This window comes from Paenibacillus agilis, from assembly GCF_007786455.1.
Classification (GTDB): domain Bacteria; phylum Bacillota; class Bacilli; order Paenibacillales; family Paenibacillaceae; genus Paenibacillus_B; species Paenibacillus_B agilis.
Genome location: NZ_VNJK01000001.1, coordinates 590,673 through 706,015, shown reverse-complemented (window position 1 = coordinate 706,015; position 115,343 = coordinate 590,673). Strand labels below are relative to the sequence as shown.

General features: G+C 43.4%; 97 protein-coding genes (1 of these 97 only partly in view). 41 read left to right on the top strand and 56 right to left on the bottom strand.

The features are described from left to right. The 12 genes from FPZ44_RS03105 to FPZ44_RS03050 all read right to left on the bottom strand — a co-directional run. Positions 1 to 723 carry the 5' portion of a phosphodiester glycosidase family protein gene (locus tag FPZ44_RS03105; RefSeq protein WP_144987300.1) on the bottom strand. 444 nt of this gene lie to the left of the window's left edge, so 723 of the gene's 1,167 nt are visible here — the first part of the coding sequence; it begins with the start codon at positions 721 to 723; the stop codon falls past the left edge of the window. 104 nt (positions 724 to 827) lie between these two features. Further along, positions 828 to 1,724, bottom strand: a complete 897-nt coding sequence (locus FPZ44_RS03100; RefSeq protein WP_261378186.1) for a 5'-3' exonuclease — start codon at positions 1,722 to 1,724, stop codon at positions 828 to 830. 215 nt (positions 1,725 to 1,939) lie between these two features. Continuing rightward, on the bottom strand, positions 1,940 to 2,296 hold the full coding sequence (locus FPZ44_RS03095) for an arsenate reductase family protein (protein WP_144987298.1): 357 nt from the start codon (positions 2,294 to 2,296) through the stop codon (positions 1,940 to 1,942). Positions 2,297 to 2,361: 65 nt separating this feature from the next. Beyond that, complete coding sequence (locus FPZ44_RS03090; RefSeq protein ID WP_144987296.1) at positions 2,362 to 3,354, bottom strand: RluA family pseudouridine synthase; 993 nt, start codon at positions 3,352 to 3,354, stop codon at positions 2,362 to 2,364. Further along, positions 3,347 to 3,940: a cob(I)yrinic acid a,c-diamide adenosyltransferase gene (locus tag FPZ44_RS03085; protein ID WP_144987294.1), complete on the bottom strand. Its 594-nt coding sequence runs from the start codon at positions 3,938 to 3,940 to the stop codon at positions 3,347 to 3,349. The genes FPZ44_RS03090 and FPZ44_RS03085 overlap by 8 nt, the downstream gene beginning before the upstream one ends. Positions 3,941 to 4,032: 92 nt before the next feature. Continuing rightward, positions 4,033 to 4,599 (bottom strand): bifunctional adenosylcobinamide kinase/adenosylcobinamide-phosphate guanylyltransferase, encoded by a 567-nt coding sequence (locus FPZ44_RS03080; RefSeq protein WP_144987292.1) that lies wholly within the window; start codon positions 4,597 to 4,599, stop codon positions 4,033 to 4,035. Positions 4,600 to 4,695: 96 nt separating this feature from the next. Continuing rightward, positions 4,696 to 5,256: a hypothetical protein gene (locus FPZ44_RS03075; RefSeq protein ID WP_144987290.1), complete on the bottom strand. Its 561-nt coding sequence runs from the start codon at positions 5,254 to 5,256 to the stop codon at positions 4,696 to 4,698. A gap of 95 nt (positions 5,257 to 5,351) precedes the next feature. After that, entirely contained in the window at positions 5,352 to 5,621 is a 270-nt protein-coding gene (locus FPZ44_RS26720; protein WP_261378185.1) for an aspartyl-phosphate phosphatase Spo0E family protein, read from the bottom strand. Between the two features lie 143 nt (positions 5,622 to 5,764). Beyond that, positions 5,765 to 6,973, bottom strand: a complete 1,209-nt coding sequence (locus FPZ44_RS03065; protein ID WP_144987288.1) for an aminotransferase class I/II-fold pyridoxal phosphate-dependent enzyme — start codon at positions 6,971 to 6,973, stop codon at positions 5,765 to 5,767. Between the two features lie 12 nt (positions 6,974 to 6,985). Further along, the gene (locus FPZ44_RS03060; RefSeq protein WP_144987286.1) at positions 6,986 to 7,486 is read right to left on the bottom strand and encodes an Lrp/AsnC family transcriptional regulator; all 501 of its coding nucleotides are present in this window, start codon (positions 7,484 to 7,486) and stop codon (positions 6,986 to 6,988) included. 215 nt (positions 7,487 to 7,701) lie between these two features. Further along, positions 7,702 to 8,151 carry a spore coat protein gene (locus FPZ44_RS03055; RefSeq protein ID WP_144987284.1) on the bottom strand — a complete coding sequence of 150 codons (450 nt, stop codon included), beginning with the start codon at positions 8,149 to 8,151 and terminating at the stop codon, positions 7,702 to 7,704. A 73-nt stretch (positions 8,152 to 8,224) separates the two neighbouring features. Beyond that, positions 8,225 to 8,467, bottom strand: a complete 243-nt coding sequence (locus tag FPZ44_RS03050) for a hypothetical protein (protein WP_144987282.1) — start codon at positions 8,465 to 8,467, stop codon at positions 8,225 to 8,227. An 84-nt stretch (positions 8,468 to 8,551) separates the two neighbouring features. Here FPZ44_RS03050 and FPZ44_RS03045 point away from each other — a divergent pair, with 84 nt between their 5' ends. Beyond that, positions 8,552 to 9,790, top strand: a complete 1,239-nt coding sequence (locus FPZ44_RS03045; protein ID WP_144987280.1) for an NAD(P)/FAD-dependent oxidoreductase — start codon at positions 8,552 to 8,554, stop codon at positions 9,788 to 9,790. Between the two features lie 124 nt (positions 9,791 to 9,914). Here the strand turns inward: FPZ44_RS03045 and FPZ44_RS03040 are convergent, their stop codons facing one another. The 4 genes from FPZ44_RS03040 to FPZ44_RS03025 all read right to left on the bottom strand — a co-directional run bounded on the left by FPZ44_RS03040 (position 9,915) and on the right by FPZ44_RS03025 (position 14,799). Further along, entirely contained in the window at positions 9,915 to 11,111 is a 1,197-nt protein-coding gene (locus tag FPZ44_RS03040) for an MFS transporter (RefSeq protein ID WP_144987278.1), read from the bottom strand. 90 nt (positions 11,112 to 11,201) lie between these two features. Beyond that, a complete protein-coding gene (locus FPZ44_RS03035; protein ID WP_144987276.1) occupies positions 11,202 to 11,759 on the bottom strand; it encodes a hypothetical protein in 558 nt (185 codons plus the stop codon). A gap of 219 nt (positions 11,760 to 11,978) precedes the next feature. Beyond that, a complete protein-coding gene (locus FPZ44_RS03030; RefSeq protein ID WP_144987274.1) occupies positions 11,979 to 12,401 on the bottom strand; it encodes a DUF350 domain-containing protein in 423 nt (140 codons plus the stop codon). 37 nt (positions 12,402 to 12,438) lie between these two features. Beyond that, complete coding sequence (locus tag FPZ44_RS03025; protein ID WP_144987271.1) at positions 12,439 to 14,799, bottom strand: endonuclease MutS2; 2,361 nt, start codon at positions 14,797 to 14,799, stop codon at positions 12,439 to 12,441. A 154-nt stretch (positions 14,800 to 14,953) separates the two neighbouring features. Here FPZ44_RS03025 and FPZ44_RS03020 point away from each other — a divergent pair, with 154 nt between their 5' ends. Continuing rightward, positions 14,954 to 15,316, top strand: coding sequence for a phage holin family protein (locus FPZ44_RS03020; protein WP_144987269.1), 363 nt, complete (start codon positions 14,954 to 14,956; stop codon positions 15,314 to 15,316). A 200-nt stretch (positions 15,317 to 15,516) separates the two neighbouring features. After that, positions 15,517 to 15,876, top strand: a complete 360-nt coding sequence (locus FPZ44_RS03015) for a cupredoxin domain-containing protein (RefSeq protein ID WP_144987267.1) — start codon at positions 15,517 to 15,519, stop codon at positions 15,874 to 15,876. 126 nt (positions 15,877 to 16,002) lie between these two features. Here the strand turns inward: FPZ44_RS03015 and FPZ44_RS03010 are convergent, their stop codons facing one another. From FPZ44_RS03010 to pheS, 4 genes are all read right to left on the bottom strand, one after another. After that, positions 16,003 to 16,611: a CvpA family protein gene (locus FPZ44_RS03010; RefSeq protein ID WP_186785893.1), complete on the bottom strand. Its 609-nt coding sequence runs from the start codon at positions 16,609 to 16,611 to the stop codon at positions 16,003 to 16,005. A 48-nt stretch (positions 16,612 to 16,659) separates the two neighbouring features. Beyond that, positions 16,660 to 20,031 carry a cell division protein ZapA gene (gene zapA / locus FPZ44_RS03005; RefSeq protein WP_186785892.1) on the bottom strand — a complete coding sequence of 1,124 codons (3,372 nt, stop codon included), beginning with the start codon at positions 20,029 to 20,031 and terminating at the stop codon, positions 16,660 to 16,662. Between the two features lie 334 nt (positions 20,032 to 20,365). Continuing rightward, positions 20,366 to 22,804: a phenylalanine--tRNA ligase subunit beta gene (gene pheT, locus FPZ44_RS03000; RefSeq protein ID WP_144987261.1), complete on the bottom strand. Its 2,439-nt coding sequence runs from the start codon at positions 22,802 to 22,804 to the stop codon at positions 20,366 to 20,368. 32 nt (positions 22,805 to 22,836) lie between these two features. Further along, on the bottom strand, positions 22,837 to 23,868 hold the full coding sequence (pheS, locus tag FPZ44_RS02995) for a phenylalanine--tRNA ligase subunit alpha (protein ID WP_144987259.1): 1,032 nt from the start codon (positions 23,866 to 23,868) through the stop codon (positions 22,837 to 22,839). Positions 23,869 to 24,534: 666 nt separating this feature from the next. On the opposite strand from pheS, the gene FPZ44_RS02990 reads away from it, so the two are divergent. The 5 genes from FPZ44_RS02990 (at position 24,535) to FPZ44_RS02970 (ending at position 31,963) form a co-directional block, all read left to right on the top strand. Beyond that, positions 24,535 to 25,833 (top strand): NCS2 family permease, encoded by a 1,299-nt coding sequence (locus FPZ44_RS02990; protein ID WP_261378361.1) that lies wholly within the window; start codon positions 24,535 to 24,537, stop codon positions 25,831 to 25,833. A 187-nt stretch (positions 25,834 to 26,020) separates the two neighbouring features. Continuing rightward, complete coding sequence (locus tag FPZ44_RS02985) at positions 26,021 to 27,070, top strand: mannose-1-phosphate guanylyltransferase (protein WP_144987255.1); 1,050 nt, start codon at positions 26,021 to 26,023, stop codon at positions 27,068 to 27,070. Continuing rightward, positions 27,067 to 28,017, top strand: a complete 951-nt coding sequence (locus FPZ44_RS02980) for a GDP-mannose 4,6-dehydratase (RefSeq protein ID WP_144987253.1) — start codon at positions 27,067 to 27,069, stop codon at positions 28,015 to 28,017. The genes FPZ44_RS02985 and FPZ44_RS02980 overlap by 4 nt, the downstream gene beginning before the upstream one ends. 17 nt (positions 28,018 to 28,034) lie before the next feature. Further along, positions 28,035 to 30,410: a glycosyltransferase gene (locus FPZ44_RS02975; RefSeq protein ID WP_261378184.1), complete on the top strand. Its 2,376-nt coding sequence runs from the start codon at positions 28,035 to 28,037 to the stop codon at positions 30,408 to 30,410. Positions 30,411 to 30,439: 29 nt separating this feature from the next. After that, positions 30,440 to 31,963 (top strand): glycosyltransferase family 4 protein, encoded by a 1,524-nt coding sequence (locus tag FPZ44_RS02970; protein ID WP_186785891.1) that lies wholly within the window; start codon positions 30,440 to 30,442, stop codon positions 31,961 to 31,963. Positions 31,964 to 32,070: 107 nt separating this feature from the next. Here the strand turns inward: FPZ44_RS02970 and FPZ44_RS02965 are convergent, their stop codons facing one another. Continuing rightward, on the bottom strand, positions 32,071 to 32,847 hold the full coding sequence (locus FPZ44_RS02965; protein WP_144987249.1) for an FkbM family methyltransferase: 777 nt from the start codon (positions 32,845 to 32,847) through the stop codon (positions 32,071 to 32,073). A 219-nt stretch (positions 32,848 to 33,066) separates the two neighbouring features. On the opposite strand from FPZ44_RS02965, the gene FPZ44_RS02960 reads away from it, so the two are divergent. Next, entirely contained in the window at positions 33,067 to 33,711 is a 645-nt protein-coding gene (locus tag FPZ44_RS02960; RefSeq protein WP_144987247.1) for a DUF1796 family putative cysteine peptidase, read from the top strand. 14 nt (positions 33,712 to 33,725) lie between these two features. On the opposite strand, the gene FPZ44_RS02955 is transcribed toward FPZ44_RS02960, so the two are convergent. The 5 genes from FPZ44_RS02955 to FPZ44_RS02935 form a co-directional block, all read right to left on the bottom strand. Beyond that, entirely contained in the window at positions 33,726 to 34,115 is a 390-nt protein-coding gene (locus tag FPZ44_RS02955; RefSeq protein WP_144987245.1) for a hypothetical protein, read from the bottom strand. Positions 34,116 to 34,352: 237 nt separating this feature from the next. Further along, the gene (locus tag FPZ44_RS02950; RefSeq protein ID WP_144987242.1) at positions 34,353 to 35,369 is read right to left on the bottom strand and encodes a LacI family DNA-binding transcriptional regulator; all 1,017 of its coding nucleotides are present in this window, start codon (positions 35,367 to 35,369) and stop codon (positions 34,353 to 34,355) included. 313 nt (positions 35,370 to 35,682) lie between these two features. After that, complete coding sequence (locus FPZ44_RS02945) at positions 35,683 to 36,633, bottom strand: aldolase catalytic domain-containing protein (protein ID WP_144987240.1); 951 nt, start codon at positions 36,631 to 36,633, stop codon at positions 35,683 to 35,685. A gap of 110 nt (positions 36,634 to 36,743) precedes the next feature. After that, a complete protein-coding gene (locus tag FPZ44_RS02940) occupies positions 36,744 to 37,841 on the bottom strand; it encodes a serine hydrolase domain-containing protein (protein WP_144987238.1) in 1,098 nt (365 codons plus the stop codon). A gap of 37 nt (positions 37,842 to 37,878) precedes the next feature. Continuing rightward, the gene (locus FPZ44_RS02935) at positions 37,879 to 38,775 is read right to left on the bottom strand and encodes a LysR family transcriptional regulator (protein WP_144987236.1); all 897 of its coding nucleotides are present in this window, start codon (positions 38,773 to 38,775) and stop codon (positions 37,879 to 37,881) included. 155 nt (positions 38,776 to 38,930) lie between these two features. On the opposite strand from FPZ44_RS02935, the gene FPZ44_RS02930 reads away from it, so the two are divergent. Then, positions 38,931 to 39,923, top strand: coding sequence for a DMT family transporter (locus FPZ44_RS02930; protein ID WP_144987234.1), 993 nt, complete (start codon positions 38,931 to 38,933; stop codon positions 39,921 to 39,923). A 70-nt stretch (positions 39,924 to 39,993) separates the two neighbouring features. Here the strand turns inward: FPZ44_RS02930 and FPZ44_RS02925 are convergent, their stop codons facing one another. The 3 genes from FPZ44_RS02925 to FPZ44_RS02915 form a co-directional block, all read right to left on the bottom strand. Beyond that, a complete protein-coding gene (locus tag FPZ44_RS02925) occupies positions 39,994 to 41,517 on the bottom strand; it encodes a leucyl aminopeptidase (protein ID WP_261378183.1) in 1,524 nt (507 codons plus the stop codon). Between the two features lie 48 nt (positions 41,518 to 41,565). Next, a complete protein-coding gene (locus FPZ44_RS02920; protein ID WP_261378182.1) occupies positions 41,566 to 43,026 on the bottom strand; it encodes an ATP-binding protein in 1,461 nt (486 codons plus the stop codon). Between the two features lie 295 nt (positions 43,027 to 43,321). After that, a complete protein-coding gene (locus FPZ44_RS02915; RefSeq protein ID WP_144987232.1) occupies positions 43,322 to 43,732 on the bottom strand; it encodes a hypothetical protein in 411 nt (136 codons plus the stop codon). 244 nt (positions 43,733 to 43,976) lie between these two features. Between FPZ44_RS02915 and FPZ44_RS02910 the strand changes: the two genes are divergently transcribed. The 6 genes from FPZ44_RS02910 (at position 43,977) to katA (ending at position 54,391) form a co-directional block, all read left to right on the top strand. Next, positions 43,977 to 44,192, top strand: coding sequence for a hypothetical protein (locus FPZ44_RS02910; RefSeq protein ID WP_144987230.1), 216 nt, complete (start codon positions 43,977 to 43,979; stop codon positions 44,190 to 44,192). Between the two features lie 225 nt (positions 44,193 to 44,417). Beyond that, positions 44,418 to 44,936, top strand: a complete 519-nt coding sequence (locus FPZ44_RS02905; protein ID WP_144987228.1) for a DUF4912 domain-containing protein — start codon at positions 44,418 to 44,420, stop codon at positions 44,934 to 44,936. 26 nt (positions 44,937 to 44,962) lie between these two features. Next, the gene (locus FPZ44_RS02900; protein ID WP_144987225.1) at positions 44,963 to 48,046 is read left to right on the top strand and encodes a 1,4-alpha-glucan branching protein domain-containing protein; all 3,084 of its coding nucleotides are present in this window, start codon (positions 44,963 to 44,965) and stop codon (positions 48,044 to 48,046) included. Beyond that, on the top strand, positions 48,043 to 50,472 hold the full coding sequence (locus FPZ44_RS02895) for a sugar phosphate nucleotidyltransferase (protein WP_144987223.1): 2,430 nt from the start codon (positions 48,043 to 48,045) through the stop codon (positions 50,470 to 50,472). The genes FPZ44_RS02900 and FPZ44_RS02895 overlap by 4 nt, the downstream gene beginning before the upstream one ends. A gap of 4 nt (positions 50,473 to 50,476) precedes the next feature. Then, the gene (locus FPZ44_RS02890; protein ID WP_144987221.1) at positions 50,477 to 52,522 is read left to right on the top strand and encodes a glycoside hydrolase family 15 protein; all 2,046 of its coding nucleotides are present in this window, start codon (positions 50,477 to 50,479) and stop codon (positions 52,520 to 52,522) included. 408 nt (positions 52,523 to 52,930) lie between these two features. Then, entirely contained in the window at positions 52,931 to 54,391 is a 1,461-nt protein-coding gene (gene katA / locus FPZ44_RS02885; RefSeq protein ID WP_144987219.1) for a catalase KatA, read from the top strand. A 254-nt stretch (positions 54,392 to 54,645) separates the two neighbouring features. On the opposite strand, the gene FPZ44_RS02880 is transcribed toward katA, so the two are convergent. Both FPZ44_RS02880 and leuB read right to left on the bottom strand, forming a co-directional pair. After that, the gene (locus FPZ44_RS02880) at positions 54,646 to 55,614 is read right to left on the bottom strand and encodes a hypothetical protein (RefSeq protein WP_144987217.1); all 969 of its coding nucleotides are present in this window, start codon (positions 55,612 to 55,614) and stop codon (positions 54,646 to 54,648) included. A 227-nt stretch (positions 55,615 to 55,841) separates the two neighbouring features. Then, the gene (gene leuB / locus FPZ44_RS02875) at positions 55,842 to 56,936 is read right to left on the bottom strand and encodes a 3-isopropylmalate dehydrogenase (RefSeq protein WP_144987215.1); all 1,095 of its coding nucleotides are present in this window, start codon (positions 56,934 to 56,936) and stop codon (positions 55,842 to 55,844) included. 347 nt (positions 56,937 to 57,283) lie between these two features. Here leuB and FPZ44_RS02870 point away from each other — a divergent pair, with 347 nt between their 5' ends. Continuing rightward, entirely contained in the window at positions 57,284 to 57,487 is a 204-nt protein-coding gene (locus FPZ44_RS02870) for an RNA polymerase sigma factor (protein WP_144987213.1), read from the top strand. Positions 57,488 to 57,513: 26 nt separating this feature from the next. Here the strand turns inward: FPZ44_RS02870 and FPZ44_RS02865 are convergent, their stop codons facing one another. The 4 genes from FPZ44_RS02865 to ilvB all read right to left on the bottom strand — a co-directional run bounded on the left by FPZ44_RS02865 (position 57,514) and on the right by ilvB (position 62,688). After that, a complete protein-coding gene (locus FPZ44_RS02865) occupies positions 57,514 to 59,064 on the bottom strand; it encodes a 2-isopropylmalate synthase (protein WP_144987211.1) in 1,551 nt (516 codons plus the stop codon). Positions 59,065 to 59,211: 147 nt separating this feature from the next. Next, a complete protein-coding gene (gene ilvC / locus FPZ44_RS02860; protein ID WP_144987209.1) occupies positions 59,212 to 60,204 on the bottom strand; it encodes a ketol-acid reductoisomerase in 993 nt (330 codons plus the stop codon). Between the two features lie 226 nt (positions 60,205 to 60,430). Then, positions 60,431 to 60,931, bottom strand: a complete 501-nt coding sequence (gene ilvN, locus FPZ44_RS02855) for an acetolactate synthase small subunit (RefSeq protein WP_144991649.1) — start codon at positions 60,929 to 60,931, stop codon at positions 60,431 to 60,433. An 11-nt stretch (positions 60,932 to 60,942) separates the two neighbouring features. Continuing rightward, a complete protein-coding gene (gene ilvB, locus FPZ44_RS02850; RefSeq protein WP_144987206.1) occupies positions 60,943 to 62,688 on the bottom strand; it encodes a biosynthetic-type acetolactate synthase large subunit in 1,746 nt (581 codons plus the stop codon). Between the two features lie 592 nt (positions 62,689 to 63,280). Here ilvB and FPZ44_RS02845 point away from each other — a divergent pair. Continuing rightward, positions 63,281 to 63,727 carry a GNAT family N-acetyltransferase gene (locus tag FPZ44_RS02845; RefSeq protein WP_186785890.1) on the top strand — a complete coding sequence of 149 codons (447 nt, stop codon included), beginning with the start codon at positions 63,281 to 63,283 and terminating at the stop codon, positions 63,725 to 63,727. A gap of 152 nt (positions 63,728 to 63,879) precedes the next feature. On the opposite strand, the gene FPZ44_RS02840 is transcribed toward FPZ44_RS02845, so the two are convergent. Beyond that, the gene (locus FPZ44_RS02840; protein WP_144987202.1) at positions 63,880 to 64,179 is read right to left on the bottom strand and encodes a 50S ribosomal protein L33; all 300 of its coding nucleotides are present in this window, start codon (positions 64,177 to 64,179) and stop codon (positions 63,880 to 63,882) included. Positions 64,180 to 64,419: 240 nt separating this feature from the next. On the opposite strand from FPZ44_RS02840, the gene FPZ44_RS02835 reads away from it, so the two are divergent. The 5 genes from FPZ44_RS02835 to FPZ44_RS02815 all read left to right on the top strand — a co-directional run bounded on the left by FPZ44_RS02835 (position 64,420) and on the right by FPZ44_RS02815 (position 68,245). Further along, the gene (locus tag FPZ44_RS02835) at positions 64,420 to 65,775 is read left to right on the top strand and encodes a M14 family metallopeptidase (protein ID WP_144987200.1); all 1,356 of its coding nucleotides are present in this window, start codon (positions 64,420 to 64,422) and stop codon (positions 65,773 to 65,775) included. 153 nt (positions 65,776 to 65,928) lie between these two features. Then, positions 65,929 to 66,705 carry a Cof-type HAD-IIB family hydrolase gene (locus FPZ44_RS02830; protein WP_144987198.1) on the top strand — a complete coding sequence of 259 codons (777 nt, stop codon included), beginning with the start codon at positions 65,929 to 65,931 and terminating at the stop codon, positions 66,703 to 66,705. Positions 66,706 to 66,789: 84 nt separating this feature from the next. Next, entirely contained in the window at positions 66,790 to 67,104 is a 315-nt protein-coding gene (locus tag FPZ44_RS02825; RefSeq protein WP_144987196.1) for a DUF3817 domain-containing protein, read from the top strand. A 112-nt stretch (positions 67,105 to 67,216) separates the two neighbouring features. Then, positions 67,217 to 67,531 carry a metalloregulator ArsR/SmtB family transcription factor gene (locus tag FPZ44_RS02820; protein ID WP_144987194.1) on the top strand — a complete coding sequence of 105 codons (315 nt, stop codon included), beginning with the start codon at positions 67,217 to 67,219 and terminating at the stop codon, positions 67,529 to 67,531. A 3-nt stretch (positions 67,532 to 67,534) separates the two neighbouring features. Beyond that, positions 67,535 to 68,245, top strand: coding sequence for an SRPBCC domain-containing protein (locus FPZ44_RS02815; protein ID WP_144987192.1), 711 nt, complete (start codon positions 67,535 to 67,537; stop codon positions 68,243 to 68,245). Positions 68,246 to 68,381: 136 nt separating this feature from the next. On the opposite strand, the gene FPZ44_RS02810 is transcribed toward FPZ44_RS02815, so the two are convergent. Both FPZ44_RS02810 and FPZ44_RS02805 read right to left on the bottom strand, forming a co-directional pair. Then, positions 68,382 to 68,909: a YfiT family bacillithiol transferase gene (locus tag FPZ44_RS02810; protein WP_144987189.1), complete on the bottom strand. Its 528-nt coding sequence runs from the start codon at positions 68,907 to 68,909 to the stop codon at positions 68,382 to 68,384. Between the two features lie 81 nt (positions 68,910 to 68,990). After that, the gene (locus FPZ44_RS02805; protein ID WP_144987187.1) at positions 68,991 to 69,578 is read right to left on the bottom strand and encodes an HD domain-containing protein; all 588 of its coding nucleotides are present in this window, start codon (positions 69,576 to 69,578) and stop codon (positions 68,991 to 68,993) included. Positions 69,579 to 69,914: 336 nt separating this feature from the next. Between FPZ44_RS02805 and FPZ44_RS02800 the strand changes: the two genes are divergently transcribed. The 3 genes from FPZ44_RS02800 to FPZ44_RS02790 all read left to right on the top strand — a co-directional run bounded on the left by FPZ44_RS02800 (position 69,915) and on the right by FPZ44_RS02790 (position 75,208). Beyond that, the gene (locus FPZ44_RS02800; protein ID WP_144987185.1) at positions 69,915 to 72,290 is read left to right on the top strand and encodes a S9 family peptidase; all 2,376 of its coding nucleotides are present in this window, start codon (positions 69,915 to 69,917) and stop codon (positions 72,288 to 72,290) included. A 45-nt stretch (positions 72,291 to 72,335) separates the two neighbouring features. After that, positions 72,336 to 73,679, top strand: coding sequence for an alpha/beta hydrolase family protein (locus FPZ44_RS02795; protein WP_186785889.1), 1,344 nt, complete (start codon positions 72,336 to 72,338; stop codon positions 73,677 to 73,679). 185 nt (positions 73,680 to 73,864) lie between these two features. Next, entirely contained in the window at positions 73,865 to 75,208 is a 1,344-nt protein-coding gene (locus tag FPZ44_RS02790; RefSeq protein WP_144987180.1) for an alpha/beta hydrolase family protein, read from the top strand. 232 nt (positions 75,209 to 75,440) lie between these two features. Here FPZ44_RS02790 and FPZ44_RS02785 read toward each other — a convergent pair whose 3' ends face one another. The 6 genes from FPZ44_RS02785 to FPZ44_RS02760 form a co-directional block, all read right to left on the bottom strand. Beyond that, complete coding sequence (locus FPZ44_RS02785) at positions 75,441 to 75,899, bottom strand: hypothetical protein (RefSeq protein WP_144987178.1); 459 nt, start codon at positions 75,897 to 75,899, stop codon at positions 75,441 to 75,443. A 141-nt stretch (positions 75,900 to 76,040) separates the two neighbouring features. Continuing rightward, the gene (locus tag FPZ44_RS02780; protein ID WP_144987176.1) at positions 76,041 to 76,532 is read right to left on the bottom strand and encodes an 8-oxo-dGTP diphosphatase; all 492 of its coding nucleotides are present in this window, start codon (positions 76,530 to 76,532) and stop codon (positions 76,041 to 76,043) included. Positions 76,533 to 76,576: 44 nt separating this feature from the next. Then, a complete protein-coding gene (locus FPZ44_RS02775) occupies positions 76,577 to 77,122 on the bottom strand; it encodes a putative glycolipid-binding domain-containing protein (RefSeq protein ID WP_144987174.1) in 546 nt (181 codons plus the stop codon). 49 nt (positions 77,123 to 77,171) lie between these two features. Continuing rightward, positions 77,172 to 77,687: a DUF2569 domain-containing protein gene (locus FPZ44_RS02770; RefSeq protein ID WP_144987172.1), complete on the bottom strand. Its 516-nt coding sequence runs from the start codon at positions 77,685 to 77,687 to the stop codon at positions 77,172 to 77,174. Between the two features lie 186 nt (positions 77,688 to 77,873). Beyond that, positions 77,874 to 78,284: a Type 1 glutamine amidotransferase-like domain-containing protein gene (locus FPZ44_RS02765; protein WP_144987170.1), complete on the bottom strand. Its 411-nt coding sequence runs from the start codon at positions 78,282 to 78,284 to the stop codon at positions 77,874 to 77,876. Next, positions 78,260 to 79,135: a phosphotransferase family protein gene (locus FPZ44_RS02760; protein WP_144987168.1), complete on the bottom strand. Its 876-nt coding sequence runs from the start codon at positions 79,133 to 79,135 to the stop codon at positions 78,260 to 78,262. Before FPZ44_RS02760 ends, FPZ44_RS02765 begins: the two co-directional genes overlap by 25 nt. Positions 79,136 to 79,373: 238 nt before the next feature. Here FPZ44_RS02760 and deoD point away from each other — a divergent pair, with 238 nt between their 5' ends. The 8 genes from deoD (at position 79,374) to FPZ44_RS02720 (ending at position 86,629) form a co-directional block, all read left to right on the top strand. Next, on the top strand, positions 79,374 to 80,081 hold the full coding sequence (deoD, locus tag FPZ44_RS02755) for a purine-nucleoside phosphorylase (protein WP_144987166.1): 708 nt from the start codon (positions 79,374 to 79,376) through the stop codon (positions 80,079 to 80,081). 30 nt (positions 80,082 to 80,111) lie between these two features. Continuing rightward, positions 80,112 to 80,918 (top strand): Cof-type HAD-IIB family hydrolase, encoded by an 807-nt coding sequence (locus tag FPZ44_RS02750; protein WP_144987164.1) that lies wholly within the window; start codon positions 80,112 to 80,114, stop codon positions 80,916 to 80,918. A 6-nt stretch (positions 80,919 to 80,924) separates the two neighbouring features. Next, the gene (locus FPZ44_RS02745) at positions 80,925 to 81,641 is read left to right on the top strand and encodes a phosphoribosylaminoimidazolesuccinocarboxamide synthase (protein WP_144987162.1); all 717 of its coding nucleotides are present in this window, start codon (positions 80,925 to 80,927) and stop codon (positions 81,639 to 81,641) included. Next, positions 81,638 to 82,567, top strand: a complete 930-nt coding sequence (locus tag FPZ44_RS02740) for an acetamidase/formamidase family protein (protein WP_144987160.1) — start codon at positions 81,638 to 81,640, stop codon at positions 82,565 to 82,567. Before FPZ44_RS02745 ends, FPZ44_RS02740 begins: the two co-directional genes overlap by 4 nt. A gap of 35 nt (positions 82,568 to 82,602) precedes the next feature. Further along, positions 82,603 to 83,292 (top strand): SDR family NAD(P)-dependent oxidoreductase, encoded by a 690-nt coding sequence (locus tag FPZ44_RS02735; RefSeq protein ID WP_144987158.1) that lies wholly within the window; start codon positions 82,603 to 82,605, stop codon positions 83,290 to 83,292. 106 nt (positions 83,293 to 83,398) lie between these two features. Next, complete coding sequence (locus FPZ44_RS02730) at positions 83,399 to 84,586, top strand: MFS transporter (protein ID WP_186785888.1); 1,188 nt, start codon at positions 83,399 to 83,401, stop codon at positions 84,584 to 84,586. A gap of 59 nt (positions 84,587 to 84,645) precedes the next feature. Continuing rightward, on the top strand, positions 84,646 to 85,935 hold the full coding sequence (locus FPZ44_RS02725; protein WP_144987154.1) for an amidohydrolase: 1,290 nt from the start codon (positions 84,646 to 84,648) through the stop codon (positions 85,933 to 85,935). 196 nt (positions 85,936 to 86,131) lie between these two features. Continuing rightward, entirely contained in the window at positions 86,132 to 86,629 is a 498-nt protein-coding gene (locus FPZ44_RS02720) for a VanZ family protein (RefSeq protein WP_144987152.1), read from the top strand. Positions 86,630 to 86,742: 113 nt separating this feature from the next. Here FPZ44_RS02720 and FPZ44_RS02715 read toward each other — a convergent pair whose 3' ends face one another. Beyond that, positions 86,743 to 87,972 carry an MFS transporter gene (locus FPZ44_RS02715; protein ID WP_261378181.1) on the bottom strand — a complete coding sequence of 410 codons (1,230 nt, stop codon included), beginning with the start codon at positions 87,970 to 87,972 and terminating at the stop codon, positions 86,743 to 86,745. 190 nt (positions 87,973 to 88,162) lie between these two features. Between FPZ44_RS02715 and FPZ44_RS02710 the strand changes: the two genes are divergently transcribed. The 7 genes from FPZ44_RS02710 (at position 88,163) to FPZ44_RS02680 (ending at position 98,940) form a co-directional block, all read left to right on the top strand. Continuing rightward, on the top strand, positions 88,163 to 89,659 hold the full coding sequence (locus FPZ44_RS02710; protein ID WP_144987150.1) for an Hsp70 family protein: 1,497 nt from the start codon (positions 88,163 to 88,165) through the stop codon (positions 89,657 to 89,659). 16 nt (positions 89,660 to 89,675) lie between these two features. Beyond that, on the top strand, positions 89,676 to 90,944 hold the full coding sequence (locus FPZ44_RS02705; protein WP_144987147.1) for a tetratricopeptide repeat protein: 1,269 nt from the start codon (positions 89,676 to 89,678) through the stop codon (positions 90,942 to 90,944). Between the two features lie 54 nt (positions 90,945 to 90,998). Continuing rightward, positions 90,999 to 95,111: an AAA family ATPase gene (locus FPZ44_RS02700; protein WP_144987145.1), complete on the top strand. Its 4,113-nt coding sequence runs from the start codon at positions 90,999 to 91,001 to the stop codon at positions 95,109 to 95,111. 142 nt (positions 95,112 to 95,253) lie between these two features. Next, entirely contained in the window at positions 95,254 to 96,279 is a 1,026-nt protein-coding gene (locus tag FPZ44_RS02695; protein ID WP_144987143.1) for a tetratricopeptide repeat protein, read from the top strand. 459 nt (positions 96,280 to 96,738) lie between these two features. Next, positions 96,739 to 97,509 (top strand): hypothetical protein, encoded by a 771-nt coding sequence (locus FPZ44_RS02690; protein WP_144987141.1) that lies wholly within the window; start codon positions 96,739 to 96,741, stop codon positions 97,507 to 97,509. A gap of 80 nt (positions 97,510 to 97,589) precedes the next feature. Then, positions 97,590 to 97,952 (top strand): hypothetical protein, encoded by a 363-nt coding sequence (locus FPZ44_RS02685; RefSeq protein ID WP_144987139.1) that lies wholly within the window; start codon positions 97,590 to 97,592, stop codon positions 97,950 to 97,952. Positions 97,953 to 98,070: 118 nt separating this feature from the next. Continuing rightward, positions 98,071 to 98,940, top strand: coding sequence for an AraC family transcriptional regulator (locus FPZ44_RS02680; protein WP_144987137.1), 870 nt, complete (start codon positions 98,071 to 98,073; stop codon positions 98,938 to 98,940). 243 nt (positions 98,941 to 99,183) lie between these two features. Here FPZ44_RS02680 and FPZ44_RS02675 read toward each other — a convergent pair whose 3' ends face one another. The 11 genes from FPZ44_RS02675 to FPZ44_RS02630 all read right to left on the bottom strand — a co-directional run. Further along, on the bottom strand, positions 99,184 to 101,928 hold the full coding sequence (locus FPZ44_RS02675) for an S-layer homology domain-containing protein (RefSeq protein WP_144987135.1): 2,745 nt from the start codon (positions 101,926 to 101,928) through the stop codon (positions 99,184 to 99,186). A gap of 467 nt (positions 101,929 to 102,395) precedes the next feature. Then, complete coding sequence (gene cntE / locus FPZ44_RS02670) at positions 102,396 to 103,598, bottom strand: staphylopine family metallophore export MFS transporter CntE (protein WP_144987133.1); 1,203 nt, start codon at positions 103,596 to 103,598, stop codon at positions 102,396 to 102,398. Beyond that, entirely contained in the window at positions 103,595 to 104,698 is a 1,104-nt protein-coding gene (locus FPZ44_RS02665; RefSeq protein ID WP_144987131.1) for a PLP-dependent cysteine synthase family protein, read from the bottom strand. The genes cntE and FPZ44_RS02665 overlap by 4 nt, the downstream gene beginning before the upstream one ends. Before the next feature lie 549 nt (positions 104,699 to 105,247). Then, positions 105,248 to 105,703, bottom strand: a complete 456-nt coding sequence (locus FPZ44_RS02660; protein ID WP_144987128.1) for a DUF6630 family protein — start codon at positions 105,701 to 105,703, stop codon at positions 105,248 to 105,250. A gap of 20 nt (positions 105,704 to 105,723) precedes the next feature. Further along, positions 105,724 to 106,698, bottom strand: a complete 975-nt coding sequence (locus tag FPZ44_RS02655; protein WP_144987126.1) for a hypothetical protein — start codon at positions 106,696 to 106,698, stop codon at positions 105,724 to 105,726. Positions 106,699 to 106,808: 110 nt separating this feature from the next. Beyond that, positions 106,809 to 107,357, bottom strand: coding sequence for a hypothetical protein (locus FPZ44_RS26315; protein WP_186785887.1), 549 nt, complete (start codon positions 107,355 to 107,357; stop codon positions 106,809 to 106,811). Beyond that, positions 107,270 to 107,593, bottom strand: a complete 324-nt coding sequence (locus FPZ44_RS27060) for a phage baseplate assembly protein V (RefSeq protein ID WP_418789163.1) — start codon at positions 107,591 to 107,593, stop codon at positions 107,270 to 107,272. The genes FPZ44_RS26315 and FPZ44_RS27060 overlap by 88 nt, the downstream gene beginning before the upstream one ends. Positions 107,594 to 107,599: 6 nt before the next feature. Beyond that, on the bottom strand, positions 107,600 to 108,217 hold the full coding sequence (locus FPZ44_RS02645) for a hypothetical protein (RefSeq protein ID WP_144987124.1): 618 nt from the start codon (positions 108,215 to 108,217) through the stop codon (positions 107,600 to 107,602). Between the two features lie 135 nt (positions 108,218 to 108,352). Then, entirely contained in the window at positions 108,353 to 112,366 is a 4,014-nt protein-coding gene (locus FPZ44_RS02640) for a KAP family P-loop NTPase fold protein (protein WP_144987122.1), read from the bottom strand. A 246-nt stretch (positions 112,367 to 112,612) separates the two neighbouring features. Next, the gene (locus FPZ44_RS02635; RefSeq protein WP_186785886.1) at positions 112,613 to 113,065 is read right to left on the bottom strand and encodes an SUKH-3 domain-containing protein; all 453 of its coding nucleotides are present in this window, start codon (positions 113,063 to 113,065) and stop codon (positions 112,613 to 112,615) included. Between the two features lie 14 nt (positions 113,066 to 113,079). After that, positions 113,080 to 115,343: phage baseplate assembly protein V (locus tag FPZ44_RS02630; RefSeq protein ID WP_186785885.1), on the bottom strand; the 2,264-nt coding region annotated here is incomplete at its 5' end.

Below are 115,343 nucleotides of genomic sequence, written 5' to 3'. Positions count from 1 at the left end.
TACATAACCATCTTTAGGGATCGGAACATTTTGTCCGCTAGTCACCGAAGTTACTTGCCCATTGCGAACGGTAACCGCATTGCCATAAGCAAATCCGAGATGAGAACCCCGCATAGGCGTAAACATTATGGCTAAAGAGCTATTTTTAGCTGGTGTCCGATTGACGAAATAAGCATACCAGCCTTGCTCACGCGCCGTCTTCTCATTCGTAACGGTTCCACGCAATTTAATCCGCAGCGTGTCCATCAAGACAGATCCATCTTTTCGGAATCCAATTGTAGTTCCGTGGTTGCCCACATGCTCGATACGACCGTTAATGATAACCGTACCCCATGGCTCAGGTGCGCCATTGTACGCTTCAAAGAAAGTCGCATTAATACCTGCAACTGCTTGATGATTGCGCATCATTTCATTCAAGCTGGCAGCTGCCCCATACTTTCCTTTACCAAATGCAGCAACAGGCACATAGCCTTTAGGAACATGTACCGTCTGTACTGGGATCGAACGACTTCCAACCTTAACAGACTTAGAGGATACGCGTGGTGCAGCTAATTTAGGTTTACTAGCGATGGCAGCAGGGCTTGCAACTTGCCCTCCAATATTGCTGGTTGCTAGGGGAACTGCATACGCATTCATACCCGGCACGAGCAGCATCGTTAGTGCCGCTACCATAGTTATTGATTTAAGTACGCGATGTTTACGATTAGACGTTTCCTTGTGCATTTCATCTCTACCTTCCAAGTATATACTCATATGTACATATAGTATAAACAAAAAGACAGCACATGTCTTCCAAAATGTGCTGTCTTTATAAAGTACCTCATGTATTAAGAGGTCATACCCAAATAAGAAATCATGTTTTTCATTTCCAAACGCTCGAACATCGTTCCAACTTGATCTCGATTAGGCTCGAAAAGACAGGATTCAATTTCACATTGCAGTGGAACATCGCATTCAATACGAGCTAAGGAACGAGACAGATGCATCATTTCAATATCAGCTTCAATCTTCGTTCGAACCCCTTTAGCCAACTCAGACAAATTCTCCAGTATGCCTTCAATGCTTCCATACTGTTGAATAAGCTTCATGGCCGTCTTCTCTCCGATGCCTCGTACACCGGGATAGTTGTCTGATGGATCACCCATGAGTGCCTTCACATCAATCACTTGCTCGGATGTCAGTTGGCGCTCCTCCATTAAGTAATCAGGGCTATACACGGCATAGTTGCCTTGTCCTTTTTTCATAATGATTACTTTTGTATATTCATGAACCAACTGCAGCATATCCTGGTCACCTGTCAATACCATCACATTGAATTGTTCACGATACTGACGAGCCAGCGTACCAATACAATCGTCAGCCTCATAACCTTCACGAGAGATATTAGGAATACCGAAGGAATCCATCACATCTCGAATAAGTTGGAACTGCGGCACAAGATCATCAGGACATTCTGGACGATTCGCTTTATAATCGGTAAATTGCTCTGAACGGAACGTCTTGCTGCTTAAATCCCAACAACAAGCGATATGTGTCGGTTCAAAACGCTGTACAGCGTCCCAGAAATAGCGCATAAAACCGAAGACAGCATTCGTAGCTGTGCCATCTTGCATGCGACGTATTGATCCGCCATAGGCTGTCGCATAATAAGCTCTAAATAATAAAGCCATCCCGTCGACTAGAAGCAGGGAAGGTCTTTGTTCATTCATTTCATTTGCATTCATCGTTGTAGGCGGCTCCTCTCTACTGTGGTTGCATTTGTTTCTGCATGAGTAGATGATTGTCCAACTACTGCTATTGCGGCAGCAGCCTAAAGGCTGCTTGCTCTGTTACTATGCATTCAACTCAATTAGTATAACATAGGTACCCTGCTCGATCCGATAGAGGATGTTGCCAATATACCTATACAATTACACTTACTATCATCACTATTTTACTATTATGACCAGGCTTCCGCATATTGCTCTTCTTTAAAGCCAATCGTTGTCTTCTGGCCATCCGTAACAATAGGACGCTTCAACAGCTTTCCATTTTCCGACAATAGCTTAAGCTGTTCTTCAACTGACATCCCCGGCAGCTTGTCCTTCAATTGCAACGCTTTGTATACCTCACCAGACGTGTTAAACCATTTCTTAAGTTCCAAGCCACTGCTGGCTACAAGTTTCTCCAACTCCTGAACCGTAGGAGGCTCTTCTACAATTGGAATTTGCTTGACGTTATGGCCTTGATCCTTGAGCCATTTTACGGCTTTGCGGCATGTACTGCATTTAGAATATTCATAAATAGTTAAATCCACGGTTCATTCTCCTCTCAAATGTGCTCATACGGTTATCTATTACATTTCATTAGTTGTCCACGTTACTATTCCAGTCCCTTTTCTAGCTCCTGCTCCAATTGAGCCAAATCCGATGGCAGCGGTGCCGTAAAACATACTCGTTCGCCGGTCATCGGATGATAGAAATGAAGCTCTGCTGCATGTAAGGCATGGCGCTTCATTGATGTACGCAAATTCGCGTCTGGGTTATAAAATTTATCCCCAATGAGCGGGCAGCCAATATGCTGCATATGAACACGGATTTGGTGCGTTCGTCCGGTCTCTAGCACACATTTAATCTTTGCCGCCTTGCCATGATAACTAGCAATGGTCTCGTAATGAGTCGTTGACGGATACCCTTCAGGTGTGACAATTCGCAAATGACGCTCCTCTGGATTACGATCAATAGGGGCATGGACAGTCCCTTCCGGTGGTTGGGGAGCTCCTTCTACATAGGCAACATAACGCTTAAATACGTCTCCTCGCTGTAACTGCTCGGACAATTGCTGATGAGCGTAAGCATGCTTTGCGATAAGTAATACACCCGATGTTTCCTGATCCAATCGATGCACAGGTCGAAAACGTGTCTGCTCACCTCGGCTACGCCAATAATGGACGATGCCATTTGCTAACGTGCCGTTTGGAAAACCGTACGTAGGATGCACAACCAGATGTGGCGGCTTATGAACGACAAGAATATCTTGATCTTCAAAAATGACCTCAATAGGTATCGGCTCAGGCTGGATGCTTTCCACTTGAGGTTCTGCAATACGTACGCGAACGACATCTCCTGCCTGCAGCGGCTTATGACCGTAGGTAGAGCTTCCATTTACCGTTAGCCCTCCCTCGACCCGCTTCAAGCGCGTGATAAGCCGTCTTGACATATTTAAGCGGGAAAGAAGCACCGTGCGGAGCATAATACCTGCTTCCTCTTCAGAGACACAATAGGTTAGCTCGGCAGCATCCCATGTCTCAGGCTGTACATCTGAAAGTTCCTCTGTACGATTGTCACCATGCTTCTCATCGAAATAATTACTCATGCTGCTCCTTCTCCACTCGGCTGCGAAATACGTGAGCACTCCTTGCATATTCCACATCTTCTACTTCCATCAATCCATTTGCTCGTCGAGCCGCTGTAAAGAAATAATCAGACAAGCGATTCACATACTTCAGTACTTCTTGATGGATAGACTCCTGATGAGACAATGTCACAATGCTGCGTTCCGCACGTCTGCATACTGTCCGACACACATGAAGTGCAGCTGCTGCTGGATGACCTCCTGGCAAAATAAATCGCGTCAAAGGAGCATTGTCTGCCTCATGCTGATCAATCCACTTCTCTAGATTCGTCACCATCTGCGAAGTAACTTTGAACACAGCTTTCCCTTGAGACTCATCAGCAAAGGCAAGATCCGATCCACAGTCAAACAACTCATGCTGGATTTGCAGCAATTGTTCACGAAGCCCATGCAATCGTTCATCATTGCAAGCTGCATGTGCAACTGCAGTAAATGCATTCAGTTCATCTAATTCTCCATACGTATGTACTCGGATATGATCCTTGGCTACGCGCCCACCCTTTAGGGCCGTTAGTCCTTTGTCACCCGTTCGTGTATAAATATTCATCCGATCAGCTCCTTGCTCTCCTTGGTTGTCACAGTAACAGTAACAGTAAACTTATAAATGAATCTTTACGACCATACAGTCATACCTAACGACTATCCGCGAAACTTGTTCCCACGCAATTCGTGGGCTAGCCCCGCACTCATACGGAACCATTGATGCGATTGTTCTGCGAGCATGCGATTAAATTGTGCAAGCTGCACGTGATAGCAGCGTTCACGTTTCGTCATAAAAGGGGTTATCATCCCTGGATCACCAGTTACGACGAATAACTTCCCTTGATAGGAAGAAACGGCATATTCTAATAGGAGACGCTTTTCAGTCATGAACTGCTCATATTGGTCATCTGACAAATTTCCTTGCTCTAACAGCTGCTCATGTACTGCCGTAAAATATCGATCAGCCCCATCAATAACAACGACTCTACGATCGGCCCTGAACACATTGGATTCACGATTAATAACGTCCATAACTTGCGGCAATAACGTATCCGCCTTCACTGTTTTCCAGCGGAAGCCACGTTCCCCTTCGAATGCCTCTTGCTCAGGTGACGAGGAACTGCCAACCACAACAAAAAGGCCTTCTCTGCCAAAGGACGCCGCATAACGGAGTACAAAAGACGTCTTGCCGCTAGCGACATGGCCCGTAACTCCGATTATCATATGTCATCCCTCCGTCCAGCCTTATCCATAACCATTAAGCAAATTCCATCCCCATTTATCATGATGTATCGTCTCAAGCTGCACGTGCTCTATTTATTAACGACCTTCCAACACCTTCAATAGTTCCATGGATTGATCAGCATTCGGCGTATGTATAGGTACCACCAGTGACAGTCCGTCTGCAGGAAGCCCTAGCTTCTTCACTCCTGCCAACTTATCAGCAGGTAAAGCAAATAAATGAGTTTCTACAACATTAGTGTTAGAATCCCCTTGTTCCTTCACAACGATACCATCCATTACGCCTTCTGGATATGTATTGCTATCGAAATGTTTATCAATCGGCAGTGCTCCTCCATTTTTGACATAACCTTGTATGTCTTCGGTAGGAGCTAAAATAAGACTATTTTCACCTACCATAAACTCTACCATCAGCTTCTGATGGCTATAAGTTGGAGCAACAACAACATCCACGGTAAACTTGTCTTTGAACTGATCATTCAAGCTGGTTTCTACCGAATCTACAACTTCGGCTGGCAGCGTAGTATGGTTCATAATAAACATCGTCACATCCGCTTTTTCCTTGCCACAACCGCTTAACATAGCTACAAACAGAAGTATCAGCACTGCGCTAATGATTCCCCTCTTCTGTCTACACATGATGGCGTCTCCTCTCCCCTATACAAATCACCATAATTCATTTCATCATACCATACAACTTGCATGCAAAAAAAGAAGACCCCTTAAGGGGTCTCTTATGGATAAGTTTTGTAAATATTAGATTTCATATATTCATTGATCTTGATATCAAGCATACTGCTGATTTCAATTACATTATGTGCCGTAAATGATTGTTCTTCTTGAAACATTTGCTCCATCTGCTTGCGAAGTAGACAGATTTCTTGCTCAAGCATAAGCAGCTTTGACGAAACGTCCCTTGTTCTGCCCGACCATTTCGGATGATCGTTCTCGTCTCGAAATATGGAATGTGTATAACGGTTTAACGTAAAATCCGAACAAAACAAGCCTTTTCCCCCCTTCGCTGCTAAGCATGTAACGGGATCATTTCATTTATTCCATTAGATGAAACAAATGTAAAGATCCGTGTTATATTATAGCAGACAAAAACAAGGGAAACCAGTTTTTTCTATCATATCCAGCACCGTTTTCACATTTCATGTTTGATTTTCGCCACAATTTTCCCCATACGTTCTATTGCTTCCGTCAATTGCGCAACAGATGTCGCATAGGAGCAACGAATGAATCCTTCGCCGCCTTTACCAAACACATTACCCGGCACCGCAGCTACTTTCCCTTCGAACAACAATCGTTCTGCAAAGGCCTCAGAAGACAATCCAGTCGATTCAATCGACGGGAATGCATAAAATGCCCCTTGCGGTTCATGACAATCTAAGCCTATTTCTCTAAATCCTTTAACAACTAGCCTTCTACGCATGTTGTAGGACTCTACCATTCGATCTTTTTCTTCCTTACCATTTTTCAAAGCTTCAAGCGCAGCAATTTGACCCATAACAGGGGCACACATGACCGTATATTGATGAATCTTCAACATGGCATCGATTAGGTCGCGATGTCCACAAGCATATCCCATACGCCAGCCCGTCATAGCAAATGCTTTTGAGAAACCGCTTACTAGAATCGTACGATCTTTCATTCCTGGTAGTGAAGCAAAGCTTACATGCTTTTGATCATATGTCAATTCTGCATAAATTTCATCCGAGATAACGATAAGATCATTCTCTTGAGCGATTTTAGCAATTGGCAAATAGTCCTCATAAGTCATCGTACCGCCCGTTGGATTGCTCGGGAAACAAAGAATAAGTACTTTTGACTTCGGTGTAATTGCCGCTTGTAGAGCCTCAGCTGTCAGCTTGAACTCATCTTTAGCCGTTGTCTCAATACCTACCGGAACACCACCGCCAATAGAAATAATCGGTGAGTAGGATATGTAGCTTGGCTCGGGAATAAGAATTTCGTCCCCAGGATTAACAAGGGCGCGCAGTGCCAAATCAATCGCTTCTGAACCGCCCACTGTCACCATAATTTCATTTGCAGGGTTATATTCAACGTGGAACGAATCGTTCAAGTACTGCCCGATCTCCTCACGCAGCTCAGGAATACCCGCATTGGACGTATACTTTGTCATACCACGCTCTAACGAGTACACGCACGCCTCACGCACATGCCAAGGTGTACAGAAATCAGGCTCACCAACACCCAGTGTAATAATATCTTTACTACCGCTTACCAAATCAAAAAATTTGCGAATACCGGATGGCGGAATCGATCGAACTAACGGATTAATATAATGCTTCATACCGGTAGGATTCTCCGCCTTCACTGATTGGTTTACCATCGTTCAGTCACCTCACGGAGAAATAGCAAGACGGTGATCTTCCTCGTGCTCTTCGAAGATAATTCCATCCTGCTTATATTTTTTGAGAATAAAATGCGTCTTCGTCGAAAGAACAGCCTCAAGAGGCGATAACTTATCAGACACAAACGAAGCGACTTCTCTTAAGTGCTTGCCTTCAACCTCAACAAGCAGGTCATAGGCGCCAGACATTAAATAAACAGACTTCACTTGCGGGAACAAATAGATACGCTCGGCAATGCTATCAAAGCCACGCCCACGTTCAGGCGTAATTTGAACTTCTATAAGTGCAGTAACCTTTTCCTCTTCCACCTTGCTCCAGTTCACTACAGTGGCGTATTTCACGATAACATGATCATCTTCCAATTCCTTGATCGCCACGCGAACCTCTTCTTCTCCCACACCTAACAAAGTTGCGATCAGGTCAGAAGAACGACGCGCATCTTCCTTCAACAGCTGTAAAATGTTTACCTTTAATTCGCTTAGCTCATTCATCTCTTGATCCTCCTGCGATGCTCTGGCGCTTTAACTTTGTAAACCGAGCGCGCATCGTTAGTCGTGATATGAAATTATGATACACCCAATACATCTTATTGCCAACAACGTTCAGAGATATATACCTATTTTTATATAAAAAATACCCCCATCTTGCAATTAAGCCACATTTTGCAACTTAATTTACAAGATTGGGAGTACTTCAATTGTTCTGCTTATTGCTGCACCTGATACGGATTATACACATGTGCACCATATGGAGAATAATAAGCTGCATGATGCCCATGAATGGGCTCTTGATGATGGCCTTGAGAGGCGTGCTGCTGTTGTCCATGCTGCTGTGAATGCGCAGGGTGTGCAAACTTCTGTTTGACAAGTTGGCTCGTCTGCTGCAGCATTTTCTGACTCGATTGCAGCTGCTTCTGCACTTCTTTTTGCTGCACAGGGGAAGGAGTTTCGTACATATTGTGCTGAGACATAAAATAATACAAATTTCCTTGCAGCGTCAATGTTCGATTCGTTAGATCGGTAAACAATTGACGTACGGCTACACAATTCGCTTCTGTTGCTGCCGTTGTGTACTCACTTACGGTTCGCTTAAGATCTGCCAGTATCGTATAGAGCAAATCTTTATCCGGCAAGAACTGTTGAGATTTATGTGGCATGTGACCAAATCCTTTTCCGAAAAAGTAGTAAGTCTAATACAGGTCGTTCATCACCGCAACTTATTCAGACTATCTATCCTTGAGGCTGTGCTGGAGCCAGCTGTACATGCTGTTGAAGCGATTCATGGAGCATATTATAGTGCTGCTGATGTGCGTTTGCTTCCTGTGCTAGAAATTGATATACAGCCTGATTCGATGTCTGTGAAGCTGCAGCCGCACATTGCTTGAGCAATAAATCTTCGTTCGTTAAGCAATCCACAACGTATTCTAATTCTTTACTCGTTAAAGGCTGCATCTGGCCTCCGAAATGAGTCATCCTTATTTCTCCTTTCTGATTATTCTTTTGTGTATTATGAGCGATTTAACAGGGAAATATGTAGAGCGAAAGGAGAGAATGAGGATGGATCTGAAGGCCGGTTCGTTGGCTTGGCCTGTGACGTTGGAGCAAATAATCGCATATCCGCCTATGGGTCAGGATGAAGAGTGTGACATCGTCGTAGTTGGAGGCGGAATGAGCGGAGCTCTCACTGCCTATGAATTAAGCCGCCAAGGCTATCAAACGATTGTCGTGGACAAGCGGAGCATAGGAACGGGTAGTACTTGTGCGAACACAGGATTGCTTCAATTTTGCAATGATAAGATGCTGACTGCATGTATCCATACTTTCGGCAAAGAAAGCGGCGTGCGATTCTATACCTTGTGTAAGCAAGCTGTACAGCGATTATTAGATATAAAAAAAGATTTGATTATCGATCCTGAGCTTTACGAACGAAGCAGCTTGTACTATGCAAGCACGGAAAAAGATGTGCCTATACTGGAACAAGAGTTTAACACACTGTCTACTTATGGATTTCCTGTTGAATGGTGGGATAAAGAAAAAATACAACAGCATTTTGGATTTACGAAGCCCGCTGCCTTAATTACGCATGGAGATGCGGAAGTAAATCCATTTCGAATGGTACATGCCTTGTTAGAAACTTCTGTAGCGAAATACAACCTTCGCATATTTGAGCACACACGTATTGTAAGGCACCAAACAGAGCAACCGAATGAAATTATTTTATACACAGACCAAGGATATCAAATTAAAGCGCGGCATGTCGTGTTTGCAATGGGTTATGAAACACAGGAGATGAAGCATGATCGGAATGCAGTGATAGAAAGTACTTATGCGATCGTTACGAAGCCAATCCCCCACTTAGAGCAGCTATGGCATAAGCGAATGCTTATTTGGGAAACAGCACGACCTTATTTGTATATGCGGACAACACCAGACAATCGCATCGTAGCAGGCGGGCTGGATGAAGGCACAACCATTATTGAAGAACGGGATCGGATGCTGCCAAACAAATCGAAACAGCTCGTCCAAGAAATCGAGCAGCTGTTTCCAGCCATCGCTCCTATTGAAGCTGAGTATGAATGGACCGCCTTGTTTGGTTCCACTCATGATGGATACCCGATGATCGGGCCTCATCCCAAGTATATGAATTGTACCTTTATCGAAGTTTACGGAGGAAATGGAACCGTGTATAGCTCGATCGCTGCAAGTATGATCATTGACTTCGTGGAAAATGGAACTCATCCTGACGCGAAGTTGTTCACCTTCCAACGTTCCAATCACCCTTCTCCTCCTCATTAATCAATCTTGTCATGGTTGGCATCACTGGAGGCTGGTCTTTAATCGGTACAATATTTACTCCGACCATCATTCACGAAACGTAAAAATGGCTCCTTTATCAGGGAGCCATTTTGTGCATCTAGAACTACAATTTCGTTGTAATAAACGGCCGCATTAACAACGAACTGATCAAAGGCATGCAGCCGATAATAGCTAAATATAAAATAATCATCCAAGATTGCTCCGACCACCACACTACACCGATGAACATCGTAATACTAAGTATTCGCCCCAAGCAAAGCCCGCATTCCCTTAGTACGGTGAGCTCGACTCTATTACTTGCCGCTTCATCATCTCTTCCCATCAAATCAAAGATGGATGAGGTCATTGGGACGATGAACAAAGGTGAGAAAGAAGACATGATCAATCCGTACAACAGCAAGCTAATATAATTTACACCGAACAGCAAAGGAACTACAGCTGCTCCCATGCAAATCGTTCCGATTAGCATCGTTTTAGCGCGCCACACCCCTGACAGCCATTTTCCAACGACATAAAATACAACTAATGAGGCAAAGGAAGTAAGCATTGTATACGTGCCAAGCTTCAACTCATTACTGGTCGCAATATATACAAGCAGGCCAATTAAAAACATATACACGCCGTCCCTTAAACCTTGTGCCATCATAGCAAAAAATGCTGCTCTCCATGGGCTGTTTTTATCACGCCATGCGTGCAGTGGAACTGTCCAATCGAAAGATGCACCCGGTGGTCTCTTCGATAACTTGAAGCTTAACAGTATGCCACAGGCAAAAATAAATAGAGACACACTGAACATCATTTTGTAACCTGTCGGTCCATACGCAGTGATGACTAATCCCGATAACCAAGGAGCAATCATCGTACAAGAAGAGGCCACAATACCCGCCCCACCATTATACGAGTCGCGTGTGTACGCATTGGTTACCTCAAAATAAATAACGTTGTAAGCAAGCCAAAAACACCCTAACGAAGATCCAAGTACGATACCAAGCAATTCAACACAATGTATCGAATATTCTCCCAACACAAGCACTAGCGTGTAAAATGCGCCAGACAGGACCATGCCCGCCCGCAGCCAAATCATTTTATTTTTTTCCTTAACCCATTTGCCTCCTAATAAGAAGACTGCGCCCAAAGATAGCTGCTGAACAAGAGCAAACCATCCTATGAGCGCGTAATCGGGTTTTATTTTCCATAAGTATATATTTACATATGTGCCGGAGCATGCGTTAGCCAACGCAAACAAACTGTATACAGCAAACAGCAGTTTAGTCTGGTTGTCCCACTGTGTTGTTGGCATGAGTTAACCTCCCCCTTCACAGCTGCTAAGTAGGTTACTTATAACATACCCTGAAGGGAGAACACCCATGAACAACAGGCTTAAGGTAGATTACACCTTTTCGTTGTTCGCTTCCGATTCATTCATTTCTTGCAATTTTACAGTCATCGCTTCACGTCCTGTATGATTCAGCATGCGCTGTACATGGAAGCAAGACGTACACACATATACATCCAGCTTAAACGGTGCCGTCAACAATGGCTGACGCATTCCTTCGTGCACATGCGGCTCAAAGGAGCTGCCCGATACTGTCTCTTGACCTGCAAGCAGCATGTATTCGCGGCAATGCGAACATTCTGGCACATCAACTTGATGATGAATCAGCTTATCTGCGCTTTCTTGCAGCTTCAGCTTATCGGGACTTCCCCATTGCATGTTGTCTTCATCCCAGCCGAAATTGGACCAGCCTTTATTATCCTCGCCTGCTGTTCCATTTTCCTCAGCTTCCATTCTGCGAAGCTTCTTGTCATCCTCATCAATTTCCAAATCCACAGAAAGGGAACGATAAGCATTGAGCTCATTCAAACAATGCGGACATTCCTCTTCTGGTCCTAGCACTTCATCCCATACGATTTCCGTATCACACCACGGACATACTTGTGTTGACATATTCTTTCTACCTACCTCTCTTGCTAAGCACTGCAAACAAATAATTGCTAATAGCAGTCCTTCAACAAACCTTTTTATGTTAAGCGTATTCGATCCAATAATAAATACCTATTGCCAAAAAGAGCGCCGCAAGGGCGAATAATGTTCCCCACAAATATTTCATCTCGGCAACCTCCGTTTATTTCCCCATCTTGCCATCTGGAACGAAGTCATTAGGCATTAAGTTTCCAAGCTTGCTCCTATAATGTAAGACAGTGAAATGGATATAACCATCGCAAGAAATCCTACTGCACGGTTATCTCGTTCAATTTCTTCATCCAGTTTAAAAAATGGCATCAAAAATCCGAACAAAAAGTAAGCCGACAGCAATAAAACATATCCTAGTACGGCCCACTGCAGTGACGTATACAGCGAATCATAGGATTGGATGCCGAAACGAAAAATGTTGCATATCCCAAAAATTTTGCCACCCGTTGCCATAGCTACGCTCATATTACCGCGTTTGATCTCATCCCAGCATTTATAGCGTGTGACCGCTTCAAACAATACGAGCAGAACGATAAGCGCCAAGCAAGCTACCGAGAAATAAGCGAACATCTTAAAGTAAGGGTTTAGCAACCACTCTCCGACTAACGTTTCCATGTTCTTACCCCTCCGTACCGTTACTCTTTACTTCCCTTTATTTCAGTTCTGCTACCGTAACGCCCGCTCCGCCTTCACCATATTGACCAAGTCGGAAGCTCTTTACATGTCTGTGCCTACGCAGGAACTCTTGTACTCCGGTTCGGAGCACACCTGTACCCATTCCGTGAATGATGTACACCTGTCCAAGATTGCTTAGTAAAGCTTCATCCAGGAAGCGATCGACTTCAATAATAGCTTCCTCGACATTTTCTCCGCGCAGATCAAGTTCAGAACGAACATGTTCATCTCGGGATCGTTTGACCTTAGATCCTGACTTCTGCTTCTCGTATTCCATGGGCTTAGCAGCCGAAATAAGCTCTAGATCATCTTTGCGAACTTTCATCTTCATAATACCGAGTTGGACAACGGCTTCTGTCGCACCAGCCATCTCTACCACATGACCTTTTTGGTTCAGGCTGTATACGCGAACTTCATCACCTGGTCCAATTTCGCGCGGAGCCTTCATCTGTTTGTTCTGGACACCCAGCTTTTTGGCAGGGGCCGCTTCATCCAGCTTCTTGCGAGCTTCCGTCATACGATGATCTTGCAGCTTCGCGCCTTCTTGCGCTAGCTTGCGCAGCTCTTCGATCGCTTCCTCTGCTTCTTTCCTTGCTTTGTCCACAATCGAACGAGCTTCATCTTCTGCACGTTCCATTCGTTTCTCGCGTTCCGCCTCATACTTAGCTTGTTCAGCTTCTAGCTCAGCTCGTAAAGCTTCGTTATTACGACGAAGCTGCTCTGCTGAATGTCGCTCTTCTTCTGCACGCAAACGGTTCTGCTCCAAAGAAGCAATCATCGTCTCGATCCTCAAATCTTCTTCTGTTACTTCACCCTTGGCGTGCTCAATAATGGAAGTCGGTAAGCCAAGACGTTCTGCGATAGCAAACGCATTACTGCGTCCAGGCACCCCGATCAGTAGACGATATGTTGGTCTAAGCGTCTGGACATCAAATTCCATACTTGCATTAATGATGCCTTTACGTTCATACGCATACGCCTTTAGTTCAGAGTAATGCGTTGTTGCTACGATACGGCAACCCATGCGATGCATATGCTCCAATAAAGCGATTGCCAGTGCTGAACCCTCAGCAGGGTCTGTACCTGCACCCAATTCGTCCATTAGTACGAGGCTTTTCGGTGTCATCTGCTTTAAAATGCGGATAATATTCGTAAGATGGCTTGAGAATGTACTCAAGCTCTGCTCGATACTTTGCTCATCACCAATATCGGCATAGATCGCATCGAACACACACATCTGACTGCCTTCATTTGCAGGTATGAATAGACCGGACATGGCCATTAGGCTCAACAGCCCGACAGTTTTCAAGCTGACTGTCTTACCACCTGTATTGGGACCTGTCACAATAATCGTTGTGTAATCATTTCCTAATTCTATATCTGTAGGCACGACGATCTCGCGTGGAATGAGCGGATGTCTGCCTCGCTTTAGCTTGATATAGCCGCGATCATTCATCATTGGCAGTATCGACTTCGTTTCGTGCGCATAACGGGCTTTAGCAAAAATAAAGTCCAATAACGCAATCGTATCGGTATCATACAAGAGAAAATCTACTTGCTCCCCGACACGATCTGTCAAACGGGATAATATCCGTTCAACTTCTCGATCTTCTTGGAGCTTCGTCTCTCGAAGTTTATTGTTCATCATAACAATAGCTTCTGGCTCAATAAATAACGTAGCACCTGAACTGGACTGATCGTGAACGATACCGCCAAAATGACCACGATATTCTTGCTTAACAGGAATAACATAGCGGTCGTTGCGAATCGTAACCAGTTGATCTTGCAACATCTTAGCCGTACTTTGTGAGCGAATCATCGATTCCAGTTTCTCACGGATACGAGTTTCCCCGATACGAAGCTCTCGTCTTATCGTGGCAAGCTCAGCACTAGCTTGATCGAGTACATCTCCTTGATTATCGATACATTGGCGAATATCATCTTCAAGCGCCTTCTGATCACTTATTGAATCAACAAGCTGATTTAATAATGGTACTGGATGATCTTCATGCACACCGTTCACATATCGATTCATACGGCGTCCAGCATTCGTCAGCGCTGATATTTCCCATAGCTCAAGCGCATTTAAGATGGCACCAATACGTGCCCGCTGCAAGGCTGGACGAATATCTTTTACGCCTGATAATGGAGCACCGCCTTTAAGTCGATCTACCGTATAAGCTTCATCTGTAGCTTGAAGGCTGCGCTTTACTTCTTCAAGATCGGAGCTAGGCTTCAGATTAAGCGCCAGCTCTTCTCCTAGATCAGTAGCGGCATATTTCGCCAAGCTCTGTGTTATTTTGGTATATTCTAAAGTTTTGAATATTTTAGTATCCAATCGAAGTCACGACTCCTCTCGGTTTCTCATTATAGCCTATCTCTTGGACGAAGGCGATGATGTCAAATGTTGTCATAATGAAGATGACAGTTGTGGTTACACTAATTGTTGCACAATCTGTACCCTTTATAAACGAAAAAAGGAGGATTCCCACATGAGTATTTTAGGTCACATCGTTCGATTTATCGTTGCTGCCTTCGTTATTATGGTTACATCGTGGCTCGTTCCAGCCTTCTCTGTTGGCGGTTTCTGGAGCGCCTTATTTTTAGCCCTTGTTATTGCCATACTGGGATGGGTTGCTGAGGCTATATTTGGCGGCCGCGTTACTCCATTTGGCAGAGGCATAGTCGGCTTCCTAGTCAGTGCGCTCATCATCTATGTAGCCCAATTTTTTGTCGGCGGTGTATCCGTGTCGATATTCGGCGCATTGATTGCAGCACTTGTCATTGGATTGATCGACTTGTTCATACCAGTTGCAACACCGTACGAAGCTGGACGCAGCAAAGAAACCAAATAACGCGGAATGCGGTGTAATTCTAGATTACAGCCAACAACCTTTGTTCACATAACGTTCACAACAGACAACAATTCATGACAAAATATCCCTTCCCCACAACGTATACTTATGAAAATGTAAGTATGTCACCAATCAAACAGCGCTAGTTATACATGTAACAAGCGATACCTGTTTGATTCAGTGAGGAAGGGAGAACTTTTATGTCATTACGAACAGCTCTTTCTTGTGCTACCGCCATAATAGCAGTCTTTATCTTGTCAGCCTGCGGTACTAAAACAGCAAGCCAAGAGCAGCAAACAGCTGAAGTTAAACTGATCATAAAAGCATCAAACTACAAGTTCGACCAAACTGAATATCGTGTAAAAGGCAACCAACCCATACAGTTTAGCCTCGAAACAACCGGCAATCACGGCATTACTATTAATGAGTTGGATTTGTCGCTAGATCCTACCAATCAAAATCAAGTTATCACCCCTGCGGCTGGCACTTATACATTTGAGTGCAGCATTGCTTGCGGCTCAGGACACAAAGACATGAAAGCAACCTTAATTGTAGAATAGAGCATATATACACGCCAAAGCAGCCGCCATGCTCCGATTTTTTTCGGCACGGCGGCTTTCATCAATAATACGCGGCGTTTTTTCGAATGGATGTGTGTTTGGCGCCTAGTTGAAAAAACTGAGCTTCTATAGCCATTGTGCCCAACGTATCGATTCCGCAATAACAGTAGGCAACCATTCACTCGTTTTTATAGCCCATTGAGATTGTTCAACGACTTGACGAACCGCAGGATGAGACCAACTTTTCAAAAGTACATATCCGATTCCCCACACTATAAAAAACTGCATTACGCCGATGAATGCTCCGCCTAGCCGATCTAATACGCGTACAGATCGCACATAAGACATTCGTGCAATCAAATATTTGAGCAGCAACAATCCGATCCAAGTGAAGCCAAACATAATCCCAAATGAAAGCCCAGCATGCAGCATCTGCTCACCATAGTTCTGAGCGAATTGCAGCCCATCTATTCCGACCGCACCTTCATCGATAAAGGATGAGCTACGCACTCCAAACAGTTGCTTGCGCACCCATGGGATTAAGTATTCATACGTACGTGACGCCACGATGAATGCAATGAGCCAGCCTAACATGGATAGTGCTTTTGCTTTGAATCCACGAACTGCACCAATAATGCCGAACATAACAACAGTGATGGACAAAAGGATGTCCAAACTATTCCACGAACCCACCTTTAGCATCATGGCTGCGCTGACAGCGTTAGAAGTCTGCATCCATTCTGTCCACATGCTCGAAGTACCTTTGTACCTTTCTGTCAGACATTACATCATTTCCAACCATTCGTTAAATTCACTTTTGAGCTTGCCATATTCCTCTTGAAGTGAGTTCAACTCTTCTTGTACTTGGCGAGCTTTGTTTTGTTCCATTTCACGCTCGATCTGGGCAAAGCGGAATTGATGGGAGAGCAGCTCAAACTGTTCCTGCATCATAGCTGTTTCCTCTTCACTCCGTGTAGATACATTTGCCGCAGCGCTATCCGCGGCTTCCTTCAACGCCTCCACAGCAGCTGCAGCCTCAACTACCGCTTTTCGCTGCTCTTGCAGTTGTGCTATCAACTCAGCTCGCTCCTGTTCCCAAGACTGCTGCTTCACCGTTTGATCACGCAACTGCTCCAATTCCGTATGGAGCTTGTCTTGCTCTAACTGCCATGCATGTTCCTTATCCAACCACTGTTGGTTCTGCGATTGCTGCTGTTCGCGAGTTTGTTCCGTTATGCGCTCTACAGCTGCTCGCAGTTCGTGCAACTGCTGCTCATTCTCCACTTGCAGTTTCACTTGGCTTTCTTCTGTCGCTGCACGATATTCAGCCAACTGCTGGGTTGCCTGCTCCACTTCGTATGCGTATCCCGCAGATTGTGTACGCAGTACGTTAAGCTCATGCTCTTGCTGAGAAAGTTTCTCTGCAGCTTGCTTATATTCGCGCTTAAGATCAGATAAATTGGTTGACAACGCATTGCGTTCAGCAATAACAGAACGGAGGTTCCCTGTCATTTTCTCCTCCAGCTCACGCGCACTCTTACGAAGCCTCGACTCAAGCTGTTGTCGAAGATGTTCGTACTTTTCATTCATTTCACGCTCTGCTTCCATGCGTGCAGCTTGCTCCTCTGCAAGTGCTTCCGCTGCTGCTGCAGCCTCTATTCGAACGGCTTCTACATCTTCCAGCAATTTCGACTCAGATTGATTCAGCAGTTGAACTTGATCTTCTAAAGCATGGCGAATCTCTCGCCCTTCTTCTTCAACAAGCTTAAGTTCTTTGACCTGTGCATCCAATCGTTCCACTTGCTCGACTGAAGCTTGGTGTTGCTGTTCCAATTGGACATGCTGCTCACGCATTTGCCCCAACTCAGCCTCTAGTGCCTCTTTATGTTGGGAGCGCTCAGCAAGTAACCCTCCCTGCTGACGCAGTTCACCCTCGACTTGTTGAAGCGTCTCTTGCAAATCTGATAAATCCTGCTGAGCTTCATTTCTTATGCGAATAAGACGCTCCATCTCCACTTGTCGCGCGCGGTCAAGCTCTTCAGCCCGCTTCAAATGACCTTCGAGTTGGCGAGTCCGTGCCTCACTTTGCGCTTTCTCAGCTTGTAGTTGCTCGAATTGCTCTATAAGTGACTCTTGCTCCGCGTGATGCGATTGTTTGCACTGTGCAATCTCCTGCTCATAGTGAACTTGCTGAGCTTTCAATTCGGATTGCATTTCTGCCTGCTCTTGCTGCAGCTTCTGATCCCACTCTGCTCGTTCTGCATGCAACTGCTCTTCCCATTGCGTGCTATTGGTCGCCAGTTTGTCTTCCCAATTCAAATTTTCACTGGCTAGTCTCTGTTCCCATGTCGAGCGTTCAACAGCCAATTGCGCTTCCCACTCAGAGCGCTCTCCAGATAACTGCTCAGCCCATTCTGTCCGCTCACCAGACATTTGCTGCTCCAAATCCGCTCGTTCATTCGACAACAGCTCTTCCCACTCCGAACGCTCATCCGACAATTTCTGTTCCCATTGAGCGCGCTCATCCTTCAATTGCTGCTCCGACTGGGATTGCTCTTGCAGGAGCTTCTGTTCCCAGTCCCCACGCTCCGACTCTAACTGATGCTCCAAACTCGAAACAACCGTTACATGCTCATCTAGAGCTTCTTCGAGCTTCGTTTCAAGCTGCTTACGAATATCAGCTATGCTTTGCGCGTGTCTGTCTTTGAGCTGTTCCAATTCATCTTCGTGTTGAAGAAGCAATTCTTCAATCGTATCATCATGCTTCAAGCGCGCTGAATTAGCCGCCGCTGTATGCTCATCACGAAGTTCTGCAATTGCAGCTTGATGTTCATCAGACATAGCAGCTTGCTTACCTTCCAGTTCTTCACGAAGCTGCTTCAACGCTGCTTCATGCTGCTGAATCAAAGCCTCTTCTGCCGCTCGGCGCTTCTCGTCAGCTACTGCAATTACATCCTGATGCTCAAGCTGCATCAGCTCCAGCAGCTCTTGGTGCTCCTCTTTCGACTGCGTTACATCTTGCTGAAGATTCGTAAGATCTTTTTCTAAAGAAGAGCAGCGTCCATTCCATGTATCTGTTAGTTCCTGCTTCTCTTGATCATGTTCCACCTTAAGCTTGGACAATTCTTGTTCATGCTCTTGCTGAAGAATGGTTAGCAGCTGTTCATGTTCCTGTTTAAGCGTAGTCTCTACGAATGCATGCTCCTCTTTCAATAGAGCGAGCTGCTCATCCCGTTCTGTCGAAACTGCCTGAACGCGCTCTTGCAGCTCTTGCGCATGCTGTTGACGCAGTTGCTCCGCTGCTTCTGCCGCTGCGCTCACTTGACGCTCAGCAGTTTCAAGACGACGCTTCATCTCCTGTTCGCGACTAATAGCAGATTGAAGCTTGCTCTCTGTTTCCTTAAACTGCTCTTGGAGCTTAGCATGCTTGCTATCAATTAGTTTGCGTTCTTCTCTGAGCTGTCTAACAGACTGATTTGTCATTTCTACTTGCTTACGCAGCTCTGCAACTTCCTTAGCATGGCTTTCTTTATCGAGCTGCTGCTGTTTCACATGTTTACTAAGCTTATCGCGCTCCGCTTGGAGCTGTGCTGTATAGTTGTTCTTCTCAGCTTGCAGCTGCTTTGCAGATTTGTCCTGCTCCGCATGCAGAAGCTTTGCATGCTTGTCCTGCTCATCTCTCAGCAATTTTGCGTGCTTGTCCTGCTCGTCCTTTGTTCGCTTCGCAGAGTTGTCCCGCTCTACTTGTAATTGCTTCGTATACTTGTCTTGCTCAGCTTGCAGCAGTTTGGAAGAAACACTCTTCTCATCTGCAACTTTTTTCTCCAGCAGCTCGAGCTGCTGTTTCAATTCCGTTTCCGTGCGCTTCAAAGACTGCTCCAGTCTTTGTTTTTCAGCATCCGTTAATTCTATCGCATCAACAAGCTGCTGCTGCTGATCTTTAATTCGTTGAATTTCTTCCGCTATATGTACAGCAGACAACACAGCAATTCTCGGAATGTCCAATCTCGGATTGCCTGCCGCAATAGTCCGCATGCGCTCATCCACATAGTCGGCAATGTTACGCATATATTCTTTACTTGTCGTACCTGCTAATTTATATTGTGTTCCATATATTTCAACGGTTACCCGGTGCTTATCATTTGACGTCATCATAACGTCCTCCTTCATTCCATTCCGCTAACTGCAGCATGATTACGATTGCGCTTGGCATCTAACATCCTAACAAATATTGTAGGAACTGCTGCGAATATGTAAAATTTGCTGAATCCAAGCACTCAAATGCACGCTGGAAAATAGCGTTTGCAACTATTTCGATACACACACGCATATTTCCTGCTGCAAAAGGGCTTTGCGTGAAGTTTAGCACCTTTCGAAGATAATGGTCAAATTCAGAAAGAACCTATTCACCCTACCGAAATTTTCCGGAAGGCAAATAGGTTCTTAATTAGTTGAAAATTTATTCAATTAATGGAATTAAATGATTGGTCTATTTACGAAGCTCAGCACCTTCTGCTTCGATAGCAGCGATGACACGGCCATGAATCTCCATAATTTCCTCATCTGTAAATGTACGCTCAGGATGACGGTATACGAGAGAAATCGCAACGCTCTTCTTATCGCTGGCAATACGGTCACCCGTATACACATCGAATACACGAATCGATTCCAACCAAGAATCTGCAGCAACAGTTGCTTGATCCAGAATACGTCCCATTTCAGCTTGACGATCCATTACGATAGCTAGATCGCGTTCTACAGATGGGAAGCGCGGCAATGTTTTGTATTCGATTGTGAAATCAGCTTGAGCAACCAATGCTTCGAGCTCAATTTCAGCAACGAATGTGTCCGCAAGGTCCTTGCGGCGCTGCAAGTCTGGATGAATTTGACCAAGTGTTCCAAGCAATTGCTCCCCATCATTCGTCTTCAAGTACAACGATGCGGAACGGCCTGGATGGTAGCCAACTGGACGATTCGCTTCATAACGAACGCGACCGGTAAGGCCGAGATAGCTAAGCACACTGTCTACGATACCTTTTAGATCGAAGAAATCAACCGCTTCAGGCTTAACGTTCCATTGAGCTTGCTGACGGTTGCCCGTAAGAAGAATAGCCAATACTAGCTTCTCTTCCGGTTGTTTCGTCAACTCTGCCTCTTCCGTCAAATACAAGCTGCTCATTTCGAACAAATGAACATCTTCTTGCTTACGATTGCGGTTATGCGTAGCTACATCAAGCAAGCTTGGAATCAAGCTTGTGCGCAGCACGCTGCGTTCTTCGCTCATTGGCATCGCAAGTGCAACTGGCTTCGCATTTCCTGCTAATGCAGGGAACAACTTCGTCTCTTCTGGATGCGTGAAGGAGTACGTCAAGGCCTCGTGCAAGCCACCATCTGTCAGCAAGCGGCGAATCGCACGACGAACGCGCTGCGACTTCGTCAAGCTGCCTGGCGTCGTTGCGCCTTCGATTGGTGTAGTCGGAATGTTATCATAGCCGAATAGACGGGCTACTTCTTCGATCAAATCAACATCAAGTGTAATATCGCCGCGACGAGAAGGTACCGTTACTTCGAACACAGCTTCTTCTACGGTCTTAACATCAAACACAAGACGCTCCAAGATGGATTGTACTTCAGCAGCCGTCAAGGACGTACCAAGCATGCGGTTCGTTTTTTCCAAAGATAGACGAACAACTTTACGCTCGTGTGTGCCTACTTGCTGTTGTACGACACCATGCGCAACCGTACCGCCAGCAATCGTGCGGATAAGCTCTGCTGCACGGTCAATCGCTGGTACAACATGCTCCAAGTTAACGCTTTTCTCAAAGCGCAGCGACGCTTCCGAACGAAGACCCAATTGTCTGGACGTTTTGCGTACGATACCGCCATCGAATTTCGCGGATTCAAGCACGATGTCAACTGTGGACTCCGTTACTTCGGAGTTCTCCCCGCCCATAACGCCTGCAAGTGCAATTGCCTTCTCCGCATCTGCGATAACGAGCATATGCGGCTCAAGCTTACGCTCTTGGCCATCAAGCGTAACAAGCGTTTCGCCTTCACGAGCCATACGAACGTCAATGCTGCCCCCAGCAATTTGAGCTGCATCAAAGGCATGCAATGGTTGACCGTACTCTAGCATAACGAAATTCGTTACGTCGACGATGTTGTTGATTGGTCTTACACCTGCAGCAAGCAAACGATTTTGCAACCAAAGTGGAGATTGACCCACTTTAACACCCTTCACATAACGAGCCGTATAAAGGCTGCAAGCGTGATCGGCGCTAATATTTACGCGAACCTTCTCGGAAGCAGCGTCACCTGTTTCTTCAACAGAAGCCGTCGGCAATGCTACAGGACGATCCAAGATTGCGCCCACTTCATAAGCAGCACCGATCATACTCAAGCAGTCCGAACGATTCGGCGTCAAGTCAAACTCCATTACATGATCATTTAAATCAAGCACATCTGCGATCGGAGTGCCAATTGTCAAATCTGAAGGCAGTACGAGAATACCTTCTTGCATATGCTTCGGCAGCAATTTGTCATTCAAGCCAAGCTCTTTAGCGGAACAGATCATCCCTTGGGATTCTACACCACGCAGCTTCGCGCGTTTGATCTTCATACCACCTGGCATAACAGCGCCAATTTGAGCTACAGGAACATGTTGTCCTGCGTCCACATTTGCTGCGCCGCATACGATTTGCACATGCTCTTCTGCACCTACATCTACTTTACATACGTTCAGTTTGTCTGCATCCGGATGTTTCTCGCGAGATACAACATAACCAACTACAATATGATCCAAGCCTTGATTACGGTTTTGTACGACATCAATCTCGATGCCAGCACGCGTAATACGTTCTGCTAATTCATCGGCGCTAACGCCGGAAACATCTATATATTGAGATAACCATTGATAGGATACGTTCATCGTTGGTCCCCTTCCTTCTTCATTACCGTCTCTTACATGCGGTCGAATTGCTGCAAGAATCGGACATCATTCGTATAGAAATGGCGAATATCATCAATGCCATACTTCAAGAGCGCGATACGCTCAATACCCATACCAAAAGCAAAGCCAGAATACTCTTCAGGGTCATAGCCGCCCATTTCCAACACTTTTGGATGAACCATACCACAGCCGAGAATTTCCAACCAGCCTGTTTGCTTACACATTCTACAACCATTGCCTTTGCACTGTACGCAAGTTACGTCAACTTCAACGCTCGGTTCTGTGAACGGGAAGAAGCTTGGACGCAGGCGAATTTGCATATGAGAACCGAACATTTCTTTAACAAACTGAAGCAATGTACCTTTAAGGTCACTCATACGGATGTTGCGATCGATGACCAAACCTTCAATTTGATGGAACATGAAGGAATGTGTTGCATCATCATCATCACGACGATAAACGCGCCCTGGACAAACCACTTTAACCGGCTTGCCGTTCATCAATTCCATCGTGCGCACTTGAACAGGTGATGTCTGCGTACGCATAAGCAGATCTTCTGTAATGTAGAAGGAATCCTGCATATCGCGAGCTGGGTGATCTTTTGGCAAGTTCAATGCTTCAAAGTTATAGTAGTCCTGCTCCACTTCTGGACCTTCAGCTACTTGATAACCCATACCAATGAAAATGTCTTCCAGCTCTTGCGTTACTTTGCTTAGTGGATGAACGCTTCCGCGTGCCATCGGACGTCCTGGCAATGTAACATCAATCGTTTCTGCTTGCAGCTTGCGGTCTGTTTCTTCGCGAATAAATGCTTCCTGCAGCTCTTGCAAACGAGACTCAATCGAATCGCGAACAACATTCGCCACCTGACCGATAACTGGACGCTCTTCTGCACTAAGACTACCCATCCCGCGCAGTATTTCTGTAAGCGCACCCTTTTTCCCTAGATACTTAACGCGAAGATCGTTCAATTGCTGCACATCCTGCACTTGCTCCAGCATCGCCAAAGCTTCTGTGCGCAGCGCCTCCAAACGCTCTTTCATGGTACATCCTCCTTCAATCTTTCAGCTGTAATCAACCCGGTAACACAAAAAGGCCTTCCATCCCGAAGGGACGAAAGACCGTGGTACCACCCTTATTAGAAACGCCGTCAACGAACCATTGCCAACTGCTCTATAGCAGCAGGAAAATGAATCAAATAGGCATTCTCACTCAAAACGGCTGTAACGGACCGCATCCGGGGCACCCTACTGACAAGACACAACGATCATGATCGTCACCTTCTTGTGTTCAAGCTCCTGCTCCAGAGTGAATTTCGAAAGCCCATGCTTCAGATACGCTCTCAATCTACGGCGCATCCTCCCTGGCAAGCGGTACTGACTACTTATCTCTTTCAAGGCAGTTGAATATCGACTATTTACATTTCAAATATTATATAGAATAGCGTTTACTTTTGCAACAATTGTATACCCCATTATGTATCTCTTTATATATGGTAAAACGCTTCCATTATTTCATCCTAAATACGGTGAGAAATAATTGATTACAAATGATCACATTATGCTATAATAACCGATGGCATCGATTAGGTTTTTATAATAAATCGACGTCATCTTTCATATTTTATAATATGCAAAGGGTAGGGTGAGGGGCTACGATGGAAAGCAGGTATGAGATTGGTCCAACAACAAAAGAAGCAAGACGACAAACTGGGCCAAGCTACGACCGCCCAAGTTAAACATACACTAAGTGTTGATGACTGGAAGCGCGAGAGCTTAGCCGGTATTGTATCCTTCTTCGCAATCGTGTATATCGTTATCGTCAACGCATCGATATTGGCAGACGCAGGTATTCCACAACAAGCAGGCATTATTGCAACCGTACTAGCATCCGCAGTCGGCTGCTTCTTGATGGGATTCTGGGCTAAGGTTCCGATTATTTTAGTACCAGGTATGGGTATCAACGCAATGTTTACCTATACATTGGTGCAAGGTATGGGAATGTCTTGGCAGCAAGCACTAACAATCGTTGTGCTTTCAGGCTTATGCTTCATTGCGATCAGCTTTACAACGCTAGCAGGCAAGATTCGTAACGCAATTCCTACTTCGCTGCAAGAAGCGATTACCGTCGGTATCGGCTTGATGCTCGTTCTGATCGGTCTTCACAAAGGCGGAGTCATCGTCGCTAACGAAGCTACCATTATTAGCTTCCGCAGCTTCGCTGAACCAGAAGCGCTGGTTACGTTAATCACGTTAGCAATCACGTGTATTTTGTTCATTCGCAACGTCCCTGGTCATTTATTGATTTCTATGATCAGCGGTACATTGCTCGCTTATTTGCTCGGTGCCGTTTCTACGGATACTACCGCGGCAACAGAAGGCTTCTCTTGGGCAAGCTATGCTGATGTATTCGGCCAGTTCACGTTCCAAGACTTGCCTCTAACCGCACTTGCGGTTGGTGTGTTCTCCTTAACGCTCGTTATCGTGTTCGAAAATGTGGGACTTATTAATGCACATCTGAACATGATCAACAAGCCAGAACGCTTCAATCGCGCGATGCAGGCAAATGCAATCTCTGTTTTGACTTGTGGATTGCTAGGCACGAGCCCAACCGTTTCTACGGTCGAAACGGCAGCAGGAATCTCTGCTGGAGGCCGCACTGGTATACCTTCAATCGTTACAGGTGTGCTATTCCTACTTACTTTGGTTGCGCTGCCAGTTCTTACACTTGTACCAGATCCAGCAGTAGCGCCGATCTTGATCTTTATCGGCGGACTGATGATGCCAAGTGTTAAGCACATTAAGTTCGAGCCATTCTCTGTAGGACTTCCGGCATTCTTCATTATTGCGTTCATTCCATTGCTGCACAGCATTGTGGATGGTATCGCAATCGGCTTTATCAGCTATGCACTCTTCCAAGTTGCAGCTGGCAAAGCACGCGAAGTGAAGCCATTGTTCTATGTCATTGCATTGCTGTTTGTTGCACACTTTGTGCTTCAAGCCTTGTAATTTCAAGTTGAGCATTCCTAAAGACAGCCCCAAAAGTGGGCTGTCTTTATTTATTTTCATTTGCTCGTCATACGGTACGAACGCCGTTACAATTATTTGCCTAGTAATCATAATATAGGGTACATGACAAGACTAGGTTATCGTTTAGAAGAAACAACATTGTGCATCACGACGGAGGTGATAACCATTGAATATCGTTATCATGGCAGGTGGAAAAGGCATAAGATTCTGGCCTAAAAGCACCGAACATAAACCAAAGCAGTTCCTTCCTCTTTTATCCTCCCGAACGCTGCTGCAAGAAACTTACGCCAGGTATCGACAGTGGCTCCCTGCATCACGTATTTACGTAGCCACTACCCACGCCTATAGCGAGCTTGTTATGGAACAGCTGCCTGAATGCGAGCCGGGTCAACTTATCATTGAGCCATGTGCAAGGGATACCGCCCCTTGTATCGCGTTAACGGCACTATCTTTTCTTCATCGCAATCAAGATGAACCGCTAGCGATCGTCCCTTCTGATCAGCATGTGCCCCATGTCAATAAATTGCGCGATGCTCTTTATATCGCAACAAAGGAAGCAGCCCATCATCACTACGTTGTTATGCTCGGTCTGGTCCCTACAAGACCAGAGACAGGTTTTGGATACATTAGAGCAAATGAAGAACTTTCTAATAACGGCTTGCTCCCCGTATCTTCCTTTATCGAGAAGCCAAACCTATCCACCGCACAACAGCTTATTCATACCCCTCGCACGTACTGGAACAGCGGTATTTTTGTATGGCGGCCTTCGACGATAGCACATTTAATGGAGAAACATTGTCCATCTATCTGGAAACCGCTAGCTGAAGCCTATCCTTCAACCAATGAAATATACCCCTTACTCCCTAAGCTGTCTGTGGACTATGCAATTATGGAGCATGCATCCCAATTATATGTATTGCCAGTTGATATGGAATGGGATGATGTAGGAACCTGGAATGCCGTAAAACGCTATTATGATGAAGATGAAGCTGGAAATGTCGCACAAGGCAATATTCGCTCTCTTGATGCACACAACAATATTATTTTTTCGGATAAAGAAGCTGTCGTCATCGGGGCTAGCAACCTTATTATTATTTCTACAGAGGATGGACTTCTCGTCTGCCATCAATCCGAAGAACAGCGTATCAAGGAAGTCATGAAAGATAAGGCCGTTTGGAAACAACATTTTATAAAAGAGGTGAAATCTTCTCCATGAAAGCATTAATTACGGGAATTACAGGCTTCGCAGGCAGCCATTTGGCTGAATATTTACTTAGTCTTCAAGTTGAGGTCATCGGAACCGTTCGGAACCGCAGTCGCATGAATCATATTACACACATCGAAGATAAAGTCCGCTTGCTTGAATGCGAGTTGCGTGACCCATTTTCCGTAGAAACGCTGCTGACCCAAGAAAAACCAGATTATATTTTTCACCTTGCCGCGCAAAGCTTTGTACCAACGTCATGGAATTCCCCGGCTGATACGATTTATAACAATGTCGCAGGACAGTTAAATATTTTCGAAACCGTTCGTCGATACCAATTGCCCACGCGAATCCAAATCGCTTGCTCCAGCGAAGAATACGGGCATGTAGAAGCGCATGAAACACCAATTACCGAAGATAACCCGCTCCGTCCCCTCAGTCCTTATGCTGTAAGTAAAGCAGCTCAAGATTATCTAGCCTACCAATATTTCAAAAGCTATGACATTCACACGGTTCGCACACGAACGTTTAACCATACAGGCCCAAGACGCGGGGAACAATTTGTTACATCCAACTTCGCAAAGCAGATTGCCGAGATTGAGAAGGGGGTGCGTCCACCTACCGTGCATGTGGGGAACTTGCAGGCCCAGCGAGACTTCACAGATGTCCGCGATGTCGTAAAAGCATATTGGCTAGCCTTAGAAAAAGGAGAAGCCGGTGAATGCTACAACATTGCTTCAGGCTCCTGTATTACCATTGAACAAATGCTTCACATGCTGCTTGATATGAGCCATGTATCAATCGATATTGTTCCAGACCCTGCCCGCATGCGGCCTTCTGATGTCGAGATTCTGCTTGGCGATACCTCTCGTTTTGAGAAACAAACCGGATGGAAGCCGCAAATACCACTAGAGCAAACACTCCATGATCTTCTCCAATATTGGCGTGAACGCGTCTAAAAGGAGGCCGAATCGCGTTGAGTACGGTACGCAAACGAGCAAAGTCACGTTTCAAAAGGAAGTCCTCCAAACGAAAAAAATCTTTACAGAAAAAAAACTTACGAAAGAATTCCAATCGTAAAAATCGCCACAAAAAGTCAACCTCCACTGGCTTTCGCACCAATAGAAAAAAACTTCGAAATCGACGGCTGCGTAAATCTAGAAATGCAAGAAAACAATCATCAGCACAAACGATAACTCCCCCAGCGACCGAAGCCCTTCTTCAACCTGAAACTGAAAATAGCTCACCAATTGCAACAGCAACGATCACAATCATTTCACCAACTGTAAATACACCTGAACCCGAGCCTAGAACTGCCACTGCAACCGTCCCCCTATCTGCTCCTTCAACGGATACTCAACCTGTACTCCAAACAACTAATACGGAACGTGCTGCCACTGCATCCTTGCAACTGCCACAGGCTGACGTTCGATATACTACGTTTCATCTTCAATCCAATTCAGATGATGCAATGACTGATCTCTTCCCCATTTCATCCAAGCATCTTGTCCGTCGCATTACCGTCATCATCTTGGCATGGAATGCTCTAGACTACACTCGTTCGTGCCTGGATGCCATTCGCAGCAGTTGCGAGAACAATGCAATGATAGATGTTATTGTCCTCGATAACGGCAGTACAGATGGAACATCTGACTACTTAAAGACACAATCATGGATTAAACCTATATTTTTAGATCACAATTCTGGATTTGTTGCAGGTAACAACATTGCTATCAAGCAAGCCGATCCAAACAGCGATATCGTCCTATTGAATAATGACATTAGAAACAGCCGCTCTGATTGGCTGAAGCTGCTGCAGGAAACCGCTCTAAGCGCCGCTGACATTGGCATTGTTGGCTGCCGCTTGCGGGGCAGCGATGGTTCACTCCATCATGCAGGCACCTACATTATGCCAGACAATTTAATGGGTCAACAGATTGGTGGATTGGAAACAGATGTAAGGCAATACGTTGATATTCGCGATGTGCAAGGTATCGTATTCGCCTGCGCCTATATTAAGCGTGAGTTATTGAATAAGATTGGCCCTCTCGACAGTGATTATTTCTCCTACTTCGATGACACGGACTATAGCTATAAGTCTTGGTATGCGGGGTATCGTGTTGTCTATGATGGCAGATTAACGATGCTTCACCATCACAATACTTCCACCCGTGTTAACGGAGTCGACTTCTGGGAAATGTACGAAAAATCCCAGAGCGTGTTCCGCTCGAAATGGCAAGAGAAGCTATTTGCCAAATACAAAACAGGAGTTACATGGCGTTCCGTTGTCAATCTGCCTCTGTTCGGATATGCAGAGTCATCCCGCAACTTTATGAACGCCTTAGAACAGCAAAATGTAATGGTTTCGTATCGATACGTATACGGCCCTGGCTCACCGATAGAATTGGAGGAACCAGCTGAAGCGACAGATATGCGAATTCAAATCTATCAGCAGCGACAGGAAAGCTTGTCGAATCCAGGCATCGTATACGGACAGGGAGATGCCTTCTTGCGTAATCCGAATCGATATAAGATTGGATTTACGATGCTAGAAGTAGACGGCTTGCCAGATGAATGGATACGCCAAAGCAACGAAATGAACGAAGTCTGGGTACCTTCTTCGTTTAACATGTACGCCTTCCGAGAAAGTGGTGTACACGTTCCTATTCACGTCATGCCATTAGGCGTAGATACACAATATTTTCATCCTCACGTTAACTTCAATCGCTTCTCACCGGCTTATACATTCCTAAGCGTATTCGAATGGGGAGAACGCAAGGCACCAGAACTTCTATTCCGAGCTTTCCGTGATGCATTCCAGGCTCATGATGATGTTCATCTCGTATGTAAAATAACGAACAACGACCCTAGCATCAATATCGCAAGCGAAATTCGCAAACTTAATTTAGGTGCGTCAGCTGAAAAAATAACCTTTATTCTCAATCAACGCATTCCTTCGCATCAAATGGGAAGTCTATATCGTTCAGCCGATTGCTTCGTGCTTCCAACACGAGGTGAAGGTTGGGGAATGCCAATTATGGAAGCGATGGCTTGCGGCTTGCCTGTTATCACGACGGATTGGAGTGCACCAACCAGCTTCATGAACGAAAATAATGCCTTCCCCGTTCCTGTTCGTCGTCTTATTCCTGCAGAGGCGCGTTGTATTTACTATGAAGGTTTGAATTGGGCTGATCCAGACTATGATCATCTCGTCTATGTGATGCGCTATGTATACAACAACCGCGCAGCGGCTAAAGAAATTGGCGCAAAAGCGGCGAAGCAAATTGCTGAGCGGTGGACATGGCATCACGCTGCTGCTCGAATAAAATCACGCCTGGAACAGTTAAGCTAATACTCCAACGGAAAGGAGATTGCTACCCTATGAAAACAGACACTCAACATACAACTCGTTCTACTAAATCTCGTAAATCTACAGGAGCATCCCAACGCCGTAAACGCAAATTAAAAGGCAAGTTTACCTCAACTCAGTCACGCTCCCGTTCATCATCAAAGCTGACCGCTCGGCGAAAACAAGAGCGAAAAGCTAAGAAAGCTCGACATACAAAAAGATCAAAGCAACGCACACGTGTAAGACGATATGTGAGCAGTGCATTCAATGAGCTGCGCGCAGTCAAAGCGCTAGATAGAGAAAAGAAAAGCAAGCTCCATGCGCTGCACGCGGACGCTCCTCCACTCCCTTCACCTTCAATTGGGGAAGGAGCACCACTACCTTTACCGAACGACTCCTTCTTGCACGAGCCTGTTTCGTTACCTGAACAAGAACTCCCGCAACCAGCTAAGCAAGTATTAGGCGTAAATCTATTTGGATTCTGCTATGCCGAGATGGGTATCGGTCAAGCATTGAGACTAGGTGCAATGGCATGCTCAGAAGCAGGAGTTCCAACTACCCTCCATAACTATCCACTGCTAAAAACGACGAGGCAACAAGATTATTCGCTGTTAGGGAAACTAGCCGAAGCACCTAAGTATGGAGTCAATCTTGTTTATTTCAATCCCGATATTCTTGAGCAAGTTATCTCTTATTTCTCCCAAGATACCTTTACCTCAAAATATACGATAGGCTATTGGCACTGGGAGCTGCCTGTTGCACCACCTGAATTCGATGCTGCTTTCAAATACGTCAATGAAATATGGGTTCCATCTGAGTTCGTACGTGCAGCCATAGCTGAGCGCTCTCCTGTGCCTGTTTATACGATGCCGCACGGCATTGTAACCGAGCCATTATCTCCATATAACAGAAGCAGCTTCGGCATCCCAGAAGATCACACGGTCTTCTTGACCATGTTCGATACGTACAGCATTACAGAACGCAAAAATCCAGCTGCTGTCATCCATGCCTTTAACAGTGCATTCCAATATGACGAGAAAGTACATCTTGTTATTAAAGGACTTTGCCCAGAGAACGGAAATGAGAGCTATCAACAGTTGGAACAGCTTATAAAAGGCCACCCTCAAATAACATTGCTCACAGAACCTTTATCTAGACAAGAAACATTGTCTCTTATCGCATGCAGCGACGCCTATGTATCCCTACATCGAGCAGAGGGATTTGGTCTATGCTGCGCAGAGGCAATGATGCTGGGCAAGCCGGTCATCGCCACGAACTGGTCTGGCAATACAGAATACATGACAGCAGACAACAGTTACCTTGTTCCCTTTTCATTGACTGCCATTACAAACAACTACGGGCCGTATACGGCTGGTCAAATGTGGGCAGAACCTTCCGTCGTTGAAGCTGCGCGTTATATGCGTACGATTCATGATCTCCCACAAACAGCTCGAGTGATCGGTACCAAGGCCCAAACAGATATGCAGCAACATCACAGCCTGTCTGCAGCTGGTAACAGAATGCGACAGCGTTTAGAACAAATCATCCAGTCCTAGCCATGTCGAAAATATAACAAGAGAAGAGGCTATCCTCACAGCTCAATGCGAAGGGATAGCCTCTTCTCTTGCCTTTACGTATTTGGATGAGTAATAAAGATTAAATATTATACGATTCCCCACAAATCACACAGCTGGCGACCATCTGCGAACATACGCTGCAAATCCGCATATTGATGAATAGGAACAATAGAGCCATCGAAGTTTATGACACTCAATTTTGGACACAATTGTTTAAGCGCATTGTACAGCTGCTCCGGATCTTCTCCAAAAATGTTTCGCTGCGCATCGGGATTAAATTCAATCAATACATGAGGTCGAAGCTGGCGAAGCAAGTTTTCTGCTCCTCTTAGCACTCTCGTCTCAGCGCCTTCGACATCTATTTTAATACAATCAAGACGATGCAAATTAGCTTGCTTCATCCAATCGTCGAGCCTTACGCAAGGTACGACTTCTTGAATACCATGACGAGAATGAGGGGTTGTAATATGTGACCATCCTCCCCCGAAGTCAACGTAGGAGAAAGTAAGCTCTATGTTTTCATCATAAGCTCCGGCCTGTATCGGCACGATATTGTGTAATTGATTATGGTGCACGTTAAAGGATAAATACCGATAATTGTGCGCAGAAGGCTCAAAGGCATACACTTTCCCCTGCTTCGCCTGATGTGCCATCGCAATCGAGATGGCTCCCAAATTTGCTCCTACATCCATACAAATCGCATCCGCTGCAATATACTTCTGTATCCATCTCATAAGATGGGGTTCGTAATAACCGTTAGCCTGTTCAACCCCCTGTAAAATGGCGTCTTCCTGATTTGAAGTTAGTACGTAGGTTTTCTGTTCATCAGGTATACGAAGCAATGTTGTCCTTACATGCTGCATAGCACAGCTCCTTTCGATCTGTTCAATACAAAGTCTCTTCTTTGTCTGCTCACTTATAGATTCATGATTTTTCTGGCATTTCTATTGTATGCACAGCGGCTCCATTAAGGCCCCGGCAGGATCATTCTCCGCTGTTGTCCCGCCTGTCCACACCAACTAAGATCAGCATGCATACATAATGAATAAGAGAGATGATAGTAACTAGAAAGGAGTCTGCTTATGCATATAGAACGATTTACTGGATCCTATAACGCAGTAATTAGCCTTGGTTCCAATTGTCTTCCTGCCATTCAGCTAGAAAGAAATGGCTTGCGGCGCTTTACAGGACCCATTGATTGGATGGACTCCAAGCATACATCTGCCATCACCGAACTTATCCGCAGTCGCTTCAATCACTTTTTGTATAAACCTCATTTGCAATCCATTGGTATATTAAATGACTTTGTTCTCATACAAGATAATCACTATCAAGTAATCGTCGTACATGATTTCCCTGTCACCAACAACAATGAGCAAATTTGGAATAGTTATCCCGAAGTTATTGACAAAGTAACTCGCCGAATCCAGCGATTATATCAATATATGGAACGCAGTGACCGATTACTTTTCATACGTACCGATACGACAATGAATGATGCTCTTCTACTAGAGCAAGAGCTTCGCAACCAAGTTAAAAATGAATTCCACCTGCTCATTGTCAATCATGAATATGTGGGCACCCTCTCAGCCTTACAATGGCCGCTAGTATACGGAACAGCCTTTGCAATCCCAAAAGATAACGATATATGGAATGATAACGATGCCCACTGGAGGACGCTGCTGCAAGGAGTGAAGATAGCCCCCACCAGAAAATTCACAAGCTAACTACTTCGTCAGCGCTAGGATTGCTCAATGTATCCCCGAATTTCGATAGGCCCATGTACGACAGCACTATTCGTGCGTGAAATAAATGAAAAAAAATAAGTAGCATCCCCAGATTGTTCTGCCCGAGTCTCATAGTCTACAAACAAGGTCCCTTTCTCATGGCAAGTCTCTGTTGCCTGGTAGACAAGTGGACCTTGCGCATGATGAAGCCTAATAAGCAGTTCAAGCTCGCCTAAATCCGCTTCTTTTACTTTTGCCCAGTCTATCTCCATCTGGATGCCCGTCCATTCTCCCAACTCCGCTCCATGAAGACACATCCAGCCAAAGGTATGTTCCTTCACGTCAGGTAAAATAGGTTGAAAAGAGCCGTAAGGCAGATGGCGTGTATCGAGAAATTTGAGCACATCCCATCCCTCACTCACTATGTTCGAGTTATGAAATAGCGTATGCATCACGACATGGATAAGCATGGGATACTTGCTGATTTTAAGCTATTCTTAAAGGCGATTGTTGTCTGTTCACAATAAAAAGGCCAGCTAGACATTTCTAGCTGGCCTTACCTACTAATATGATAAAAAAGATTAACTTTAATCTGAAAGCCAACCACGCGTGTGGACTCTTTTCTTCATGGTGTATGTAATCTATGAATGCGTAAGTTGGTGACTCGCCACAGGAGCCGTCGTCTCTCTGATAAGCAGCTCTGGCTCAAAGCGAACGGTAATATTGCGTTTGTTTGTACCGTTAATTTGGCGCATCAGCACATCTACTGCATGGCGAGCCAATTGTTCTGCTGGCTGCTTCATCGTCGTCAAATGCGGACGCAGCTCAGCAAACATTAATTGATCGTCATAACCGATTACTGACATATCGCGGGGAACCTGATAGCCTTTTTCAGTTAAAGCGTTGATAACTCCAATCGCTGTGAAATCATCTGCTGCAAACACCGCTGTAGGAAGACTTCCTTCTTGCAGCCACTTCTGAACTGCATCGTAGCCAGAAGTAATAGTGAACTGGCCAAATTCAACGGCAAATGGCTTGAGCCCCGCTTCACTTAACGCGTAACGGAAACCTCTTTCCCGCTCGATTGCACTTAAGAAATAATCTGAGCCTTTAATATGAGCAATGGAAGTGTGTCCTAGGTCAATAAGGTGTTTCGTTGCCTCATATCCACCTTGAAAGTTATCTACGAGAACAGAGGAGAAGGAGGGCTGGATATTTTGACAATCAATAAGTACGAATGGAATCTTACGCCTGCGTAATTCATTCACGTAGTCTTCTTCATGGACAGCTGCCAACACGAGCAAACCATCTACGCGATCTTCTTGAATAAGCTCCTTACCAGCACCAACTTCTGTTGGGTAATTCGCTACCGATATGGCTAAGTAATAGCTGTATTGTTTCAAGTGGCTTGAAATATGCTGTACTACTGTATCTAAAAATGAATCTTGAAGGGTCGTAACGATGACGCCAATTACACCCGTTTTACCTTTTGCCAAGCTGCGTGCCGCTGCGTTAGGATGATAGTTCAGTTCTTTCATCGCTTGAAGAACCTTTTGCCTATTTTTCTCGCGCACCGTCTTAGCATTGTTTAACACACGAGAAACGGTTACAACGGACAAGCCAGCTTTTTTAGCTACGTCAAAAATACTGACTTTCATGCTTCTACTCTCCTCGTCTGTAATCTATGGATTTGAAGTTTGTCCCTCTAATCATATACAATGTCAACCAAAATTCCAACAAAATGAAGCAAATATCCGCTGAAAAAAGGAGGTTTTATACATTTTTATCGAATAATAAGTAAAAATACCTATCCACCTGTACGGTTGGACTATATTTTTGTCAACTAATATGACATTTTTTGCGTATGTTTGACAATGAAAAAAGCACCATTTCAACTCTGCCTATGCAAAGATAGAAATAGTGCCTCTATATAATAGCTCAATCATAGATGATTTAAGTCATTTCTTTTGATCAAAAACTGCCTTCAGGAGTCATCATTCGATCATAAAATTCCTCATATTTATCACGATCTGACGAAGCTAGCAACGCCATTGCGGAACGAGGATGCTCGTCCAATGTACCTGTAACTAAGTAAGGAATTAAATATCCCCACTCCCATTTCTCACGCATCGCAATCATATGTTTTTGAATGAATCCTAATGAAGGTCGAAGATGGTATTTTGTATTTTTCAAATGTGTCAACAACAGTTCTGTTGGACAATTGCCCGCTCCACGACCCATGCCGTAGACGGAAGCATCAAGAAGTTCAACACCAAGTTCAGCTGCAACAAGCGTATTGGAGAATGCCAATTGCATATTGTTATGTGTATGTACACCTAGACGCTTATTTGGCAAATGTTCTTGGAACTTGTTCACGAGGAACGTAAAATCGTTATGATCGAGACTTCCATACGAGTCGACAATATACACCACATCGACAGGGCTTTCTTTAATCATTTGGAACGCCTCTACCAAGTCATTATCCATTACATTGGACAAGGCCATAATATTGATTGTCGTTTCGTAACCAAGGTCGTGGAACTTTTGCACAAGATCTAACCCTTTGTCGACATCCTTGATATAACAAGCGACACGAATAAGGTCCAGCAAGCTTTCGGAACGAGGCAAAATATCATTCTCATCTACACGGCCAATATCAACAAGTGCAGAAAGCTTCGTATTGCCTTTGTTCGGAATCACTTTGTTCAAGAAATCCTCATTCAAGAAACGCCAAGGACCAGCTGCTTCAGAACCTTTCATCAACTTAGGAGAATTTTTGTATCCTATCTCCATGTAGTCGACGCCAGCTGCATTAAGTGAAGCGTACAGATCTTGCACAAATTCGACACTGAAGTCCCAATTATTGACGAGACCTCCATCACGAACAGTACAGTCAACAATCTTGCAATGATTTGTTTTCATCTCGCTGTCCCCTTTGTTTTTTAATTTTCTTCATTTTACTGGATAGCAACCTAGAAAGCAAAGCAAAAGATCAAATTGTAACAAAGTCTTCTTCTTTAAGAAACCACCATTTAGTAAGCAGACTCGACAATTTCTTCAGCATAAGGAATCAATGCACTAGAATCCGCCAAATTACTCGTAAATACTAGGACTAGCTTCTTTTCCGGGACAACAAATATATACTGTCCTGCCTGCCCCATTGCAAAATAAGCCTGTACACCCGCCATCGAGCGTACCCACCAATGGTAACCGTAGCTGCCGAACCATAGAGCCCCTTTCGAATGCTTCGATGTTGAGTGAGTAACCCATGTCTTCGGAACAATCTGATGCCCTTCCCATTCTCCACCATTCAAATATAATTGACCGAACTTGGCCATATCGCGAGGAACCATTTCCATCCCTAGTCCGCCAGCGCTCATTTGATTAGGACCTGTCAACCAGAACACATCACGAATGCCCAAGGGCTTAAACAGTTTACGGGTAGCGTACGTCTGAAGACTTTCTCCATATTGCTTATGAATGATAGCAGACAAAAGCTGGGAAGCACCTGTATTATAGCTAAACTTCATACCTGGATTTTCAGTCATAGGCCTATTAAGGACAAACGAAACCCAATCACTGCTATAGATCATCGGTTCCACACCGTAATCCCATTCACTCCACTCCGGCCAATCTAAGCCTGTACTCATCGTAAGCAAATGCCTAATCGTCATCTTATCATTGCGCGGCTCAGAATCTTGTTTCCATCGGGGGAAATAATCTGCCACAAGATCGTCAGCACCCTCGATAAGCTTCTCTTCCAAGGCGATCCCTACTAACGCGGACGTAATGCTCTTCGTAACAGAATTTATCGGGAATCTTGTATTCGCATCGTAACCTTCCTTATAATATTCATCCACGATAAATCCATCTTTTACGACTACCATCGCATAAACAGGCATGCTCTCCAAACGCAGCTTTATCGTATCCAATGCCTCCCTATTAAACCCAGCCTTATCGAGAGACATGAACTTCCACGAGCTCCTATCCGTTTGATGCTGTGTATCACCATTATGAAAAGCATTCGTGTTGGTTGGCCGTAGCCTAGCAGCACCACTGTCCCCCATCGTACAGCTTGCTAGCAATGTGATTACAAATAAAGATAAAAGGCCGGTAACCATTCGACGCATCGTGAATCACACTCCACTTTTACATTCCCTGCTTGCTTTACTCATACAAGGCAGCAAGTCGCTTTGCTCTCACTTCTGTTATCGTCTCAAGAAAACGACGCTCTACTTCTCCCATATAAGCATCAGAGCGACGTATATAAACAACAGACACTTGGCGAAATAATTCAGGAATAGAGAACAAAGTAACCAAACCTTCACGTTCCAATTTATGCACAGCCGCACGAGGCACCAATGTGATCCCCAAACCTGCAACGACTGTGCCAATAATCGTCTCGAGTGTACCGAATTCCATTACCTTTATCGGTGTTACCCCTTCACTCTGCATCCATTTCTCCAGTTTGGAACGGTAACCGCAGCCACGGCGGAACACGAGCAAGGGCAGATGCAGCAATTGCTCTATTTTCGTGTTTGCATTCAGTTCCTCTCTGCTCTGACTGCATACGAGTACAAGCTCTTCCTCAAAAACTACGTGCTGTTCAATATTTGGAACATCTACAGGACCGGATACAAATGCTCCATCCAGCTTCAGCTGTTGAACTTCTTCCGTCAGGGATTCTGTAACACCTGTAACTAAAGAAATATCTACGTTCGCATATCTGCGATAGAAAAGATTCAATATGTCAGGCAAGCCAACAACAGTCTCCACAGAACCAATCTTTAGCATGCCAGCTGGATCATCTGGGTTTTGAAAGGCTTTATGCATTTCATTCATCAGCATCGTCATTCTTTCCGCATAAACGAGCAACTTTCGACCTTCTGGATTCAAAGTCATGCCACGGCGATGTCGTTGAAACAACGGTCTGCCCATTTCTTTTTCCAATGAGCGTATACGTGCGGTTACATTCGATTGTACATATCCAAGCTGCTCTGCAGCCTTACTCACACTACCTTGTTTTGCCACTTCCATAAAGATTTGCATATCGCTTATTTCCATAATGCACCTCTCCGATGACACTTGATATCATTAATAATGATACTTTAAATCACTTATAATTATTTTACAAGATAGCTGTAGCCACTTATGATGTTATTGAAAATAGTAGCAATCATATAAATAAAAAGTGTATATGCTAGGAGTGAATGTAAAAAATGTCGGCGTCACGTCTATGGAAAGGTGCTCTATACTGCTTTATTGCAGCTGTAGCTTGGGGAGCTATGTTCCCTATTGCAGAAAGCGCCCTGCATCATTTAGATCCATTTTGGTTCTCAACCATTCGTTATGTATCCGTATCCGCACTACTCATCTTTTTGCTCCTTTGGAAAGAGGGACGACAAGCATTCCGCGCGGAAGGTCGATTCTTCTTGCTGTGGATGTCTGGTACGTTTGCCTTTACCGTTTATAATTTCGGTATCTTTTGGGGACAGAAGGAACTAGGAAAGTCAGGAGTATTATTAGCCTCCATTATGGAGTCATTTATGCCAATGCTTGCGGTTCTAATCGTATGGGCAGTAACTCGCAAGCGGCCGCGCATGATTACACTAGGGTGTGTAATTGCAGCATTTATCGGTGTTCTCTTCGTCGTAACAAAAGGGGACTTGGGGATGTTTAGCAGTGGTGAATTCAAGCCAATTCCACTATTAGCTATCTTTATAGCTGTTGTCGGCTGGGTGATTTACACCATATCATGTGGACAATTTAAAGGTTGGTCTGCACTCCGAATTTCGACATTAACTTGCGTATATGGGTCAGCAACTTCCCTCATCGTCGTACTTATCTTATCAGCATTTGATCAGATTCAAGCACCTGCAGTCAGTGAACTAACCGTGGTCTGGCCCGAAATGTCTTTCATGATTTTCATAGCAGGATTGTTGGCATTGCTGTGCTGGCTTAAAGGCATTGAACTTTTGACGCCTGTAAACGGTATGCTGTTCATCAACTTTGTCCCTGCAACAACGTTCATCATTTCCATCATTCAGGGCTATCAAGTATCTGCAGCAGAAATACTAGGAACCGTCATCATTACTTGTGCACTCATCGTAGATAATGTAGCAAGTCGCAGAGCGCAATCTAACTTACAAGCGACGATACATGAGAAAAAGAGCAAGACTCCATCCCGATCAAGTGTAGCTCAACATACCTGATTATAGAATTGGATGAAGGAGAGGTCATAATAATGGCCTCTCCTTCTTGTTTCCAACTCACCTTTCGCTATTACACGTAAGGATAAATCGTCTCCGCAAGTGTACGCACCATTACGCCTGTTGCGCCTTTTGGATTAACGCCACGTGATTTTTTCAAATAAGCAGTTCCGGCAATATCTAGATGAACCCAAGGCAGGCCGTCAGCAAAAGTTCCAATAAACAATCCGCCCGTTATCGTTCCACCACCGCGTCCACAACTGTTACGAACATCCGCTACATCACTCTTTAACAAATCCCAGTATTCCTTATGTGATGGAAGCGCCCATACATGCTCGCCCGCTCGCATCGATGCTGCAAGCACCTCATTTAATAAAGGCTCATCATTCGTAACCGCAGCTGTCGTAACATCGCCAAATGCTACGATTGCCGCCCCTGTCAATGTTGCAACATCGATAAGCTTCGATGCTCCAAGTTCCTTCGCATAGGTCATCGCATCAGACAAGACCACTCGTCCTTCAGCATCCGTATTAATGACCTCAATAGTGCGTCCGCTGTAGGTCTTTACGATATCCCCCGGTTTCAAAGCATTGCCACCAGGCATGTTCTCTGCAGATGCAATGACACAAATAACGTTCTTCTTAGGACGCAAACGTCCGATCGTCGCCATCGTACCTAGAACAGTTGCTGAGCCGCCCATATCACATATCATTTCTTCCATGCCATCTGCACGTTTTAACGAAATACCGCCGGTATCAAAAGTAATGCCTTTGCCCACAAGCCCAAGCACATCTGTCCATTCCTCTTTACCCTGGTACTTAAGCACGATAAGTCGTGGTGGGTTTACACTCGCTTTGCCTACACCGATAATACCGCCCATGCCTTTAGCCTCAAGCTGGATTTCATCTAGCACTTCTATTTCCAACTTATACGTATCTGCTATACGAGCTGCTATGTCAGCTAATGTGGATGGGTAGAGCTCATTACCTGGCAAATTGGTTAAGTCTCTCGCAATCGTCGTACCAATCGCATAAGCATGTCCACGTTCTGCACCAGCTTTCCATTGTTCATGGTCCAGAACAGCTCCAAACAGTTCTATAGATTGCAAATGATGTAGAGCCTCGGCTTCCTTCTTGTACGTTTCACGTTGATAAGCTCCTAACAAGGAACCCTCTACCACAGCTTGAGCTACTGCAGCTGTCCGCTTCTCAGGCGTAATTACAGCAAACTCATGGGATACAAATATAGCTGGATGAGCCGCCTTCAACCTAATCGCTTCTCTTGCTGCTTTCGCAAAAGCACAGCGCAGTTCTTCCGTTGTCCATCCATGTTCGGAACGAACAATTGCTATTAAGAAACGTACATTTCCCTCACCTGCTGGAAATACATGAACGCTTCCTGCTTGTGCCTTAATAACACCTGTCTCTATCGACTGCTTACAAATTGCAGATCCAGGAACATTCATCGTTCCATTTAACCATTCCGCTTTGGTCGCTATTGCAATGACGGCATCCGCTTCTACTGATTGTTGTAGTGAAGAGCTAACATGGATCGTTACGTGTTGAAGTGCTTCTGCATTCGTGAGCTTAACCATCATTATCACCCTTTATCTTCTTATGATGTCTTCTATTATATCATATCGAACTTACCATTCTCCAAGCGAAGAAGAAGGTCGGGTATGATCACCGATTGTAATAGGCAATCGAATAACGAATTGAGTCCATTCTTCTTGTTGACTATCCACTTCTATAACTCCACCATGATTCCGGATAATGCGATAGCTGACAGACAGCCCCAAGCCTGTCCCTTCATTTTTCGTTGTAAAGAAAGGATCGAACAGTCGCTCAAGGGTCCGTTCGTCCATCCCTTGTCCGTTGTCTCGTATCGTTACAGCAACATACTTGCCGTCTTTCGCGGCATGAATTTGAATGGTACCTTTGCGTAGATGTGCCACCTCAACAATGGCATCGATTGCATTGCGTATCATATTAAGAAACACTTGCTTGATTTGCTTTACGTCTATAGATACCGTAAGAGGCTGTTCTGACGCATGTTCCATCCATTCTATTTCACAGCCCTTCATTAAAGCCTCGCTTTCTGTCAAAAGCACCACTTCTCGCAGCAAAGACGAAATCGGAACCTCTGTCGTAAGAGGAGCCGTCGGCTTAGAAGAGTTAAGAAATTCGAAAATGATATCATTGGCTCGATCAATTTCAGCCAGTATGATGCGTGCGTATTCTTCTTTACCTAAGTTCATCAAATGAGGCCTTAGCAGTTGAATAAACCCGCGAATGGATGTTAACGGGTTCCGTATTTCATGAGCAATCGCCGCCGCAATCTTACCTAGTATCGCCAGCTTATCATTTTGTACAGCCGTCTGTTCGATCCGCTTATAATCAGACACGTCTTTAATACTGAATAAGAAATCTCCGTCCATCTGTTCACCGTGAGTGAACGTCACGAGAAAAGTCCTTCCTTGACGATCCGTTATTTCATGATAGCGCTTTCTCCTTTGGATAGTCTCGCGGAATACTCGGATCATCAATTTCCGTTTATCACGTTGAATTAACGGATGACGCATGAGTTCAATTAGCGTACAGCCGACTAATTGTTTGCGCGGAACTTGAAGTAACTTGGCGGTAGCAACATTAACAAATGAAAGAGTGCCGTCTTCATCGAACAATACGATAGCACAGTCCATCTGCTGCAGTACATTTTCGTACTTGTTCTGGTTGAAGTCCCCGGCAAATAGAGCACGACTAGGTTGCATCCAAGGTTCCCGAATAGGGTTGATAGCCAAAAACTCCCCCTCCTTGCTCCCTTGTTCCATCTGAATGACGGACAAGCATTCCACAAAATAGACATAAGATCGATGCAGCATCTTTGCAGCTTCATTCCATTCCACATGTGACATCATCATAGTCATCGTATCTTCATGAAGGGTTAATACGTCATACGGCTTCATTTGTTGGCTTGTCCTCGCAATTGTTCTGGCCGTCTCCAAGTCTTTCTCGCTGCCGTTCAACATAAACTGGCGTAAACTCTTTGTATACTGCGACTTCCAATCCACCATGTCCAACACACTATCTTCGGAAGGACTTATCATTGTGATCACCTCACTGCCCACTACTTATGACTGGACAAGATGTGCTCTGGTTACCAATAGTTACATGATAGTTATAATGACATACCTTTATCAACCCTAGAAATTGTCGAATAATCGTATAAAAAGATGAATCGGCTAAAAGTAACCTAAATGAAACGTTAGGCATCATTTTATCCAAAGAAAGGCGATCCATGTCGTTATGTGAACAGACCCAGAAGAGATAGTCCGTGCGACAGACAACATGAATCGCCTATGTTGATAAAAGAAACTTCTGCTTGTTGTTGTAACAACTGATTCACGAACGCTGCTTCATCAACTGGGCTTTACGCCTGCTCATGAGCGCCAATCGGCGCTTCAATTGCAATTCCCAGGGCTTGTCATCCCACTGCTTCGCCAGCGCCAATAAGTCTAGTGACACATCAATCTGGCTGCGGACGATATCTAGAGGATCTTCATCCTCATGATTTACACAGTTCTCAAATATACGGCTTTCATCCTGCACGACATATTCTCGAAAGTCAACTTCCTCAGCTCCATCAGTCTGTGCATAATCGGCAACGATTTCATACTCATTTTCAACTAAATAATGTACCTCGATGCGTTGACATACCGGACACAGCAATAGGGGAACATTATGAATCCTTGTTCGATAATGCTGCAGTGACCCCTGTGTTCCAATCATACTTGCACCACAACAGAAGCTCATGTTCTCCCTCCTCAGCATAACGTCAGAGTTAATGAGAAGCGTTGCACTTATAAGTAGTGTACCCAAGTTGTATCTGCGGAACATAGTTATAGAAGCATATTCGCTCCGTTGCCACGAAATTCCTTTTTATGATGAAAAATGGTGACTAAAGTCTTGCTCGTGACTCGTTTGTCCTACACGCATAAGCAAATCAGCACGCGCATATAGATGATAAAACCTATCAAACGAACGGAGGAATGAAAAGATGTCTTCTCATGTATTGTTCCTGTCATCCAAGCAAATCAGTTACTTAACTTATAACGAAATGAACCACGAATTAGTTGCTCGCTACGCAACAGGCGAATGTAGATCGTTTTCATCCATCTCATTGAATACGTTCGAGCAATTGCTGCATTCCGAGAATCGGTATGATGACTTCGTTCGCCTCACGCAAGCTAAGCATGGCGTGCCCACTTCATAAGAATACAGGACTGGAAATATCAGCAAGCTTCTCTTTCCTTCAAATGATCTACTAAGATAATACCTCATTTCATAGATTCACAATCAACAAGATTTTAAGATTTTATAGGATATCTTTACCAAAAACTTAGACATACATCCTTGATCACACGGATAAGATGATCAGGAAACGAGTTTGTGCGGTCATCAGCACAGGCGCAATAAAAGAGAACGGAAGGAGGCAGCTATGGTTCAACCATCCATTAACAATCGCCATTACACTGCGAATCAGAGCAATATTATTCACCTGATGGTTCAACAGCCGACGGTTCTGTTTGGCTATTGGGAAGTCAGTAAACGTCTAAAGTCTCTTATCGAGCGGCACTATCGGAGCTCTTGGCATGAACTGCGCAGAGTTGCTCGCCTTTATCAGTATTCCTATTCGGAACCAGATACCGCACCCTTAACCTACTACGATGCCGATGTTGGCAATAGTGAAAGCTGGTACTTCCGTCATGTGGCACCTCGGCATCGATATGCGCTTGATTATGGGTTTGTTAATCACAATCAACAATTCGTCTCTCTTCTACGCTCAGCTCTAGTCGGAACCCCGCGTAATGATCCGGATTGGATAGTAGAAGTCAGGGATGAATCGTCAACTATTCAAGAATGCTCGCAATCTGACTCCCAACACCAACACTATGCACAATCCAATTACTCACCATTTCAACAATTCTCAACATACACGCTTTATAGCGACAATTAATCATGTTAAAGGGGTTAGACAATACGATGAGCCAATTGCTTGAAGCAAACTCGACTATTTCGCCAAATAGGGTGCGTAAAGCGGGCGATGGCTGTGTAGCTTTAGTGCTGCATGCCCATCTTCCCTATGTACGGCATAATGAGCAGGCAGAGAGATTAGAGGAACGTTGGTTTTATGAGGCAATGACGGAGACGTACCTCCCTCTCTTGGATATGTTCGATCGTCTGGAACGTGATCGGGTTCCCTACCGGCTGACGATGACATTAACGCCAACCCTGCTAGCTATGATGGATGATCCACTTATGCAATTGCGCTATGACCGCTACTTGTCACGTTCTGTTGAGCTGGCTCAATCGGAAATAGCGCGAACAGCACAACAACCAGAGCTCCAAACTGTCGCTGATATGTATGCCAAGCATTGGTCCTACCTTCTTCAGCGGTTTCGTGACTGGGATCGAGCCATCATCCCTCAATTTAAGCGGCATTATGATGCAGGTCATCTAGAACTAATGACATGTGCATTAACCCATGCCTTTCTTCCGTTTCTAAAGCATCCTGCTCTTGCAGAAGCTCAAATCGAATACGGAATAAGAGAGCATGAGCGCCACTTCGGTGTTCGACCAGATGGCATCTGGCTTCCGGAATGTGCGTACGTTCCACATCTATCAAAACTATTGCAGCAAAGCGGCATTCGCTACTTTATCGTCGACCAGCATGCGCTGCAGCATGCTGAACCGATACCGGTTAATGATACATTTGTGCCCATCGCGACAGAGGACGGCGTGTATGCTTTCCCAAGAGATGCGATGTCTTCTCATCAAGTATGGAGCAGCCATGAAGGCTATCCGGGAGATCCGGATTATCGGGAATATTACCGTGATATCGGTTACGATCTTGGCTGGTATGACGAGGATGAGTGGAACTATATTAAGCCTCATTTGTTAGCTGATGGCGCGCGAATCAATACGGGCTTGAAATATTATCGAATTACCGGCAGCAATGGTGAGAAGCAGCCATATTGCCCTGAATGGGCCCGGGCACGCACAGTCGATCACGCCCGACATTTTATACATAGTCGGATAGAGCAACTAAGACAGGCCAAAAGCAATGTCAATGGCATCCCCATCGTTCTATGTCCGTATGATGCAGAGTTATTCGGTCATTGGTGGTATGAAGGACCACAATGGATCGAAGCTGTATTCAGAGAATGGAATGAGATGCAAGAGCAAGGCAATCAAACATTAAGTTTCGTCTCCCCGCTCGATTATGTGAACGCTGTACCAAATGTGCAGCAAGCTGCGATGTCGATGAGCAGTTGGGGACGCGGCGGATATGCCGAAGTTTGGCTCCAAGAAAAAAACGACTGGATCTATAAACAACTTCACAAAGCAGAAGAAGAACTCCTCACCGTGCTGCAAAGACATGCGAATGACTGGGGATACTCTACTATTCGAGAAAGACTCGCCAATCAATCGATTCGCGAACTTATGCTGGCAGCCGCAAGCGACTGGGCGTTCATTCTTGATGCGGATACTGTACCAAGTTATGCAATAGAGCGTACGAATCATCATCTTGAGCGCTGTCGAACACTGCTTCATATGCTGGAACACGGAATTTACAATGTGACAGAGTTGGAAAAATTCGAAGCCGACACCCCTTGTTTCCCTACTTTAGATTATCGTGTTCTGCTGCATGCAGTGCGTAATGAACCGGCGAGAGCAAGTAACAACCATTCCAGTACAGCTTCGTCATCATCTGACCATCAGCTTATGCTGTCGTCCTTATTTGCTTATATTCGTCAGCAACTACCCGTTGCTCCTTCTTATCTAGATGCAAATGATAGAAACAATAATACAGAAAACTCAGCTGGGAAGAAAAAACGCATCCTCATGCTGGCATGGGAGTTTCCTCCGCTCGTTATAGGAGGCTTGTCACGAGCTGTTTATGATTTGTCACGCTACCTCGTCAAAAGAGATTGCGAGATTCATATTGTAACAAGAGAAGTACCTGGAACACCGCTCTATGAAAAAATGGACGGAATTCATGTACATCGAGTTCCACTTGCCCCATCCATGACCGAGATTGGGTTTATGGATTGGATTTTCCAAATGAATGCTTCATTTACAATTTGCACAGATGCCCTAATTACTGAAGGAATTCATTTCGATTTTATTCATGCCCATGATTGGCTTGTCTATTTAGCAGCTCAGGATCTAAAGGAAGCCTACCAGCTCCCGCTAGTAGTAACGATTCACGCGACTGAGCATGGTCGGAATCACGGGGCTATTCATACTGACATGCAGCAACGCATTCACGAAATGGAGTACGAACTTACGCAAAAAGCAGAGCATGTTATCGTCTGTTCACAAGCGATGAAGCGTGAAGTAGAACGAATTTTTGATTTGCCGCCTATGAAAGTAAGTGTGATTCCAAATGGAGTTGAATGCGTCAGTATGAATTCTCCTGCTGCACACAACCGTTCATCCGATCACACCTCATTTCCGGTCCGCAACACAAATACAGATAGCATCCGAGCTTTTCGATCGACCATTGCCAAACCAGAAGACAAGATTATTTTTTTCATTGGCCGGCTCGTGTATGAAAAAGGAGTGCAAGTGCTATTGTCATCGTTGAAGCTTGTCCAAGAGCGCGTTCCTAACGCAAAGCTTGTTATCGCCGGAGCAGGCCCTATGGCATCCGAGCTTAAACGTCTTACTGCTGAACTTGGCCTGTCCCATTGTGTGCATTTTACCGGATTCGTCAACGATGAAGAACGCGATCTGCTCTTTGATATTACAGATGTCTCTGTATTCCCTAGCTTATACGAACCTTTCGGCATCGTTGCCTTGGAAGCGATGGGCCGTGGTGTACCTATCGTTGTCTCAGAAACAGGTGGGTTGGCGGAAATTATTGACCATAATCATGATGGCTATAAGGCGCTATGTGGACATACCGAATCTCTCGCCTGGCACATTACCGATTTACTGCTCCATCCTGACAAAGCAGAACAGTTCGCTAAGCAAGCATACCGCAAAGTGACAACTCTTTATGATTGGGATGCAATTTCCCTTTCCACAAGACACGTTTATGAAGGAGTGATGGCTCAATGAAAGCAGTCATTATGGCTGGAGGTAAAGGTACGCGCCTGCGCCCTCTAACGTTAAACACGCCGAAACCGATGGTACCGCTGCTTAATCGTCCTTGCATGGCGTACATTATCGACTTGTTGAAGCGTCACGACATTCATCAAATTGCTGTCACCCTTCAATACTTGCCAGATTCCGTTCGTGATCATTTTGGAGATGGCTCTGAATACGGCGTGCAGCTCGTCTACTTTGAAGAAGATTCACCTTTAGGAACGGCAGGCAGTGTCAAAAATGCAGAAGGCTTTCTAGATGAAACTTTTATTGTCGTAAGCGGCGATGCACTAACAGATTTCAACTTACGGAAGGCAATTGAATATCATAAATCGAAGCAAGCACTGGCAACGATGGTCCTTACGCAAGTAGACTCTCCTCTTGAGTATGGAGTTGTCATGACAGAGTCAGATGGCCGCGTCTCTCGCTTTCTGGAGAAGCCTAGTTGGAGCGAGGTTTTCAGCGATACCGTCAATACTGGCATTTATGTATTAGAGCCATCCATCTTTAATTGGATACCAGAAGGCTCCCCTTATGACTTCAGTCTTGATCTCTTTCCTGCCCTTCTGCAAAAGGAAGAAAGACTATTTGGTTATACAGCTTCAGGGTATTGGTCAGATATCGGCAACCTAACCCAATATCGGCAATCTCAGTTCGATATGCTGGATCGAAGAGTATCCGTAAACTTAGCGGCCACAGAAGTGATGCCTGGCATATACTTGGAGTCAGACGTCAAACTTCCGGCCCGCATTCATCTTAACGGACCTGCTTATATCGCATCAGGCTGTAAATTGCATTTCGGCAGTTCAATTGGGCCTTACACCGTGTTAGGTGAAGGCAACACCGTTCACTCGTCCACCAAGCTGGAGCGTACGATTATGTGGAACGGGAATTATATTGGCGAACATTGCGAAATGCAAGACAGTCTCCTGATGAACCGCATCATCGTCGGTTCAGGCGCACAGCTAGATGAAGGATGCGTCATTGGCTCAGGATGCACGATTGGAGCCAAGGCATCGATCAGGAGCAATGTACGATTATGGCCCAACAAAACCGTGCCAACAAATACGACCGTTCATGATTCTTTAATCTGGAGCAATGAAGCATCTAAGCCCCTATTTACGAGTCGTGGAATTGTGGGAGTCCCGAACGTGGATATCCACCCTGAACGAGCAGGAAAGCTAGGCGCAGCATACGGCTATACGCTGCCAAGTGAAGCTACCGTGATCGTCGCCAACTGCAGCCATGCTTACTCTTCCTTGTTGAAAGACAGCTTTGTATCAGGTCTTCGATCTATAGGCGTCCATGTTATAGATATCGGAATATGCGCAGATGAAGTAACTCGTCATGCTGTACGCAATCGTTCTGCCCATGGTGCTGTTCATATAAAAATCCAATTGGATCATCAACATGCACCTCAAGCGGTACTGTCATGGATGGATGGTCAAGGTTGGCCTATTGCCAAATCAGCAGAACGCAAGATCGAGAACGCCTATTTTCAAGAGGACTATGTACGCTGCCATGCAGAAGCAGTAGGCAGCTGGAGGCAGGATGCATATGCTGTTAATCAATACTTGGCAGCACTTGCAAAAGAACTTGATTGGTCAACTGCTCGCACTTCCTCTCTCGCCTATGTGCTTCAGCTTGCTCCTTCTGTTGACCTCGATCTTGTCCAACGCTTTTCAGCGGCAGTTGGAGGCCGAAGACTCATTATCCAAGACAGCGCCTTCGATGCAGAATCTCTGGCAGCGCTCATTCAACAGACACATTCGGATGTAGGCATTTATGTAGGCGATGATCTCCAGCTTCAAATGGTCACACGGTCAGGCTCTATCCTCTCAGATGATGGGTTGATGCATTTGATTGCTTACGCACTCGAACGTACTGGCGTGCCCGCTGTTCTCGGTGTTCCTGCCTCGTTCAGCATAGGCATTGAGGGAGAAAGAATTGGACGTACGCTGCGATTTGTTCGTACAAAGGAATCCTTACGTTCGGTTATGGAAGCAACGGCAGGAGTCCCATTCTGCCCTCTTAGCCATCGTCTTTATGCCATCGGCTTACTATTGCAATTATTCGCAGACGAAAGCAACACTGTAGAAGATCTGCTGCACAAACTTCCCGAATCGTACACAGCAAAAGAAATTGTTCCATGCGGCTGGCATGAAAAAGGCATCTTAATGCGTAAAGTGATGGAATGGGTCCGATCAGATGGACAGCAAGTAGAACTGCTGGATGGCATTCGTATTTCAGGCGATGATGGAACGGTACTTATTATGCCTGACGCGGATGAACCACTGTTTCAAATATTTGCACATGCTAACAGTTCCATAGGCGCAGAACGTTTAGCTCATGATTACGCTTCCCGCTTGTTCCAATCACATCAAACGTTAAGGAAGTGATATCATGCCACGTTATCTCGTTGTAGGCAATGGTAAAATGCTCGTGAACCTTGACCAGCACGCCTACATTCGTGACATTTACTATCCTTATGTCGGCCAGCTTAATCATGTCGGCGGCCACAAATGCCGACTTGGTGTGTGGGTAGACCATCAGTTTAGTTGGCTCGATGACCCGGAATGGTCCATTTCAATTGGATATCGAGATGAATCCCTTGTCACAAAAGTAGAGGCGCATCATCCTGCTCTACAGCTTTCTTTAACGATTGAAGATGCTGTTCACCAACGAGATCCTATATTTTTGCGTAAAGTCCGCATCAAAAATCATACATCAATAGAACGTGAGGTTCGCCTCTTTTTCCACCAAGATCTAGTCATCAATGAGACCGAAGTTGGTGATACAGCCGCTTATTATCCAGATCAACGCACCGTTTTCCATTATAAAAAAGACCATTATTTCATGTTCAACGCCTGTGCCGAATCAGCCGCGAAGCAGAATTCACAAAACGATCGGAACTTCGAGCATGCAACGGGGCGTGAACCGCCCCCTGCTCTCGACAGCATTTATGAGTTTACAACGGGAATAAAGCGATTTCATCAAGCGGAAGGCACGTGGAGAGATGCCGAAGACGGTAAATTAATGGGCAATGCCATTGCACAAGGTTCCGTTGATAGCACGATAAGCTCTCGATCTTTTATTTCACCTAATAGTTCGTCGAATCACTTTTATTGGTTTGCCGCCGGGGCTCATTTGGACGATGTGAAGAAACTCAATCAGTATGTCCGCGAGAGCGGACCAGGGCGACTCATTGACCGAGTGAATACGTATTGGCGTCGTTGGGTGAACAAAAACAATCCAGATTTCGCGAATTTGGATGAGTCACTTATTCAGAGCTATAAGCAGAGTCTGCTCATCGTACGAACGCAAACCGATGCAGAAGGCGCTATCATTGCAGCCAATGACACCGATATTATGCAGTTCAACCGCGATCACTACAGTTATATGTGGCCTCGAGATGGTGCTCTCGTCGCCAAAGCGATGTCTTCAGCTGGCTACCACGGCATGATCGAGCCGTTCTTCCGCTTCTGTACGCGCGCACTTAGCAGTGAAGGCTATTTGTATCATAAATACAATCCAGATGGCACGGTTGGCTCGAGCTGGCATCCCTATGTGCATGATGGGCGCAGCCAGCTGCCTATTCAAGAAGATGAGACCGCTCTCGTACTCCATGCGTTATGGCATGATTACAGTGTGCATGGTGATATCGAACGCCCGCAATCGCTTTATCAGTCCCTTATCCGACAAGCTGCTGGATTTCTGCTTCGTTATACAGAGGCTCAATTGAACTTGCCACAGCCAAGTTACGACTTGTGGGAAGAACGATATGGGATATTCACGTTTACGGCCTCGGCTGTCTACGGTGGTCTCACCGCAGCCTCGCAATTCGCTCAGCTATTCGGTGATGATGAACGTGCAGAGCGATATTTTGAAGGGGCCGAGCGTATTAAGAACGGTATTCTTACCCACTTATGGAATGAAGAAGAACAGTGCTTCGCACGAGGATTATATCGAAAAGATGGACGCTGGGTACAAGATATGACGCCAGAAAGCAGCATATTTGGTATCTATGAATTTGGTGTACTGCCTCCAGAAGATTCAAAAGTTCGCTCGACGATGAGCAAACTGCGGAATCGTCTAACGATCCGTACTTCTGTCGGTGGAATTGCTCGCTATCGACAAGATTACTATTTCCAACGATGTTCGGACATGAATATTGCCCCAGGAAACCCATGGATTATTTGCACACTCTGGTTTGCTGCCTACGAGATTGCAATAGCTGAAAATCTTGCCGAATTGCAGCAGCCATTGGAAACGCTTCGTTGGACGGTTCGACATGCATTGCCAAGCGGTATGCTGCCAGAGCAGCTCGATCCATTTTCAGGTGCACCACTCTCGGTGGCTCCACTCACCTGGTCACACGCCACTTATGTCGATACCGTACTGAAATATGTAAAGAGGTATAAGGAACTTGATTCAACTCCGCCTATGTAATACAGAGCCCTGCAGTCGGCACTTCGTTCCTCTAGTGCTTGGCTGTGGGGCATATTTATTGGTTGTAATTCGTTTCCATACGAGCGAGATAATGATGATTAACATCGCTACTCACCTTTACATACCTAGTTATTGATTAAACAAGCCAGCAAGGTGTTTAAGAAGAAGTAAACCATCGAGTAACTGTTAGCAAGAGCAGCCATTTTAGTCAGTTATCTTTTTCAAATGTACTAGATGTGCGAATCCCTTCATACGTTATATCGTTGCATCTTTTTTCTTATGTGACTTGATTGTTATGCTTATTTGATTATAATAATTATTATTAAGTATTCATTTCTATATTGTATTATATATTATATATATTATAAATGAATCAATACTAAACCATGGCCTTAGGGGGAATCGTTTATGACTACGAACAAGCGAACATTAACAACAAGTTGGGGAGCTCCCGTTGGTGATAACCAGAATTCAATGACTGCCGGACAGCGTGGACCAACCTTAATTCAAGATGTTCACTTACTAGAGAAACTAGCCCATTTCAATCGTGAGCGCGTACCAGAACGTGTCGTTCATGCAAAAGGTGCTGGCGCACACGGTTATTTTGAAGTAACGAATGACTTATCTTCTTATACAAAAGCAAGCTTTCTGTCTGAAATCGGCAAGCGAACACCTATGTTTATTCGTTTTTCTACGGTAGCTGGTGAGTCTGGCTCTGCTGATACGGTACGTGATCCTCGTGGATTCGCTGTGAAATTTTATACCGAGGAAGGCAACTACGATCTAGTCGGCAATAATACACCTGTCTTCTTTATTCGAGATGCGATTAAGTTCCCTGATTTTATCCATACACAGAAGCGTCATCCGCAGACCCATTTGAAAAACCCAAACGCGGTATGGGACTTCTGGTCACTCTCGCCTGAATCGCTGCACCAGGTCACAATTCTTATGTCTGATCGCGGCATTCCTGCAACTTTACGGCATATGCACGGCTTCGGAAGTCATACCTTTAAGTGGGTGAATAACGAAGGTCAGGCGGTATGGGTCAAGTATCATTTTAAGACTGAACAAGGGATCAAGAACTTAGATATCGAGCTTGCTGCCAAGCTTGCAGGCGAAAATCCCGACTATCATACAGAAGATTTATTTAATGCCATCGATAAGGGCGATTTCCCCGCTTGGACACTGTATGTGCAGATTATGCCGGAGCAAGATGCGAATACGTATCGCTTCGATCCGTTCGATGTTACGAAGGTATGGTCACAGAAGGATTATCCCTTAATTGAGGTTGGTCGTATGGTTCTTGACCGTAATCCAGAAAACTATTTCGCAGAAGTGGAGCAAGCTACTTTCTCACCAGGTTCTTTCGTTCCAGGTATTGAAGCATCACCAGATAAAATGCTCCAAGGACGCCTATTCGCTTATTCCGATGCACATCGCTATCGTGTAGGAGCGAACCATAATACGTTACCAATTAACTGCCCGCATGCCAAAGTCCACAATTACCAACGCGATGGACAAATGCGCGCTGACTCAAACGGCGGCTCTTCCGTCTACTACGAGCCTAATAGCTTTGGTGGTCCAACGGAAAACCCATCTCATGCGACAGCTCCGTATACGGTACAAGGCGAAGCACAAAGTATCGCCTATGATCATCATGACCACTATACGCAGCCAGGTGATCTATATCGTTTGCTCTCAGAAGAAGAGCGCAGCCGACTCGTTGACAATGTCGTTGCTGCAATGAAGCCTGTTGAGATGGATGAGATTAAGCTGCGTCAAATTCAGCATTTCTACAAAGCTGACCCTGAATACGGCAAGCGTGTAGCGGAAGCTCTTGGACTTTATGTCCCGGAAGAGAGTAAGTAAGATCGTGCTATGAAAATAGGAATGCTTCCGCATTAATTGCATCAAGTGTACTTCTTTTTTCATTTAGCAAGCTAGAGTTAGTACTTTGAACTTATTTTATTATCTCAATTAGATCCATTCAAATTAACGCAGTCACTTTGATTGAGTGTAATGAATGTAACCAAACTAAATACCCTTTCCCTCTTACAAATACAAACGGCTAAACCTTGTTTACAAAGGTTTAGCCGTCTTTTTATAAGCTTAATAACGAGCACTTATTTATTTTCATCTTCGTCAGAGGATGACCATTCCAAATAAAGATACGTTGATAGAGTATCCGTCACAGGCATATATTGCTCGCCTGGAAAAGATAGCTGCAAATTTTTCGCTTCTGTTTCATACCCCCATAAGACTAGCTGCTCAATCATCCATTCCCGCCAGTCTGTACAGTCAAACATATAATAGTGCTGAGCATCACGAACAAATCCAATTCTTGATTCCAAGGAAGCTGCCTCAACAAATTTCCGAGCTTCATCTAGTTCATTTAAAGCCGAGTTGCCTTCTTCGACCTCCCAATGTAAGCGTGAATGCGCGTTCTCGCCCAATCTCATGTTTGGTTTATGATTTGGAAGCACACCCAACCCATTTACCGTTTCAATAACAATTTTCGAACGTCTATGTGCACGGATAGATTCCAGCTCTTTCCACAGAAAAGTTCTTTCAATTTTTCGTACCTGAAAGTCCTCTCGAAAGTGCTCCATTTTATTTTTTCTCTCTTGTAATTCTTCAGCGGTTAATCCAAACTCTCCTTCATCCGGTTCTCTCCGCTCCTCTTCCTCTCTTTGCTGAACATAACGCATGTAGTCCTTTTCGCCCTCAAAATGATTAATAAGTATTGCTTCATCCGCACAATAAACCTCCAGAAATTGAGCCAAATTATATCCTGCATAACGTATTTCTAAACCAAAATCCATAGGTGAAACACAAATAATAGGTGCTTCATTTAAATTTTCTACCGCTCCGAATTCTGTCAAAAACGCATAATGAATACCGTCCACTCCAATCGTCGCAAATGGAATAGAATCAATTGGCGTGCTCATATAACGACATTCATCATCTTGAAGTATAAATAGTCCTATATCTTCTCTATCCTGACTTCGTTCTTGGCGCTCTAACATTTTAATAATCGTATCAGGAATTTCATACTTGCCATACAAATCATGCATAGAACTAGAAATGTTCATACCAATTCTCCTCTCAAAATAAAATGTTATACCTAATAAAAAGAGCTTACCTTCTCACCAACGAAATGGGACCAATCCCTCTGCGTTGATGGAAAATAAGCTCAATTAAATTCTGTTTCTTCCTTTATATATACCGTAATATACGAGCACGCGATATAATACGATCGATACGCCTTCTAGTAAACCTCTAATATAGTCTCTAACACACTTTCATTTAACTGCTAAGATTAAGCTTGAACTGCAGCTCCCTCTAATGCATTAGCAATAAGGTCACCCATCTCAGTTGTGCTTAGTGCCTGAGCACGATCCGTAGCAATATCGCCTGTGCGATTGCCAGCATCCAGCACCTGCTTCACGGCACGCTCAATGGCATCCGCAGCTTCACCATAACCAAATGTTAAACGATACATAAGAGCGACAGAAAGGATCGTTGCGATTGGATTCGCAACACCTTGACCTGCAATATCTGGCGCCGAGCCGTGTACAGGCTCATACAAACCGAAGCTGCCTTCGCCAAGCGATGCAGAAGAAAGCATACCAATCGATCCTGTAAGCATTGCCGCTTCATCACTTAAAATATCTCCAAACATGTTCTCTGTAACGATAACGTCGAAGCTGGATGGACGGCGCAACAACTGCATCGCGCAGTTATCAACAAGTACATGTTCTACTTCTACATCTGGATAGTCTGGTGCAATACGATTCACCGTTTCACGCCATAGACGGGATGTCTCCAACACGTTCGCTTTATCAACAGAAGCAAGCTTTTTACGGCGCTTCTGAGCTACTTCGAATGCTTGGCGCACAATGCGTTCTACTTCTGTTACGTTATAGACACATGTATCAACCGCTTCTTCACCATAAGCACCTTCACGTCGGAACTTCTCACCGAAGTAAATGCCGCCTGTCAATTCACGTACAACGATAAGGTCCGTGCCTTCCAATACTTCTGGCTTAAGCGTGGAAGCATCCTTCAAGCAATCAAATACGACAGCTGGGCGCAAGTTCGAGAACAATCCCAATTCTTTGCGAATACCGAGCAAGCCTGTCTCTGGACGAAGCTCTTTCGAGTTGTTGTCCCATTTCGGTCCACCAACTGCCCCTAAGAGCACTGCATCCGCACGTTTACAAATTTCAAGAGTCTCCTGTGGAAGCGGCGTTCCCTTTTCGTCGATAGCAACACCGCCGAACAAACCGTGTTCGAACTCAAATTTCAAACCGAACAATTCCTCCGTACGCTTCATAACTTTAATCGCCTCAGCTACTACTTCTGGTCCAATGCCGTCCCCTGCAATAACTGCAATCTTTTTAACCTCTGTCATATCCGTTCGCTCCTTCTCTCCGTATGTAAATAAAACACTCCTACTCCTGCATTCCCATACCTTGATTATTCCTTTCATTTTATCGCACACCGCCTCAGATGACTAAGATATAAAATCTATTATCTTAATAGGATTTACCTATAAAGATGAGGGAACAGTCTAGTTTTCATTGGTATATGTAAAAAGTGATATTATTTTAGAGTAGAAATGAACCGTTTCGGCTTTCACGTCCTCTAAGTATACATATAGCTATTTTAAAAATGGAATGTACCATGCTACATAGACAAGCATTTGCATGTCTATCATGTATATCATTTCAATCAAATCTATCAAGGAGGATCACAAATGTGTCTACACCACTAAATGTTAGGCAGGCACAACAAGGTGACCGTCAAGCTTTTATCCAACTAATACGAACCTTTGAAGCTAATATGTACGCTTTTTCTCGTACGATGCTTTCATCCGACGAAGACTGTGCAGATGCGATTCAAGAGACCATTCTTCTTGCCTATCGATCCATAACAACGTTAAAAACCCGCCATCCAGTATAGATAGCGGGTTTTGCTCTACTCTAATTTTACACCAAGCCAATCTTATCGCGTCGACTGCCATTGTTCAATTGGCGCTTCTCGATCAGACGGTTCAATGCATCCACGTATGCACGGGCACTCGCTTCAAGAATATCTGTGCTAACGCCGCGGCCTTGAACAGCTACCTCGTCTTGGCTCATTACAACATGAACCTCACCTTGCGCATCTTTACCATGCGTAACAGACTTAATGGAGTAGTCAGACAATACAACCTCTTCCCCAGTTGCCTTATCAATCGCATTGTAAATCGCATCAACCGAACCATTACCTTCTGCTTCTTGTTCCAGCACGTCGCCTTCATGCGTGACGATGCGGACTTTAGCAGTTGGAGTCGCTTCATTTCCATACGTGACATAGATCGTTTGCAGGGAGAAGATTTCTTGCGTATCCACGATTTTTTCCTCGATAAAGGCGCGAATATCCTCGTCAGATACTTCCTTCTTCTTATCTGCTAGATCTTTAAACTTCGAGAATGCAATATTGAGCTGCTCGTCACTTAACTCATAGCCAAGATCGATTAGCTTCTCACGGAACGCATGGCGTCCAGAGTGCTTGCCGAGCACGAGCTTGCTTTCCTTAAGGCCAATTGTCTCCGGAGACATAATCTCATACGTCGTCTTTTCCTTCAGCATACCGTCCTGATGAATACCCGATTCATGAGCAAATGCATTCGCACCAACGATTGCCTTGTTACCAGGTACGACCATCCCCGTTAACTTGCTGACTAAGCGGCTCGAACGAGCAATTTCCGATAATACCATCGTTGATTTCGCTTGGAAAAAGTCTTGACGTGTTTCCAGCGACATCGCCACTTCCTCCAACGCTGTGTTGCCCGCGCGCTCACCAATACCATTAATTGTTCCCTCGACTTGATCCGCACCGTTCAATACCGCAGCCAAGGCATTCGCAGTCGCCATCCCTAAGTCGTCATGGCAATGAGCACTCAGCTGAATCTTTTCGATACCTGGCACTTGCTCTTTCAGTGTCTTAAAAATATTACCGAATTCGGCAGGATATAAATATCCCACTGTATCCGGGATATTAACAACCGTGGCTCCCGCCTTGATCGCCATATCCGTTACTTGGCACAAGAAGTCCAGCTCTGTCCTACCTGCATCCTCAGGGGAGAACTGAATTTTGGTGAAATACTTGCCTGCGTATTTAATCGCTGCTTCTGCTGCTTCTAGCATTTGCTCCTTCGTCATGCGCAGCTTGTGCTGACGATGAATCGGAGAAGAAGCAAGGAAGAGATGAAGACAAGGATCTTCTGCATCTTTCAACGCTTCATAAGCGGCATCAATATCTTGAACGCGCGAACGAGCTAACCCTACCACAGTCGCATTTTTCACTGCTTTTGCAACTGCGTTTACAGCTGCCAAGTCACCAGGTGATGCTGCAGGGAATCCTGCTTCCATGCGGTCAATGCCAAGGCGCTCTAGCTGATGCGCGATTTCAAGTTTCTCTTTTGTATTCAAGTTGACGCCCGGAGATTGCTCACCGTCACGCAAAGTTGTATCAAACAAATATATTTTACGCATAACTCCGCACCTCCTCGTTGCTACTAAAAACGCCCACCCGCCTAGTGACGGGCGGACGCATTGCGTAATCGCCTTACTTATTCACATGCATACTCGTTACATGCACGGCTACTGATTGAATGAATATATTGAATATAATGCCGATGCTTATTTCTTAATCCAGTGCATCATTTCACGCAATTGACCACCAACAACTTCGATCGGATGGTTCGCTTCATTGCGGCGAGTTGCTGTCAAGAATGCACGATTTGCTTGGTTCTCCAAGATGAAGTCGCGAGCGAACTTACCTTGTTGAATATCAGCCAATACTTCTTTCATTGCTTTCTTCGTTTCTTCTGTTACGATGCGAGGACCTGTTACATAGTCGCCGTACTCCGCTGTGTTACTGATGGAGTCGCGCATTGTAGCCAATCCGCCTTCGTATACAAGGTCAACGATAAGCTTCAGCTCATGTAGACACTCGAAGTAAGCCATTTCAGGAGAATATCCTGCTTCTGTCAATGTTTCGAAACCAGCTTTGATAAGCGCGCTTACACCGCCGCACAATACTGCTTGCTCACCGAACAAGTCTGTTTCTGTTTCTTCCTTGAAGGATGTCTCAATAACTCCAGCACGTGTACAGCCGATACCTTTTGCATATGCCAATCCGATTGCTTTCGCATTTCCTGTCGCATCTTGCTCGATCGCGATAAGTCCAGGAACACCGAATCCTTCCGTATATGTACGGCGAACCAAGTGACCTGGAGACTTCGGCGCTACAAGAAGAACATCGTTGTCTTTAGGTGCTACGATTTGACCGTAGTGCACGTTGAAACCGTGGGAGAACATAAGAGCAGCGCCCTTTTTGAGGTTAGGAGCGATGTCATTGTTATAAACGCTTGCTTGAGTTTCATCCGGCATCAAAATTTGTACTACATCTGCACGGCTTGTAGCATCAGCAACAGACAATACTTCGAATCCGTCTTGACGAGCTTTGTCAGCTGACTTGCCTTCACGAAGACCGATAACAACGTCCAAACCGCTGTCACGCAAGTTTTGTGCTTGAGCGTGACCTTGAGAGCCGTAACCAATTACAGCGATTGTCTTACCATTTAGTACTGCGAAATCTGCGTCTTTTTCATAATACATCGTAACTGCCATTGTTATGATTCCTCCTCAAATTTGTTCCCATTTTGTTTATATACGTAAGGTATATATGATGTTCAGCCCTCGGATGATAAAGGGTATTTCAAAGGATAATCAGGTCTCATCCGCTGAAATACCCCTTCATCCGAAGGGAGTATTACAACTTCCAGCATGCTTGTTCGTGCATAATCAAATCTCACCATCTGGTTCGCTGCGTTACGTTGAGCTAGCTCAGTTCAACTTAACGGCTCACACCATCTGTAATCGATCCGCGAATCATTGCCGTTACGCCTGTGCGGCTAATCTCACGAATACCATAAGGCTCCATCAGTTCAATCATCGCTTCAATTTTTGAAGACTCTCCTAACACTTGAACGACAAGTGTGCTGGGGCCAATATCAATAATAGAAGCTCGGAACGTCTCAACCACTCCAAGAATTTCTGGCCTCATGTTAGGCTCCGCCTTCACCTTAATCAGGGCAAGTTCACGCGCAACCATCTCTTGTGAGCTGAGGTTAAGAACCTTGATAACATCAATAATTTTGTATAATTGCTTCTCTACTTGCTCCAGCATTTGTTCATCCGCTGTCGTGACGATAACCATTCTTGATAATCCAGGTTCTTCGGAGGCACCTACCGTGATGCTCTCGATATTGAAGCCGCGACGTCCGAACAATCCTGAGACGCGCTGCAGCACGCCTGGCTGATCGTTTACGATGACAGCTATCGTATGTCTAGTCATTGTAATCGTGCTCATTCGCCATCCCCCATTATCATTTGATCGATCGTAGATCCCTGCGTTACCATCGGATATACATTTTCGTGTTTGCGAACGACGAACTCAACAACCGCAGGTCCTGGTGTATTTAATGCTTGCTCCCAAGCCAGCTTCGCTTCTTCCTTATTCGTTGCACGGAAGCCGCGAACACCGTAAGCTTCTGCCAACTTCACGAAATCTGGACTGCCAGCCAAGTCAATATGACTGTAGCGCTCATCATAAATGATTTCTTGCCATTGACGAACCATGCCGAGCACTTGGTTGTTGATGATGACAACTTTAACCGGAATATTATGAATCGCACAAATTGCAAGCTCCTGCGAGCACATTTGTATGCCGCCATCTCCATTGATGGAAACGACTGTCCGATCCGGATGAGCCATTTGCGCACCAATTGCGGATGGGAATCCGAAGCCCATCGTTCCCAAGCCACCAGATGTGATCCATGAACGTGGCTGGTTAAAGCGATAATATTGCGCAGCCCACATCTGATGCTGACCTACGTCAGTTGTAACGATCGCCTCGCCCTTTGTCGTATCGTGAATCATTTGGATAACCCATTGTGGCTTTAATTCCGTATCGCTATCTTCATAGCGTAATGGCTGGTCGATCTTCCAACCTAGCAATTGCGCTCGCCAAGCATCCGCTTTGTCCGCTCTTTTCACCGATTCATTCGCCTGCGTCAACGCTGTCTTAATATCAGCCACAATCGGAATATCTGTTGGGACATTCTTACCGATCTCGGCTGGGTCGATATCGATGTGGACAATTTTCGCATGCGGTGCGAAGCCATCCAGCTTCATCGTTACTCGGTCATCAAACCGTGCACCGATATTAATTAGCAAATCTGCCTGTTGAATGGCGTTATTTGCCGTAAATGTACCATGCATACCCGGCATTCCTAGCCACAAGTCATGTCCGCTTGGGAACCCGCCTAGTCCGAGTAATGTAGTCGTTACTGGAATTTGCGCTGTTGTAATGAATTGATACAACTCTTCATGAGCACCAGAATGGATAACTCCGGCTCCTGCCAATACGATTGGACGCTCTGCTTCTTCAATCGCTTTAAGCATTTTATCAATTTGATATTTATTCGGCTTAACCGTCGGATGATAGCCGCGAATATCTATCGTTGTTGCTGGTTGGAACAATGTCTTTGCTGCCGAAACATCCTTCGGAATGTCTATCAGCACTGGACCTTTACGTCCTGTATTCGCGATATGGAATGCTTCGTGAATTATACGCGGCAAATCTTCTACATCACGAACGAGATAGCTGTGCTTCGTAATCGGCATCGTAATTCCTGTAATATCCGCTTCTTGGAAAGCATCTGTTCCGATCAACGTCGTTGCAACGTTACCCGTGATGACCACGAGAGGAACCGAGTCCATATAGGCAGTCGCAATACCCGTTACTAGATTCGTTGCTCCAGGACCCGAAGTCGCGATACATACGCCAACGTTGCCGCTTGCTCGTGCATATCCATCCGCTGCATGAATGGCGCCCTGCTCATGCCTTGTCAGCAAATGCTTGAAATCATCAAAGCCGTGCATCGCATCGTAAATATACAATACGGCTCCCCCCGGATAGCCGAAGACGCATTCCGCACCTTCCAACAACAAGCTTCGAAGTAAAATTTCTGAACCTGTAATTACTTCTGGCTTCATCCATTTCTGACGTAATTCTTCTTTAGACCGCATGGTAGCTTGCTGAGCGCTCATTCGCCATCCCCCTCACCTAATCTGTTATTAAAATCAATCAATTAGTCTTGAATATAACAAAAAAACCTTCCGTCCCAGGACACAGTTCATGTATCCATAGGGACGAAAGGTTAGCTTCCGTGGTACCACCCAGATTTGCTATACGTCTCACAACATATAGCCTCCATAAGTTTGCAGCACATAGCTGCATACTGTAACAGCGCCTAACGCGCGCCTGACGATTCTGCCTAGTAGTTGACGGATATATCTTGGCCTTGCATGTGTTCTTGCATCCGTCTTCGTTCAGCAGAACAGCTCCGAGGTGAGCATCGATCATAAGGGGTTAAGGCCGCGGTTTCAGCATAGTCCGCACGCTCTCTGGTCATAAGAGCCCTTCGTCTTTAGTCCTCATCATAGCCATTGGTATGTTATGTCAATATGTGTTCCAAATGTTTAGAAACATTATATGCCTACACTTTGAGCGAGTCAATAGGACGATTAAAAAAAATACCAAAATGTTCTGGTGTCCATGCAAACGTGAAAAAACGGGCATAGAATAAACGAAAACGTGCTGCCATAGAGCTGCTATCACGCTTGAAATGGAGGAATGCACATGCTGCGATTACGCATACCTGAACAGGATGACGAAATAATTTGGTCTCTGGTAGAAGCCGAATTAATCCCTAAATCCAATCTAAACTGGGACATTCCTCAGCTTAAAGATGAGATGCCAAAGCGCCTATCCAAAGGCTTCACTTATGTCAAAGTGGACCTTGTAAATCGACCCATCGCTTTTATCCACGCTATCGTAATCGAGCGCATTTTATTCATCGATATGCTCGCCGTTCATTCCTTGCTGCACCGCAGAGGCATAGGACAAATGCTGCTCCAATCTGCTGAGAAACAAGCCTTATCGCAATCATGCAACTCAGCCAAGCTCGCTGTAGATGCGGGTAATGAACCAGCGCGACGATTCTATGAACGAGCAGGCTACAAAAGCACACAGTATCTAGTAAATCTGCAATGCTGGGAAATGTTCAAAACATTTAGTTCAAATTAGCAATCAACTCACGAAGCACGATAAAGATAAATAAGTAATTTTAAAAATAATACAGCCCGGAAAGAATTCCGGACCGTAGCCGATACGTCACACGCATCCCTCATGCGCTGCTATCGATACTTGCTATCTCTTGCCCATCGCTAGTCTTGGATTTAGTAGAACGGCCTCGGTCCGAAGCAGCCACCACAGCCGCCGCCTCCGAACGGTCCACCAAATGGACCAAAGCCAAATCCTCCTCCACACCCTAACGTCCCAATGGCAAGCAAATCGAACAAGATGAGAGGCAGAAGAAAGCATCTCGTTTTAGCTGACTTGCCGTCGACCGGTTGCAGGACAAGCTCGTTGCCGGAAATTCGAACAAGTTTGCCCGAAACTACTTTTCCGTCTTGACGCACAGCATAAATATGCTGCCCTATCAATTTCTCGGCTTGAGATTTGGTAACATGCTGCAAGGAAATCCCTCCTTCAGTCAACTTACTCTACAGCATATGAAAGCTTCACCAACCTGCTTGTATCGTTACCCTACTGACTTGCAAATTGTACGAATTCCTCATAGATTGCGAGAGATTTCGAGATATTTACCTACAGCAAAGACAATTTATAAATCTTCTAAAAATTAAAAGATTTCCATGGTAATATAGATATGCTTATTTCATCAAACGTTCATATATTACATCTCATGGGAGTGCATTATGAAGAAATTAATGTCTGGAGTTTTCATCTTGGCCTTATTGGTTATCGCTAACATTTCTGTAAGTCCCGAGCCCGTTTCAGCTAGTAAAATGGTTACTCACACAAACCTGTATACGTACGATATGATGACCACGCAGCTTAAGCAGTTGGAGGCTGCCTACCCAGATGCAATCCACCTTGAGTCAATTGGGAAAACCCCCTACCAGCGCAACATTTGGGCCGTTAGAGTCGGTCATGGAGAAGCTAATATTTTCATAAATGGCGCTCATCATGGACGTGAATGGATAACGACACTGCTTACAATGACCATGATCGAAACCTATGCCAAATCCTACACGGAGCAAACCCATTTTCAAGGATATGCGACGAAAGAATTGCTCGACCAAGTAAGCATTTGGTTTGTACCAATGGTCAATCCTGATGGAGTCACTTTGCAGCAATTCGGCTTATCCGCCTTTCCAAAGGCCGACCATGCCAAACTGATTCAAATGAACAGCGGTAGTCGCGATTTCACAAGATGGAAAGCGAATGCGCAAGGTATCGATCTGAATCGACAGTATGACGCGGATTGGAGCCGTATACGAGGAAATGTGAAGCATCCATCCTGGATGAATCATAAAGGTCCTAAGCCTCATTTCGCTCCAGAGGTGAAAGCCATTGTTGATTTTACATACCGAATTAAGCCGGAAATAGCCGTAGCCTATCATTCTTCTGGTGAAATATTGTTTTGGTATTTTCATAATGATGCTTCCGACCTGCCACGAGATAAACGATTAGCTAGAATCTATTCCCAGATCACTGGCTATAGTCTAGTCAAGCCTACTCGCAATCCATCAGGTGGAGGTTATACCGATTGGTTTATCCAACAGTTCAAGAAGCCGGGCTTCACACCTGAAGTTAGTAAAGGCGTCGGTAATCAGCATGTGCCTGTTAAATATTTCAGCAACATTTGGAGCCAAAATGACAATGCAGGGATCTGGTTAGCTTCAGAAGCCTATAAAATGTGGTACCCAGAAGCTAGTAAAAACCAAAAAGTAGTCACAATTGATAACATGCTTTTGCTCGATGAGGAAGAAACCTTTTATCAGTATCCGAACATTTTGAGGGCGGGCCAAGGCAAGCTGAAGCAAGAAAAAATACGCGTAGTTGCCCAAAAAGGCGATTGGTATAAAGTGAATACCTGGTTAGGATATAAGTGGATTTATGTACCAGATGCTGTATTCGAGCAGCCTGCCATCCCTGAGGGGGAAGCTGAACAAGAAAACCAAAAAGAAGAAGTGACAGACCTTGAAATGACGCCTGAACCAGACAACAAAGAAGAGCAAAACGTAAAAACACAGCCTACTTTGGAATAGCTTCTCTCTCATAACACGTCAATGAAAGAGTGGTAACATTCAACGAATTATTTAGGCAAATAGCAGCTAACTACCATCTTGCACCATGTGCTGATCCAATGATATAGTAACCCGCATATAAGGGCACTTAAATTAAGACGGGGGATTCGAATCATGGGCTATAAAATTGTGTTTTTTGATATTGATGGAACACTCGTAAATGATGAAAAAGAGATTCCACAAGACGCAATCGAGGCGATAGCCGAGCTGCAAAATAAAGGCGTGGAGGCAGTCATCGCAACAGGGCGCGCCCCTTATTTCATAAAATCATTGGCAGAACAGCTAGGCATTGACTCGTTCGTCTGTTTAAATGGCGGGTATGTTGTCTATCAAGGAAAAACAATCTTTAAACGCTCCATACCTCATGAAGATGTGGAAACGCTAGTGAACCACGCAGCCCTGCATCAGCATGCGCTCGTATTTGAAGGAGAGTCTGCTTTCTATTCTAGCATTCTGGATCACCCTTTTATGTTGGATGCTGTCCAATCTTTAAAAGTCGAACTGCCTGGCCATGATCCAGAATACTGGCGCGACGAACCTATTTATCAAATGTTTCTGCATTGCAGTGCAGAAGACGAGCACCTATATAGTGAGGTTGTACCGGGACTACGCTACATTCGATGGCACCAAACAGCCATGGATGTATTGCCGCATGATTCATCGAAGGCTGAAGGCATACAAGCTATGCTTCACCTATTGCAAATTGCTCCTGAAGAAGCGATTGCCTTTGGCGATGGACTCAACGATAAAGAAATGCTTAGTGCAGTCGGGCTTGGGATTGCCATGGGCAATTCACATGAAGAACTTTTGCCATACGCTGATTACGTTACTGCTCATGTGAATGAAGGCGGCATTCGTCGCGGATTGCAGTATGCTGGATTAATCGATTAATATAGGAACAGTGAACAAATGTTTTAAAATGGAAACCCATCTCAACTTGATTTGATATCCTACAAGAAAGGAGGTTAAACCTGCATGCTTCGAACCCCCATCGGACGATTACGAACGATCGGAATCGTGGAAGGAATATCCTATATTTTACTACTATTTGTAGCTATGCCCCTTCGTACATTTATGGATATGCCTGAAGCTGTTTCCATTTCCGGCATGGCGCATGGAGTACTATTTTTACTATACATCCTTGCTGTTGGCCATGTTTGGATCGTTCATCGTTGGCCCCTCACTCGCGTCATCATCGCAGTCCTTGTCTCATTTATTCCTTTCGGTAATTTTGTATTTGACCAATCATTGAAAAAAGAACAGCACGACAACCCAACAAAAGCCGCTTAGGATCTTTCCAAAGCGGTTTTATTTTTTATTTAAATATTGCATATTGACACTTCCGTTTTTTTCTATTAACTTATATATAACCAAAAGGTTATATGAAATTGGAGGTACGGCTATGACGGACATTTATCGAGCTATCGCAGATCCAATTCGTCGTAAAATACTGCGCATGGTTTCACAGCAAGAATGTACCCAGTCGGATATCGTTGCTTCCTTTTCGATCTCGCAACCTGCCATTAAGAAGCATCTAGCGATTCTACTGGAAGAACAATTATTGCTAGAGCGCAGGGTAGGAAAGTTCTGCTATTACCGATTAAACACTCCTGTCTTTCAACAAGCGTATTTACAGCTGCAGAGTGAATTGGGTCTTGTCTTGGACAACAAACTGGCAGGACTGAAACATTACTTAGAGAACCTAGAGGAGGAATAGTACATGTTTGATTCACCGATTACGAGCGTAAAGAGAGAGACTTTTATCCGAACAACGCCTGAGCGAGTTTGGAAAGCATTAACCGATCCAGCAGAACGGAATCGTTGGGAAACAAGACAATCCAGCATCGATCTTCGCATTGACGGTAAGGTCGAGCTTGATTACGGCTGGGGTGTTGATTATGTCGGGACGATTGTTGAAATGGAGGAAAATGCTAGACTCGTTCTAAAAGATGAAAGTGATGATTTGACAATCTGGACTCTGCAAGCTGTTGAAGAAGGAACCGTTGTAGTGTTAGAGTATACAGGGCTATGGGCTGGAGCACTGGGCTTTATGACAGCGGAAGATATGGGCTTTGGAACAGAGCAGTTCCTTCATAATATGAAAACGATGTTAGAAAATGCTCAAGATAACCGCGATACATACTGGACGAGCTGGATCGGCGTTAATCATCATACACTGCTTACTGACACACAAAAGGGTACTATTATTATTAAAGTAATTCCGGGTACACCCGCGGAAGGAATTCTTCAAGAAGAAGACATTATACTTCGTGTAAATGACAGCGACGTCGAAGCATTCAGCGATTTAGAACGCGTCGTTACAATGTCGAAGCCAGGTCAACCCTTGACTGTCACCATACTTCGCGCCGGTGAAGAACAGCAGTATACGCTGCATACAGTTCCATTCAGGGAAAAGAAAGCCGCCTCCTAAAACGAGTTTGACTTTTCAACACATATACGTATAAAAAGCCGCTTCCAAACGCTTATTGGAGCGGCTTTTCTTTTATCTACAATGAAATCATATAGCACGCTGTAATTGTCTTTATCATGCACGAGCTCACTTCGATTCATAACGCTTTTTCAATCGCTAAACGAATGTGAGCAATATGATGTCGGTCATGCCAAATCAGTCTTTGAAGAGCAATATCTAGTGTGATGGCATCTAGTACTTGGGTTCGTAAAGTTCTGCGAAAATCATCTGGGGTTAGGCTGGTACAGAGGATGAAAAATCTTCGGTGAAGCGTTTCAATGAGCAGCAGGGAATCCTCAATGGGCAAATGCTGATATTCATCGAGCGCCGCCCAAGCATCTTGATCGTACGAGCTCACTATCGGTTCTACTTCGGTTAACGCCCGCTTAAACCGCAAATAGGCGTTTACGTTATTATCTGCTAAATGATGTACAATCTGTTGAATCGTCCAGCCTCCAGGACGGTATGAGCACTGAAGTTGTTCAGGAGCTAGATCCTTCACTATACTTCGTAACTCTATAATTATTTCTGGAATCTGACTAATAAAATCGTTGCGTTCTACCGAAGTAGGATTCAGTATCGGTTCAAAGGGAGTGCCTGAAAATGAAAATTGATTGATCTCCATCGCCTTATTTCCCCTCTCATAAAATCTTCAAATTGAGCCACTCTCCTATTTTCACAACTAATTTTTCATTAGAGCCTTAGCTTACTCGAGTACATACCCACGTGCAATCGAATCATGAACTAGCTGTTGGGTGTATGCCCACAACGTTTTGGAACCATTGTCAATTTCACGATTCCGCTTCAAAATTTGCTCACTTGTAATTTGGTAGGTTAGCCACGTGTCGCCTTCATTTTGATAGTTATTTAGGATAGGATGCAAGCGATCTAGCGAGGCGGCAAATTGTGCTTCCTTACTCTCTTTCCGTTCAAATTCAAGCCACAAATTCATTAGTTCCTCTCCCTGCTCTGCTGGCAAAAGACCAAAAATTCGCTGCGCGGCTTGCAGCTCTCGCTCATGTTTGTCCTCATACCCTGATGTATCGTACGCAAATGTGTCACCTGCATCAATCTCAACTAGATCATGAATAAGCAGCATTTTCACTACTTTAAACAAATCAACTTCTTCATTTGCGTGACCGTTAAGGATAAGCGCCATTACGGCTATATGCCAGGAATGCTCCGCATCATTTTCTAATCTTGTATCACTAACGATCTTCGTTTTTCTTTGAATCGTCTTGAGCTTGTCTATCTCAATCAAGAATTGGAGTTGTTTCTGCAAAATAGATTCCATATGCTCAGCCCTTCGTTTTTTATTATATATCCAATTACTACCTTTTTTCTATTCCCTCATCGTAATCATACACTGGAAAAATAACTAGGACATATGTCTTCAAGCTGTAGATAGGCGTAGGCTGCAACAACTCCCACTCCATTCATCTCTCACACTTTCCGAACAATTTTTCATCCACATTAAATAAGCAAGTTTACATGTACATAAAAAGTACACAGTGCTCCTTAATAATAGTATTCAAAGGGCTGCACAATAGCTTCCTAACAGCATTGAGCCCTTCACACTAAAATCACCCACGAGGTGATTAACAAAATTATTGGATAGGAGTGAAGATCAATGAAACAAGTAGTAACCACTGAGCAGTATGCAAAAGCTAAAGAATGGAGCATGAATTGGCAAGCGGATGTAGACAATGTCCATGTCGTCCCGCACTGGATCGGGCAATCGTCAACATTCTGGTACCAGCGTGATATTCGGGTGGGCGCACAAAAAGGAAGCGAGTTCGTTATCGTAAATCCTGTTTGCAATTCGCTAGAACTCGCCTTTGACCACGCTCGTTTGGCAGCAGCCTTAAGTAAGGTTTTACAAGAGGAAATTGATCCTCACCAGCTGCCAATACAAAAACTGAAGATTCATGAGCACGATTCTAGTATTAATTTTGTTGCCAAAGATAAATATTGGACTTATGATCAGACGAAGCACGAATGCCATGAAATAGCTCCTCCACAAGCTAAGCCACACGAGCGGTTGTCCCCTGACGGGCAATGGGCAGCCTATGTAGAACAATATAATCTATATGTTCGCCATCTGGAAACAGAGGAAGTGCGGCAGCTAACCTACGATGGAGAACATTACTACGAATACGGCTCCGAAGGCTCTGCCATGAATGAGAGCTCGCAACAAATCACTGGCTACGCTCCCCCACCAAGTGTTGTCTGGTCGCCAGATTCGAAGAAGCTGCTTACGCTGCGTCTGGACGAGCGAAACGTTCAAGAGCTTCACATCGTGCAGAACGTGCCTTTGGATCCTAAGGAAGTTCGCCCTGCTTTATACACGTCACGCTTTGCAATAGTTGGGGATCAGCATGTCCCGATGATGGAAGTGTATATTGCTGATATCGATAATCAAGACTCGATACGAGTAGGTGCAGATCCTGTTGTTGCTACTAGTCCTACTGCTTTCCACCCTATAACGCCGTTAGCTGGATGGTCTGCAGATAGTCAACAGGCCTACTATAAACAAGTAGCCAGAGACTTCAAGTCCGCACAGCTCATCCTCGTCCAAGCTGATACAGGTGAAACAAGAGTCGTTGTAGAAGAAACAAATGAACCGTTTATTTTCTCGCATTTATATCATAATGGAAACACCTCTTACTTCAGTTATCTAGAAATTATGCCATCATTGAACCCTAACTTCCAACTGCTGCAGGACGATTCTCTCATCTGGCTGTCTGAACGAGATGGCTACGGCCATTTCTATCTCATCGACTCCTGCACAGGCCAAACAAGAAATGCCATAACATCCGGTGACTGGAACGTGAGACGCCTCATCGCCATTGACGAAGAACAAAGGTGGATTTATTTCACGGCAAGCGGACGAGAAGCTGGACGGGATCCCTATTACCAGCACCTATATCGGATTCAACTAGATGGATCATCTCTTACCCTTCTTACACCTGAAGACGCCCATCATAAAGTTATACTCTCACCTGACTTATCGTTTATCGTCAATACTTACTCCCGTGTTGACCTCGCTCCAGTTTCTGTTCTGCAAGCAACCAACGGAGAAACTATTCGTGAACTTGAGCAGGCGAATATACAGCCATTGCTGAACAGAGGCTACCAAATGCCAGAGCGCTTCACGGTCAAGGCTGCAGATGGAGTCACTGATTTATACGGCATAATCATTAAGCCTGCTAATCTTGATCCAGCACAATTGTATCCGGTTATCGATCATTACTATGCCGGCCCCCAGGTCATTCAAACGCCGAAGTCGTTCAACTTATCAGCCGGGGAAACTGGCGGTGCGCAAGCACTCGCTCAACTAGGCTTCGCCACTATCATTATGGATGGAAAAGGGACCCCTTTCCGTTCGCGTGAATTTATCAACGTAGTAGCAGGAAATATGGGTGGGGGAGCTGGCCTTGACGACCATGTAGCAGCTTTGCCTCAATTAGCACAGCTCTATCCTTTCTTGAATATCGAACGTGTAGGAATTTGGGGCAGTTCTGGCGGTGGTTATGGCGCGGCACGTGCTATTTTGAAATACCCTGATACGTACCAAGCAGCCGTTGCTTCAGCAGGCAATCACGACCAATTGATGTATACCCATATGTGGGGTGAACATTATCAAGGAATGCTTGATCCGCAATATCCAGACCGCTATACGAATCAGGCAAATGCAGATTTGGCGGCGAATTTGAAAGGCAAGCTGCTGCTCGCACACGGTGATATCGATGATAATGTTCATATCGGCCAGACGTTAAGGCTAGCCGATGCGCTGATTAAGGCGGATAAAGATTTCGATTTACTTATTATGCCTAATGTCGGGCATGGTATTTCAGAAGAAGCCTATTTTATTCGTAGAAAGTGGGATTTCTTCATAAGACACCTGCTAGGCGTAGAACCGCCTAAGCTTCCGATACATTCATCCACAAATGAAGGGCAATCTCCTTCAAGTGAGTCTAAGTCAATGAAAGTAAGTATAAGTTAGCCTGTATTCGTTCACACAAACCTATTTGATGAAATGGAGAGTTGCATGATGGAAGTCAAGCTTATGGGGAAAAGCAAATTTTTATTTACGGTTATGTTGTGTTCCATGTTTGTCGGTAGTAGCGTAATGAACGCGCTCGGAAGTAGTCCTTCCCAACAAGAACAGCAAGCAGCTGTTGCCCACACACAAACGAAAGCCACTACAACTTCGTCCAAACAGGCAACTGTTACATTTCCAGCACTTAAAGGCCCATACAAAGTAGGGACTGAGCGTTTTCATTGGATTGATAAATCCCGTCCTGAAACGTTCACTGCAGACAAGACGGATCATCGCGAGCTGATGATTCAAATATGGTATCCGACTAACGCAACAAGCGCCTCTCATAAGCTTGAACCTTATGCAACTAATCCAACAGCACTGGCGAAATTTTATGAAGACTACACGAAAATACCCGCTGCTCAATTTTTACCTTTACTCAATACGACCACTCAATCCTTAATCAAAGCACCTATCGCTGAAGTGAAGCAAAAACATCCGGTGCTTATCTTATCACACGGCTTCGGCATGCTTAATGACACGTATCGTTTTATTGCAGAGCCATTGGCAAGCCAAGGCTACATCGTCGTAAGTGTGCAGCATACGTATAATTCATTAATAACCACATTTCCTAATGGAAAAGTTGCAACTTTCAACGGATCTAATAGCGACAGCACCTCTCACATGGATCGATTGATAACGAAAGTGTGGGTGAAAGATGTTCAATTTGTATTGGATCGTCTAGAACAACTTGCAGAGAAGAAGAGCTATCACATATGGAAACAGGCCGATCTGAGTAGAGTTGGAATGCTCGGTCATTCCTTTGGCGGTGCTACTGCTGCTCAAGTCATGCTGCAAGATGATCGTGTAAAGGCAGGTATCAACATGGACGGCGGCTTCTTTGGCAAGGTGATTCCTGAAACGGGAATTCCAGGCCCATTCATGCTGATGAGCGCTGGCTACGATGGATTAAAAAGTTTAGAGAGTATCGATCCAAAGCAAGCCGCAGCAGCACAAGGGGTAGATGAAAAGAAATTGACAGAAATGTTGAAACATGTGATCGCACGCTATAAGCAGGCAGTACGCTTTAGTTATTCCGTATCCTTCCGTCATGCAGACCATGGAACATTTTCGGACACCCCGTTAATATCCTTGCCATCTGTATCGAACGATGCTGCCAGATTACAGACCGTGTATCGTACTCACAGTAGTATCAATGCCTATACATTGGATTTCTTCGACCATTTCCTAAAAGGAAAGCCAACGAAGCTGTTGGACGGGAAGAACAAGCTTGAAGATGTTAAGGTAGACGTTGGAGAACACGCAAAGACAAAAACCGCAACATCTAAGTAGAATTCGTTCAAATGGGAACCTCCTCGATAATTAACGGGCGAGGTTCTTTTTAAATTCATAAAAAGTACACACTGCTCCACGATAATAAAAAGCAAGGGTTACCTCCTCAAAGCATACTGCATCCACTAGCCTCTTCACACCTAGAACAGTCAAAATACATTCTATTTATCTAAAGGAGAATCGATATGAAATCCAAACTTACGATGAAAAGGAAAAGCAAATTGCTGCTGCTCACGCTTCTATGCTCCTTATTTGCCTTCAGCAGTGTAAGCCAAGCAGTTGGAAATGAGGGTACACAGCCATTCGGAGAAACGGCTGAAGCTGCATCATTCACTGCTGTTGCAACTGCCAAAGCATCCAAGCCTGATACCGTGCAGTTTCCTGCACTTACAGGGCCCTATCAAGTGGGGACAGAAACATTCCATTGGATCGACAAGTCACGTCCTGAGACCTTTACCGCTACCCAAAAAGATCATCGCGAACTGATGATTCAAGTATGGTACCCGACGAAAGCAACAAATGCCACTCATAAACGTCAGCTATTCTCGGACGACCCACAAACACACGCTAAAGCGTTTGAAAGCTATGCACAAATTCCAGCGAGTCTGTCCATGCCTATATTTCTGTCAACAACTCATTCCTTAATTAAAGCTCCTATCGTAGAAAACAAACAAAAATATCCGGTCCTTATTTTTTCACACGGCTTTGGCGCTCGAAATGATTCCTATCGTTTTCTCGTAGAGCCTTTGGCAAGCCAAGGATATATCGTCGTAAGTGTACAGCATACGTATAATTCATTTTTGACTCAATTCCCAACTGGAAAGGTCGCACCATTCATAGGTAGTGAAATGGATAGCACCTCCTACATGGATCAGTTAATTACGAACGTGTGGGTAAAAGATATTCAATTCGTATTGGATCGGCTGGAACAACTGTCCCAGAAATATAGCTATCCTATATGGAAGCAGCTCGATCTTAAACGAATCGGGATGCTTGGTCATTCGTTTGGTGGCGCTACTGCTGCTCAAGTCATGCTAGTCGACAGCCGTGTCAAAGCAGGGCTCAATATGGATGGGAGCTTTTATGGGAAAGTGATTCCAGATACGGGCATACCAGGTCCGTTCCTATTCATGGGCGCTGCCGATGCGGATGGATTGGCAAATTTCGAGAACATTGACCCTAAAGAGCTTGCAGCCGAACATGGAACAAGTGTAGAAAAAATAAAAGAAATGATGGAACATTCGATCACACGCTATAAACAGGCTCTGCGTCATAGCTATTCCCTATCATTCAAACATACCAAGCATGAAACGTTCTGTGATTTCCCATTAGCTCTTGAGGCAGCTTCGACGAAAGATGCTGCTTCCAGCTTGAAATCAGTATCTCGTCAACATCGGATTATTAATGAATATACGTTGGACTTCTTTGATCATTTTCTGAAAGGCAAGCCTATCAATCTGCTGGACGAAAATAAAGATAAGTATGAGGATGTAACCGTAAAGATCGGGGAAGGTATGAAAGAGGATTAAAAAACTAGCTATCCTCATTAAATGTGAAAACCACGTAGTCCATAATCCAACAATTCATAGTTCGCATTCATGTTTGATTGGCTAGCTCTCGCTCTCTACTATCTCTCCAATATAAAAAGCCGCTGCATAAAATGGTGTACAATGACCATGCTCAGCGGCTTGTCTTCTATTATTGAAACGATTTATCGGTGCATGAACCCGAAAACTTTTAATGGAAGCTCCTATGTTTTCGTTAAAATGGCCCCGCTCCCACCGCTGCAATTCCGTTAAATGCAACTGGACCCGTTATTTCATTACCTGATGCGGGTGAAGAAGAAACAAATAGTGTGTATCGAATTTGGTTCGTATTCACATCCGTTGCTGGCGGAAAATCTGCTGCTGTAATACTAAATGCTGAATTTGTAAAATCATTTGGATTAACCGTTGATGTATAAATGACAGTGCCTGATCCAAATGTGTCGGCGCCATTGCGCTCAATGACAAATTGTATATCTGGTGGTTCACCCCCAGTTGACACCCCTACCGTCCCTGACAACCAAACTCTTACGTCACCTGCCTGGGCCGTTCCTGCTGCGGCAGTTGTAATCAAACCGATATCTCCTATTAAAATAGGAGTATCCGTTATATCTATCAGGCCCGTATTTGTATTACTAAACTGGGACAGACGTAAGTCTAACACTTGAAAAGCCATCACTATCCCTCCTTTATTACTATTTATCCTATTAATAAAGGAGCATAGATGTGATAGATTGCTAGCTTATGTACGAGTACATTTTAAAAGGATTCAAATTGGAGCTCGCCTATTCCATTCATCCCGTATGATGCTATTTCTCTATGTAACTGTTACTCGTTCTACATATTGTTTCTCCGTTTTACTAATGGTTATCTGCTCCTCTTTATCCCAGACCGAACTAATTTCAAACGTGCCTGGTTGAAAAAACAAGGGAAACCGACTTCGAAACCAATCTTGCATTGGCAGCTCAAGTGCCTTATCTTTGTCTATCCAGAGCAATTCTCCTTCTGGCGGATGCTCTAATATTTCCCCTTCGAAGGAAGCAGCTAAATAGTTAAACACCATTGATCGCAATCCTGTCTGAGGTTCACAGTATTCTGCTAATCCTTTGTAAATGATGTCTGTTACAATGAGTCCCGTTTCTTCTCTTACTTCACGTATCGCACCATTTACGATACTTTCTGGATAGTCAACCTTGCCTCCCGGAGCTATATAGCCCGGAAATCCACGTTTTGTTGGTCGATTTAGTAAAAGCACCTTATCGCCCTTCTCAATCATACACATCGTGTATAGTTCATGATTGATTTTCATACAACTATCTCCTTATCAACTTCTGATACTGGTTCATCTCAGACTTAAAGCCTTATCCATTCATCCTCATAGTCCTCTACTAATCCATTCTCGTCTACCTTTAAAATAGCTGTATATCCGCTCTCTATAGAACGATATCGATATGTAAATGAATCTAATCTTGTATACTCTTGTCTTAAAGGTTGAATATCAAATTCAGGGAAGCGCACCCAAGCCGTTGTCAGCTCGGATGACTCTCCTACAGCTAGTTGCAAGCGCCGAATAGGCAGTACATTGGTAGATGGAGTTATACCGATATCAATGTCTTTTGCTTCAGACACTCCTTCGATCACCTGCCGATTCCATGTCCAACTACCATTCCCATCACGTGCTATTGTCATCCGATTGCTCATCGATTCGTTCCGATAATACAAATGCACTTCCTCCGTGTTTCCCGCTTGATCGCAGTTCACGATATACTCCACAAAATATTTTTCACCTTCATACACACGAATCACTTTTCCTGTAATCTCGATAGATGGCTCTAGTTCTAGCCTGCAATATTCCATGCCGTTATCCGGCAAACGATTCCATACTGCAGTATGCTTCATTACAGTCAGCTCCTTTGGTGTAATATCCATACGTAGCTCCATTTTTAAACTACTTCACAAACGTATTTGCCACTCGATCAGACTTTATTAAGTATGGAATCCATATCGCACAAACGATCCCCGCTCTAACTACATCGCCCCATAAGTTCCCGGGATAAAATTGAGTCATGATCTCATTTTGGGATGCGAGTATCGTGTCAACAATTTGGAATATTAAATTCCCTATGTATAAACCTATCATAAGCTTAGGAAAACCCGACTTTTTGCAGTACATAATAATTAAAGCAACAATACCTAGAATCAAAAACAAACAAAGAAATATAATCTCAAAAATCAACGTAGGTTTCCATAAAGGATGATAGAAAATGGAGCCTTCAGACGTGAGCATATTCCATACTTTCGGGTCTGTAAAAACAGGAAAAAGATCATAGACTTGCTTACCCAATAGCAAAATGGTCAAATACAACCCAATTTGAATGACAATTAACCATCCTCCTAAACCTGACACACCGTATTTTTGCCGCAGCGGCACTTCTTCATTGTTATCGATAGCTTTTTCTTCCATGGTCTAGCACTCCCCTTTTTGTCTTGTCTCTCTTACTAGATAATTATCCCAAAAAACCACCTTTTATTATTACAATATTTAACCAAAAAAGACAATAGAAATTTCTATTGTCTTTGAGATCATTAGCCACATCACTGCTATTCATATGAACTTACTACAACTACCTAAACCCTTACTTGAGCACATCTATCCTAAATAGTCAGGCACAATCTCCGTCTCAACGATCTGTCCATCGCGAACATCTACTTCATACGCTCTCGCAGCAGGGCGTGAGCTTACAACACGATAAAGTTCATCTCCACGATAATGCAGGGCAACCCCATCGTCGGCGGCTCTGCCCCCACCCAGTTGACCAGTTACAATAAGCTGCTGGTAAGAAGGTCTGCGATCTGCTTCGCCATCATAATGCGGACAGTTGCTGCCGCGCAGCCAGCCTAAGCCATTCAACTTCGTTAATCCACCTGGATTAGAATCAGTAACACCTTCTTCAAACAAAGATAAATGAGACAGGACGCAATCATAGCGATTAAATGCCTTGTAAAAACGCTGAATATATCCATCTGCGTCTCCTGCTACCGATATTCTTTCATTCCACACTCAAACGCTTCTGGATCATTGTTGTCCACACCGTGCAACGCTTCTTGCAAAGCAAAAGTACTCCGATAAAAACGAACTCGTTCGGAAATATCCTCGCCGCCGGGGTACAACCGAATGCATTCCTCGTAGAATTCCTCTCCATACCCAGCAAGAATGCCCGCCAAGTCATAAGCAGGATCACCTAAGCCAGAACCACCGAAGTCAATAACTCCCGAAATCGCACATGCCTCTGCATCCCACAAAATATTGCCTGTGCCGAAATCCCCGTGGATTAGTGTTTGCTGTACATTATGATTTTTCTCGTTGTCCAGAAAGGTTCTGAAATTGTGAATGACACGCTCTCTAGCATCGTTTCTCATATACGAAAATAATTTCTTCTCGATATCTTCGTATAATTGTTTAACCATCTCAAGTATTGATTTTCTTTCTTGCTTAAAAATAGGTTCAACCTGCTCCCATTTAGTCCCATGCAGCTCTATTAGAAATGTTACAAGTTGAGAGGCAATCCGATGCCGCGCTTCTTTATGTTGTACACGGTCTAGTTCTTCTTTCCAGAAAGGCGCTCCGGCAATTAGCTTATATCCCGTAAATACTTGACCAGGAACCATCGCTTCAAAAGAAACATACTTCGGTAAAGGAATCGGGAGCGTCGCCTGATAATGAATAACCTTTAGCAGCTCTATCTCTCTTTTCAACTGTCGAATGCCTTCTTCATATTTAGGAAAGCGAAATACAAGTGAGTTGTTAATCATGACAACATCGTTGTTTTGTCCAATCGCGTTAGGCTCAATATGCTCAATAACTAATTCAGGATACTTCTGTTCAATGAGGCCTTTATAGGATGCAATCATAGGCAAGCTCCTTAGTTTAAAATGTATTTTCTTTCCGATTTTTCGAATAAATGATTGCCGAGATATCGTTAAATTCTACTTCGTTCAACATTATTTTTTTCGTTTCGATAAAACAACTTTTAATCCAGCAATAAATAACGACAATATTTTTTTAACCCTTATACTATCATAAAGAAAGGGGTTATATGGAAATTGTTCAAATAAAATAATATCTACAAGTAGAAAGGATGTCGAATACATGGGATTAGTTATTGAAGCCAATTCCAATCATGTAGCAGAGCGCGTATTACTCCCCGGCGACCCTTTAAGAGCCAAATATATTGCTGAATCATTTCTAGATGATGTCATTTGTTACAACGAAATACGCGGTATGCTTGGCTTTACCGGAGTTTATAAAGGCCAACGGGTCTCTGTGCAAGGTACTGGAATGGGCATCCCCTCAATCTCCGCGTATACCTATGAGTTAATTCATGATTACCATGTCAAAAAGCTGATTCGCGTCGGCACTTGCGGCACGATTCAACACGACATTAGCGTGAAAGATATTATTATCGCCATGTCCGCCAGCACCGACTCTAACTTCAATTATCCAACATTCTCTAGCTTCCACTTTTCCCCCACCGCCAATTTCAATCTATTAAAAAGAGCGGTTGATATTAGCCTTGAGCACAATCTTTCTGTAAAAGTAGGGAGCGTTTTGACGACCGACCTCCTATACACAGGTAGTCCAGATACGAATAAACTGTTCGCAGAGCACGGCGTATTAGCTGTAGAAATGGAGACAGCTGCCTTATATACGATGGCTGCAAAATATGGTGTACATGCATTATCCGTATTAACCGTTAGCGACCATATTTTCAAAGACGAAGCGATTAGTCTGCTAGAAAGACAGAATTGCGTGGATACTATGATTAAACTCGCATTAGATACGATAATTGAATCCTAATATTTTCAATTAAATAGGAGAAATGTAGGTATGGAAAAACCTTATGACTTAATCGTATGCGATCTTGACGGCACATTGCTAAATAACAAGAAACAGGTAAGCCCGTATACGATACAGGTACTAGAGCAACTACGTCATCACGTCCACATCGTCTTCGCTACAGCCCGCGCTCCAAGAGATATTCAACATTTTATAAAGGCGCTCTCCTTAGACACACCTAGTATTTGCTACAACGGAGCCATGGTGTTTTGCAATAAGAGCGGTAATCCTCTCGTTTCCTTTGATATCGATAAAGAGATAGCTAATCAATTAATAACAGAGTTAAAAGACTCCAAAGATGTTAGCAACATTCTCGTAGAGAAAAACAATCAATTTTGGGTCGACTGCATTGACGACGACGTAACAAAATGGATTGAAATGGGCTGTGAGCCCCATGCTATGGGCTATCCATCCACCTTTTTTCAAGAGTCCGTAGCTAAAATTATGGCAAGGGGGGAATGTTCTCACATCATTCAACATGTACAAGCAAGCTATCCAGACCTCATTCACACCTTTTCAGATTCCAAAAAAGTTTGGGTCGAATTTTTGCATCAACAGGCAGGTAAAGAACGAGCGTTAGAGTGGTTAACGGCACATCTAGAGATACCGATAGAGCGTACGATAGCATTTGGTGATGCAGACAATGACATGCTGCTTCTGAAACGAGCAGGCTTAGGTGTCGCGATGGAAAATGCTTCAAGTGCGGTCAAACAGGCGGCTGATTATGTAACCGCTTCTAATGAAGAAGATGGCGTAGCTAAACTGCTAGAACAAATTTATAAAATAAATAGGAGCTGATTATTTATGTATCAAACAGGCCGATTGCACACATGCGGGAAATCAAAAACGATTCATTACTCTGCAGAGAAGGACAACCAATTTGTCGTTTCCTTTTTAGACAGTGCCACCTCCTATACGTATAAAAAAAATGCGTTAGTTCAAGGAACAGGCAAGCAGCGCTGCAGCATTTCTTCATTCTTATTCAAATTACTGGAGAGCAGAGGCATTCGAACACACTATATAGACAATAATGAACACGGGCAAATGTTAGTTGAGCCCCTCGAAATGATTAAACTTGAAGTCATTGCACGTAACTATGCTGCTGGTTCAATTGTAAGAAACTACCCCGTTCAACATGGTCATCCTTTTAACCCACCTATTCTCAAGCTCGATATGAAATTCGGCAACGATCCGATGTTAAATTCGGATTATATATTGGCATTCAAAATTGCAACAGAAAAAGAAATCAAAGTGATTCGTGAACTGGCCTTTGAGGTGAACTCCATTTTAAGTTCCGTGTTCAAAGAAAGCGGCTTGCTGCTCGTAGATTTTAAATTTGAGGTAGGACGATTGGAAAATGGGGACATTATTGTAGGCGACGAAATTTCTCCAGATGGGATGCGCCTGTGGGATAGTGAAACACTAGAATCGATTGATAAAGATGTGTTTCGATTTGGAACAGGAGATCTCTTTGAGAAATATCAAGAAGTATCTTCTAGACTAATGGAGGAATTGGTATGAGTATCGCTAGTTACATTAAGCATACCATCGAATTCAATGAACAAAATAGTGCATACATTTTAGATATCGATAAAAGTCCAGTCATTTACGCGAACCACGGGGATCATATTCTAGTTGAAACCATGAATGCTTTTTCCCAAGAAACAAACACGGGCGAAGAGCTGAATCAGGTCATAGACAAAGGTTATCATCACCCATTCACAGGCCCCATCTATATTAACAACGTTCAACCGGGCATGACGGTAGCGGTAAAAATCGAAAATATTGAACTTTCCGCTTTTGGTTACACCTGTATTTCAAGATCATCAGGCGTATTAAAAGGGGTATTTCAAGGCCGCAATTATAAAAAAATATTTCTGAAATCAGGCATGATAGACTATGAAAGCATTAACCTACAAACGATCCCGTCTCTAGGCGGGATCGGGTTAGCAGATCCTGCCGGAACTAGAAATGGTGCTACATGCCCGCATGGCGGCAATTTGGATTTCCGTCATATGGTTGCAGGCTCCGTTGTTTATTTGCCAGCGGCTGTTGAAGGCGGATTGCTGTATATGGGTGATCTTCATGCAAGGCAAGGAGATGGAGAGCTTTCGGGTATTGCCCTAGAAGCCTCTGGCCAAGTTCATATTTCTCTAAGCGTACTGTCTCAACATATCCCATGCCCCATCATTTATAGTTCAGATCATATTTTGATAGCAGGATATGGAGATACGTTCGAAGATGCTGCCAACATGGCTGTGTCAATGGCTGTAAGTATCGTTGCCCATGCCAAACAACTGCAAGAAGTGGATGCCTATATTTTGCTGGGATTCTCGGCGCACTTAGTAATCGGGCACTATACAGGCAGAATTAAAAGCGCTGCCGTGCGAATTCCACATGAGGTTTTGAAGATTGAAGATATATTTGGTCTAGAATCTGTAAAGTAAGTTGGATAAAATAGATGAAGGTGGGGCCATTACAAATGACAAAAATAGTTGTAATTACGGGGGCGAATCGCGGAATTGGTCATGGTATTGCACAGTCCTTTGCCGAGGCAGACTACAAGGTAATCGCGCTTAATCGAACCTTATGCGGAGCAGATTGGATGGAAGAAATACAGTGCGATCTTACCAACCAAGATGAAGTATCCAATGCCATTGACTATGTAGAAAAAACCTACCAAACGATTGATATACTAGTAAACAACGCTGGTATTCGAAGATACTCTCCAATTGAGGAAATTTCTGATGCCGATTGGAACGACAGTCTGTTAACAAATGTTACCGCTCCATTATGGCTGATTAGAAAATGCACGAAAATGTTATCCTTATCAAATGGATTCATGGTGTTTGTAGGGAGCCAAGCAGCGGAATACCCATTTGAGGAAGGAGTCGCTTACAGTACGACAAAGGCCGCTTTTCTAGCCATGTCTAAAATAGCGATTCAAGATTTGCGTTACAAGAACATACGCGTCTGTTACTTGTCTCTCGGAGCTGTAGCGAATAGACCTAAAGAAAATGATGAATGGAAAATTAGACCGAGTGATGTTGGACAATTGGCAGTTTCCTTAGCTAGTCTATCACCAAGGGTAATGCCTACTTATGTAGAACTTAGACCTTCCGTTCCTAGCTCATCACATATCCCTAAAATGAATGCACTTCAAAATATATAAGCAACTGCTCTCACTTACCTCCTCAGAAACTACACACTTTAACGTAACTTCTTTAAAACTCAAGTATATCTACTCACATTCTGTTTCAAGGAAAGGATCATCGCAATTGAATACACGCTTACTATTATTAACGATTGGTGCATTCGCAATCGGAACAGACAGCTATATAGTGGCTGGAATATTACTAGATATCGCTAATGATATGAGCATTTCGATTTCTTCGGCAGGCCAATTAGTAACTGTTTTTGCTTTGACAATAGCGATTACTGCTCCAGTACTGACAACACTAACTGCCAAAATGAGTCCTACCAAAATTTTATTTTGGACCATGCTTCTATTTTCAATAGGCAATATAATTTCTTTTTTATCAAGCACTTTTGCTATGCTCATTATTTCAAGAATTATTGCGGCAATGGGCGCAGCCCTTTACTTCCCCATTGCCACATTGATTGCTGCCAAACTAGCTGCTCCAGGGAAACAAGGCAAATCTATCTCCGCCGTATCCTCCGGTTTAACGATCGCGATTACGCTGGGTGTTCCAATTGGAACGTGGCTGGGAAATATATTTAATTGGAGAATTGCCTTCCTAATCATAGCAATCGTAGGCTTCTTCGTGTGCCTCTTAACTACCATTATGATTCCTAAATTAGAACAAACAAATGACAACGCATCAACCAAAGATCAACTACCTCCGCTTAAGAAAGCAACTGTTTTCTTTTTAATGACAGCTATTCTCTTTATTACAACAGGAAGCTTTGCTGTATATACCTTTATTGATCCGATTCTGCAAGCAATCGGAGATTTTAACCTTATCGGATTAAGCTCTATGCTCGCCTTGTTTGGGGCTTCTTCCATTATAGGCGTCTGGCTCGGTGGTTATTTAAATGACAGAATAGGCAGTCTCCCTACCATTTACTTGACCATCGCCATAAAAATACTATCTCTATTCGCATTCTCTTTTATTATGCTGTACGATTTTTCATCAAATGTTATTTTAGCTGGATTGGCCACCATTAGTTGGGGCATAACGGCATGGATGCTTAACGCGCCGCTGCTAAATTATTTGATCACGATATCGCCTAAGTCTCCGTCCCTTTTGCTTGCATTGAATGCTACATTCAGCTATTTAGGCACAAGTGCGGGCTCCGCATTAGGGGGCTTTGTTATTGATAATGATGCCATTGAAATGCTGGGCTTAATATGTGGACTATGCCAATTAATCGCCTTGCTTATTATTTTAGTAACCGCTAAAGTTCAAAAAAGACAAGCATTAGCTCAACAACTAGAGGTATAATGGATAAAGCTGTTAATTGCACCCTGTACAGGCATCCATTTTTTTGGGGAGGGAACCATATGAAACTGCTAATTAAAGACGTAACAATCGTCACCATGCTGGATGATGATCAGCCATTTAGAGGAGATATTTTAATCGAAGACGATAAGATTAAGGAAATAAGCAGTCAAGTGCAAGAACAGGCAGACAAAGTCATTCAAGGGAATGGAAAAGTTGCTATGCCTGGTCTCATAAACGCTCACCAGCATACTCCTATGAGTCTATTAAAAGGATTTTCAGATGATCTCAAATTAATGGACTGGTTGGACAAGAAGATGCTCCCAGCCGAAAACAATATGACTCCAGAAGATATATACTGGGGCTGTAAGCTGTCCATGGCTGAAATGATCAAATCCGGTACAACAGCATTTGCTGATATGTACGTTCATATGAATGAAATTGCGCAGGCTATTGAGGAAGTTGGTATGCGTGCCTCATTGACTAGAGGCTTGGTCTTCTTTGAAGACGATAAAGGCAGAAGATTACGTGAAGCAATGGAGCTTATCGATCAATGGCATGGAGCTGCCGACGGAAGAATTACAACGATGTTTGGTCCACACGCTCCTTATACTTGCCCTCCTGAACCATTAAAAGAAGTCATTCGGCTTGCAGAAGACAAGAAATTGCCGATACATATCCACTTGGCCGAAACAAAAGAAGAGATTGTAAAAATACGAGATAAATACAATCAAACTCCTACGGAGTACTTATATAACCTTGGCTTATTTGAAAAATCACATGTTCTACTGGCTCACGCTGTCCATTTGACTCGTAAAGATATTAGTTATTTGGTTGGCATGCGCGGTGGTGTAGCTCATAATCCTGTAAGTAATCTGAAATTAGGATGTGGCATTGCTCCAATCGTCGAAATGCTGCAGCGTGGGATTAATGTAGGACTAGGTACAGATGGAGCAGGAAGCGCTACAACACTCGATATGTTTGAAGAAATCAAGACGGCTACGTGGTTGCAAAAATTAGATTATGGCGATCCTACACAAATTCCTGCTAAAAAAGCCATCCAACTGGCTACTAAAAATAGCGCGATCTTGCTTAACATCGATAAAGAAGTCGGTACGCTTGAAGTTGGTAAAAAGGCAGATCTTATTTTAATCGATATAAACAAACCTCATTTAATGCCACATCACAACATAGAATCCCTAATCGCTTATAGCGTTAATGGCGGAGACGTAGATACAACGATCGTAAACGGAAAAATACTGATGGAAAATCGCCAACTTCTAACGATAAATGAAGAGGAACTTCTTCAACAAGCAGCAGTACGTGCGAAGCGAATTGTAGAAGGAATTTAAATATACATGCACGTTAAACGTAAGCTGTCTCCGGTATCTAATTACTGGAGCAGCTTATTTTTACTTTCTCCTCGAATCTTCAATTACATTCTCACTCGTTTTTTAAAAATACGAATGAGCGCAGTTGCTCATGACGTTGACACATGATAGGCTATTAGCTAGCACTGAATTGCCATCTTAGTAAGGGAGTTCACTCATGACGATTACACACAAACGGAAATTTATCATCTGGCTCGTTCTTACCGTGGTATGGATGGGGGTTATTTTTTATAAGTCCTCGGAGCCTTATACGGATCAGGATTTGCGTCCCGCCTTTGCATCTTTGATCGAGGCAGAGACGCTGCAAAAGTATATACCAGAGCTTTCCTTTTATTACGACAATCAGCTTATAACCTGGGAGAAGCCTTACGACTTCGTTGAGTTTTTTATTCGTAAAGCTGCGCATGTCTTCTCATTTGCGCTACTATGCTTCTTCTCCATTAAGACCCTCTACGCTACATCGATGAAAGATTGGGCAGCAATCGGTCTCAGTGGATTACTTTCATTCCTTTACGCTTGTTCAGACGAATGGCATCAATCCTTTGTCGTTGGGCGGACCGGACATATCGAGGATGTCATGGTGGATTCGATCGGAATTGTACTTATCGTGCTCATCATGAGTGCTCGCGCTTGGCGACGCTGGTCCAATAGCTGATTCGTACATGTAGAACCCTTTGTACGACAACGAAAGCTATCCACAGTCCGGTACTTCATACCGCTGTGGATAGCTTTCGGCGCATCATCTTCTCTTTTTAACTCTGACCTCTTCTAGAGTGACATTTGCCCCTCTTCATAATAAGCCCGTTTTGATTTATCAAAGATGTGGAAACTCAACACGATTGCAATAACAATCGACACCACCGAGAAAATAATTGTAACGAGCTGCAAATCAAACCATTCCGCTAATGTCCCCAATGCAAACGTAGCCATAATTTGCACGACACTTTGGAACATCCCCTCAATACTGCCGAAGCGCCCCATAATGGAAGTGGGAACATTGTTCTGATAAAAGGTTGCGTAACCGGTATTGGAGAAAGACATAAAGAACCCCAGCAGAATAAAACTTATCGTCGCAAACCAAAATCCTGATGCACTATAGAACATCGCATAGCCAATCGTCGAGAACAGCATCCCCACTGCTATGTATGTTTGAAGCGAGAATCGCTTCACCACTATGGCCGAAGCTGATGCACCTAGAAGAGCGCCTATGCCAGCCACACTGACAATGACACCATACAGTTGATCGTTCAGGTGCAAGTTCTGCTTAATGAACGTGACTTCTTGCGAATCGAGCGCGAAAAAGATCATAATTGCAATTTGGTAGAGCAAATATATTTTTAAGAAGTAGCGCGAACGCAGCATAAATTGATGCACAAGCTTCCAATCCTCTATGATCATTTTCAGGCGAATCGGCTCCCGCTTCTCTACGTTCTCATCACTAACATCAGGCAGCATGCCAATAAGGAATGCACAGATGAGAAAGCTTACCGCATTGATGATGACGCACCAACCTGTGCCAATAAAAATAATAAGCACACCAGCAATTGCAGGCCCAAGCAAGAAGGAGCCAGAGTTCATCATGCTCATAATAGAATTGAATCGTTTGCGTTCTTCTGGCACAACAATCTTCGTAATATAAAAAGTTGAGCTCGGTCCAAAAAAGGCGGAAGCAATACTGCATACAAATACAATCGCGTATACTGCCCATATCGATGTCATCAGTGGAATGAGGAAGATAAGCAATCCTCGAATCACGTCCGCTGCAATCATAATCCTTCGCTTATTCATACGATCAATGACTGAGCCTGCCCATAAATTTGTAAACAACTTCGCAATCGGACCAATCATATATAAGCCCGCTACAGCAGCTGCTGAGTTCGTCATGTTCAATACGAGAATGTTCAAAGCAATCAAATAAATCCAGTTGCCAAAGTACGAAACCCCTATTCCCCCAAGAAGCAGTGAATACTGCCTCCACCTACCTATCCCCTCATCCACAACAATCTCCCCCTGTATAAGTTACCGATTCCACTCCTGTTATCACGCTAGAAAAACGAAGGGAAACCGACAGATTATGTCGAATTAAAAATGAATAAATGATACTATTTTCATATAACAATTGAACTACTTCAATTCATGCCATTCATATAGATGTAATTGATATGTATATGGAAAGGAAGGTACAAAAATGATTATCGGCATCGATCTCGGAACTACTTTCTCAGCCGTCGCTTATGTGGATAAAGATGGAATTCCAGCTATTATACCAAACCGCGAAGGTGAACGAACATCCCCGTCCGTTATTTTATTTGAACAATCTGTGCCCGTTGTTGGGAGCAGAGCAAAAGACGAGGCCCTCAATGATCCACTTAATGTAGTGCAATTTGTGAAGCGCCAAATCGGCAATACGAGTTATTCCTTCTTAAATGAAGCTGGTGAGACATACAGCCCCGAAGAGCTGTCCGCCATTATACTTAAACGCCTTAAGCAAGATGCAGAAGATCATTTGGGATTTCCTATACACCATGCTGTCATTACAGTACCCGCATACTTTGATGATGTGCAGCGCAAAGCAACGAAAGATGCAGGCAAAATAGCTGGCTTGAACGTCGTGAAAATATTGAATGAACCCACTGCAGCGGCCCTAGCCTATGGAATCTCTCAGCAATCCGAAGATCAAGATGTGATGGTGTTCGATCTTGGCGGCGGTACATTCGATGTAACGATTATGAGCATATCCAATCAGGAAATTATTATTAAGGCTACTGGCGGTGATCGCAATCTCGGGGGCTTTGACTTTGACAATAAAATTATCGAGTATGTACATAATCAATTTTTGCAAACGCATCAAATCGATTTGTATGATGATCCGATAGCTTTACAACAGCTAAGAGAAATGGCGGAAGAATGTAAGAAGTCGCTCTCCATATATCCAGAGTCCAGTTTTATGCTAAGTAGTCAGGGCAAGACACTCAGAGTCGCATTGACTCGGGATATGTTTGTAGAGATGATTCGACCGCTTCTGAATCGCACCAGCATTGTGATGCGTAATGTATTACAAGATTCTGGTATGGAATGGGCAGATCTTGAAAAAATACTGCTCGTTGGCGGATCAACGCGTATACCTGCTATACGAGAATGGATTCAGGAGGCATCAGGAATTGTGCCATCTGATGAATTACATCCAGATGAAGTCGTTGCCTTAGGTGCTGCTATTCAAGCAGACCTGTTGAACGAAAAACAATCCCGTATGATGCTCAGACCAGCTGTCGTAGATGTTAATTCCCACAGTCTCGGCATTATATCGTTAGATCCGCAGCATCGTGAACAAAACTCTATTATTTTGCCGCGGAACACACCTATTCCAGCGAAGAAAAGCGATGTATTTATTACGATGGACGATCGGCAGGACAATGTATCTATCGTCGTAACCGAAGGTGAAGATGAGGATCCTAACTATGTGAGAGTTATCGGTCAATCTACCATTCAGCTGGACAGGCCACCAAAAGGATATGAGATACGAGTAACGTTATCTTACGATGCTGATGGAATCGTACATATTAATGCGCAAGATGAGCGAACTGGAAAAGACATGGGAGAATTTATGATTGATCGCAAGTCGAATCTCTCTGAACCTGCCATTGTTGACAAGACAAAGCGGTTTACGGACTTAACTATAAACTAAGCAGAGGTCGAGGTACATGTCGAGTACAAATTTTTATAAAGAGTTGGAGTTGGACCCTACTCTTCCCGATCAAGAACTGGATCGATCGTTAAAAGATGTCCATCGCAAATGGCAAACACGCATCAATGCTCCTTCATTGGAACGACGACAAGAAGCGGAACGAATGATTCAATTGATTGAGGCAGCGAAGCCCGTTCTATTGGATCCTTCCAAGCGAAAACAGTATGACGCTTCCATGCTAGTTCCACAAACGGTGGCAGGACAATCGCCCGTAGAATCGTCCGTTACTTATGAAGTGCTGAGTGAAGGAACTGCACCTATTGCACAGCAAGAAACGAATTATCGTACGGCATATCAAGCGGATGAGCAAGACGAGGAAGATGAACCACTTACACCAATTGAAGCGCTACTAGAACAGGCAGAAGAATATATTGACAACGAGCGATATTATGAAGCTATCAAAAAAGTAAACGAAGCAATAGCAATTGATAGTAGTGATGACAACATATACTCTGTGCTTGCATGGGCTCTTCATGGAACTGGTCAGACTGCTAACGCCATACTAGAAATGGAGAGAGCGATAGAATTAAATCCTTATTTTTCAGGGTACTATTACAACATGGCGTTACTTTATAATGAGCATCCTATTTTAAATGACGAAGAATGCTTACGCTCGGGTCAAAAATGGCTATCCGAGGCGTTAAGAAGAGATCCTGAAGACTTCTCATATCGTTATCATCTAGCCTATTTGCATCGACGGAACGATAAGTACGGGGAAGCACTATCTATCCTTGAAGATATATATCGCAATTGGACGGATGAGCAAGCAGAAGATTGTGACTTTGGTTTTATCGATCTCAAAAATGAGATGGCTTTAATTCATTATAAACTAGGGCAAAAATACGCCAAGTATAACAAAAAAGCAAACGTAGACTACTATATTAGAAAAGAAGACGTAGACCAAGCATTCTATCATCAAATTCAAGCGTTGAAATACGTAGTAGATAGTGAGCAGCGCTCCAAAATTGATCTAGCCATTCGATACATAGAAAAATCCAAGCAGCGTGTCTTTTTCGGTTCTCGATTCTCGTCTAACATCAAGATTCCCATATTTCTTATTGTTTTTTCTATTATTGCACAACCGAATTTTAACAATGTTGGTTATTTCGGTGCTGCCATACTTATCTTGAGTGCTATATTGAACTACATTCCAAGATGGAAATACGACCAAATACACTATAAAGAACCATGTAAGAAACATAGAAACTGCAGGTGCTCTTGCTAAAACTGAACGGATTGCGACTATTATGATGAAGGCTAGAAAGGATGTTATTTCACTGTGAGCAGCAGCATCGTACCATTTGAATCATTTCGCAATGAAATCGATAATTTGATTAAGCAGTTCCAATACAGTGCGGCTTTGTCGCGCTTCGAGGAGCTGAAAGATGCTTATCACTCCTACGCAAATATGTACGACCTATATGCCAATGTGCTTCTACATAATCAAGCAGGACTACAAGCTATTGAAGCTGCGCAGCAAGCAGTTCGTATGGACACAAGCTGCATCGATTATCAAATTACACTTGGCCGCTGCTACGAGCAACTTCATAACACGTCTGAAGCTGCACAAATATATGAGCCAATAGTGAGGCAGCATGCTATGCACCGTGAAGCTTTGCTCGGGCTTTGCCGAATTTCCTTGGCGACAGGTGAATATAACAAAGGAGCTAACTACGCTCAACAAGTATGCCGAATGCATCCAAGAGACGTAGAGGCATGGCAGTTGTATTGCAAATGCTTGCTGAAGACTCATGCCGCAAGTGATCTGCTCCTTTCAAGCTTACATACTGCGTTATCGCTAGCTAGTCATGAAGAACTGGAATTTGAATTATTGAAAGCTTTATATGAAGCAGAGCAGTACGAAGAGTGTCAGGTGAAATGCACACGGATGCTGAGGAAATATCCAAATTCCAACTATACAAACGAAATTCGTCATTTGCTGATTCGCCTGAAAAACAATCCGCAGCGAACAGAACAATCGGCACCTATTTTGAATTCACCACTGCAAATTCATTTTGAAGAAATAAAGCAAACATTGCAGCACAAGCTGTATGATCAGAAATCGTATATCGAAAATTTGTGCCAAGCATTTATGAGGCCGTTTATGATGCGCAGATCTGACAAGCAGCTTAAAAATGCTGTTGTCATTGGCGGGCAGGAAGGAACGGGCAGACACTACTCGCTTCAACTGTTATCCCGCGAAATGGTCCGCAAAGGGTATTTGCTAGAAGAAGGCTATCACGAGATGGATCTTAGCCTTTACTCTACAACAGATAAGATTGATACTACTTTTCTATCTGATCTCTACGCAGCGTTAAATGGACAACCATCTATCATCGTGTTTAAAAATATAGAAAAGTGTCACTCTATTGCCGTTCATTACATCAGCCAGCTGGTTATTCATCATCGTCTTCAGCTGGCTAAACGATATTTATTCGATCAAAAAACAACTTCCCTACTTCAAGTCAGCGGGAATTTAACAGTAGATACGGTCGATGACCTCTATCCTAACGGGAAGTATTTTGTGTTTGTCTCAGAGCAGGAGCCTTCTGTGGTACTTTCTCATTTTCCTAATGAAGCGGCTCTAAAAATTAAGGATATGCTTACAACAAAGCCACTGCCTGACGAATCACTCGAAAAAATAACGAAGAAATATTTGAAAAAGTATATATCACAACATTCAGGTCATGTACGTGTATTAATGCCTTCAGACTCAGCTATCCCAGAGCTTATCGTGGCTAGACACAGCAAGAAAAAAGGAGCGCATGGCATTAAGTCGTATATTGAGCAGCATATTTATGAACCATTTTTGGAGCTTATGGTTAAAGGCCAATTAGAGAAAGAAGTAATCCTTGATCTTAATTCTAAAGAGCAATTCGTACTAAAAATGGGGACGTTCATTCTTGTACTCGCTGCTAAAGACAGCACGGATACATCTTCTGCTCTAAAGGACATACAGGCCGAATGGCAGAAAATGATAGGGCTAGATTCTGTCAAAGCCATTATACAAGAGCTGGAGGATCATCTGCGCATCCAGAAACTGCGTATTGAGCAAGGCATGATTGTAAAAAAACAAACGTTGCATATGGTGTTCACTGGAAATCCGGGTACAGGCAAGACGACAGTCGCTCGTTTGGTCGCCAAATATTTAAAAGCGTCTGGCTTTTTAAGCAGCGGCCATCTTATTGAATGCAGCCGTAATGATCTCGTTGGGCAATACCTTGGGCATACCGCGAAGCAGACGAATGATCTTATACAAGCTGCCAAAGGCGGCATTCTTTTTATCGATGAAGCATACGCATTAGCTCGGGACAAGAACGATTCTTTCGGAATGGAAGCAGTAAACACATTAGTGAAAGGAATGGAAGATTATCGCGAAGATTTAGTCGTGCTGTTTGCCGGCTACAAGAACGAAATGGAGCAGTTTTTGAAGAGCAATCCCGGCTTGCAATCTCGCATTAATCTTAACGTAGATTTTCCTGACTATACACCACAGGAACTATATGCAATCGCGTGTACCATCGCTAAAGGTCACGGCTATAGCATTGATGAAGCTTGTCGAGCACCACTGACAGAACGATTCAGCGACCTGCAAATACCAGGAAAGAATGACTCCGGCAACGGGAGGCTGGCCCGTAATGTCATTGAACAAGCGATCAAACGCCAGTCACAGCGACTGCTGCGCGAGCTTACTACAGCTAGACAGCATAGTACTCTGCAAATGTCACAATTGATCATTGAAGACTTCGAATTGAATCCGAAGCAAGAAGTCGATATCGAACAAGTGCTGTCAGAGGTTGTTGGACTGGAAAATGTCAAAACTGTCGTAAGACAGCTTAAACAGCAGTTAATTGCTGATGAGAAGCGGAAGCAAGCTGGCTATTCTATTCAAACTTCCCAATCGTTAAATATGATCTTTACGGGCAATCCGGGAACAGGGAAAACAACGGTAGCACGTATTGTCAGTCAATTGCTCCAACAGATGGGCGTTCTGTCCTCTGACAAGATCGTTGAAGTGGATCGCAGCCAGCTCGTCGCAGAGTACGTTGGGCAGACGGCAGTAAAGACGACTGACGTATTTATATCCGCCCTTGGCGGCGTTTTGTTTATTGATGAAGCATACGCGTTAGCAAGCGATGGCAGCAGCTTCGGTCAGGAAGCGATCGATACATTAGTAAAGCTTATTGAAGAACATCGTCATCATATTGTTGTCATATTAGCTGGATATGCGCTGGAAATGAAGGATTTTTTAAAGAGTAATTCTGGCTTATCGTCCCGCTTCCCGCTGCATCTTCATTTTGATGACTATTCTATGGAAGAACTGACCGATATTGCAGTTCGCATTGTGCATCAGAAAGGCTTTCAGATTACACCTGATGCAGTGAAGGCGCTCACGGTCCAGCTTCGCTCTGAATCTCGAATCCGCGGAGCCAACGCTGGCAATGGCAGACTCGCCCGCAATCTGGTCGAACAAGCGATTCGTAAACAATCAGATCGCATATCTCGTATGGAAACCTATGAAAAAGATGCTCTTATCATCATAGAACAAATAGATATTGAACCGGAACAAAAACAAGACAGCCTTGCATTTAACTTGGACGAGCAGTTACAGCGCATTGTCGGACTCGATCAGGTCAAACAGTTTATGCGCAGTATCCAAGCTGAGCTCAGCATACGCAAACTGCGTAAAGAAATGGGACTCCAAAGCGATGATCAAGCAACCTTACATATGATCTTCAAAGGCAATCCCGGTACAGGGAAAACGATGATGGCTCGTGTAGTCGGCGCTATCATGCATGACCTTGGGATTCTTCGTACATCGAAGCTGGTAGAGACTGATCGTGCTGGCTTAGTAGCTGGTTATGTTGGGCAAACCGCTTTGAAAACACAGGAGAAGATTGAAGAAGCAATGGATGGCGTGCTATTTATCGATGAAGCTTACGCCTTGGCGAATGACGCTGACTCAGGCAGTGGATTCGGTAAAGAAGCTATCGATACACTAGTTAAAATGATGGATGATCACCGGGATAGACTCATCGTCATACTCGCGGGCTATAGCGAAGAAATGGATTCTTTTTTAGCGATAAACCCTGGTTTGCGCTCACGTTTCCCCCATATTATCGAATTCGAAGATTATTCCGCTGCGCAGCTCATGACGATCGCGGACACGATGTTTAAGGAACGAGGATATGTACTTCAAGAGAATGCCAAGCAGAAAATGGCTCTTATTTTCGAGGATATTCAATACGATCCTACTTCTGGAAATGGACGTTATGTCCGCAATCTTTGTGAGAAAGCTGTACGATTACAATCGATGCGGTTGTTTAACCATTCTGCACTAACTAAGGAAGAACTTATCACCCTTACGGCTGTAGATATCGAACCGTTATAGATAAATGACTAGAAGCTCGAAAGTATGAAAATCTCTAATAACATTAGACGGGTATGACAAATTGGGATGCAAACCTGACGACGAAGCATTCACAGCGAGCCCATGTAAATACAAATCAAGTGGTACTGCGAGGACTAAATTAATGAAATCCAAAAAGCGAAGCCTACGCTCATCTAGCCGAATGAGCAGAATAGATTCAGACTCTTTCACACCGCAAACAAGTAAACAGACGCGTTCAACAACGGACATGGATTATAGTCAAACCTATGAACAAGCAGAACAACATTTTTCTAATCAACAGCATGATGAAGTCGATAGACTCACTCGTATATTGATTGATTTGGACCCATATCGAACGGAAGCTTGGGAGCTAATCTCGCGCAACTACTTGCGGCTAGGACATTATAATGAAAGCATTCAATGTTGGGAAGAAGTCGTTAAGCTGAAGCCCAATGAGGTCGGTGTTTACTATGCCCAATTGTGGCTGTATTTACTTCATGAAGGCATGAACGAAGCCGAAAAATTGCAGGCTTCTCAGCGGCTTATGGACAAAATTAGAACGCTATTCCCTAACGACGAATCTACTCCGTATGGAGATGCTCTTATTTATGGTCTGACTGCTTCCGAGTATGATAGAGCAATTGATATACTTAAGGAAATTGATTATTACAAACAGTGGGAAAGCCCAACTGTCTGCTATGATAAAGAAGAAGTCCGAGAAGCATTGAGACGGATCTATCAGAGGAAAGCTTACTCTTATCTGCATCATTCTCCAAGAGAAGACCAATATGTAGCGGCTAGTCGAGAAGGTCTCTATGAGGCCATTACTTATATGCAGCTTGCCAAAGAATACGCGGATAACGAGGAAGTCAGGGCAGTTCATGAGCAAGAAATTGCAGCGATGATCGATATGAAGGATGTCATGTTCAACTGGCAGAAGTTCATATACGTTACTTTTCTTCTTATTAGACCGTTTCTGCAGGGAGACATGTTTCTTCAAATAGCAATTATCCTTCTTGCTCTCGTGTTCTTCAAATTATGTTGGGAACCTGGCTGGAAGATTAATTATGGACGTGTGCCAGGAAAACCTTACAAAAAGTGGTGGCACATCGTATTTGTGACGGAGCTAATTATCCTTGGCGGCATCAGTTTGGAAAGGTTTCTTTAAGATGACAATCACCTCATAACAAATGGAACAACCGTTACAATGTAATAGATCAATATGTAATCAAAGCACTCATTCCAAAAGAGAGTCTGTTCCATCAACGATCAGGCTCTCTTTCCTTTTATCATAGTCCTTCTACAACTATCCCCTGCAACTTCCCCTCGTTACATTCAATGAAGTTACGTTTTCAGTGCTGTTTCTTGCGAAGAATACTAGACACAAGAACTATGTGAGATGATACAATTACCCTTAAAGATTGATACACACTGAGAAGAGGGTGATGTTATCCATACTCATTTGCTTAGTAGAAAAAGTCATTTCAATTGTTTCAAAATTGAACTTGCTCACGTTTTACTTGCCTACGAGTATGAGACAGCACATCTATTTTATAATGCTTATGAAAGCACAAATGCGATTAACCAAGAGCTTCTGGTAGAAAGAAAGGGCTTCTGGCTCTTTCATATGAACTGTATGAACGATAACGATCTAGCCCAAATAGGTGCAAATTTTACAGATTTCGAAGGTACTTCATCTGCTGAGGCAGCCCAATACATCGAAGCCAATTTGACTACTGGAAATGTCGTGTTCTCGGGGGCCAAGCCTAAACATTTTCCCGAATTGCATTTCATGGATGGAGAATCCATGCATTACATTATCATCGAACAATTTATGAATAAGCAGCATGCCATAATAAGTGATATCAAAAACATTGTTAGCAAAACGTATGAAGCAGACTTTGTTTTGCAAGTCATACATGATTCCCATTATCCTCTGTTCTCACTTCACAGAAAAGATATTCAAATTACTCCAGAAATCAAAAATGAATTCCGTAATAGAGCAAGACTATTTATTTTACATAACGAAGACAATTCAAGTTTATTCGATCATGCGTTGGACATCGTTAAAATGCTACCCCATTCTACGCTGGAAGCAGCGAAGCCGCTTTTCTATTCTCTCGGTCAAGTATTTATTATGCTCAGCGGATCTAGGTACGTATTCTCTTGCTATATGGAGCTCCAACCCGTTCCCGCTTACGTCGTAGATCTGTTAAGACACTGCTCCAATCAAGCTGAAACCATCAAAAACATAATCATAAAAAAAGAAATTGAAATGAAAAACAAAAACATCAATCGCCCACTCCGAATCGACCAACTTATAGAGAAGTTAGAAATGCTGCGTGATTATGAACGATTAACATTGTTAGCCTTGAAAAAAGAACTAGCCAATGAATAGGGAAAACTCATACTGCATGCAGCTTTCATAGAAATGTCTATACATTCGGTGAAGTCCATTTCCCTAAAAGGATGGTTGTGATGGTGAATCCAGTTGAATTTTTAACAGAACTAAGAAATTCAGACAAGTTCATTACCGATATTTATACAAAAGGAAGCTGCTATAAATTATTTAGAATTTTAAAATTATTATACCCTCACTCCATCCCTTACAAATGCGGTAATGAAAATGACTACTATCATGTACTCACATCCATCGACAATGTTTTCTATGATATCAATGGAGTCGTTGATCCTCATCTATATGTTTCCATTGTTCCGATGCTGATCGAAGATCAAGAAGAGTTCGAATGGTACTCCTATAGCCGAATGTGGTATATTCCTGATTGCGAGGAGTGTCCTGTCATGAGCGCAGCTACTGCGCACCCACTGGAGATAGATTAATGGTATCGTTGTTCTGAGTACAAATGAAGATCCGTAGAGTACCAACAATTTGGTGCACGGATTGTCGGATCGATGCTTTCCATTCCTGCTATTCTAGGACCAAGAAGGAGGTGGGAATATGGATAGTCTCGAAAGGTTTAATCTTGCCTTGCAGTACATCGAACAACGTCTCGATGCTGAGATTGATTATGCGGAAATAGCACAGATTGCACTTTGCTCAGAGTATCATTTTAAACGAATGTTTTCATTCTTGGCTGGCGTTACACTCTCAGAGTACATCCGGCGTAGACGTCTCACACTTGCAGCATTTGAGCTCACTACTAGCGATGTACGGATTATAGATTTAGCGGTAAAGTACGGCTACACCTCGGCAGATTCTTTCACTAGAGCTTTCCACAGCTTGCATGGAATAACACCGTCAGAAGCGAGACAGAATGGTCATTTCCTAAAAGCATATCCGCCTATGACCTTCCAACTATCGATTCAAGGAGGAAGTGAAATGAATTATCGGGTGGTTGAAAAAGAAGCGTTTCATATTGTCGGAATTAGTAAGCGAGTACCTTTGATTTACAACGGCGTTAACCCAGAAATTGCGGCCATGTGGCAAAGTCTAGATGAAACGTTGATTCACACGCTGAAACAACTATCTGATGTCGAGCCGTCAGGATTGATCAGCGCATCAACTAATTTTTCTGAAGGGCGACAAGAGTACGCCGAACTGGATCACTATATCGGAGCAGCAACAACGAAGGACTGTCCTGACAATCTGGCTCAGCTTGATGTACCTGCTTCTACATGGGCGGTGTTTACCGCAATTGGACCATTTCCTGATACGCTGCAAAATGTCTGGGGACGCATTTATTCCGAATGGTTCCCTAGCTCGAACTACCAACTAGCTGAAGGACCAGAAATACTCTGGAACGAAAGTAAAGATGTAGCTTCACCAACATTTAAAAGTGAGATATGGATTCCAGTATTGAAAAAATAATGGTTTGTTAAAAATGAAGCGCATGATCAGTCTAGGGAGGACTTTCATTAAGAAATATTAAAATGTCTCCAAATCCATCGTTCTCCTGAGACAACTCAACATGCCGATTAACTCGCTAGAAACACTTTATCGAATATACAAGCAAAAAAGTAAGGGCGGAAATCCACCCTTACTTTTTTTGGCTCTACATATCACTCATTTGTACATATCCACTTTATATATCCATGCCTAACCAGCCTACAATTAAAGCTGTAAATAAAGTCGATATAACATTCTAGTAGCTTCCCCACGTGTGACAGCCTCGCGAGCTTTAATCTGTTTATTAGCAGGAACGTCGATCAAGCGCTGTTTTACAGCCAACGCCATCGTTCGCTTTGCCCAATTGGATATCGTTTTCTTATCTTTGAATTGATTCAAGTAGACATCCGGATTCGAAGGGTAATAATAATTTTTCTTTTCATGCAAGTATCTTGCACCAATTGCTATCATTTCTTCGCGAGCTATCGTCTTATCTGGCTTAAACGTGCCATCAGGATAGCCTTTGACGATATCCTTTTTCTCGGACGAAGCGATATAGGGATGATGCCATTGCGGAGACTGCACATCTGAAAAGCTCTCCGTCGCCGTTTTATCCAACGCGTAAAAAGCTTTAACTAGCATCGATGTGAACTCTGCACGAGTTATCAATGAATCTGGCTCAAACTTACCACCGGATTTCCCTTTCACAATTCCTTTAGAGGCGAGAAATTGAACTGCTTGCTGGAGCTCCGGATCTCGCCCCTCCATATCAGGGAAAGAGGTAGCATTATCACCCAAATAATACGTGCCAGGACGATTGATTTCAGCTTCCACGCCATTTTTGTACGGATTGAACTTTCCACCGATCGGCTCCGTTGTTGTCCCATCCGTATAAAATACACTGCTATTGGTTGCATCTGACTGCGCAGCAGGCAAAACGAGTCCGATATTGCTTGCTATATGCGGAAGCTCTCTTCCTTGTTCATCTAAAAATTGTACACGATACCCGCCGTTACTTTCGTTGACCAAATGAATAACGATGACTGGAAGCGAATGAAACAGGCGATCTGCGGTCGCAACATGAATCATCAATTTCGCATCTCCCGCATGCACGGTAATATAATCGATATCTTTACGACCGATTAAGCTATCCTTATACAGCTTGAACGTATAACCATTTTGCCCAGGTGAAGATAATACTTCTCCGTTAACAACTAGCTCTCTAGCAAGAACAATCCCATTTTCCGCTAACGCCTGCTCCACCGCAGACTTAGCCTTTAGCGCAGTGCCAGCCACTCGATTCATTAACTCAGGAGTAACAACAACTTGTCCATTAACAGGAACCGCCTGTTCACTGCTTGCGGCTGTAATAACAAGCTCTCCCGCTTGTGTCAGCCCCTCCACAATATACGGCTTCTGTTTGTCAGCCGCAGGGACTGTTCGAACGGCAGTGTAATACGTATCGCTCAGCCTGCTGCTGTCAGCGACATACAGCATAAAATAAGTAGTTACGTCTGGATAACCAGCTCTCGTTGCGGTTGCCCGCACAATCGTCTGCCCGGGTTTATTCCCTACTACGACCGGTGTACCGTTCACATACGATAAAGTTCCTATGCTCGGATCATCGATAGCGTACGTTACTTTGGTTCCAGGAAGCAGATTGTTAACGGAAATGGTTTGACTTCCGCCAGGCGGGAGCATCGTGACATATGGATACAGGCTAATTTCTGGGACCGTCCGTACTCTAGGCTCGGTTGTTGTTGTCGTTGTCTTAGGTCGATCGCCTGTTTGTCTATCAGGTCGTTTATCTGTATGGCTATCTGTTTGGGTGCCCGTTTGGTCTGCTTGGTGACCTCCTGTCCCAGAATCACCACGCTGCTCCATTCTTTTCGTGAACACAACAAGCTTAGGAAAGTCAGAAGCACTTTCCCACGCCCACAATGTCTGATCATTTTTCAAAACATAATATCTTTTTTGAGCACTAGGTTCCCTTTGATGTACAGAAACGATATCCTTCAGTTCAGGAAAGACCTTGTCGTTGTCCAAAGACCAGAGCTGGCCATCTGTTCGGAATGCATACATTTTGCCGAGATTCGGATCTCTAATAAAATCTAATTGAACAATTGTTTGCGCATCTGACGCTGTATGTACTTGCACAGGAGCATTGTCGTCTCTATACGTTCGCCAGGACCAAATCGTGCCATCCTGCTTATAGGCATAACTTGTAATAGAACCTAAGTCTATGTTGACGACACCACTGAGTCCCGTGATCTGTTCTACCGTTTTGCTGTTAGAGCTGTTATGCGGAAAATACGAGCTTGATCTCCATTTCCACACAGAACCGTCCTTTTTAATTGCAAATACATGGCCTCCAATTGATTGTAAGGATGCAACATCATCAAGCAGCTTCATTTGCTTCAGTGAGGATTTCGCATTTTTAGAGTTGCCTGTTCTCCTACCCCACGTCCATACAGAGCCATCAGATTTTAATACGAACAAAACTTTGTAATTGCCATCGAATTTAGCAACGAATGAAGTCACGTTACTCAAATCTTTAATAAGCAGCGGATCACTCGTAGGATATGGTAGGTTATCTGTACGCTTGGCATCCCAATACCAGACGGTTCCGTCTTTTTTTAGCGCAACATAGCCACGAATATCCTTGCTGCTCCCACTCCTTCTAACGTCGATCTGCTTTACGTCTCTCAATCCTGGAATTTGTACCATATGAGCTTTGTAGACCGTGTCCGAAGTGTAATGAGATAATCCATTGTTGATATACCATATCCAAGCCGTTCTATCCTTCTTCGAAGATAACACTTGCTCGTCAAGAATGTCATAATCCTCGCCAACATGTGTATATTGCTGCTCGCTGACGGCCTTCGTATCGCTTTGAATGGCTTGAACCGTTCCTGAATGAGCCGTAAGAATTAACATCAAGCTTACTAGTGCTGCCATGTACCGTTTCATTGTCGACCTCCACCAATTTCTCCCTTGTATTTCGGCACTCTGCCTCAAGAACCCCTACGGTAAGCAGACTGCCTATTCCCTAGTTCATTCTTTTAATCTACCTTTTTCTACTATATCTCTATTACTTTATCGGGTGATGTGGATTAGAAAGTTAATATTTCCTAAACAATTAATAATATTGTAACTTTTTATAGTTAATTATATTTTATATATTTTTTCGAATTATAAAATTACCCAGAAACATTTTGTATCATCGCGCAATGTGAAATAAACCTTGTACCTTTCGCGGTGTATATATTTTATAGATAGTTGTATATGAACACATATATTTATACATTATCTATAATAATTTTCACATATGGAGAAGTCGAATATACTATGCATTCTATATTCAATTTACTGGAAGAGAACTTGATATAATAATAGAAATAAAAGAAGAGCGGATATCCGCTCTCCTCTTTCATTGATTACGAAAATGACGTTTCCTGACTTCTCCTGACAACCTTACTCCGATACAAAGGAAGCAGCAGGCAAGCCGTAAAACACAATGCCGCACACGTCATAAACATGATGTGGAACGATAATAAATCAGCAAGCGGGCCCATCACTAATGCCCCTAAGGCAAAGCCAAAATCAGCCGCGCCTATAAACAAGCCTAGTAAAAAACCTCTTGCCTGTTCAGGCACAGAAAACGATACAAACGTTAGCAGCGCTGGATACAGCATCGCAAATGCAATTCCGTTCAATACTGCCGCAAGCAGTAACATCGGCCAATATACAAACAAGCTCAGCAGTAAGCTGCCCATACTTGCAAGCAAGCTCATTAGAAGCACGAGTCGTATCGGTGTTTCCCCATTAGACGGAATACGGCTTCGCCCTATAAATCGGCATAACACGAGCACAACAGTCTGCGTTAAAAAATAGATACTTCCCCATGAGGATTGTTGATTTTCCAGATGTATCGGAAGGAAAGTGAAGATAGCTCCATTCGCAATGGAAGCGAACAACATAATCATTGAGGATACGATTAGCTTGCGATTTTTCCATAGCCCTGGCGACTGTACTTGAATTGTATCAGGGATAGGAGTATGCAGCCGGCTCGTTTTGGATCGCGCTACGATAATAGCAAAGACTACATTAACAATACCTAGTACGACGAATCCAACAAAAATCGCATTCATGGATGCGACATCCTTCATATAAAGAGCCGCCGCTGGTCCAAAGGTTGAAGGTATCATCGTAGCGAGTGAATAAAGGGATAACCCCTGACCTCTCACTTTGTCAGAAAGAAGATCGATTGTAATAATCTCCATCGCAGTGGAGAAAAAAGCGGCCACGATCCCTTGAACAATACGAACGACTCCGATCATCCATAGTTCAGGAACGAAATAGCCAAGTAAAGAAACAGCAAAGACGATAAGCACGATAACAAAAATACGGCTGGCCCCATAACGGTCAATGAGCTTCCCTGCAATAGGTCTTGCAAACATGGATGTCAGCATCGTTGCACCCATAATAAGTCCGATATCGGTTTTGGTAGCATTTAAAGATAACGCGTAAAACGGGACTATCATCAGAGCCATATAAACAATGGCGTAAAATACAATTGTAATCGCATAAATTTTTAAGGCCTGCGGCGAAAATGGATTGTCTTGACCCCTACTAATCATCCGGCTGCCTCATCCGCAATGTACTGACGGCTTGGCGAGTCCAACAAATATTCAAGCTCAGGCTTGTAGTTGGCTGTCTCGATCGGATTGATACTATAGGGTGCGAGACGTGAAACTCTCTCTAGCAAATGAGTCGGATTCAGCGTCGTATCCAAGTTGCGCTCCAGCATCCATTCATCATTGTATATCGTAGACAAGTAACGCTCTCCATTATCCGAAGCAATGCATACGATTCGTTGTTTCTTGCTGCTCTCCCCTTGTAAAGCAAGCTTCAAAGCTACTACCATCCCCGCTCCTGTCGAGCCACCGCACATAATGCCTTCATGCTTTGCCATCATTCTGCACATCATGAACGAATCTTCATCAGGCGCTTTATATACTTCATCAATACGATTCAGATTGTCAATATTGGTCGGGGTCCAGCTGAGTCCCATTCCTGGCAGCAAGTACGAATGTGCTTGTCCTCCGAAAATCGTCGAACCTACAGCATCCACCGCCACCACCTTCACATTCGGTGCATGTTCTCGGAAAAAGCGGGAAAAGCCGCCCACCTGCCCACCTGTACTCACCGTCAACACAACAGCGTCCAGCTCGCCTCCACATTGTTCGAACAGCTCTTGTGCTGTTCCCTTGTAGTGCGCTTCTCCATTCAACGGGCTAAAGCATTGGTCAGGTCTAAAAGAATTGGGAATCTCTCGATGCAGCTTGTTCGCAAGCGCAATTCTCGTCTTATGGTAAGAACCGCTGTCATCCTGCTCTGTCACCACAATAACCTCGGCTCCATACGCCTTAAGCAATGCCAAGTTCGTTGGCGTCGTTTTCGGATCGACGAGAATAATGACGCGATAACCACGAGCCGCCCCAATCATCGCAAGTGATATTCCGAAGTTGCCCGACGAAGATTCGATAATCGTCCCCCCAGGCCGCAGCCAACCCCGACACTCCGCTTCCTTCACAATGTACAGCGCTGGACGGTCTTTAATACTTCCGCCTGGATTTGTTCGCTCCAGCTTCAGGCGAATATCATATCGATCACTATCTACTAAATTGCGCAATTGTACCAATGGAGAATGACCAACGGTATCCAATATCGTTATCATCAATTCCCTCCTTTTTTTGAGAAGTCGGGTTAATAGCCCCTACCTCGAACCTAATCTTAGTTATCATCCCTTTTTGATCGGAATTTAGATTTATCTATGCTTCCGCGACGAATCGCTCGGCTGCTAGAATAGTTCCTTAGATAGAAACGGGATTTGATAGTATCAGCATGGACTCGGCTCTAGATTGGATATTATAACCAAACCTCTATAATAGATTTAATGTATCACGTCGGTTCATTTTTGAGAATGACTCTTTCGAGTTATATGGAGGGTTTATTTTTGAAGCCTTTAGGTGCCTCAATCATTTGGGTTACTCTCTTCCCCCCTATACAAAAAGATACCATTCCCTTCCACCCACTTAGAACCTCACATCTCCAAGCGTCGGGCACACCCACTCTATGAAAAAAGCTTATTCCACTCGGTAATTCAAGTTGGAATAAGCCTGCATTTATTAAAAAATAATTTAGTTTTACTTTTATCTGCCGCCTTGCACATACACTAACAAATCCATAAATTAAGAATCAATAGCATTTCTATTCTTATCTAATCTTAGTAGTAATACTTTATAAATCTTTCATTAGAAGGAATTAGTTCGTCAACAAGAATCTCTACTTGTAGCAATTTTGTTTTATTCTCCAACTTAGCAAGGAATAATACATAAAAGTCACCAGAGGTTGGATAAGAAAACAATCCGTATCCTTTTTTTGATATTATTTTGTTGGTTTCCTTTATCTTTTCAGGTAGATATTCATATTCAAAATCTCCTAGCCCCTCAAGTTCTTCTTGTGAAGCTAATTCAATATGATGTTTGAACTCATAATCCAACATGTAATTGACTATTTCCTGATACTGTTCACCTTTGTAATCAAGAAATAGAAATTTCTTAGTAGACAGTCCATATTTTAATATGTCCTCGTATAAGTCTAATTCCTCTCGTTGACCTGAAAACTCCTCTATATCCTTGCTATCTTGGAATATGAGTTGAACTATATCTTGATCAGACATACTTGCTTCCTCCGTATAATTTATTGAAACAACTCTCCGTGTTTACTAGGGATATAGTCCGGATAGTTTTTACGATAATAATGATCGATAAGACGCAGCAAAGGATCCCATTCAGGATAAGGTTCAGGATCTACAATCTTCATTTTTGCTTCTGGCGTATTCATCAAGAAGTTCTCAAATTGTGTTGGAACATACAAGCCTAGTTTATGCCTCACGTGTATAAGGAACAATATTTCAAACGGATAGAATCCATATCTAAAGTCACCAAATTCACCTAGCTGACCTATTTCTGAGGCCAGTTTAGAGTGGTGTAATGACATTTTTTCAAGCAAATTTTCTATTTCTTCTGTACTACTTGTTGACCATTTCTCTAACACTTCATCATAAACATCCAGCTCTTCAGGTATTATTCCGTATCTTAGCCCAGCTTCCATAAACTTTTCTTTTACAGCTAAATACATTTTTTTACTCGTCCCAAAAATTGTTTTATTTCTATATTGTAGGTATAACTCTAGCAAAAACCATATATGTTTATTTTTATCATTGGCTTCCATGATATTCTCACCAAGATGGTCGACTATAAAATTAAACAATAAATTTTCTTCTTTCTCCCACCCATACATCGTGAAATGAATTAAAGCTGCAATGACCTCCCTAAACGTGTATCTTACTCTCATATTAGGATAACGAACTTTATAAAGTTCCTGGACCATGCACTGATGAAAAACGACCATCTGCATTTGCTTTAATCCATCTGCTCTATTTTCGTTACTAATCAACACATCGTTTTTCCACTGTGACAAATAATATGAGAAAATTGATCCAAGATCTATCAATAAAATATGATCCTTCTCGCTATCATTCAACTCAACTATACCAATAATTTCTTTTTTGCTCTTTTCATAATACTCTTTGACATCTTCAAACTTGATTCCATCCACAAAGTTTTTACTGTACCTTTTGTAAGATAATTCTAACTTTTTTTGGTTTAACATTATATTCTCCCTTTAGATTATCCTATTTTTTATTATAGTCTTTTATACTTTCATTCCAGTCTTTTATCTTTAATTCATCTACACCAAAGCCAACGTCGGTTATCTTCACATCAGTTTCCACCCGAATATACAGCCAACATATCTGAAAAACCAGGAGTCCCTAAGAAGTGTGTTCCAGCATCAGCTAGGGTAGCCATGTTATCCATGACGTCCATCGCCTTCGCTAGCATCTGCGACATCGACAAATTACTAAGCAAATTCCTTGCAGAGGTCAGCATACCGCCTAGCTGTGACCACACACGCCGTACATTTTTCAGTACATCCGCCTTGTCGATAACGTTCTTCAAGCGGTCGCCTGCCTTGACGACCTTGACCCCCGCTTTAATAACGGCTTGTCCCGCTTTGCTTCCTTTCGCGGCTTTGCCGATTTTGCGGGCCCATTTCGCTCCAGTTGCTACTTGTCCCCCAATCGGGCATGCTGCTGCAAAAGATAACGCAGCACCAACATAATCAACACGGCCTAATGAAATCGCCCCGTTCGCAAGGTCGGCAACTTCTCCGACAACCGGGATCATCCCGACCACGTCGAGTGCCAATTGCACACCATCCAGCTCTGGCATCGGTGCATCGGTGACAGGATTTTTCTTAATCCCTTCCATTTTAATAACCGAAGCTTGTATCCTTTGCGGACAGAACTCATCGCGGTAGCGTTCTTCTCTTCCCCATCTGGGAAGTAAAGCATAACCGAGTCACCTTTCTCTGGCATGCAATAGCAACCGCTGTTTCCCTCCGCCGTATAAAGCGATGCATAGGAGAACCAACTTGCTTCCACCACAGATTGCTGCTTATCCACCTCAAGATGCACCTTGACCGTGTCTTTGGCAACATCGAGTATTTTCCCTTACAAGGAAGCACCTATAATCTTGTCATTGTAAATAAAGTTCTGGCAAATACTTGGCTCCTTAGACAACTCATAACGGAACTTGAGCAAGCCACCATCCATGTGGGCCTCAACTGCAGACACTTTCCAAAGGCCGCCTCGGAATGTAATATTATCGCCCATGTTAAACACTTTGCCGCTTTCCATCTTGTAAACAAGGAAGTCGTCGCTGCTAGAAATATCCTCGCCATTCGCAAGGGCATATCGGTATTCGTTCAAATCTTTACGGTAATCGTAGATGTCGTTATGAATCTCGCCATTGCGACCGATTGGGACACCGCAGAAAAACTTCGGTCCTTCCATCGTCGTATCGGGAATTAATACCGCACCAAAGTGCGAAGCAAGACGTTTTATAAATTGCCAATCTGTCTCCTCGTACTGGACGAGGCATTTCGGAATCGTTTTGTTGTTGGATGCCATATCGATGCAATCAGAATTGGAGTAAGAGGCGATGATGTCGTGGATCAGATCTTCATAGCGCATCGAGGCATGTTGGAAAGAACGTGTGCGATACTCGCGGTCATATAGAACCTTATAGGATTCAGCTTCGACCCTTATGTAGTAAATACCGCGGACCATGCGCAATTCATTTTATTATACCGAACAAAATAAACTAGCTTACTTTACTAGCATCAAAAAGCCTGTTCTATCCTAATCAGATAGAACAGGCCTATTTATAGTAAATACTTTGACCCACATTTCAAAAATTAATAATTATGCTCCTTCTTTTGAATTGTACATTTTCTTTAATGATCTACTATTTTTAAATACTTCAAGTAATATCTCAATATCAACATTATTTGTCTTATACTTTCCTATATTCCTTAAAAATAGCCCAGCTTTGGTTTCAAAAAGCCAGTCTGCAAATGAGCGCTTAAGCGATATACTGCTTGTCTTAATTAAACACAATAGCAAGGTTTCATAAAGATTAATCATAGATTCTTCCAGAAACAGGTTATTAATATTATTCCTACGTTCAAAAATAACTTTAAATGCCCCATCTTTCTCTTTTTCTTTTTCAAATATAGCGATACTTTCATGAATCAAATTATGTACTAATTTTTGATTTTCAGGTTTTAATCTCTTTAATATCATGAGAGTAACAATCTTTAATTGTTCATTATTCAGCCCTCCATTTTTTAGTATTTCAATAAGCAGTTCTTCCTTTCCGGAATTTGCCTTCACCCACATTTCTATCACATCTCTACTCAATTCTTTAATTATATCAAGAGAAACTGCAATGAACATTTCATTTTCGACATGAGATGATAGTTTGTCCAGTAATCCCTGCAGCACTTTTCTTTCACTAAGTTCCCCTGTATTTGTAGAGCTAATAATTTGATAATATTGTTCTTTAGTTGGCAAAAAAGTATTATTCGCTATTATTTCTTTTGTTTCTTCTTTGTACCCGTTTTCCCAATAAAGTAGTGCCAATTCCATTACCTTCTCGTCGTAATCATTCGAAATAACAGCACTTTTCACCATAGAGTTTATTAGTTCCAAAGCATGAATCATATTCAAGTTATTGTAATTATACGCTCTTGAAATAACCGAATGTGCTGAGTTGAATATTTCTTCAGGGTCATATGGGGAAAGTGCATTAGATTCCTTTGGCATTTTATCAATCATGCTAGATGAGAGTATGTTGTAAACCTCAAAATTATTCATTGTAGTTGAACTAGTGAACAAAGTTTGGATTGCAAATCCTATATTACTTATATTAGTAAAACCAATTAAATGAGAAATGGAAGGCAATAACTTGGTAGTATATTCATTATAATTGCTCCACTCATGTAATCTACTAAATAAGCTTGAAAGTAAGATATTTAAATTGCTTTCTTGAGTTGCCTCATAATCTATTTTCTTTAGTAAAACTCCAAAGCTTCTGACCATTTCATTATCAATAGAAGTAGTCGTGGTTAATCCATTATAATAATCAACAACTAACTTTTGATTTTCTATTGATAAATTAAGGTAGTTATCACCTATGTACTTAATATAATCCTCATGTACCTCATTCGGTAATAATCCAATTATTTTCTTCAAAATTTTATTGAATTGATACTCATCTTTCATTCGAATAATATTGGCAAATTGGATTGTAAATTGGGCTTTTCCTTCTCTATTCTTCCAGTAGTCTGTTAATTCAGCTATTAGATCATAGTTGTCATCAAAAATTTGAAACGGAACTTGGATTAATTCAATTATTAATGCGATAAACTTTTCATAGTTATTCAAAGCCCATTCTTCTTGATTTTTTTCATGGGATATTACCCTCTCTAAAACTGAATAGAGAAAGTCATTATACTGCATCTCTGAAGAAAATATTAATTTATTCGTCACTTGTTCAAGGACACACATAGAAATATATTCTTGCTTCACTTTGATTCCTTTTGTAAGTAAGAGCCAAATTTTATTTTTACTTTCTTCTCCAAGTAACCATTCACGATTAACCACTAAATTAAATGATTCAACAAATTTAGAGTTATTGAGCTCTGTTCCTTGCCCTAGTTTCCTAATCCCTTCATCCAGATAATCAATACCTATCTTTTCTAATAATTCAGGATATTTCTCAACCCAGTTTTCAAGTATTGTATAGGATACATTATCTTCTTTCCTATTGTTTGAATATCTTCTTAATTTTAACCACGCAAAAAATCTACTTTCTCCTTTAAAACGGACATTATCAATAAACTTAGCTTTTAAGATCATCTCAACAGCAGTATTAATAATTTCAGTTAATTCTTCAATAGTAGGGAATTGGCCCGATTTTAATTTGAATGTTATTACATCCTCAGTTTTAATAAATTCATCAATAAATATGTCAGTTATAATAGCTTTTTGATCCGTAGATGCTCGATCATATATCTCATTAATATTATCCAAACCTAATTTCCATCTTATATCCGGGAAGTTTATTAATGAATTACATAAAAAGCCTATAGCTGTATAAAAGTTTTCCACAGGAAATTTACTCGAAATTTCTCCTAACGTAATCGATGAGTTAATAATGTAAAGATCAGTTTCATTTTGGAGATCCTCAATAATCTCATTAACGGCTCCCATGAACTCAATTGGAAGAGTTTTAGTGGGATCAATGGAAAGCGAGAACTCATCAAATATTGCTGTTGAATCTCCATTTATTAATGATTCATACACCAATCGATTATTTCCTATCTTACGACTTACTTTGTCTTGGGACAGCAATATAATTGGTTGTAAATAATTAGGCAATCTTATTCCCTGCACATATCTTAAATATTGCCTTAAAGAATAATACTCTTCTTTCAATTTATATTTTTCGTTTTCTTCTCCCTCTTCTCGATACCTTCCCAATATTCGCTTAGATCTTTCAGATAGGTTATACCCATCATTCAAATTATGGATGAATGTTCTCGTAAAAGCATCAACTAGGTTATGATCTTCAAGTAAATCCTCATAAAAATAGTGAAAATCAACCCTTAGAGCACATACTACAGCAAGTGCTTCAGGATGATTAGTTACATTTCCTTCGCTTAATCCTCCTGTTATGTTTGTATTGCTTCCTTCAAACTCCCTTTTTTTCGCAATCCACCAAGATTGCATAAACATGTTTACAAGTTGTAAAGCATTCCTTGGACTTTGCACGGCAGGATGGATTAAGCGATCTACAATATTAGACAACTGTATTCCTTTACTTTCTAATTCTTTTCTGAATTCTGGCATTGCAGAAAGTAATTTTTCTTGTGCATATGTTCTCAAGTCTCTCTTAGGAAAAGGAAGTATCTCTAGCCTAAATTGAAAAATTCTATCGAGATACCTTCTTGCATCTTTTTTATTTGAGACAGAAGCAGGAAGGTACTCGGAGTTTCTCTTATTTGATAATGCGTACGATATTTTTTCCTCATCACATGAAAGAACAAACACTATACCCAATTGTTCTGGAAGCTTTTCTTTAGGGATTTCCATAAATATACGAACTGCATCTAAGCCTTCTATCATTTCTTCTGAAGAGAGCCTATCAAGATCATCCACAAATACAATGATTCTATCTACTAACTTACCATCTGTACTCTTCTTAAAAACATGCAGTTGCTCAATTAAAAAATCAGCATACTGTTCAGTATTTACGGTTGGTGGATAAACTTTAGTAACATTTGAGTACCGAGGTATCACCATTCCATTTGCTGATAGAGCAAACCTCGCAATAGCCGTAAACACAATTGATAGTACAGCACCTAAACCTGCCTGGATAAGAGGATCATTTACCCCTTTTGAAAAGTAGCTGAATAAGAACACAATTACTAACGTAATAAATATCATTTGTGACGGATACCATAAGTATCTCTGATAAAATTCAGATATAATTTCTTTCCAAGCTCTTGGTTTTAGAACAACCTCAGAAATTTGATGATACATTTTGTCTTTTAATTCATCTTCTCTACCGCCAAGTGTTATGTATACGTGTCGCAATAGAGCCCTCTTTACATTTTCTCCACCATAGCGCCATGCATTAAAAGTAATTGGAAGAACCGCTTTTTTTCGATCTAAATCATCCTGTAATTCATGAAGATATAGTTCTTTAATTGTGCTTTTTCCGACCCCCCAATTTCCTAGTAATCCCACACTGAATGGGGGTTTATTATTTTCGACAATGTGTTTTAAAGCTATCGCATAATGTCTGTGCCCAAATGCATCTAAACTAGGATCATTTATTTCACGATCTAGAATCACCGGTAATTTTTCCAAATCTAATCACCACCATAAAGTATGCTCTGACGCCTATAATTAATTACAATATTCTACATATCACTTAGAATTCCTTTTTTTTAGATGTATGTACGCCATCCTAAAAGAAAAAAGCTCATTCCATCTGATCGTTCATGTGGAAATAAGCCATTCAAAGTTATCAAGTATGATTGTTAAGTCATTCTAAACCTGCTTGTTATCTCTATTACGATTTAAATACTAGAATTTAATCTCCTATACTATTCTTCATTCTTCTTCGACAATAATAACATCCAACTTGGCACCACTAACTACATTTTGAAGTGCCTCATGAAAATTCCCTCCTAAACGAATAAGAAAATCATCGTTCCCACCATAAAAATCCCCGGAAGAAGAAATATACCACGTCATATCCATAGGTGGAAGTTCTCCGATAATAACAAAATCCTCGTTACAATATCTTTCATATCTTATTGATACTTCTCTAAAAATCGAGTTTGCTGCACCAATTGGATCAATATTCAATGAGAGATAGTTTTCTGGCCTTTTAGGATTTTCAAACTTTATTTTCAATCCGCCATATTCTTCTAGAAAATCAGAAGCACATTTGAATACAGAGTAATTTTCTCCATCTAATGCCTTCAAGTAATTACCAATTTCCACTTTTCTACCTTTAAACCATCCAGCTTTCTCAAGTAAGTCCTGCACCATTTCTACCATTTTTACACTCCTCATTATTTTATTATTGTAACTAATTTACTGTACATCGCATTACAATTCAAACACATTTCTTTAAATTCTCCAGATTTAATATTTATTGTATATAGTTTTAAATCGGTAACCTTGTTCCCATTTATTAGTGCATGATTAATGGCATTGAACTCACCGCAATTATCTAACGGATAATTGGTTTCGGAATCTTTTTTATGATTAAGAATTCTCTTTAAATCTTTATGTGTTTCATTTAACCTAGTCGGGTTGTTCTTGTATCCACTAATTCCGTAGAACATCTCACCTGTTTTTTTATCCACTGCTACGGTCAATACTTTTGCATCTATCTTTCCACCAGTTGTTTTTTTAATTACTCCATCAATAATACCTCGTCTCAAATTGGAAGCATATTCTTTTGCAGCATTGTCCACATTTTTAAGATCGAGAACTTGTGCACTAGCCTTTGAATCTGGTTTAGGTTTAGGTTTTCTTCTAGCCCCATTTTTCTTTTTACCAGGAAACACGCCAAATATCATACTAGCCATCGCCATCTCTGGATTCACGGCCAGCGTATCCAAAATACCAGGTGAGCCCAAGAAGTGTATACTAGCATCCGCTACAGTTACTACGGCGTCCATGACACCCATCATCTTATCCGACACCTTCATAAAGCCGGCGGCAAAATCTTTCACCCCGTCCATCGCCTTCGTTAGCTTCGCCAGCATCTGCGACATTGAAAGGTTGCTAAGCAAGTTCCGCGCAGAGGTCAGCACACCGCCAAGCTGCGACCACACACGGCGCACATTTTTCAATACATCCGACTTGTCGATAACGTTCTTCAAGCGGTCACCTGCCTTGACGACCTTGACTCCCGCTCTAATGACGGCTTGTCCCGCTTTACTTCCTTTCGCCGCCTTGCCAATTTTGCGGGCCCATTTCGCTCCAGTTGCTACTTGTCCCCCAATCGGGCATGCTGCTGCAAAAGATAGCGCGGCTCCAACATAATCGCCACGGCCTAATGAAATCGCACCGTTCGCAAGGTCGGCAACTTCGCCGACAACCGGGATCATCCCGACCACGTCAAGTGCCAATTGCACACCATCCAGCAAACCGCCCCAGAACGACTTCTTCTCCGGCTTTGGTGCCTCCTCGATTTGCACTTCAGCCGCATCCAGCTCTGGCATCTGTGCAACGGTGACAGGATTTTTCTTAATCCCTTCCATTTTAATAACCGAAGCTTGTATATCTGTCTGGCCATCTAAAATAATACTGCTCGTATCGCAAGTCATTTCAATGCCTTCCTGTGCGGAAATGACAAGCTTTTTCGTCGCATCGAGGCTCATATTCTTTTTTGACGTTATCGTTAAAGGCTTATCGCTCTTCACCACAATTCCGCCGTCATCAGTCATTCGGATAAAGATACTTCCCGCTTGCGCGGTTAACGACACCTCACTCGGCGTCATCTTTAGCTCCTTGCCGTTTGGGCCTCCCCAATACTTCACGCTCGGATCAGCATGTTTCGGCGAGCTGCCGCCTCCTTTGCGGACAGAACTCATCGCGGTAGCATTCTTCTCCTCCCCATCAGGGAAGTAAAGCATAACGGAGTCACCTTTCTCCGGCATGCAATAGAAACCGCTGTTTCCCTCCGCTGTATAAAGCGATGCATAGGAGAACCAACTTGCTTCCCCCGCGGATTGCTGCTTATCCACCTCAAGATGCACCTTGACTGTGTCTTTGGCAACATCGAGTATTTTCCCTTGTAAGGAAGCACCTATAATCTTGTCATTGTAAATAAAGTTCTGGCGGATACTCGGCTCCTTGGACAGCTCATAGCGGAACTTGAGCAAGCCACCATCCATGTGGGCCTCAACCGCAGACACTTTCCAAAGGTCGCCTCGGAACGTAATATTGTCGCCCATGTTAAATACTTTGCCGCTTTCCACCTTGTAAACAAGGAAGTCGTCGATGCTAGAAATATCTTCGCCATTCGCAAGGGCATATCGGTATTCGTTCAAATCTTTACGGTAATCGTAGATGTCGTTATAAATTTCACCATTGCGACCAATTGGGATACCGTAGAAAAACTTCGGTCCTTCCATCGTCGCATCGGGAATTAATACAGCGCCAAAGTGCGAGGCAAGACGTTTAATAAATTGCCAATCTGTCTCCTCGTACTGGACGAGGCATTTCGGAATCGTTTTGTTGTTGGATGCCATATCGATGCAATCAGAATTGGAGTAAGAGGCGATGATGTCGTGGATCAGATCTTCATAGCGCATCGAGGCAT

Excerpts from the sequence above, each read along its gene's own strand:
- FPZ44_RS02645 (WP_144987124.1), bottom strand. The coding sequence starts at position 108,217 with ATGGTCCGCGGTATTTACTACATAAGGGTCGAAGCTGAATCCTATAAG.
- FPZ44_RS02940 (WP_144987238.1), bottom strand. The coding sequence starts at position 37,841 with ATGCGTCGAATGGTTACCGGCCTTTTATCTTTATTTGTAATCACATTG.
- FPZ44_RS02825 (WP_144987196.1), top strand. The coding sequence starts at position 66,790 with ATGCTTCGAACCCCCATCGGACGATTACGAACGATCGGAATCGTGGAA.
- FPZ44_RS03015 (WP_144987267.1), top strand. The coding sequence starts at position 15,517 with ATGTCATTACGAACAGCTCTTTCTTGTGCTACCGCCATAATAGCAGTC.
- FPZ44_RS02680 (WP_144987137.1), top strand. The coding sequence starts at position 98,071 with ATGGATAGTCTCGAAAGGTTTAATCTTGCCTTGCAGTACATCGAACAA.
- FPZ44_RS03035 (WP_144987276.1), bottom strand. The coding sequence starts at position 11,759 with ATGTCAACACAAGTATGTCCGTGGTGTGATACGGAAATCGTATGGGAT.
- FPZ44_RS02830 (WP_144987198.1), top strand. The coding sequence starts at position 65,929 with ATGGGCTATAAAATTGTGTTTTTTGATATTGATGGAACACTCGTAAAT.
- FPZ44_RS02780 (WP_144987176.1), bottom strand. The coding sequence starts at position 76,532 with ATGAAAATCAATCATGAACTATACACGATGTGTATGATTGAGAAGGGC.
- FPZ44_RS02900 (WP_144987225.1), top strand. The coding sequence starts at position 44,963 with ATGAGCCAATTGCTTGAAGCAAACTCGACTATTTCGCCAAATAGGGTG.
- ilvC (WP_144987209.1), bottom strand. The coding sequence starts at position 60,204 with ATGGCAGTTACGATGTATTATGAAAAAGACGCAGATTTCGCAGTACTA.
- FPZ44_RS02910 (WP_144987230.1), top strand. The coding sequence starts at position 43,977 with ATGTCTTCTCATGTATTGTTCCTGTCATCCAAGCAAATCAGTTACTTA.
- FPZ44_RS02725 (WP_144987154.1), top strand. The coding sequence starts at position 84,646 with ATGAAACTGCTAATTAAAGACGTAACAATCGTCACCATGCTGGATGAT.
- FPZ44_RS02965 (WP_144987249.1), bottom strand. The coding sequence starts at position 32,847 with ATGCAGCATGTAAGGACAACATTGCTTCGTATACCTGATGAACAGAAA.
- FPZ44_RS03065 (WP_144987288.1), bottom strand. The coding sequence starts at position 6,973 with ATGGTAAACCAATCAGTGAAGGCGGAGAATCCTACCGGTATGAAGCAT.
- FPZ44_RS02835 (WP_144987200.1), top strand. The coding sequence starts at position 64,420 with ATGAAGAAATTAATGTCTGGAGTTTTCATCTTGGCCTTATTGGTTATC.
- FPZ44_RS02655 (WP_144987126.1), bottom strand. The coding sequence starts at position 106,698 with ATGTTAAACCAAAAAAAGTTAGAATTATCTTACAAAAGGTACAGTAAA.
- FPZ44_RS02930 (WP_144987234.1), top strand. The coding sequence starts at position 38,931 with ATGTCGGCGTCACGTCTATGGAAAGGTGCTCTATACTGCTTTATTGCA.
- FPZ44_RS02665 (WP_144987131.1), bottom strand. The coding sequence starts at position 104,698 with ATGATAACGATATTGGATACCGTTGGTCATTCTCCATTGGTACAATTG.
- FPZ44_RS02695 (WP_144987143.1), top strand. The coding sequence starts at position 95,254 with ATGAAATCCAAAAAGCGAAGCCTACGCTCATCTAGCCGAATGAGCAGA.
- FPZ44_RS03050 (WP_144987282.1), bottom strand. The coding sequence starts at position 8,467 with ATGACTCATTTCGGAGGCCAGATGCAGCCTTTAACGAGTAAAGAATTA.
- FPZ44_RS02720 (WP_144987152.1), top strand. The coding sequence starts at position 86,132 with ATGACGATTACACACAAACGGAAATTTATCATCTGGCTCGTTCTTACC.
- FPZ44_RS02660 (WP_144987128.1), bottom strand. The coding sequence starts at position 105,703 with ATGTCTGATCAAGATATAGTTCAACTCATATTCCAAGATAGCAAGGAT.
- cntE (WP_144987133.1), bottom strand. The coding sequence starts at position 103,598 with ATGATTAGTAGGGGTCAAGACAATCCATTTTCGCCGCAGGCCTTAAAA.
- FPZ44_RS02795 (WP_186785889.1), top strand. The coding sequence starts at position 72,336 with ATGATGGAAGTCAAGCTTATGGGGAAAAGCAAATTTTTATTTACGGTT.
- FPZ44_RS02905 (WP_144987228.1), top strand. The coding sequence starts at position 44,418 with ATGGTTCAACCATCCATTAACAATCGCCATTACACTGCGAATCAGAGC.
- katA (WP_144987219.1), top strand. The coding sequence starts at position 52,931 with ATGACTACGAACAAGCGAACATTAACAACAAGTTGGGGAGCTCCCGTT.
- FPZ44_RS02820 (WP_144987194.1), top strand. The coding sequence starts at position 67,217 with ATGACGGACATTTATCGAGCTATCGCAGATCCAATTCGTCGTAAAATA.
- FPZ44_RS02880 (WP_144987217.1), bottom strand. The coding sequence starts at position 55,614 with ATGAACATTTCTAGTTCTATGCATGATTTGTATGGCAAGTATGAAATT.
- FPZ44_RS03045 (WP_144987280.1), top strand. The coding sequence starts at position 8,552 with ATGGATCTGAAGGCCGGTTCGTTGGCTTGGCCTGTGACGTTGGAGCAA.
- FPZ44_RS02935 (WP_144987236.1), bottom strand. The coding sequence starts at position 38,775 with ATGGAAATAAGCGATATGCAAATCTTTATGGAAGTGGCAAAACAAGGT.
- FPZ44_RS02735 (WP_144987158.1), top strand. The coding sequence starts at position 82,603 with ATGACAAAAATAGTTGTAATTACGGGGGCGAATCGCGGAATTGGTCAT.
- FPZ44_RS02675 (WP_144987135.1), bottom strand. The coding sequence starts at position 101,928 with ATGAAACGGTACATGGCAGCACTAGTAAGCTTGATGTTAATTCTTACG.
- leuB (WP_144987215.1), bottom strand. The coding sequence starts at position 56,936 with ATGACAGAGGTTAAAAAGATTGCAGTTATTGCAGGGGACGGCATTGGA.
- FPZ44_RS03040 (WP_144987278.1), bottom strand. The coding sequence starts at position 11,111 with ATGCCAACAACACAGTGGGACAACCAGACTAAACTGCTGTTTGCTGTA.
- FPZ44_RS02920 (WP_261378182.1), bottom strand. The coding sequence starts at position 43,026 with ATGATAAGTCCTTCCGAAGATAGTGTGTTGGACATGGTGGATTGGAAG.
- FPZ44_RS02770 (WP_144987172.1), bottom strand. The coding sequence starts at position 77,687 with ATGGAAGAAAAAGCTATCGATAACAATGAAGAAGTGCCGCTGCGGCAA.
- FPZ44_RS02915 (WP_144987232.1), bottom strand. The coding sequence starts at position 43,732 with ATGAGCTTCTGTTGTGGTGCAAGTATGATTGGAACACAGGGGTCACTG.
- FPZ44_RS03090 (WP_144987296.1), bottom strand. The coding sequence starts at position 3,354 with ATGAGTAATTATTTCGATGAGAAGCATGGTGACAATCGTACAGAGGAA.
- FPZ44_RS03030 (WP_144987274.1), bottom strand. The coding sequence starts at position 12,401 with ATGGAAACGTTAGTCGGAGAGTGGTTGCTAAACCCTTACTTTAAGATG.
- FPZ44_RS02635 (WP_186785886.1), bottom strand. The coding sequence starts at position 113,065 with ATGGTAGAAATGGTGCAGGACTTACTTGAGAAAGCTGGATGGTTTAAA.
- zapA (WP_186785892.1), bottom strand. The coding sequence starts at position 20,031 with ATGATGACGTCAAATGATAAGCACCGGGTAACCGTTGAAATATATGGA.
- FPZ44_RS02750 (WP_144987164.1), top strand. The coding sequence starts at position 80,112 with ATGGAAAAACCTTATGACTTAATCGTATGCGATCTTGACGGCACATTG.
- FPZ44_RS02705 (WP_144987147.1), top strand. The coding sequence starts at position 89,676 with ATGTCGAGTACAAATTTTTATAAAGAGTTGGAGTTGGACCCTACTCTT.
- ilvB (WP_144987206.1), bottom strand. The coding sequence starts at position 62,688 with ATGAGCGCTCAGCAAGCTACCATGCGGTCTAAAGAAGAATTACGTCAG.
- FPZ44_RS02945 (WP_144987240.1), bottom strand. The coding sequence starts at position 36,633 with ATGAAAACAAATCATTGCAAGATTGTTGACTGTACTGTTCGTGATGGA.
- FPZ44_RS02800 (WP_144987185.1), top strand. The coding sequence starts at position 69,915 with ATGAAACAAGTAGTAACCACTGAGCAGTATGCAAAAGCTAAAGAATGG.
- FPZ44_RS03055 (WP_144987284.1), bottom strand. The coding sequence starts at position 8,151 with ATGCCACATAAATCTCAACAGTTCTTGCCGGATAAAGATTTGCTCTAT.
- FPZ44_RS02740 (WP_144987160.1), top strand. The coding sequence starts at position 81,638 with ATGAGTATCGCTAGTTACATTAAGCATACCATCGAATTCAATGAACAA.
- FPZ44_RS02815 (WP_144987192.1), top strand. The coding sequence starts at position 67,535 with ATGTTTGATTCACCGATTACGAGCGTAAAGAGAGAGACTTTTATCCGA.
- FPZ44_RS03080 (WP_144987292.1), bottom strand. The coding sequence starts at position 4,599 with ATGATAATCGGAGTTACGGGCCATGTCGCTAGCGGCAAGACGTCTTTT.
- FPZ44_RS02970 (WP_186785891.1), top strand. The coding sequence starts at position 30,440 with ATGAAAACAGACACTCAACATACAACTCGTTCTACTAAATCTCGTAAA.
- FPZ44_RS02980 (WP_144987253.1), top strand. The coding sequence starts at position 27,067 with ATGAAAGCATTAATTACGGGAATTACAGGCTTCGCAGGCAGCCATTTG.
- FPZ44_RS02745 (WP_144987162.1), top strand. The coding sequence starts at position 80,925 with ATGTATCAAACAGGCCGATTGCACACATGCGGGAAATCAAAAACGATT.
- FPZ44_RS03085 (WP_144987294.1), bottom strand. The coding sequence starts at position 3,940 with ATGAATATTTATACACGAACGGGTGACAAAGGACTAACGGCCCTAAAG.
- FPZ44_RS02775 (WP_144987174.1), bottom strand. The coding sequence starts at position 77,122 with ATGAAGCATACTGCAGTATGGAATCGTTTGCCGGATAACGGCATGGAA.
- pheS (WP_144987259.1), bottom strand. The coding sequence starts at position 23,868 with ATGAAAGAGCGTTTGGAGGCGCTGCGCACAGAAGCTTTGGCGATGCTG.
- FPZ44_RS03075 (WP_144987290.1), bottom strand. The coding sequence starts at position 5,256 with ATGTGTAGACAGAAGAGGGGAATCATTAGCGCAGTGCTGATACTTCTG.
- FPZ44_RS03010 (WP_186785893.1), bottom strand. The coding sequence starts at position 16,611 with ATGCAGACTTCTAACGCTGTCAGCGCAGCCATGATGCTAAAGGTGGGT.
- FPZ44_RS02760 (WP_144987168.1), bottom strand. The coding sequence starts at position 79,135 with ATGATTGCATCCTATAAAGGCCTCATTGAACAGAAGTATCCTGAATTA.
- FPZ44_RS26315 (WP_186785887.1), bottom strand. The coding sequence starts at position 107,357 with ATGGAAGGGATTAAGAAAAATCCTGTCACCGATGCACCGATGCCAGAG.
- FPZ44_RS02785 (WP_144987178.1), bottom strand. The coding sequence starts at position 75,899 with ATGGCTTTTCAAGTGTTAGACTTACGTCTGTCCCAGTTTAGTAATACA.
- FPZ44_RS02960 (WP_144987247.1), top strand. The coding sequence starts at position 33,067 with ATGCATATAGAACGATTTACTGGATCCTATAACGCAGTAATTAGCCTT.
- FPZ44_RS03060 (WP_144987286.1), bottom strand. The coding sequence starts at position 7,486 with ATGAATGAGCTAAGCGAATTAAAGGTAAACATTTTACAGCTGTTGAAG.
- pheT (WP_144987261.1), bottom strand. The coding sequence starts at position 22,804 with ATGAACGTATCCTATCAATGGTTATCTCAATATATAGATGTTTCCGGC.
- FPZ44_RS02845 (WP_186785890.1), top strand. The coding sequence starts at position 63,281 with ATGCTGCGATTACGCATACCTGAACAGGATGACGAAATAATTTGGTCT.
- ilvN (WP_144991649.1), bottom strand. The coding sequence starts at position 60,931 with ATGACTAGACATACGATAGCTGTCATCGTAAACGATCAGCCAGGCGTG.
- FPZ44_RS03100 (WP_261378186.1), bottom strand. The coding sequence starts at position 1,724 with ATGAATGCAAATGAAATGAATGAACAAAGACCTTCCCTGCTTCTAGTC.
- FPZ44_RS02685 (WP_144987139.1), top strand. The coding sequence starts at position 97,590 with ATGGTGAATCCAGTTGAATTTTTAACAGAACTAAGAAATTCAGACAAG.
- FPZ44_RS02925 (WP_261378183.1), bottom strand. The coding sequence starts at position 41,517 with ATGATGGTTAAGCTCACGAATGCAGAAGCACTTCAACACGTAACGATC.
- FPZ44_RS02805 (WP_144987187.1), bottom strand. The coding sequence starts at position 69,578 with ATGGAATCTATTTTGCAGAAACAACTCCAATTCTTGATTGAGATAGAC.
- FPZ44_RS02865 (WP_144987211.1), bottom strand. The coding sequence starts at position 59,064 with ATGCGTAAAATATATTTGTTTGATACAACTTTGCGTGACGGTGAGCAA.
- FPZ44_RS02690 (WP_144987141.1), top strand. The coding sequence starts at position 96,739 with ATGAACTGTATGAACGATAACGATCTAGCCCAAATAGGTGCAAATTTT.
- deoD (WP_144987166.1), top strand. The coding sequence starts at position 79,374 with ATGGGATTAGTTATTGAAGCCAATTCCAATCATGTAGCAGAGCGCGTA.
- FPZ44_RS02895 (WP_144987223.1), top strand. The coding sequence starts at position 48,043 with ATGAAAGCAGTCATTATGGCTGGAGGTAAAGGTACGCGCCTGCGCCCT.
- FPZ44_RS02890 (WP_144987221.1), top strand. The coding sequence starts at position 50,477 with ATGCCACGTTATCTCGTTGTAGGCAATGGTAAAATGCTCGTGAACCTT.
- FPZ44_RS02810 (WP_144987189.1), bottom strand. The coding sequence starts at position 68,909 with ATGGAGATCAATCAATTTTCATTTTCAGGCACTCCCTTTGAACCGATA.
- FPZ44_RS02950 (WP_144987242.1), bottom strand. The coding sequence starts at position 35,369 with ATGAAAGTCAGTATTTTTGACGTAGCTAAAAAAGCTGGCTTGTCCGTT.
- FPZ44_RS03020 (WP_144987269.1), top strand. The coding sequence starts at position 14,954 with ATGAGTATTTTAGGTCACATCGTTCGATTTATCGTTGCTGCCTTCGTT.
- FPZ44_RS02790 (WP_144987180.1), top strand. The coding sequence starts at position 73,865 with ATGAAATCCAAACTTACGATGAAAAGGAAAAGCAAATTGCTGCTGCTC.
- FPZ44_RS02710 (WP_144987150.1), top strand. The coding sequence starts at position 88,163 with ATGATTATCGGCATCGATCTCGGAACTACTTTCTCAGCCGTCGCTTAT.